Source organism: Streptomyces sp. NBC_00876, from assembly GCF_045207435.1.
Taxonomy (GTDB): Bacteria; Actinomycetota; Actinomycetes; order Streptomycetales; family Streptomycetaceae; genus Streptomyces.
In genome coordinates this window covers 1088363-1200937 of the sequence record NZ_CP108800.1, presented here as the reverse complement: position 1 = coordinate 1200937, position 112575 = coordinate 1088363, and the positions used below count along the sequence as shown (strand labels likewise).

Genomic DNA, 112575 nt, shown 5'->3' with positions numbered 1-112575 from the left:
CGGCGGCCCCGCCGCTGACTGACGGCCATGGGAAGCCCCCTCTGATAGCTGACTATGTGTCAGAAATCATGGGGCCTCTTCCTTCATCGCGCAATGGAGGTTAGCCTCGCGCGCCGATCCGTCACCGAGAGGGGCAGCCGTGCCGTCCAGGGAACAGCTAGCCGAGCAGACCGATCCGGCCACCACCGTGCTGCTGACGGTGGAGTGCCAGCAAGGTGTGGTGGGGCCCGACAGTGCGCTGCCCGAACTGGCCAGGGAGGCCAGGTCCTCCGGGGCTCTGCACAACGTCGCGCGACTCGTCTCCGCTGCCCACGAGGCGGGTGTCCAGGTACTGCACGCGGTGGCCGAGCGCCGTCCCGACGGCCGCGGCGCCAACCACAACGCCCGTCTCTTCCGCGCCGCCGGCCGGCTCCCCGTCCAGCAGCATTCCGGCACCACGGCGGTCCGGATCGCCGAGCCCATCGAGGTGGCCGACGAGGACCTGGTGGTCCGCAGGCTGCACGGGCTCTCGCCGATGGCGGGAACGGACGTGGACGCGCTGCTGCGCAACCTCGGCTGCCGCACCCTGATCGTCACGGGGGTATCGGCCAACGTGGCGATCCCCAATGCAGTCTTCGACGCGGTGAACCTCGGCTACACGGCGGTGGTTCCCTCCGACGCCATCGCGGGGGTGCCGGCCGACTACACCCCCGCGATGATCCGCAACACCCTCGCCCTGGTCGCCACCGTGACCACGACCGACGACCTGCTCGGCTGCTGGCTGAGCGGACGGGCCAGGGCGCGCGGGTGAGGCCGGGCGGACGCGCTATGACGCGAGGCTGATCGAGTCGCCCTGGACCGTGATCGCGGTCGCGGGCAGCGGCGTGGTGGCCGGACCCGTTCTCACCTCGCCCGTCGCCACGTCGAACTTGCTGCCGTGACACGGGCAGTTGATGGTGCCGTCCGAGACGCTCGAGACCGCGCACCCCATGTGCGTGCACTTGGACGAGAACGCCTTGAACTCACCGGCCGCCGGCTGCGTCACCACGACCCCCTGCTCCGTGAAGATCTTCCCGCCCCCCTCCGGGATGTCGGCGGTCTTCGCGAGAACGGCGCCCCCGCTCCCGCCCCCCTCCCCGCTGTCATCGGCCTGCTTGACGACACCGGAACCGGCCGGCTCGTTCGAACTGCCGCACGCGGTGAGTACGGCGGCCACGGAGACGGCGCCGGCCGCTGTCACTACGGTCCGGCGTCCGAGACGGACCTCGTGGTCCTGCGATGCGCTCATGCTGGCTTTCCCTTCCGCGATGTTCTTGGTTCCGACGCTTCGCCCAGGGGTACGCACAGCCGGCACCCCGTGTTCAAAGCCCGAGGGACTTCCTCAGGAAATCCCGCTCCAGCAGCAACAGACCGCTGACCGTCCGTTCCTGGCTGACCATGTGGCCGGCCCCGGACAGCGGCAGCACCGTGTGCGGCCGCCCAGCGGCGAGCAGTGCTGAGGAGAGCCGCAGCGTGTGGGCCACGGCCACATTGTCATCGGCAAGTCCGTGCACCAGCATGAGCGGCCGGGTCAGGGCGGCGGCCTCGTCCAGCAGGGAATTGCGGGTGTAGTTCTCCGGCAGCACATCCGGGTGGCCGAGGAACCGTTCCTCCCAATGGGTGTCGTAGAGCCGCCGGTCGGCCGGCGCGGCGCCCGCCACCGCCGCGTGGAAGACCTCCGGGTGCCGCAGCACGGCGGCTGCCGCCAGGTACCCGCTGAACGACCAGCCGCGCATCGCCACCCGGGTCGGGTCCAGCTCCGGGTGGAGCGCGGCAGCTGCGTGCAGGGCGTCTATCTGGTCCTCCAGAACGGCCGTCAGACGGTCGCCGTGCACCGACTTCTCCCAGGCCTCACCGCGCCCCGGAGTGCCCCGCCCGTCGGTGACCAGCACCGCGAATCCCTGCTCCGCGAACCACTGGGCGACCGCGACCCACCAGGTCCGCACCTCCAGGACGACCTGCATGCCGTGGCCCGCGTACGGGCTGAGCAGCACCGGCAGCGGGCCGTCGTCCGGCCGGTGCCACGACGGCAGGTACAGACGGCTGCGCAGTTCCCGCTCGCCCAGGCTCAGGGCCAGCGGCCGCGGGGTGACCAGTGGTTCCTCTGCCAGGACCGCGATGGTGCCCACGCGTGCGCCGGCGCGCAGCACCGTCACCGTGTGGCCGTCCGGGGTCCTGCTCTCGAGCACCACGGCCGGACCGCCGACCGAGGCCGTGTGCACGCCGGGTGCGTCGGTGACGCGTACAAGGCCTTCCCCGGGCGCGTCGACGGCGTACGACCAGACATGGACCTCGGTCGGTTCCTCGCCGGCGGTGAAGTAGACCCGTCCGTCCGCCGCGCCGATCACCTCGCGGACCTCCAGACCTGCCGGCGTCGTGATGTCGCCGATGGCAAGCCCCTGGGTGTCGCCGCCCGGCCGTGCGGGTACGACGAGCGCCCCCGAGGCGAGACGCAGAGGTGTGCCCGGACGCAGGGCGACCCAGGCCGGGTCGTGTGCCCGGTGCGCCGTGCGGGTCGCGCCGGACTCCTCGTCCACCTCCAGGACATGGACCGACCGCTGGTCACGTGTCTGCACCGAGACCAGCAGCCCCCCGCCGTCCCAGCCCGCCGCCACGACGTACTCGAACTTCGGATCCGTCCACGCGGCCGCGGGGTGGTCCTCGCCGGCCGCCGCGGGCAGCCGGACGCCGACGCGTTCCCCGGTTACGCGCACCAGATGCAGGGACACCTCCGCGTTCGCCGTGCCGGCGGCCGGATACGCCACGGCACGGGGCGGCCGCTCGGGGTCCGAGGGGTCACTGATGTAGCGGCGCCCGACCCCGGCCGTGTCCACCCGGGCCACCAGCAGCGCATCGCTCCGCGGCGACCACCAGTAGCCGCGTGAGCGGCCGATGGACTCCTGCGACACGTAGTCGGACAGTCCGTACGTCACCTGCCCGCCGTCCGGTTCGGCGAGCGGCCGGTCGTCCTCGCCGTCGGGCCGTACGGTCCGCAGCGCACCGCCGGACACGTACGCGATCAGGGAACCGTCGGGCGAGGGGCGGGGGTCGACGACCGGTCCGGCCGTCGGTACACGACGCGGCGTGCCGCCGTCCGTGCGGAGCACCCACAGGACGCCCTGGAGTGCGAACGCCACCAGCCGCGCGGACGCGTCGGTGGCGTAGGACACCACGCCCGAGGAGGTCACGCGGGCCCGCTCCCGCCGTGCCTGCTCCTCCGGCGGCACCTCGCCCGGAGCCCCGTCCGCGAAGCCGGGCCCGAGCGGATCGGCGAGCATCCGCTCCGCACCGTTCTCGTACAGCCAGAGCCGGCTGACCGGGTCGGTGCCCGATGTGCCGCGGACGAACAGCACCCGTTCGCCGTCGGGGGAGACGCTGAACTGCCGCGGCACGCCGAGCGAGAAGCGCCGGGTACGGGCGAACTGGAGGGGGAAGCGGTCCACGGCAGTCGCGCGCGCGTCGGAGGACGCGTCGAAGGGGGGAGTCATGGCGACACCATGACAGGTGGAAAACCGCTCGATCCATCCCGGTCCGACCCCATATGATGCAAGGCTCTCTTCGGGGTGCGTGGCAACCGGGTGCGTGGCAGCGGGGTGCGTGGCAGCCGGGTGCGGAGATACGGAGCCTGCCCGCCCCCGCACGCAGAAGCCCCGCATCGGTACGCGGCGAGGCGCGTGCCGATGCGGGGCTCCGGTGACCGTGTGCCGGCGGTCAGTTCGTCGAGGCGGCGGGGGACTTCGCCGCAGCGGCGCTCTCCTCCGCGAGCCGCTCCATGCCGCTCTGCGTCTTGAGCGGCTTCTCCTTGATGAACAGCACCGCGATCAGGGCGAGGAACGCGAAGGGCGCACCGATCAGGAAGACATCCGCGGTCGCGACGCCGTACGCGTGCTCGACCACCTGCCGGGCCGGTTCGGGAAGGGTGCTGAGGTCGGGAACACCGTGCCCGGCACCGCCGTTGTCGGCTGCCCCGCCGAAGCCCTTCTCCATCTCCGAGGCCACCCGGTGACCGAGGACGGCACCCAGCGCGCTCGTACCGATCGCGCCACCGAGGCTGCGGAAGAACGACAGCACCGAGGTCGCCGCGCCGAGCTCCGAGGCGGGTACATCGTTCTGAGCGGCCAGCACCAGGTTCTGCATCAGCATGCCGACGCCGACACCGAGCACGACCATGTAGAGGCTGAGCAGGCCGAACGAGGAGTCCGCGCCGATCGTGGACAGCAGGCCCATGCCCGCGGTCATGATGACGCCGCCCGCGATCAGGAAGCCCTTCCACTTGCCCCGGGCGGAGATGATCTGCCCGGCGACGGTCGTGGAGACCATCAGACCGAGGATCATCGGCAGGCTCATCAGGCCCGCGGCGGTCGGCGTCTTGCCGAGGGAGATCTGGAAGTACTGCGAGAGGAACACCGTGCCGCCGAACATGGCCACGCCGACCAGCATGCTCGCGACCGTCGTCAGGGCCACCGTGCGATTACGGAAGATGTCCAGCGGGATGATGGGTTCCTGGACCTTGGACTCGACCAGGACCGCGGTGGCCAGCAGGACGACGCCTGCGGTGACAAGTGCGGCGGTCTGCCAGGACGCCCAGTCGAACTGGTTGCCCGCCAGGGTCACCCACAGCAGCAGGGCGCTGACGCCGCTCATGATGAGGACGGCGCCGAGATAGTCGATCTTGACTTCCCGGCGGACCGTCGGCAGCTTCAGGGTCAGCTGGAGCAGCACGATGGCGAGCAGCGCGAACGGCACACCGATGAAGAAGCACCAGCGCCAGCCGAGCCAGGAGGTGTCCACGAGCACGCCGCCGATGAGCGGTCCCGCGACGGTGCCGACGGCGAAGACGGCACCGAAGATGCCGGAGTAGCGGCCGAGTTCACGCGGCGGGATGATCGCCGCCATCACGACCTGGGCGAGTGCGGTGAGCCCGCCCGCGCCGATGCCCTGCACGACACGGCTGACGATGAGCAGCCCGACGCTGTGCGAGAAGCCGGCGACGAGTGAGCCGACGACGAACATCGACAGTGAGAGCTGGATGAGCAGCTTCTTGTCGTACAGGTCGGACAGCTTGCCCCAGATCGGGACGGTCGCGGTCATGGCGAGGAGCTCGGCCGTGACGACCCAGGTGTACGAGGACTGGCTGCCGTTCAGATCGGCGATGATCCTGGGCAGGGCGTTGGAGACGACGGTGGAGGCCAGGATGGCCACGAACATGCCGGCCATCAGGCCCGACATGGCCTGGAGTATCTGGCGGCGCGTCATGCCGGACGCGGGCCCCTCGGTCGCACCGGCGGTGCCGGTTTCGGGTGTGACGGCAGCGGTCATCGGCTGACGTTCCTCATTCTCTGGTGACTGGTTCTGCGGTGACTGGTTCTGCGGTGCGTGGTTCTGTGTGTCTGGTTCTGCGTGTCCGAATGACTGGTGACTCGGTGAGAGACACCGGTGCGGGTCTTGTGGGTGCTGCGGGCCGTCCGGTCCTCAGGCCTTCAGTCCGGTGGCCAGTGAGGCGAACGCCTCGCGGTGGAGGCTCTGGAACGTGCGGGTGCGGCCGGAGGCGACCCAGACCTCGACCGCGGCGCGCAGGGCGGCGATCGCCACGTGCGCGAGGAGCCGGGGCTGGAGATCGGTCTCGGGGTCCTGGCCCAGCCGCTCGGCCACGACCGCGATCAGCGCGCGCTCGTCGGCGCCCTGGGCGGCGAGGAAGCCGGGGAGCAGGGAGGGGCTCGTCCGGAGCACCGTCATCTGGAGTGCCCAGCGTTCGTGGTCCTCCTCGATGTGGGCGAGTTCCCGGGCGAGCGCCTCGCTGAGGGCGTCGAGCGCCGTGAGGTGCGCCGGGGCGTTGAGTACCGCCTGACGGGTCCGCTCGGCGTGTTCCTTGCCGGGGCGGGTGATCGCGTCCTCCAGGCACGGGAAGTAGTTGAAGAACGTGCGGACGGAGACGCCGACCGCATCGGTGACCGCTTCCACGGTCACGTTCTCGATCCCGCGGTCCGCGGCCATGCGCAGCGCCATGTCCGCAAGGGCGTCACGCGTCGCGCGCTTCTTGCGTTCGCGCAGCCCGAGGGGCGGTTCGTCGGCACTCATGAAGGTGCATGCTATGCAATTTTGCATCACAGGCAAAATTCCTCCCGGGGTGCCGTGTGGGGCGTCCGTGCCCGGCCGGGCGAAATCAGGCCGTGCGCATGTCTTCACTGGGCTCGGGGGGCGCTGTTACATTCCGGAAAACAAGAATTCATTTCAGTCTGTGACTGGAGGCTCCCATGACGGCTGTCCAAGAAGCTCCCCACGCGCAGGTCCCGGGTCGTCGCGAGCTGCCACCGTCGATGGTCGAGCGGGTGACGCTGATCATGGACGTCTTCGAGGGCCGGGCGGCCCGGCTGTCCCTGGAGGAAGTGGCCCGGTCCACCCACCTGCCGAGGTCGACGGCGCACCGGATACTCGATCAACTGGTGCGGCTGCGCTGGCTCGAACACACCGGACTCGGCTACGGACTCGGGCGCCGCGCCCTCGGTCTCGGCGGCGGGGACGGCGCCCACGGCAGGATCCGCGAGGCCGCCGCCGCCCGGCTGCACCAGTTGCAGATCAGGACCGGCCTGGTCGTCCATCTGGCCGTCCTGGACGGGGCGGAGGTGCACTACCTCGACAAGGTCGGCGGCCGATTCGCCGCGACCGTCCCCTCCCGCGTCGGCGGCCGGGCCCCCGCCCATTCGACCGCACTCGGCAAGGCCATGCTGGCCTGGCTCGAACCGGAGGACGTCGAGGCCAGGGCGGCCGAGTCCATCGGCCGTCTGACGCAGCGCACCATCGCCGACCTCGGCACCCTGCACCAGGAACTCAACCGCATCCGCCGCCGGCACGGCCTCGCCTTCGAGCGCGGCGAGTGCTTCCCGGACATCTCCTGCGTCGCCGCCGCGATCCGCGGTCCCGAGGGGCCCGTCGCCGCGATCTCCCTGGTGGGGGACGCCTGGTCCCCGCTGGAGAAGGTGGCGCCGCTGGTCGTGGACGCGGCCCGGCAGGTGTCGCGCGAGCTGTTCCCCGAGCGGGAGACGCCGGTCAGGGGTGCGCGCCGGGAGGCGGCCGTGCCGGAGGAGACGTGGTCCCCGCAGGCCATGGACCGGCTGCTCGCCACGGGCCAGTACGGCGACTGGCAGTAGGCGGGGCGGTACGGCGACCGGCAGCGGACCGCGGGCGGGGACGCACGCGCCTCGGTGCCATGGTCGGGGCGCGCGTACGTACGCATGGGGAACGGTCCACGGCCGGGAGCGCGCATGTACAGAACGGGCCACGGCCGGGAGCGCGCATGTACAGAACGGGCCACGGCCGGGAGCGTGCATGTACAGAACGGGCCACGGCCGGGAGCGCGCATGTACAGAACGGGCCACGGCCGGGCGCGTGCATGTACAGAACGCGCCACGCCTGGGCGCGCGCGTGTACGGACCAGGCCACGGCCGGGGCGCGCGCGTATACGAAACGGGCCCGGGCCCGGGGCGGTTGACCGTCGTCGTCCCCCGCCCCGTCACCCCCAGTGGTCGCCCCAGCTCCACGGGTCGGGGAGCGCCGCCGGGCTCCCGACGCCGAACCCGCCGCGGAAGAAGAGCATCGGCTGCCCGTCGCTCACGGTCTCCAGGGCGAGGACCCGGCCGATCACCACATCGTGGTCGCCCGCACTGTGCACGTCGTACACATCGGCGTGCACCCGGGTCAGGACGCCGGGCAGCGACGGCGTTCCCCAGCGGGAGACCTCCCAGTCGAGTCCCTCGTACTTGAGGCCCTTGCCCGACCCGAACCGGCCGCAGAGATCCGCCTGTTCCTCGGCCAGGATGTTCACGGCGAACCGCCCCGACTCCCTGATCCTCGGCCATGCGCGCCCCCGGTGGTCGGCGCAGAACAGGACCAGGGCCGGTTCCAGGGAGACGGACGCGAAGGACTGGCAGGCGAAGCCGGCCGGCACACCGTCCCGGCCGATCCCCGTCACCACCGTGACTCCGGAGGCGAAGCTCCCCATCGTGCGCCGCATCCGCAGGGGTGTCGGCTCGGTCTCCTCGCATGCCTCGGGCGCGGAAAGGGACTCTGCGGTCATGGGGTTCACCTCGAGGGGGACGGTGCGGTGGTGTGCCCGGGACCGGGCAGGTGGCCGAAGGTAGGACACCGGTCAGACCCGCCGGGAGCCCGTTCCCGATCAGTGGAACGCCCCCGGAAGCGGGCCGCCGGAGGCCGTCCCGGCCCCCGTGACGCCAGGCATCCCGCTGACCGGGACGGCCGCCGCGGGGCCCCGCGGGCCGTGGCTACCGTCCAGGAACCGTTCACACGGCACCCATGGGCCACCCAGGGACGGCGACCGCCCGGACCCATCGGGTCATCAGGGCCACCGAACACCGAGGTCAACCGAGGCAGGGATGATGACGGAGCTGAGTCACGACTCCACACTGCGCGAACTCGCTACCGATCAGGGCGTGTTGCGCTACCACGAGGCCGGTGACGGCCCGCCCCTGCTCCTGCTGCACGGATCCGGCCCCGGGGTCACGGGCTGGCGCAACTACCGGCACAACCTGGGTGCGTTCGCCGAGCACTTCCGCTGTCTCGTCCTGGAGTTCCCAGGATTCGGGGTCAGCGACCCGGCCGACGGCCACCCCATGGCGACGGCCGCCTCCTCCGTGACCCGGTTCCTGGACGGGCTCGGACTGGACCGGGTCGACATCATCGGCAACTCCATGGGCGGCATCGTCGGCACCCGGTTCGCGCTCGCCCACCCCGACCGGGTACGCCGCCTCGTGACGATCGGCGGCATCGGCCGGAACCTGTTCGGCCCGGGGCCCGGCGAAGGCATCAAGCTGCTCACCGAGTTCACCGACGCACCGTCCCGCGAGGGCCTGGTGCGCTGGCTGAACTCCATGGTGTACGACCGGTCCCTGGTGACCGAGGAGCTCATCGAGGAGCGGTGGGCGCAGGCCACCGACCCCGAGACGCTCGCCGGCGCCCGCCGGATGTACGGCAGCGAGGCGTTCACCGCAGGTGCCGCGGCCGCCGCCGCGTCCGACGAAGCGCCGTACTGGGCCATGCTGCACCGGCTCCGGGCGAAGACCCTGCTCACCTGGGGCCGCGACGACCGGGTCAGCCCGGTCGACATGGCGATCCTGCCGATGCGCGCCATCCCCGACGCCGAGCTGCACATCTTTCCCGACTGCGGGCACTGGGTGATGATCGAACAGAAGGCAGCCTGGGAGAGCGCGGTTCTCGCCTTCCTCACCCTCAAGGACGCGGCATGAGCGCCGCGGCCCGGGGAGCCTGGGACGAGGAGTTCGACTTCGTCGTGGTCGGCAGCGGCGGCGGCGGCATGACCGCCGCACTGACCGCGGCCGACAGCGGCCTGAGCACCGTCGTGGTCGAGAAGGGCCACAAGTACGGCGGCACGACCGGGATCTCCGGCGGTGGCATCTGGATCCCCAACAACCCCACCCTGCGGGCCCGGGGCCACGACGACAGCGACGAGTCCGTACGCCGCTACCTCGACCGGCTCACCGGGAACCGGGTACCGGCCGCCCGTCTCGACGCGTACGTGGGCCAGGGACCTGCCGCGATGGCGCTGCTCGGGAAGAGCCGCTGGATGAGGTTTTTCTGGGTCAAGGGCTACGCCGACTACCACCCCGAGTACGAGGGCGGACGACCGCTCGGCCGGTCCGTCGAGGCGCTGCCCTTCGACACCCGCAAGCTCGGCGAGGACGAGGAGCACCAGCGGCCCAACAGCCTCAAGGGCCCGCTCGGACTGTGGATCACCGCGAAGGACTACCGGGACCTCGCCATGGTCAAGCGGACCTGGCGCGGCCGCTGGGCCTCGGTGATCGCCGCCTGGCGGGTCTCGTCCAACATGTTCCGCCGCCGCCACATGGCGACCGGCGGGCGGGCCCTGGTCGCGCGCATGCGCATGGCGCTCAAGGACGCGGGCATTCCCGTATGGCTGCGCAGCCCGATGACCGGACTCGTCACCGACGCGAGCGGCAGGGTCACCGGCGTCGTCGTCGAACGCGACGGCCGGGCGGTACGGGTCGGGGCCCGGCACGGGGTGCTCCTGGCCACCGGCGGGTTCGACCACAACCAGGAGATGCGCGAGAAGTACCTGCCCGAGGGCGGCCGGGACAACCACAGCGCGGGAGCCGTCGAGAACGTCGGTGACGGCATCGTCGCAGGACAGGCACTCGGGGCCGCCCTCGACTTCATGGACGACGCCTGGTGGATGCCGTCCGTCCACCATCCCGCCGGAGCGACGATCCCGCTGGTCTCCGAGCGGTGCATCCCCCCGTCGGTGATCGTCTCCGGCAACGGCCGGCGCTTCACCAACGAGTCCTCGCCCTACGTGAACTTCGTCCACGACCAGCTCGAGGGCGGGCACACACCCGCGTGGTTCGTGATGGACGCCAAGGCCCGCGCCCGCTACCCGTTCGCCCAGATCCTGCCCGGCATGCCGTTCCCCCGGGCGTTCTACGAGAACGGCACCGTGCACCGGGCCGGCAGCCTCGCGGAACTCGCACGCAAGGCCGGCATCCCCGAGGACGCGCTCACCGCCACCGTCGAACGGTTCAACGGCTTCGCCAGGGCCGGCAAGGACACCGACTTCGGGCGCGGCGACAGCGCCTACGACCGCTACTACGGCGACCCGACGCTGAAGAACCCCAACCTGGACGAGCTCGACAGGGCCCCCTACTACGCGATCCGGATCGAGGTCGGCGACCTGGGCACCAAGGGCGGCCTCGTCTGCGACGAGCACAGCCAGGTGCTGCGCGAGGACGGCTCCGCCATCGCCGGGCTGTACGCCACCGGCAACACCTCCGCGTCCGTGATGGGCAACGAGTACGCGGGACCCGGCGCCACCATCGGTCCGTCGATCGTCTTCGGCTACCTCGCGGCCCGGCACGCCGCCGCCCGCGCGGCCTCGTCCCGGGAAGCCCGCACCGCCGGAGGCGCGTCGTGAGACCAGTTCCGCTGACCGTGCGCGTCGTCGAGGTCATCCGGGAGACGGCGGACGCGCACTCCCTGGTCCTGGAGCCCTCCGACGAGCACCGGGACAAGTTCGCCTACGAACCCGGCCAGTTCCTCACCGTGAAGGTGCCGTCCGACCGCCCCGGCGGAGCCGCCCGCTGCTACTCGCTGTGCAGCTCCCCGGTGCGTGACCGGCAGCTGAAGGTCACCGTCAAACGCACCGCGGGAGGGTACGCCTCCCACTGGATCTGCGACCACGTCACCGAGGGCGACACCCTGGAGGTGCTGCGGCCCGCCGGCACCTTCACCCCCGGCTCGCTCGACGGCGACTTCCTGCTGCTCGCCGGGGGCAGCGGCATCACCCCGGTGATGTCGATCCTCATCTCCGCCCTGCACGCCGGGACCGGGAACGTCACCCTCGTCTACGCCAACCGGGACGAGCAGTCCGTGATCTTCCGCGACGGACTGGCCGCCCTGGCACGGGAGTACGGCGACCGCCTCACGGTCCTGCACTGGCTGGAGTCCGTCCAGGGCCGGCCCACCGCGTCCGGCCTGCGGGCCCTCGCCGGCCCGTACGCCGGACGCCCCGCCTTCGTCTGCGGGCCCGGTCCCTTCATGGACCTGGCCACCGGCGCGCTCACCGGACTGGGTGTGCCACCGCGCCTGATCACGGTGGAGCGGTTCACGTCACTGTCCGGCGATCCGTTCGCGGAGCGCGAGCCCGGGGCCGGCCAGGACGCCTCCGGGCCGGTCAGCACGGCCGAGGTTGAGCTGGACGGGGCCCGCCGCACCGTCGCATGGCCGCGGGAATCGCCCCTGCTGGACGCGCTGCTCGCCGCCGGGCTGGACGCTCCGTACTCCTGCCGGGAGGGCAGTTGCAGCGCCTGCGCCTGCGTCCTCGTCAAGGGCGAGGTGGTCATGGAACACAACGAGGTCCTCGACGCGCAGGACCTCGCCGACGGGCTGATCCTCGCCTGTCAGGCGCGCCCGGTCAGCGACCGGCTGCACGTCTCCTACGACGGCTGACCTCCCCAACTCCCGTATCCGCTCTCCGTATTACTCGACCCGGATGAGGTTCGAACAGTGACCAAGGCGACCGCCGCGATCGTCGGATCCGGCAACATCGGCACCGACCTGATGTACAAACTCCTGCGCTCGCAGCTGATCGAGCCGCGCTGGATGATCGGCATCGACGAGCAGAGCCCCGGCCTCAAGCGCGCGGCGGACCACGGCCTGCACGCGAGTGCCGACGGCGTCGACGCCCTGCTGGCCGGCGACGAGCGGCCGGATCTCGTCTTCGAGGCCACCTCCGCGTACGTCCACCGGGTCAACGCGCCCAAGTACGCCGCACTGGGGATCCAGGCCATCGACCTGACCCCCGCCGCGATCGGCCCGGCCGTGGTGCCCGCGGTCAATCTCGGCGACCACCTAGACGCGCCGAACGTCTCCCTCATCACCTGCGGGGGACAGGCCACCATCCCGATCGTGCACGCCGTCTCCCGGGTCACCGAGGTCGCCTACGCGGAGATCGTCGCGAGCGTCGCCTCGCCGTCGGCCGGACCCGGCACCCGCGCCAACATCGACGAGTTCACGCTCACCACGAGCCGGGGCATCGAGACGATCGGCGGCGCCGCCAAGGGCAAGGCCATCATCATCCTCAACCCGGCCGAGCCGCCGATGCTGATGCAGGACACCGTCTTCTGCGCCATCCCCGCCGGTGTCGACCGGGCCGCCGTCACCGCGTCGATCCGCGAGACCGTCGCCCGGGTCGCCGCGTACGTGCCCGGCTACCGGCTGCGCACCGAGCCGCAGTTCGACGGACCGACCGCGGTCAGCGGCGGGCTCGCCCGCGTCGCGGTCTTCATCGAGGTGGAGGGCGCGGGCGACTTCCTGCCGCCGTACTCCGGAAACCTCGACATCATGACCGCCGCCGCCACCAGGGTCGGCGAGGGCTTCGCCCAGCGGATCACCGCCCGCCGCGCCGGCGCCTGACCCCGCTCACCGAGGAGTACACGAGTCATGCCCTACAGCACCGACCTGGACATCCGCGTCACCGACTCGTCCCTCAGGGACGGCTCGCACGCCAAGCAGCACCAGTTCACCGTCGACCACGTCACCTCCATCGTCGCCGCCCTCGACGACGCGGGCGTGCCCGTCATCGAGGTCACGCACGGCGACGGTCTCGGCGGGTCCTCCTTCAACTACGGCTTCAGCCACACCCCGGAACAGGAGCTCATCAAGGCAGCGGTGAAGACCGCCCGCCGGGCGAAGATCGCCTTCCTGATGCTGCCCGGCCTCGGCCTCCAGGACGACATCCGGGAGGCCGCGGACAACGGCGCCGCGATCTGCCGGATCGCCACGCACTGCACCGAGGCGGACATCTCCGTGCAGCACTTCGGACTCGCCCGCGAACTCGGGCTGGAGACAGTCGGGTTCCTCATGATGTCGCACAGCCGGCCGCCCGAGGTGCTGGCCCGGCAGGCCCGCATCATGGCCGACGCCGGCTGCCAGTGCGTGTACGTCGTCGACTCCGCCGGCGCCCTCATCATGGAGCAGACCAGTGACCGGATCGCCGCCCTGGTCAGCGAGCTCGGCGACGATGCCCAGGTCGGCTTCCACGGCCACGAGAACCTGGGCCTCGGCGTCGCCAACTCGGTACTCGCCGTACGCGCGGGGGCCACGCAGATCGACGGATCGACCCGCCGGTTCGGGGCGGGCGCGGGCAACACACCCGTCGAGGGATTCGCCGCCGTCGCCGAGAAGCTCGGCATCCGCACCGGCATCGACGTACTGAAGATCATCGACGCGGCCGAGGACGTGGTGCGGCCCGTCATGGACGGCGAATGCCTGCTCGACCGGCTGTCCCTGACGATGGGATACGCCGGTGTCTACTCCAGCTTCCTGAAACACGCCGCCCGCCAGGCCGCCACGTACCAGGTGTCCGGCGCCGAGATCCTCATGGAGGCCGGCCGCCGCAAGCTCGTCGGCGGCCAGGAGGACCAGCTCATCGAGATCGCGGTCGCCCTCGCGGCGAAGAACCGGGCCGCGGCCGCCCAGAACTCCCCGGGGAAGTGAGAACAGCCATGTCCAATCCGGTACTCGAGGCAGTCGAGGCACGGGCCGACGAGATCCGCGCACTCGGTCCCGCCAACGAAGCGCTCGGCAGGCTCGACGACCAGGCGGCCAGGATCCTGCGGGACGTCGGGGCGATCCGCATGCTCCAGCCCAAGGCCCACGGCGGCCTCGAACTGCACCCGCGCGAGTTCGCCGAGACCGTGATGAGGATCGCCTCCTGCGACGGGGCCACCGGCTGGGTCGCCGGCGTGGTCGGTGTCCACCCGTGGGAGATGGCGATGGCCGACCCCCGGGTCCAGGAGGAGGTCTGGGGCGAGGACCCCGACACCTGGATCGCCTCCCCGTACGCACCGATGGGCCTGCTCAGGCCCGTCGACGGCGGCTATGTCTTCAACGGCCGCTGGCAGTTCTCCTCCGGGACCGACCACTGCCGCTGGATCTTCCTCGGCGGATTCCTCGCGGACGCCGACGGCAACCGGCTCAACCCCCCGCAGTCCGTGCACGTGATCCTGCCCCGCGCCGACTACGAGATCGTCGAGGACTCCTGGGACGTGGTCGGGCTGCGCGGCACCGGCAGCAAGGACGTCGTCGTCAGGGACGCCTTCGTGCCCGCGCACCGCGTCATCGAGTACGCCAAGGTCGTGGACGGCTCCCTGGCCGCGGAGTCCGGGCTGACCAACCCCGCCTACCGGCTGCCCTTCTCGGCCGCGTTCCCGCTCGGCATCACCGCCGCCGTGATCGGCATCTGCGAGGGCGCCCTCGCCCACCACCTCGACTACCAGCGCGACCGGGTGCAGATCACCGGCCAGGCGGTGCGGGACGACCCGTACGTCCTCTACGCCGTCAGTGACGCGGCGGCCGAGATCGCGGCCTCCCGCTCGGCGCTGCTGGACAACATCTGCCGGATGTACGACGCGGTCGAGGCCGGCCGGGAGATCAGCTTCGAGCGGCGGGCCGTCGGCCGGCGCACCCAGGCGGCCGCCGCCTGGCGGGCGGTCCGCGCGGTCGACGAGATCGTCGCCCGTTCGGGCGGCAACGCGATGCGGCTCGACAACCCGATCCAGCGCTTCTGGCGCGATGCGCACACGGGTCTCGCGCACGCCATCCATGTACCGGGCTCGGTCTTCCACGCCTCGGCGCTGACCGAGATCGGGATCGAGCCGCCGCACGGCCCGATGCGCTCGATGATCTGACGCCTTCGTCCGGCGCATGTCCGTTCAGAGAGGAACACCTATGACGCAGATCCGCGGGCTCGGATATCTCCGGGTCCAGACCCGTGACATCGGCCGCTGGCGTGAACTCGCCGTGGACGCCCTGGGCTTCGCCGAAGGCTCGGGGCCGGACCCCGACGGCCTGTACCTGCGCATGGACGAACGCCGCTCCCGGCTCGTCCTCCTGCCCGGCGACAGCGACCGGGTGCTGTCGGTCGGCTGGGAGGTACGGGACCAGTTCGCACTCGCCGCCGTCGGCCGCGCCGTCGAGGCATCCGGTACGGCGGTGAAGCCGCTCAGCCAGGAGGAGGCCGACGACCGGGGCGTGGAGCAGGGGATCACCTTCGAGGACCCGGCCGGAGTACCGGTCGAGGTGTTCTTCGCCCCGGTCCTCGACCACAGCCCCGTGCTGACCGGGCTCGGTCAGCGGTTCGTCACCGGCGGTCAGGGGATGGGGCACGTGGTACTCCCCACCACCTGCGCGGACGAGACGGTCGCCTTCTACACCGAGGTGCTCGGGTTCCTGCCGCGCGGCGGAATCCGGCTCGGCGGCGGGGCGTCCGGCGCTCCCGCCCGCCGGGTGCGGTTCATGGGCGTCAACGAACGCCACCACAGCCTCGCCGTCTGCCCCGCCCCGCACGGCGAGGAGCCGGGCCTCGTCCATCTGATGGTCGAGGTGGACGAGCTGGACGCGGTGGGCCGCGCCCTGGACAACGTGGCCAAGCAGGGCTTCTCGCTCTCCTCCACCCTGGGCCGGCACACCAACGACAAGATGGTGTCGTTCTACGTGCGAGCACCGGGCGGCTGGGACATCGAGTACGGCTGCGACGGGATGCGCGTCGACGAGAGGCACTACACGGCCGAGGAGATCACCGCCGACAGCTACTGGGGCCACGACTGGTCCGGGTCCGAGCCGCTGGCCGCCTTCACCCCGCCCGGCACCGCGGAGTGAGCCTGCCCCGTCCCGGCCGGTGACACCGGCCGGGACGGGAGCGCCGGCCGCGGCGGGCGGTGACCGATCCGGGCGGAGAGGCCGGGTACGCACACGGTGAGTGCGTACCCGGCCTCTTCATCGCGTCCACGGGGGGAACGGGATTGCGCCCGCGGGGTCAGGCGCCGGGTGCCGGGCCGTCCCCGCCGCCGTCCACGAGCGCGATCGTGCCCCGCAGCGCGGCCTCACGGATCGTGTCACGCAGCGAGCCGCAGCCCTGGAAGGCGGCGTCGGACCCGCCACGCTCCGCGCAGAGGGCCACCGCCCGGCCGTTCCACTGCACGCTCGTCTGCTGCCGGCTGCTCTTGCGCACCAGCACCTGCGCGGCGCACCGCTCGCACGCCAGCGGCCGCATCGGCGCAGCATCGGTGAGCCGGTTGTCGAGGGGCATCAGGCCGGCCGGCCCTCGTCGGCGGCGGTCTTGCGGGCGAGGTTCGCCTCGACCTCATGCCGCCAGGCCTCGACGGGCCGGGTGGTGTCCAGCTCGTACTCGAAGCGGTCGGTCATCTCCTGCTTCACCTCGGCCGCGTCCACGTAGAACTGCTCGTACCAGCGCCTCAGTTGGTAGACGGGGCCGTCCTCCTCGCAGAGCAGGGGATTGTCGATCCGGGTCTTGTTCTGCCAGATCTGGATGTCCTGCGCGAAGCCGAGCTTGATGAACTGAGCCATGCCTGCCGCGAGGTCGTCGGCCGCGTCGCCGGCCGTCGACGGCGAGCGCTTCACGATGATGCCGTACTGGAGGACGAACCGGTCGGCGTCGACGGGATAGTGACAGTTGATCAGGACCGACTGCGTGTCACCGCTCTCGTAGTGGTAGGTCAGGTCGTCGATCATGAAGGACGGACCGTGGTACGAGGCGACCGAGTTGCTGCCGGTCGTCTTCGGCTTGTCGTCCTGCTCCTGGGGGCGGGCATCGGGGCGGCCGGTCGCGCGCATGTACTGGGTGGCGGTGTGGCCCTCGAAGACGTTCTTGAAATATGTCGGAAAGGAGTAGTGGACGTAGAAGAAGTGGGCCATGTCCACCACGTTGTCCACGACCTCGCGGCAGTTGGCGTCGATGACGGTCTCGTACCAGAGCCAGTCGGTCCACTCGTCGCTCGTCGCGCCCTCGATCCGGGGGATGGTCACGCCGGCGGGCGGGGGATTGCCCTCCGGGTCGTTCCACACGAAGAGCATGCCGTCCTGGTCCAGCGTCGGCCACGACGTCGTGCGGGCCCTGAGCGGCGCCCTCCTGGAGTACGGGATCTGCTTGCAGCGTCCGTCGCCGCCCCAGCGCCAGTCGTGGAACGGGCAGGCGACCTGGTCACCCTTGACCGTGCCCTGCGAGAGGTCGCCGCCCATGTGGCGGCAGTAGGCGTCCAGGACGCTGAGCGTGCCGTCGCCGGCCTGGAACACCACGAGTTTCTGGCCGAACGCCCGGACCGAGTGCGCCTTTCCGTCCTTGTACTTCTCCGCGAGGCCCAGGCAGTGCCAGCCGCGCGCGAATCGCGTGGGTGCCGCTGCGGCTTCGATGGCCCTGACGTCATCGGGTGCTGACTCGACTGCGCTCACGGTGCTCTCATCCCCTTCAGGACGCATGGTTTCCGGGTTCCGGACCGTAGGCCGCCGTGCCGGTGCCCGGCCGGGGGAGTCCCACTGACCGGAACAGGTGCCGCCCGGGCCGCCGGGAGCCGGTCCCGGTCGGTGGGACGTGGGTTTCGGGACGCCGTCGGCGGGAGGTACCGTCCGCCGCCTCATCTGCCGGGTTGTACAGCGAAGGGGCCTGTGATGGACCGGTTCGACGGAGTGAAGGTCCTGCTCACCGGTGCGGGGTCGGGGATCGGGCGGGCCACCGCCCTGCGGCTGGTGGCCGAGGGAGCCGCCGTGTACGGCGTCGACCTCTCGGGCGAGGGCCTGGAACGGACCGCCGCGGCGGCGGCCGGACCCGGGCGGATCGTGACAGGGGTCGCCGATGTCTCGGACGAGGCCGAGGTGATGGAGAGCGTACGGGCCGCCGCCGGCGCGCTCGGCGGCATCGACGTCCTGGTCAACGCGGCGGGGATCCACCGGTCGACGCCGGTGGACCGGCTGGCCGTGGCCGACATGGAGCGGCTCTTCGCGGTCAACGTGGTGGGCACGGCCGTGTTCTGCCGGGAGGCGCTGCCGCACCTGCCGGACGGCTCCGGTGTGATCGTGAACGTGGCCTCGTCGGCGGCCTCGCACGGGAACCCGTACATGAGCGCGTACGCCGCCTCGAAGGGAGCGGTTCTCGGCTTCTCGCTGTCCCTGGCCGCGGAGGTGGCGCACCGGGGCATCCGGGTCGTGCCCGTGTCGCCCGGCTCCGTCGCCACCCCGCTCGCCGGGCCGCACGTGCTGCCGCCGGATCTCGACACCGCGTACTACGCAAGGATCCGCGCGCTGTTCGGCACCGCGCAGCCGGAGCAGATCGCCGGGGTGATCGCGTTCGCGGCGTCGCGGGACGCGGCGTATCTCACCGGGGCGGAGATCCGGGCCGACGGCGGATCCCACATCTGACGGCCCGCGTTCGCACAGGCACGGGCGCGCCGGGCCACTGAGCCGGTGCGGCCGGCCACTGACGGGCCCGCCGGGCCGAGCGCGGCCGCGCCGGCCCGCTGTGGGGCCCGCCGGGCGGGTGACGGGCCCGTCGGCCCACCGGCGAGTCCGCCAAGCCACTGAGCGGGACTGGCTCTTGCTTGTTTCGAGAACGAATTCTAGTTTTTATCCCACGTGCCCAGGCCCCCACGGGCCCCTCACACCCTACGGAGAGCCATGACCGAGGCCGTCATCGTCGAAGCCGCGCGGACACCGGTCGGACGGCGCCGCGGTGTCCTGTCCGGGCTCCACCCGGCGGAGCTCCTCGGCCTCGCCCAGAAGGGGCTCCTGGAGCGTGCCGGCATCGCCCCCGAGACCGTGGAACAGGTCATCGGGGGCTGCGTCACCCAGGCCGGTGAGCAGTCCAACAACGTGACCCGCAGCGCCTGGCTGCACACCGGACTCCCGCACACCACCGCCTGTACCACCGTCGACTGCGCCTGCGGATCGTCCCAGCAGGCCGTCCACCTCGTCGCGGGCCTGATCGCGTCCGGTGCCATCGAGACCGGCATCGGCTGCGGCGTCGAGTCGATGAGCCGGGTGTTCCTCGGAGCCGCCCTCACCCCCGGCAACGGCTCCCCGGTGCCGGAGAGCTGGTCCCTGGACATGCCCGACCAGTTCACGGCCGCCGAACGCATCGCCCGCCACCGGGGCATCACCCGGGCCGACGCGGACGCCCTCGGTCTCGCCTCCCAGCAGAAGGCGGCCCGCGCCTGGGCCGAAGGGCGCTTCGACGGGCAGATCATCGAGATCCAGGCTCCCGTCACCGGCCCCGAAGGACCCACCGGTGAGATCGCCGCCGTCACCCGCGACCAGGGGCTGCGAGACACCACCGCCGAAGCGCTGGCCGCCCTCGCCCCGGTCCTTCCGGACGGCATCCACACCGCCGGGAACTCCTCCCAGATCAGCGACGGCGCCGCCGCGGTCCTGCTCATGAGCCGGGAGCGCGCCGCCCGCGAGAGGCTGCGCCCACGGGCCCGGATCGTGGCATCCGCCATGGTCGGCTCCGACCCGTACTACCACCTCGACGGACCCGTCATGGCGACGGAACGGGTGCTGCGCGCCGCCGGGATGACGCTCGCCGACATCGACCTCGTCGAGATCAACGAGGCCTTCGCCTCCGTGGTCCTGTCCTGGGCCCAGGTCCACAGGGCCGACCTGGACAAGGTCAACGTCAACGGCGGCGCCATCGCGCTCGGTCACGCCGTCGGCTCCACCGGTGCCCGGCTCATCACCCAGGCCCTGCACGAACTGGAGCGCACCGGGAAGTCCACCGCGCTCATCACCATGTGCGCCGGCGGAGCGCACGCGACCGCCACCATCATCGAACGCATCTGAGGGGCGCGTCATGACCATCGGACTCACCCAGGAGCACCTCGACCTGCGCGACGCCGTGCGGGCCTTCGTGAACCGGCACATCACCGAGGACACCCTCCGGTCGGCTGCCGACGCAGGCAAGGAGACCCTCCCCGCCCACTGGAGCGGACTCGCCGGACAGGGACTGCTCGGCCTGCACCTGCCGGAGGAGGACGGCGGCGCCGGGTACGGACTCGTCGAACTCGCCGTCGTCACCGAGGAACTGGGCCGCGCGACGGCCCCCGGCCCCTTCCTGCCGACGACACTCGCCTCCGCCGTCCTGCACGCCGCGGGACACCGGACGCACCTCGCCCCGCTCGCCGCCGGCACCACCCTGGGCGCCGTGGGACTCGCGCCCGGCACTCTTGCCCTGACCCGCGCCGCCGACGGCACGGTCACCGTGACCGGAACGTCCGAACTCGTCGTCGGCGGACATCTCGCCGATGTGTTCGTACTGCCCGCGTCCGACGGCGGCCGGACCACCTGGCTGGTGCTGCCGCGCGCCGCTGTGGACACCGCCGACCTCCGCAGCCACGACCTCACCCGGCGCTCGTCACGGGTGACCGCGCGCGCGGTGCCGGTACCGGCCGCAGACCTGCTGGACCTCGATCCGCAGACCCCGCGCGACCTCGCCGCGACGCTCTTCGCCGCCGAGGCCTCCGGTCTGGCCGACCGGTGCGTGACCACGGCCGCGCAGTACGCCCGGGTACGGGAGCAGTTCGGCCGCCGCATCGGACAGTTCCAGGGCGTCAAGCACCGTTGCGCCCGGATGCTCGCGCAGGCCGAACAGGCCCGCGCCTGCGCCTGGGACGCCGCCCGCGCGGCCGGCCCCGGCGGTGCGGACGACGCAGGGGAGGCCTCGCTGGCGGCCGCCGTCGCCGCGGCCGTCGGCGTCGACGCCGCGTTCTCCGCAGCGAAGGACTGCATCCAGGTCCTCGGTGGCATCGGCTTCACCTGGGAGCACGACGCGCATCTCGCGCTGCGCCGTGCGCAGACCCTCCGGATAGCCCTCGGCCCGTCCGCCGTCTGGCGCCGCCGGGTCGCCCGCCTCACGCTGGACGGCGTCCGGCGCGACCTGGGCGTGGAACTGCCGCCGGAGGCCGAGGCGGAACGCGAGGGCATCCGCGCCGAACTGCGGGCGGCCGCCGCCCTGGACGGCGAGGCGCGCCGCACCCACCTTGCCGACCACGGCTACACCGCCCCCCATCTGCCGGCCCCCTGGGGCAAGGGCGCGGGTCCGGTCACCCAGCTCGTCATCGCCGAGGAGCTGCGGGCCGCGGACCTCACCCCCGTCGACATGATCATCGGCGGCTGGGTGGTGCCCACGCTCATCGCCCACGGCGACCCGGACCAGCGGGAGCGGTTCCTCGCCCCGAGCCTGCGCGGCGACATCGTCTGGTGCCAGCTGTTCAGCGAGCCGGGTGCGGGCTCCGACCTCGCCGGGCTCACCACCCGGGCCGAGAAGGCGGACGGCGGCTGGCGCGTCACCGGGCAGAAGGTCTGGACGTCCATGGCCCGCGACGCCCACTGGGGCGTCCTGCTCGCCCGTACGGATACCGAGGTGCCCAAGCACAAGGGCATCTCCTACTTCCTCCTCGACATGACGAGCCCCGGACTCGACATCCGGCCGCTGCGGCAGATCACCGGAGACGCCGAGTTCAACGAGGTCTTCCTCGACGAGGTGTTCATCCCCGACCACCTGCTCGTCGCCTCCCCGGGCGACGGCTGGAAACTCGCCCGGACCACCCTCGCCAACGAACGCGTCGCCCTCTCCCACGACTCGGTCGGCTCCGGCGCCGAGGCGCTGCTGGAGATCGCCGCAGCCTCGGGCCGCCTCGACGACGAACAGCTCACCACCCTCGGCAGCCACCTCTGCGACGCCCAGACCGGCGCCGTCCTCGCCCTGCGCACCACCCTGCGCACCGTGGCGGGTCAGCAGCCCGGCGCCGAGGCGTCCGTCGCCAAACTGCTCGGCGTCGAACACCAGCAACGCGTCTGGGAGACCTGCGTGGACTGGCAGGGCACCGCCGCCCTGACCGGCGAGGGCGAACGCCTCGACGCCACCTGGCAGTTCCTCAACTCCCGCTGCCTGTCCATCGCGGGCGGCACCACGGAGGTCCAGCTGAACATCATCGGCGAGCGCATGCTCGGCCTGCCCCGCGACCCCGAGCCCACCCGGAAAGGCTGACATGCCCATCGACCGCGACAAGGCGCTGACCGCGGACCCGTCCGTCCGCGAGATCCACTGGACCACCCGTGATGTGCTTCTGTACCACCTGAGCCTGGGCGCCGGCGCCGGTGCGGCCACCGACCCCGAGCTGCACCTCACCTTCGAGGACGGCCTGACCGTCCTGCCGGCCTTCGCCCTGGTGGCCGGATCCGGGATCTCCTCCGGCGAGGGCGCCGCACCGGGCCTCCATCTGCCCGGCATCGACATCGACCTGCGGGCCCTGCTCCACGCCGGCCAGGGGCTCCGGGTCCACCGGCCCCTCCCCGCCTCGGGCACCGCCACGCTCCGTACCCGTGTCGCCGAGGTCTGGGACAAGGGCGGGGCCGCACTCGTCGTCCTGGAATCCTCGGCCACGGACCCCGGCGGCGAACCGCTGTGGACCACCACCACCCGCATCTGGGCACGCGGCGAGGGCGGCTTCAGCCAGGACCCCGGCCCGCAGGAGCGGTGGACGGCACCGGACCGTCCCGCCGACACCGTCCTCACCTCCGTCACCACACCCCAGCAGGCCCTGTGGTACCGGCTCAACGGAGACCTCAACCCGCTGCACGCCGACCCCGCCGCCGCCCGCGCCGCCGGGTTCGACCGGCCGATCCTGCACGGCCTCGCCTCCTACGGGCTGGTCTGCAAGGCGCTCGTCGACGGGATCCTCGGCGGTGACGTCACCCGGCTCACCGGCCTCACGGTGCGCTTCGCCGGCCCCCTCGTCCCCGGGGAGTCCCTCGTGACCTCCGTATGGCGGGACGAACCGGCGGACGACGGCACCGGGCGGCTCGTGCTCCAGTCGGCCTGCCCGCAGCGCGACGGCGCGCCCGTGCTCACCCACGCGACGGCGACGGTGATCTCATGAGCGCCCCCTCGCGCGAGACCACCGCACCGCCCACGGCCCCCCGGCTGGTCGCCGAACCGCACAAGGACGGCGTCGACGCAGCCGTCGCGGCGGCCCGCCGGGTGATCGCCGCCCTGCTGCGCGCGGGCGACGGAACCGGCGCGGACATGAACGCGATCGCCGCCCGGCTCGACGCCGTCGCCGCAGGGCTCACCGAGAAGGCACCCGCCGTGGAGGAACGCCTCGCCGAGATGTGGCGCGGCGAGGGCGTCACCCGGCACGACCCCGTCACCGGCCCGGAGAACGCTCTCGCACCGCCGCTGCACCTGCGCGGCAAGGAGGACGGCTCCGTCGAGGGCGTCGTCACCCTCGATCTGCCCTACCAGGGACCGCCCGGCCATGTGCACGGCGGCATCTCGGCGCTGCTCCTGGACCACACGCTGGGGGTGGCCAACCACTGGGGCGGCCCCTCGGGGATGACCGCGGAGCTGACCCTGCGCTATCTGCGGCCCACGCCGCTGTTCGAGCCCCTGACGGTCACCGGGCGCCAGATCTCGGTGGAAGGTTCACGCATCCGTACGGCCGGCGAGATCTCCGCCGGTGGCCGCACCTGCGTCACGGTGGAGGGGCTCTTCATCAACAAGCACCTTCCCAGGCCGAGTTGAGGGAGAGAACCGATGGGAAACCTTGACGGCAGGATCGCGGTCATCAGCGGAGCGGGCCAGGGCGTCGGCCAGGGCATCGCCCTGGCCCTCGCCTCCGACGGAGCATCCGTCGCCGTGCTGGGGCGGACCGCGGCGAAGCTGGAAGCGACGTGCGAGCTGCTGCGCGAACGGGGCGCGAAGGCCGAACCGTTCGTCCTCGACGTGCTCGACACGGAACGGATCCCCGCCGTGGTGGAGGAGGTCGCCGAGCGCTTCGGCGGGATCGACATCCTGGTGAACAACGCCTACACCGGCTGCTACGGACCGCTCCTGTCACTGAGCGACAGACAGTTCCAGAAGGGTTTCGACAGCGGCCCGTTCGCGGCGTTCGCCTTCATGAAGGCCGCGCATCCGCACCTGAAGCGCAACGGCGGGGGCGTGATCATCAACCTGGTCACCTCCGCGATGGTCCGCTGGGACCTGAGCACCTACGGCGCGTACGCGGCCGCCAAGTCCGCGCTGCGCTCCCTGACCCGGGCCGCCGCCAACGAATGGGGCCGGGACGGAATCCGGGTCAACGCCATCGCCCCGCACGCGACATCGCCCGCCTACGCCGGATGGCAGGACGCCCACCCGGAGGAGGCCGCCGAATTCTGCGCGTCCATTCCCCTGGGGTACATCGGCGACTGCGAGCAGGACATCGGGCGGGCGGTCGCGATGCTGTGCGGCCCGGACGCCCGCTATCTGACGGGCGCCACGGTGCCGCTCGACGGCGGCCAGGCCAACTTCGGCTGAGGTCGGCCAGGCCGGCTTCGCCGATGGCGGGCGGCGGCCGGCGTCCCGCCGACCGCACTCTCCCGGTCAGCGGGACCGCACCGGCCCGTCCGCCCCGCCCGCGGTTAGCGTCGCCACCGGCGCGGCGCGGACCCGGGGCGGACCGCCGGCCGGGAGCGGCCCGAGCCGCCGCCGGAGCCCCCCCCGCCCCTGCGGGCCGCACGACCACCACGGGACGCCCCGCGCACCCCGCGCGACCCGGCCCCGTACCGACACCGGCAGACCCGGCCACCGGGTGAGAGGGACCGACGTTGCCACACGAGACGATTGCCGACCTGCTGCTCGCCCGGTCCGGGGACGACCACCCGGGCCTGCTGACCCGTGAACGCTCCTGGACCTGGGACGAGGTGGTCGACGAGAGCGCGGCCCGCGCCGCCTGGGCCCAGGAGCTGCGCACCGACGGGCCGTTCCACATCGGCGTACTCCTGGACAACGTGCCCGAGTACATCTTCTGGCTGGGCGCCGCCGCACTCGCCGGTGCGGCCGTCGTCGGCATCAACCCCACCCGCCGCGGCGCCGAACTCGAACGGGAGGTCCGGCACACCGACTGCCAGGTGATCGTCACCGACCGGGCGGGCGCCGCCCTGCTGGACGGTCTGGACGTCGGCGTGGACCGCGACCGCTTCCTGGTCGTCGACGCACCGCCGTACGCGTCCGGCCTCGCCGCCCGCGCCCGCCACCACCCCGCAAGCGCCCCCGACGTCACCGCCGCCACCCGGATGCTGCTGCTCCTGACCTCGGGCACCACCGGCACCTCGAAGGCGGCGATCTGCTCCCAGGGCCGGCTCGCCGCGCTCGGTGCCTCCAACAGCGCCAAGTACGACATCACGCGCAAGGACACCTGTTACTGCCCGATGCCGCTGTTCCACGGCAACGCGCTGATGGCGCTGTGGGCACCCGCACTCACCGCGGGCGCCACCATCGCCCTCACCCCCTCGTTCTCCGCCTCCGGATTCCTCCCGGACGTCCGCCACTTCGGCGCCACCTACTTCACCTACGTCGGCAAGGCGATCGGCTACATCCTGGCCCGCCCCGAGACCGGCCAGGACGCCGACAACCGGCTCACCCACGCCTTCGGCACCGAGGCGTCCCCCGAGGACGCCGGCCTCTTCCTGGAGCGCTTCGGCTGCCGCCTCGTCGAGGGGTACGGCTCCAGCGAGGGCAGCGGCCTGCTCAAGCGGGTCGCCGAGGCGCCCCCGGGCGCGCTCGGCATGCCCGCCCGGGACGCCGTCCGGATCGTCCACCCCACGACCCGGCAGACCTGCTCGCCCGCCGAACTCGACCCCTACGGCCGGGTCCGCAACCCGGAGGAGGCCATCGGCGAGATCGTCGACACCGAGGGTGCGGCCCGCTTCGAGGGCTACTACAACAACGACGCGGCGAACGCCGAACGCGTCCGGCACGGCTGGTACTGGACCGGCGACCTCGGATACGTCGACAGAGCCGGCTACTTCTACTTCGCCGGCCGCTCCGGCGACTGGATACGGGTCGATGGCGAGAACATCTCCGCCCTGCTCACCGAACGCATCCTGCGCCGGCACCCGGGTGTCGTCGCCGCCGGAGTCTTCGGCGTGCCCGACCCGCGCTCCGGCGACCAGGTCATGGCAGCCGTCGAGATCGCCGACGCAACCGACTTCGACACCCTGGACCTGCCCGGCTTCCTGGACCGCCAGGACGACCTGGGCAGCAAGGGCGCGCCCCGCTTCGTCCGCGTCTCGCACGCGCTTCCCACCACCGGCTCCAACAAGCTCCGCAAGAAGGAGATGCAGCTGGACGGCTGGCGCACCGACGACCCGGTGTACCGCTGGGCGGGCCGGGGCCGGCCCGTGTACACGCTGATGACTGACGACGACAAGGCCGCGCTGCGCGGCGAGTTCCTGGCCAACGGGCGCGCACGCTTCCTGCCCTGACCGGCCCCTCCACTTCCGCCCGGCGGCGACACCCGAGGAGAACCACACATGCAACTGCGCGAGAGCGCCGCGCACCAGGAGCTGCGGCGGGAACTGCGGGCGTACTTCGCGGGCCTGATGCCCGAGGACGAACGCCGCCGCGTCGGCGAGGAGGGCGTGGGCGGCGACCGCTTCCGCGAGGTCGTCAAGCGGCTCGGCTCCGACGGCTGGCTGGGAATCGGCTGGCCCACCGAGTACGGCGGCCAGGGCCGGCCGGCCGAGGACCAGTACGTCTTCTTCGACGAGGTCCAACGAGCAGGCCTGCCCTTCCCGTTCGTCACGGTCAACACCGTCGGCCCTACCCTCATGGCCCATGGGTCCGAGGAACACCGCAAGCGGTTCCTGCCCGGCATCCTCTCCGGCGACATCGTGTTCGCGATCGGCTACACCGAGCCCGGGGCCGGCACCGACCTCGCCTCGCTGACCACGCGTGCGGTGCGGGACGGCGACGCGTACGTCGTCGACGGCAGCAAGATCTTCACCAGCGGTGCCAACACCGCCGACTACATATGGCTCGCCGCCCGCACCGACCCGGACGCCCCCAAGCACCGGGGCATCTCCATCCTGATCGTGCCGACCCGGGACGACGGCTTCTCCTGGAGCCCCATCCGTACCGTCGGCGGACTGGCCGTGACCGCGACGTACTACAGCGGGGTACGCGTTCCGGCCGGTGACGTGGTCGGAGAGGTGGACGGCGGCTGGCGCCTGATCACCGCCCAGCTGAACCATGAACGCATCGGCCTCGCCGCCCTCGGCGGCCGCATGATCCAGCTCTGGGAGAGGGTGCTGGAGTGGGCCCGGGACAACGGCACGGCCGACATCCCGTGGGTGCGGGCCGAGTTCGCCCGCACCCACGCCCGGCTGGAGGCGATGCGGCTGATGAACTGGAAGATGACCGCCGCCGTCGCCGGCAACACGCTGACCGGCGCCGACGCGGGCGCCGCCAAGGTGTATGGCACCGAGACCCATATCGACGTCCAGCGCGGGCTGACCCAGATCCTCGGCGCGGCCGGGCGCATCCGGCCCGAATCGCCGGGCGCGGTCCTGGCCGGGCAGGTCGAACAGCTCTCCCGGCAGGGCATCGTGAACACCTTCGGCGGCGGCGTCAACGAGATCCTGCGCGACATGGTCGCCACCCAGGGTCTCGGACTGCCGCGCAAGGGGCGTGGCGCATGACCGGGACCGTCGGGCAGCAGCCGGGGTACGAGGAACGGCTCCAGGCCTTCACGGGGCGCGAACTGCGCGCCCTCGCACCGGCCCAGGACCCGGTCAACCAGCCGATGATCCGGCACTGGGCCGAGGCGATGGGCGACACCAACCCGGTGTACACCGACGCCCGAGCCGCCCGCGCGACCGGCCGCGACGGGGTCGTGGCACCCGCGTCGATGGTCCAGGCGTGGACGATGCGCGGATACGCGGCCACCGTCGCCCCGCGGCCCGGTGAGCCGGGCGGCTTCGGTGAACTCGTCGCCCTCCTCGACCAGGGCGGCTACACCTCCGTGGTGGCCACCGACTCCGAGTTCACCTTCCTGCGGGAGCTGGTCCCCGGGGACCACGTCGCCGTCCGCGAGAGCGTCGAGTCGGTCTCCTCCGAGAAGCGGACCGGCCTGGGCACGGGACGTTTCGTCACCACCCTCAAGACGTACACCGACCAGGACGGCGAGACGGTGGCCGTCCAGCGGTGGCGGACACTGAGGTTCCGCCCCGCATCCGAAGAAGCACCGGCACCGGCTGCGCGGGAAGAAGCACCGGCGCCGGCTTCCACCCCGCCGGAAGAGCCACCGGCACCGGCTGCGCTTGAAGAGGCGCCGGCTCCCGCCCCGCGCCCCCGTCCAGCGGTCAACCGTGACAACGCCTTCTTCTTCGACGGCGCGAAACAGCACCGGCTGCTCATCCAGCGCTGCACCGGCTGCTCCGCTCTGCGCCACCCACCGGGCCCCTGCTGCCCCGAGTGCCGGTCACTGGAGTGGGACACCGTCGAGGCCTCCGGCCGCGGCCGGGTGTACAGCTTCGTCGTGAACCACCACCCACGGCACCCCGCCTTCGACTCGCCGTATCTCGTCGCCGTCGTCGAACTCGCCGAAGGCACCCGGCTCATCACCAACCTGACCGGTGTGGCGCCCGGGGACGTCACCATCGGCATGCCCGTGGCCCTCGACTGGCTCGACGCCGACCCCGACCTGACCCTGCCGGTGTTCCGGCCCGCCCCGACGGAGGCGCCCTGATGGATTTCTCCCTGGGAGAAGAGCTCGAAGCGGTGCGTGACCTGGCCCGGGAGATCCTCACCGACCGGGCCACGCCCGAGCGGCTGCGCGAGGTGGAGAGCTCACCGGCCCGCGTCGACGAAACGCTGTGGGCGGACCTGGCATCGGCCGGGCTGATCGCGGCCGTGCTGCCCGAGCAGTACGGCGGCGCCGGTCTCGGCACGGCCGGACTCTGCGTCCTGCTCGAGGAGCAGGGCCGGCACGTGGCCCCGGTCCCGCTGTGGCCCGCGCTGACCGGCGCGCTCACCGTTGCCGCGTACGGCACCGGCGAGCAGCGGTCGGCCCTGCTGCCGGGACTCGCGGACGGCACCGGCCGGCTCACCGTCGCCCTGGAGGAGTTCGGCCCCGCCGAACCGCTCGCGCCCCGCACCACGGCCGTCGAGGACGGAGCGGGCTGGCGGATCGACGGGGTCAAGGCCGTGGTGCCCGCGCCCGCCGGTGCTCGGCACGTGCTGGTGACCGCCGCCACGGACGACGGGCCCGGCCTGTTCCTGGCCGGCACGGAAGCCCCCGGCGTCAGCTGGGAGAAAGCCGAGACCACCACCCACGACATGAGCGCCCATCTCGCCCTCGACGGCGCTCCCGCCGAGGCCGTCGGCGTACCGGGCGGCGGGGCCGTGCCGCACCTCGTCCGCGAGGCATACCTCGCCCTGGCCGCCGTCCAGGTGGGGGTGGCCGAAGGGGCGCTGGGCCACGCGGCCCGCCATCTGCGCGAGCGGGAGCAGTTCGGCCGCCCCCTCGCCACCTTCCAGGCCGTGCAGCACCAGCTCGCCGACTGCTACATCGACATCGAGGCGATGCGGGTCACGCTGTGGCACGCGGTGGACGCACTGGCGCAGCCGTTCGACGCCCCGGCCGCCGACCGGGCCGCGCTGGTCGCCAAGTGGTGGGCCACCGAAGGCGGTCTGAACACCGTGCACCGGGTGCAGCACGTGCACGGCGGCATCGGCGTCGACACCGACTACCCGGTGCACCGCCACTTCCTGTGGGGCAAGCAGATCTCCACCACGCTGGGCGGTACGGGCGCGGACCTCGAGCGCCTCGGCGCCCTGGTGGCCGGCGGGGCGGTGACCGCGTGACCCCGCTGCCGGGCACCCGCCCCTACGAGGACGTGGCCGTGGGAGACGTACTCCCCGAACTGCCCATCCCGGTCACCCGCACCCTGATCGTCGCCACCGCGCTCGCGAGCCGCGACTTCCAGGACGTGCACCACGACCCGGCCCTCGCCCGGGAACGCGGCTCCAAGGACATCTTCATGAACATCCTGACCAGCAACGGCCTGGTCGACCGGTACGTCACCGGCTGGGCCGGCCCCGGCTGCGTCGTCAAGGCGATCCGGATCCGGCTCGGCGCCCCCAACCACCCCGGCGACACGATGGTGCTCACCGGCACGGTCACGGGGAAGTCCGACGAGGACCGCCTCGTCCAGATCGCCGTCCGTGGGGCCAACAGCCTGGGCGCCCACGTCACCGGAACCGTTTCGGTACAGCTGCCGGGAGAGGCCCGATGAGCATCGCGACGACGCGCAGAGGGACGCTCTCGGGGGCCGCGGCCGTCGCCGGCATCGGCGCCACCGAGTTCTCCAAGAACTCCGGCCGCAGCGAACTCGGGCTCGCCTGCGAGGCCGTGCTCGCCGCACTCGCCGACGCGGGCCTGAATCCCGCGGACGTCGACGGGCTGGTCACCTTCACCGCGGACACCAACTCCGAGAACCACGTGGCCCGCAACACCGGGATGGGAGACCTGACGTTCTTCTCCCGCATCGGCTACGGCGGCGGGGCGGGCTGCGCCACCGTGCAGCAGGCGGCCATGGCCGTCGCCACCGGGGTCGCCGAAGTGGTCGTGTGCTACCGGGCGTTCAACGAACGCTCCGGCGAGCGTTACGGGCTCGGCCAGGCGGCCCGCCCCATGGACACCACGGCGGACCGGGCCGCCTACGCCTGGATGACCCCGTTCGGGCTGAGCACCCCCGCCCAGTGGGTGGCCATGTTCGCCCGCCGCTATCTGCACGAGTACGGCGCCACCACCGACGACTTCGGCAGGGTCGCCGTGGTGGACCGCAAGCATGCCGCGAACAACCCGGCCGCCTGGTTCCACGGACGCCCCATCACGCTCCAGGACCACCGCGACTCCCGCTGGATCGCCGAACCCCTGCGGCTGCTGGACTGCTGCCAGGAGACCGACGGCGGCCAGGCCCTCGTGATCGTCTCCGCCGAACGCGCCCGGGACCTGCCCCGCCCGCCCGCCGTGATCCGCTCGGCCGCCCAGGGACTCGGCGCCGACCAGCACATGATGACCAGCTACTACCGGCCCACCATCACCGGGATCCCCGAAATGGGCCTGGTGGGGCGGCAGTTGTACGGGCAGAGCGGTCTCGGTCCCGACGACATCGACGCGGCCGTCCTCTACGACCACTTCACCCCGCTCGTCCTGCCCCAGCTGGAGGAACTGGGGTTCTGCAAGCCCGGCGAGGCGAAGGACTTCATCGCCGACGGCCATCTCGAACTCGGCGGCAGACTGCCCTTCAACACCCACGGCGGACAGCTCGGCGAGGCGTATCTGCACGGAATGAACGGCATCGCGGAGGGCGTCCGGCTGATCCGCGGCACCTCGGTGAACCAGCCGGACAAGGCCGACCACGTCATGGTCACCGCCGGTACCGGCGTACCCACCAGCGGCCTGATCCTGGGAGCGGACCGATGACCGAATCCCCCTGGCAGGGCCGCGAACTCGGCACCCGTACCGTCTCCTGGACCGAGCGGGACGCGATCCTGTACGCACTCGCGGTCGGCGTACCCGCCGGCCGGCTCGACCTCGTGTACGAGGAGCGCCTGCGGGTGCTGCCCACCTTCGCGCTGACCCTCGCACAGTGGGCGCCCGACGCGCTCGGCGCGCTCGGCGCCTTCGACACCACCACCGCCGTGCACGGCAGCCAGCACCTCGTGGTGCACCGGCCGCTGGAACCCTCCGGCGAGCTGAACGCGGCGGCGCGGGTCTCGCGCGTCCTGGACAAGGGCTCGGCCGCCGTCTTCGACGTCGAGGTGTCCTGCGCACAGTTCACGGCGACCTGGGCGGTCTTCGCGCCCGGCGCCGGCGGATTCGGCGGCGAACGCGGCCCGTCTGCCCCGCGCAGCCCGGACCGGCCGGCCGAGCACAACGCGACCGTGGCCACGCACTCCCGGCAGGCGGCGCTCTACCGTCTGCTCGGCGACCGGCACGCCATGCACATCGACCCCGCCGCGGCGAAGGCCGCCGGGATGGACAGGCCCTTCCTGCACGGACTGTGCACCCTGGCCGCGAGCCTGCTGCCGCTGGCCGACGCCCTCGGTGCCCACCCCGCCGATCTGGTGGAGCTCGACGCCCGCTTCGCGGCCCCCGTCTTCCCCGGCGACCGGCTCGACGTGCTCGGCTGGAACGACGCCCCGACCGACGGCGCCACCGGTGGTGATGCCGTGCTCTTCGAGGCGTCGGCAGGCGACCGCACGGTGCTCTCCGGCGGCACCGCCCGATTCGCCCCCGCCCCGCCCCCGCCCGAGGAGACCCCCGATGCTTGACCGCGCACAGCGTGAAGAGGCCGCCGGAGTGCTGTGGTCCGCACAGCGTGACCGGAGCCCGGTCGACCCGCTGACCGTCACCCACCCGGCCATCGACGCGACCGACGCCTACGAGATCCAGCTGATCAACATCCGCCGGCAGCTGGCCGGGGGCCGAACCGTCAGCGGGCACAAGGTCGGACTGTCCTCGAAGGTCATGCAGCAGATGATGGGCGTGGACGAACCCGACTACGGCCATCTGCTCTCCGACATGGTGCTCCTGGAGCAGACCCCCGTGGAGAGCGACCGCTACTGCTTCCCGCGGATCGAGGTCGAGATCGGCTACGTACTCGGCCGGAGCCTGCCCGGGGAGGGCTGCACCACCGCGGATGTGCTCGCGGCCACCGAGTACATCGTCCCCGCCATCGAGCTCATCGACAGCCGGATCAAGGACTGGCGGATCGGACTCGCCGACACCATCGCCGACAACGCGTCCTCCGCCGGTGTGATCCTCGGCTCCGCCCGCGTCCGCCCGGACGATCTGAACCCGGCCGACATCGCCGCGGTGCTGTACCGGGGCGGCGAGGAGATCGCCCGGGGCAACACGAGTGCGGTGCTCGGTGACCCGACGGAGGCCGTCGCCTGGCTGGCCCGCAAGGTCGCGTCGTACGGGGTGACGCTGGATGCCGGGCACGTGATCCTGCCGGGGTCGTGCACCAGGGCGGTGGACGTGCGGCCGGGGGAGAGGTTCCGCGCCGAGTTCGAGGGGCTCGGTTCCGTGTCCGTCTCCTTCGCCCACTCAACGGGACAGCACCAGGCCACGAACTGAAATCAATACTAGTTTCGGCTGCCCGGGCGCACCCCGGCACCATCGCCGGGGTGCGCCCGCCGATCCAGCGGCTCGACGGAACACGGAAAGAGGCAGCATGAGCGCGACACACACCCTGGAGGGTCGTACCGCCGTCGTCACCGGCGCCGGAGCGGGGCTCGGCCGCGCCGAGGCACTGGCACTCGCGGGGCTCGGCGCCAACGTGGTGGTGAACGACATCGGCCCGTCGGCCGAGGAGGTGGCCGCCGAGATCAAGGCCCTGGGCACGGGCGCGGTCGCGGTGACCGGTGACGTCGGGGACTGGTCCATGGGCGAGCGCCTGGTGGAGGCCGCCGTGGAGAGCTTCGGCAGTCTGGACATCGTCGTCAACAACGCGGGCGTGCTCCGCGACAAGATGCTGTTCAACCTCACCGAGTCCGACTGGGACGACGTCATCCGGATCCACCTCAAGGGGCACGCCGCAGTCTCCCGCGCCGCGGCCGTGCACTGGCGCGCGGCGAGCAAGGCGTCCGGCGCCCCGGTCTACGGCCGGGTGGTCAACACCTCGTCCGAGGCCTTCCTCTTCGGCGCCCCCGGCCAGCCGAACTACTCCGCCGCCAAGGCCGGCATCACCGCGCTGACCCTCGCCACCGCACAGGGCCTGGCCCGCTACGGGGTGCGCGCCAACGCGATCTGCCCGCGGGCCCGCACCGCCATGACCGCCGACGCGTTCGGCGAGGGAGCCCTCACACCGGGCGGCCTCGACATCATGGCGCCCGAACGCGTCGCCACCCTCGTCACGCACCTGGCCTCCCCGGCCGGCGACACCATCAGCGGGCAGGTCTTCGTCGTCTACGGCGACATGGTCGCCCTGCTCGCCCCGCCCACCGTGGAACAGAAGTTCACCGCCGCCGACGGCACCTTCACCCCGCAGGAGCTCGACGCGCAGCTGACGCCGTACTTCGAAGGACGCGACCCGCACCGGACGTACGCCGCCTACAGCGTCGCCGCACTCGACACGACGGGTACCCAGCCGACCCCGTGAACCGCCGTCCGCACCCGGCCGGAACACCAGGGGCCGGCCGGGTCAGCCGGTGTCAGGATCCGGAGCGAGCAGCAGGTGGCACGCCATCCGCAGATCGGCGTCGGCCTCCTGCGGGGTGAGCCGCTCGTTGAGCCGGGACTGCAGCACCCCGTACCAGAGCAGGATCAGCAGCCGCAGACGCGTGATGTGGTGTTCCGTCGGCTCGGCCACGCCCCAGGCATGCAGCAGCAGGTCGAGGAAGCCCGAGTCGATCCGCCCCAGGTCGGGGACGGTCGAGGCGCGGGCGGCGTTCGCCGACTGGATCATCGCCGTGGCGAGCGCCGGCCTGCGCAGCAGATTGCGGGTCGCGCTGCCCAGCGTCTCGAAGACGGCGTCCTCGGGCGAGGTGCCCGCGGGGCGCTCGGGCACCCGGGCCGCGAACCCCTCGATCTGGTCCGCCATCAACGCGGTGAACAGATGGGTCTTCGACGGGAAGTACCGGTACAGGGTGGCGATCGCCACCCCCGCGGACTTGGCCACCTCGTGCATCTGGACCCGCTCCAGCCCCGTCGTGGCGGCGATCTCCGCCGCCACCTTCAGGATGGCCTGACGGCGTGCGCGCTGCCGGGGCGAAGTGGGCTCGGCCCCCGCCCTGGCCTCGGCGATTCTGGGCACGCTCTCCCCTCCGGAAATCCGTGGTGTCGACAACTGCTCAGACAATACGCCGGGCCCCGCAGCGCGTCAGGCGGCGTCCGTACCGCCGTACCGGTCAGCGGGACCGGCCCCGCCCGCGCGGCCCCGCAACAGGTCTGCTGAGGCCGCACACCACCGAGCGGCAGAAGGAGCACCCCATGCGGGACGGCCGGCAGGACCGGGACGCCACCCACGACGTGATCGTCGTCGGGTCCGGCGCGGGAGCGATGACCGGGGCCCTGGCAGCCGCCGGGGACGGCCTGGACACCGTCGTACTGGAGCGGACGGCACTGCTCGGCGGCACCTCCGCCTACTCCGGGGCGGCCTGCTGGCTGCCCGGCACCCAGGTACAGGAGCGGGCCGGCCTCGACGACTCCACCGAAGCGGCCCGGGACTATCTCCGGGCCCTGGCCGGGGACGCCGAGGCGGAGCGCCGGGACGCCTTCCTGCGGCACGCCCCGGAACTCGTCGCCCGGCTCGAGGACGACCCGGCCATGGCGTTCGAGTGGCGTGCCTTCCCCGACTACGTGGCCGCCCCCGGGCGGATGGACGCCGGCCGCTCCTTCGTCCCGCTCGACCTGGCACCGGAGCTGCTCGGCGACCTGCTGCCCCTGGTACGCCCGGCGGTCGACCGGGACCGGGCGGGCCAGGGACACCCCGCCACCCCGCTGACCGCCGGCCGCGCCCTGATCGGCCGCCTCCTGCTGGCCGCCACCCGGACCGGGAACGCGCAGGTGCGCACCGGGCACCACGTCACCGGGCTGGTCACCGAGGACGGCCGCGTCGCCGGCGTCGAGGCCCGCACCCCGCACGGCACCGTCCGGCTGCGGGCCCGGCACGGCGTACTGCTCGCCGCGGGCGGATTCGAGGGCGACGACACCCTGCGCACCGAGCACCGGGTACCGGGCCGGGCCGCATGGAGCATGGCGCCCCGGGGGACCAACACCGGCGAGGTGCTGCGCGCGGCCGTCGCGGCAGGCGCCGCCACCGGCCTCATGGACGAGGCCTGGTGGTGCCCGGGGACCGAACTCCCCGACGGGTCGGCCGCCTTCACCCTCGGGCTGCGCGGCGGCCTGGTCGTGGACGGCGCGGGGCGGCGCTTCGCCAATGAGTCCCTGCCGTACGACCGGATGGGCCGCGCCATCGCCGCGGCCGGGGGAGCGGACGCGCCCGTCCACCTGGTCTTCGACTCCCGCGAGGGCGGCGCCCTGCCCGCCATCACGGTGCCGCCCGCCGACCCCGCGGGCCACCTGGCGGCCGGCACCTGGGTGCGGGCGGACTCCCTGCCGGAGCTCGCCCGGCTGATCGGCGTACCGGCCGGCGCCCTGACGGACACCGTCACCCGCTTCAACGGCTTCGCGGCCGGCGGCACGGACGAGGACCATCACCGCGGCGAGGACCCCTACGACCTGTTCTTCGCCGACACCGCGAACGCCCCCGGGCCCAACCCGTGCCTGGTCCCGCTGGAGCGGCCGCCGTACTACGCGGCCCGGCTGGTCCTCGCCGACCTCGGCACCAAGGGAGGACTCCGCACGGACGCCCACGCCCGCGTCCTTTCCACCTCGGGCCGCCCGCTCCCCGGCCTGTACGCGGCCGGCAACACCAGCGCGTCCTTCACCGGCCGGGTCTATCCGGGCCCCGGTGTTCCCCTCGGCACCGCCATGGTCTTCGCCTCGCTGGCCGTGCGGCACATGAAGAAGCGGGCCGGCGACGCCGGCTGACCCGCCCGCTGCGGACATCCCGGCCAGTGGGATCCCCCGGGGCGCGGCCACCGGCGAGCGCTCTACGGTCACGGCACCGCCGGGCCGGGACAAGGACGAGAGAAGGACATGATGGTCGAGAAGAGCGTGTACGGACCGTGGGCCGTCGTCGCAGGAGGGTCCGAGGGAGTCGGCGCCTCGTTCGCCCACCGGCTCGCGGACGCCGGGATCAACCTGGTCCTGATCGCCCGCAAGCCCGGCCCGCTGAAGGAGACCGCCGACCTGGTGCGCGCCAAGGGCGTCGAGGTCCGCACCGTCGAACTCGACCTGCTGGACCCCGAGGCCCTGGACACGGTCCGGGCGGTCACCGACGCTCTGGAGGTCGGACTGCTGATCTTCAACGCGGGAGCCAACAGCTACGGCCACGAGTTCGTGACCGGCGACCCGGCCCGGATCCGGGGTGTCCTGGACCTCAACATCACCGCGCAACTGGCCCTCACCCACCACTTCGGGGCCCTGATGAAGGAACGCGGCCGGGGCGGCATCATGCTCGTCGGCTCGCTCTCCGGGTACCTGGGCCAGGCGCAGATCAGCGTCTACTCGGCGGCCAAGGCCTTCAGCCGGGTCTTCGCCGAGGGCCTGTGGCTGGAACTCCGGCCGTACGGCGTGCACGTCCTGGAGCTCGTCCTCGGCGTGACCCGCACACCCGCCATGGAGCGCGCCGGACTGCGCATGGACCTGCCGGGCCTGCGCGTCGCCGAGCCGGACGACGTCGCCCGGGAAGGGCTGGAACACCTCGCCGACGGCCCCGTGCTGGTCGCCGGGGGCAATGCCGCAGCGGCCGAGAAGCGCAGCGGGTTCCCCCGCGCCGAACTGGCCCTCGCGGCCCACGAGGCGTCCCGGCGGCTCCTTCCGCCGACCTCCTGACGCCGACTCCCCAGCCCTGTCGCCGTACCCGTCCCGCACGGCGCGGACCGTCCCTCCCGGAGAGCAGATGAGCGAGACCGAGCACCCCCTCACGATTCCAGGCGCCCTCGACCTCGCCGCGCGCCGGTACCCCGGCCGGGAGGCGGTCGTGGACGGTGACGTACGGCTGACCTGGGCACAGCTGCGTGACCGGGTACGGGAGGCGGCGAAGTCACTGATCGCCCTCGGCACCCGCCCCGGAGACCGGATCGCCGTCTGGGCGCCCAACAGCCACCGCTGGGTGGTCGCCGCGCTCGCCGCCACATCGGCGGGGGCGGTCCTGATCCCCGTCAACACCCGCTACAAGGGTGCCGAGGCCCGCTGGCTCCTGGAACGCGGCCGGGCGCGGCTGCTGTTCGTCGAGAACGGCTTCCTGGGCAAGGACTACCTCGCCATGCTGGGTACGGGACAGGGGCCAGGCGGCGACGGGCGGCCGGTGCCGCAACTGCCCGGCCTGGAAACGGTGGTGACGCTCGACGGCGCCGAACGCCCCGGCATCGTGCCGTGGGACGACTTCGTCCGCCGCGGCGCGCACCTGGAGGACGCCGAGGCCACCGCCCGCGGTGCGGCCGTGCACCCCGACGACCCGTCCGACCTGCTCTTCACGTCGGGCACCACCGGCCGCCCCAAGGGCGCCCTGACCACGCACCGGCAGAACCTCACCACGTACCGGGCCTGGAGCGGGCGGACCGGTGTCACCGGCGACGACCGCTATCTCGTCATCAACCCGCTGTTCCACTGCTTCGGGTACAAAGCCGGCGTACTCGCCTGCCTGCTGCGCGGCGCCACGATGGTGCTCCAGCCGGTGTTCGACGTGGACCGCGCCCTGCGCGCCGTCGAGACCGAGCGGATCACCGTACTGCCCGGCCCGCCCACCATCTACAGCGAACTGCTGGACGCGCCCGGCCGGGACCGGTTCGACCTGTCGTCGCTCAGACTCGCGGTGACCGGGGCCGCCGTCGTGCCCGTCGCCCTGGTGCGGCGGCTGCGGGCCGAGCTCTTCCCCGAGGTGCTCACCGCCTACGGACTGACCGAGACCTGCGGCACGGTCACCGTCTGCTCGGCGGACGACGACGCCGAGACCGTCGCCCTGACCGCGGGCCGCCCCATCGACGGCACCGAGGTGCGCGTGGCCGACGCCGGCGGGCGTCCGCTGCCGGCCGGACAGGACGGCCGGATCCTGGTGCGCGGCTACCACGTGATGCTCGGCTACCTGGACGATCCGGCGGCGAGCGCGGCGGCCGTCGACGCCGAGGGCTGGCTGGACACCGGGGACGTCGGCCACCTCGACGCACGCGGCAATCTGGTGATCACCGGACGGTCCAAGGACATGTTCGTGGTCGGCGGGTTCAACGTCTATCCGGCCGAGATCGAGCAGGTGCTCACCGGGCACGCCCGCGTCGCCGAGGCGGCCGTGGTCGGAGTCCCGGACGCACGCCTCGGAGAGGTCGGCCGCGCGTACGTGACCGTCCGGCCGGGCGCCGGGACGGACCCGGACGACCTCCTGGGCCACTGCCGGGACCGGCTCGCCAACTTCAAGGTCCCGCGCGAGGTCGTGGTCCTGGCGGCCCTGCCGCGCAACGCCACCGGCAAGGTGGACAAGACCGCCCTGCGGACGATCTGACCGACACGCTTCACCGTGCACAAGGGGATGGGAGACAGGCCATGGGCAACGAGGTTCTGGAGTCGGTGCGCGCCCTGCTGCCGGCCATCGGGAAACGGGCCGTCACCACGGACGAGGCGCGGCGCATACCGGATGCCACGGTCCGCGAGCTGACCGCGGCCGGTGTGTTCCGGATGCTTCAGCCGGTCCGCTACGGCGGACTGGAGGCCGACCCGGTCGACTTCTACCGGGTGGTGCGGGAGATCTCCGCGGTCTGCTGCTCCACCGGCTGGGTGGCGTCGGTCCTGGGCGTACACCCCTGGCAGCTGGGACTCTTCCCCCAGCAGGCACAGGAGGACGTGTGGGGCGAGGACCGGGACACCCGTATCTCCTCCGCGTACGCCCCGGTGGGCCGGCTGACCCCGGTCGACGGCGGCTACCGGCTCACCGGCCGGTGGAGCTTCTCCTCGGGCTGCGAACACGCCTCGTGGGCGCTTCTGGGAGCGCTCGTCGTGGGGGCCCGGGGCCGGCCGGTGGACTTCCTCACCGTCCTGGTGCCCCGCCGCGACTACGCGATCGAGGACATGTGGGACGTGGTCGGACTCCGCGGCACCGCCAGCAACGACATCCTCGTCGAATCGGCGTTCGTGCCCGCCCACCGGGTGCTCCGCAACTACGAGCAGGCACAGCTGAAGGGACCGGGACAGCAGATCAACCCGGGGCCGCTGTACCGGCTGCCGTTCGGTGCGATCTTCACCAGCGCCGTCACCGCGCCGGTGATCGGTGCGGTGTCGGGCGGCTACGCGTCGTACGTGTCGCGGATGAAGGAACGGGTACGGCTCAGCCTGGGCGGCGGCCGGTTCACCGAGGACCCCTTCGCCCAGGTCGCCATCGCACGTGCCGCATCCGACATCGACGCGACCGTCCTGCAGATGGACCGGAACCTGCGCGAACTGTCCGAACTCGCCGCGGCGGAGCAGGAGATCCCCATGGAGCTGCGGCTGCGCACCCGCCGTGACCAGGTCCGGGGCACCGAACGCGCCGTCGCCGCGATCGATCTGCTCTTCAAGACCGCCGGCGGCAACGCGCTGCGGCGCGGCAACCCCGTCGAGCGCGCCTGGCGCGACGCCCACGCGGGCAGCGTCCACGTCGCCAACGACGTGGAGCGCGCCCTCGCCATGTACGGCCGCGGCGCCTTCGGCCTGACGGTCGAGGACAACCTGGTCTGATCACGCGGTACGCGCAACGGTCCCGGAACCCCGCGAGAGGTCCGGGACCGTTCCGCGTGCTCAGACCTGCCCGCCACCGCCGGCCGACCGCACGGCGAGGTAGCGGGCGGGGAACTCGCCGCCGCCGTGCACCGCGAGATCCGCCCCGTTGACGTATCCGGACAGGCCGCCCGCAAGGAACAGGCAGGCGCGGGCGACGTCGTCGGGCACCGCCATCCGCGCCATCGGGATGACACCGGCCACCGACGCCCCGCCGTCCGCGCCGTAGACCGACGCCGCGCTCTCGGTGCGGATCAGCCCGGTGGTGATGTGGTTGACCCGGACGGCGGGTGCCCACTCCAGGGCCAGCGCCTTGGTGAGGGCCAGCAGCCCGGCCTTGGCGGCCGTGTAGGCCGCGGTGCCCGGCTGTGGATCATGGGCGGAGACACTGCCGATGTTGATGACCGATCCGCCGTCGTCCTGGGCCCGCATCACGCGGTGGGCCGCCTGCGCCACATAGAACGGCGCGAGCAGGTTGAGCGCGACGATCTTCTCCACGAAGCGCGGCGATACGGTGGCCGCGTCGGCGTCGGGGGAACCGCCCGCGTTGTTGACGAGCACGTCGAGCCGGCCGAAGCGTTCGACCGCCGCGTCCACCAGGCAGGACGCCGCCGCCGGATCGCGTACATCGGCCGGGACGAAGACCGCCTGCCGGCCGCCGGCCGCCGGCAGGGTCTGCGGGGTGTTGCGGCCGCAGACGACCACGTCCGCCCCGGCGCCGAGGAACGCCCCTGCGACGGCGGCGCCGATTCCCTTGGTGCCGCCGGTGACCAGCACCACGCGCCCCGTGAAGTCCAGCGGGTTGCCGATATCCATGTGCTGCATGCCCTTCTCCGTCTGCCGGAACCCGCTCATCGGGCGGCCAGCCCCAGGCCGGCGGCGAGCCGTGCCCGGTGGTGCGCGGGCGGGCCGAACAGTTCGCCCGCCCCGTGCGCCCGCTTGAAGTAGCGGTGCGCGTCGTGCTCCCAGGTGATGCCGATCCCGCCGTGCAACTGGATCATCTCGCCCGCCACCGCCGAGAACGCCTCGGAGCAGACGGATTTCGCGACGGCGGCGGCCCGCGGCAGCGCGCCCGGGTCCTCGTCGGCGGCGAACGCGGCACCGAGCGCCACCGAACGCGCGGACTCCACCAGGACATAGGCGTCGGCCAGCCGGTGCTTGACCGCCTGGAACGAACCGATGGGCCGGCCGAACTGCACCCGGTCGCGGGCGTATTCGACGGTGAGTTCCAGACAGCGTCCGGCCGCGCCCACCTGCTCGGCGGCGAGTGCCGCGCACGCCAGATCCCGCACATGCTCCAGGACCCGCCCGCCGTCTCCGTCCTCACCGACCAGACGCCCCTCGGCGCCGTCCAGCACCCAACGGGCCTGGCTCCGGGTGCCGTCCATGGTCACGACGGGCTCCCGGCGCACCCCGGCCCCTTCGGGCGCCACCTCGAAGAGCGACACCCCGCCTGCCGTACGGGCGGCGACGAGCAGGATGCCGATGCCCGGCCAGTCCAGTACATGCTCCTTGGTCCCGGAGACCCGCCAGCCGCCGCCCGGCCGCCCCACCGCCTCGGCGCGTATCGCGGCCCCGTCCCAGGAACCCTGCTCCGCCCAGGCCAGTGCGCCCACCGAGGTCCCCTCGGCGAGCCCCGGCAGCAGCCGCCCGCAGGCCTCCTTGTCACCCGAGGCGAGCAACGCACCCGCCGTGAGCACCGCCGAGCCCAGACAGGGCAGCGGGCTCAGGCTCCGGCCCAGCTCCTCCATCAGCACATGGACGTCCCGGGCGCCGCCGCCCGCCCCGCCGTACCCCTCGGGCACGGCGAGACCGGCGCCGCCGATCTGCTCGGTCAACGGACCCCAGGCATCTTTGGGTTGATGCCGGAGCAGCAGCGACCTGACGGCCGACCGCAGCTCTTCCTGCTCCTCAGTCAGCCTCATCGGGCTGCTCCCCTCGGGTAGGCGGTCAGGCGGTCAGTACCCGGGCCCGGCACGCGGCCGGGGTACCCCACGCGTCGCGCAGCGGCCGGGCCTTGCGGATCCACAGCGACAGGTCGAGTTCGTCGGTGTAGCCCACGGCGCCGTGAAGCTGGAGGGCCGTGCGCGCCGCCCCGTACGCGGCCTCGCCCGCCGTGACCTTGGCCGCGGCGACCCCGCGCCCCGCGTCGTCGTCGCCGGCGGCCAGGGCGAGCGCGGCTCCGTGCACCAGCGGCTCGGCGAACTCCAGGGCCAGCAGGGTGTCCGCCAGCCGGTGCTTGACCGCCTGGAAGGAGCCGATCGCCACCCCGAACTGGGTGCGCTGTGTGACGTATTCGACGGTACGGGCCAGCAGGGTCCGCCCGACCCCGAGTGACTGGGCCGCCGTGGCGAGCGCGGCCACATCGGCCGCGTACCGCGCGGCGGCGACGACCGCGGGGCCCTGGGCCAGGACCGTTCCGTCCGACGGCTGCGAGAGCCGCCGCGCCGGATCGGCCGAGGGCTGCACGGTACCCGCGGCGGCGGCGACGCGCAGGGTGTCGCCGTCCACCACGAACACCGCGTCGGCCACGTCGGCGTCCAGGGCGTACGGGCCGAGCGCGGTCAGACAGAGGGAGGCCACGGACTTGCCCGAGGCGATGGCGGGCAGCCGGGCGGCGGCCGCGTGGCCGTCGCCGAGCCGGTCCAGCAGGGCGGCCGCGGCGACCGTCTCGACCAGGGGGCCGGGAACGGCGTGCCGCCCCAGTACCTCGAAGGCGAGGGCCAGTTCGACGGGCAGCGGGCCGAACCCCTCGTGCTGCTCCGGCACCGCGAGTGCGAACACCCCGGCCTCGGCCAGCCGGGCCCAGACGGCCCGCCCCGGGCCGTGGTCGCCGGCGGCCCAGGACCGTATCGCGGCCGGGGTGTCGCAGGAGGTGAGCAGGGCGTCGAGGGAGCGGGCGAAGTCCCGCTGCTCGGCGTCGGGGAAGAAGCGCATCACCGGCGTCCCTTCGGCAGGCCGAGCAGCCGCTCGGCGATGATGTCGCGCTGGATCTCGTTGGTGCCCGCGTAGACGGGACCGGCCAGCGAGAAGGTGTAGCCCTCCGCCCAGCCGCCGCCGGCGGGCGATTCGCCCGCGTGATCGGCGAGTTCGCCGTACGGGCCGAGCAGGTCGAGCGCCGTCTCGTGCAGGGCGATGTCGAGCTCGGACCAGTAGATCTTGTTGAGGCTGGAGGCGGCTCCGGCGGGTCCGCCCTCGTCGTGCAGGACACGCGAGGCGCCCGCGTAGGAGAACAGCCGGTAGGCGCGGGCCCCGATCACCGCGTCGGCGACCCGGTCGCGCAGCGCGGTGTCCGCCGGGTCGCCGTGTTCGCGCCACAGGGCGGTCAGCCGGTCGGCTGCGGAGGTGAACCGCCCCGGGCTGCGCAGGGTGAGGCCGCGCTCGTTGCCGGTGGTGCTCATCGCGACCCGCCACCCCTGGCCGGGCTCGCCGATGACGTCCTCGTCCGGGACGAACACCTCGTCCAGGAAGAGTTCGGCGAAGGCCGGCTTCCCGTCGAGCCGCCCGATCGGGCGGACCGTGACCCCCTCGGCGTCCAGCGGGAACATCAGATACGTCAGCCCCCGGTGCGGCCGGTCCGCGCCGGGGTCGCTGCGGAACAGTCCGAAGGCCCGGTCGGCGAAGGCGGCCCGGGAGGACCAGGTCTTCTGGCCGCTGAGCAGCCAGCCGCCCTCGGTCCGTACGGCCGTCGACTTCAGCGAGGCCAGGTCGGAGCCGGACTCCGGCTCCGACCAGGCCTGGGCCCAGATGACCTCACCGCTCGCCATCGCGGGCAGGATCCGGGCCCGCTGTTCGGCGGTGCCGTGCTCGAAGAGGGTGGGGGCCAGCAGGTTGATGCCGTTCTGGCTGACCCGGCCGGGCGCCCCGGCGGCGTAGTACTCCTCCTCGAAGACCATCCAGCGCAGCAGGGAGCCCCCGCGCCCGCCGAACTCCTCGGGCCAGGAGACGACCGACCAGCGGTCGGCGGCCAGCGTCGCCTCCCACTCCCGGTGGGCGGCGAATCCCTCGCGGGTCTCCAGGGACGGCAGGGCAGCGGCCGGGACATGGGCGGCCAGCCAGTCGCGTACCTCGGTACGGAACGCCTCGTCGGCCGCGTCGAAATCGAGGTCCATCAGGCGCCCGCCTTCTTCATCGCCCGGATGTCCATGCCGCCGAGCGCGTCCGGTGCGGTCTCGGCGTTGTGCGCGTGTGCCAGATGGTGCAGGCCGAACACCGAGTCCATTCCGGTGTGCATGCCCTGGAGGTCCTCGGCCTGGTTGACGGCCCGCTTGGTCAGGGCAAGGCCCAGACGCGGCATCTCGGAGATCCGCAGTGCCAGCTCCCGGGTGCGCTCGGCCAGTTCCTCCCTGGGCACGACCCGGTTGACCATGCCGACCTCGTACGCGCGCCGCGCGCTCATCCGGTCCCCGGTGTAGAGGAACTCCTTGGCGATCCGCGGCGGCATCACCCACGGGTGGGCGAAGTACTCGACACCTGGGATGCCCATGCGGACCACCGGATCGGCGAAGAACGCGTCTTCCGAGGCCACGATCAGGTCGCACACCCAGGCCAGCATCAGGCCGCCCGCCACGCACGCGCCCTGAACGGACGCGATGACCGGCTTGGGCAGCTCACGCCACCGGCGGCACATCCCCAGGTACACCTCGGACTCGCGGGCGAAGCGGCTCTCCGCACCGGCCTTGTCCGAGTGGTCCCACCAGAGCCCCGCCCGGCGTTCGAACGGCAGATGGGCATCGCGTTCCGGGGTGCCGATGTCATGACCGGCGGAGAAGTGCTCGCCCGCGCCGGCCAGCACGACGGTCTTCACCTCGCTGTCGTCGGCCGCGCGGTAGAACGCCCGGTCCAGGGCGTAGGTCATCGCGGAATTCTGCGCGTTGCGGTAGTCGGGCCGGTTCATGGTCACCGTCGCTACCGGGCCCTGCTTCTCGTAGTGCACCGGTTCGTCGTGGGCAGCGGACATCGGCCCCTCCTTCCCTAACAAGTGTTTGGTAGATTAACGTACCCCCATGAGCAGCGTCGAGGAGTTCCGCACCGAGATCCGCGGCTGGCTGGCCGCCAACCTCACCGGTTCCTTCGCGGGCCTGCGGGGCCGCGGCGGACCCGGACGAGAACACGAGGCCTTCGCCGAACGGCTCGGCTGGGAACGCCACATGGCCGCCGAGGGCTGGACCTGCGTGGGCTGGCCCGAGGAGTACGGGGGCCGGGGCGCGACCATCGAGCAGCAGGTCGCCTTCCACGAGGAGTACGCCTTGGCCGACGCCCCCGCGCGGGTCAACCACATCGGGGAGCAACTGCTCGGGCCGACCCTGGTGGCGTTCGGCACACCCGCGCAGCGGGCCCGGTTCCTGCCGCCGGTCGTCGCCGTCGAGGAGCTGTGGTGCCAGGGCTACAGCGAGCCCGACGCGGGGTCCGACCTGGCGAACGTACGGACCAGGGCCGAGCGCGACGGCGAGGACTGGGTCGTCACCGGGCAGAAGACCTGGACCTCACTCGCCCACGAGGCGCAGTGGTGCTTCGTGGTCGCCCGCACCGAACCCGGCTCGTCCCGCCATGCCGGTCTGTCCTATCTGCTCGTCCCGCTCGACCAGGCGGGCGTCGAGGTCCGGCCGATCGAGCAGCTGACCGGAACCTCCGAATTCAACGAGGTCTTCTTCGACGGGGCCCGTACCCGCGCCGAGGACATCGTCGGTGCCCCGGGCGACGGCTGGCGCGTGGCGATGGCCACGCTCGGCTTCGAACGCGGAGTCTCCACCCTCGGCCAGCAGGTCGGCTTCCGGCGCGAACTGGAGACACTCATCGACCTGGCCCGGCGCAACGGCGCCGCCGGCGACCCGCTGATCCGTGACCGGCTCGCCCGCGCCTGGACGGGTCTTGAGACCATCCGCTGCAACGCCCTGCGCATGCTCGACGGGGTGGCGGCCGGCGCACCCGGCCCCGAGGCGTCCATCGGGAAGATCTTCTGGGCCACCTGGCACCGGGAACTCGGTGAGCTGGCCATGAGCGTCCTGGGCGCCGGCGGTATGGCAGCCGCCGGGGAGCCCTATGAACTGGACGACTGGCAGCGGCTGTTCCTCTTCTCCCGCTCCGACACCATCTACGCCGGATCCAACGAGATCCAGCGCAACATCATCGCCGAGCGCGTCCTCGGCCTGCCCAAGGAGATCCGCCCGTGACGACCAATCCGCCCTATGTAGCAGGGCACTCCCTCCTGGCGGGCCGCACCGCGGTGATCACCGCCGCCGCGGGCGCCGGCATCGGCGGAGCGACGGCCCGCAGGTTCCTGGAGGAGGGCGCCCGCATCGTCATCGGCGACGCCCACGAACGCCGCCTGGGGGAGAGCGCCGCCGCACTCGCCGAGGAGTTCGGCGCGGACAGCGTCGCCGCGCTGCCCTGCGACGTCACCGACCAGGAGCAGGTCGACGCCCTGTTCGCGTTCACCGCCGAGCGCCACGGCGGCCTCGACATCGTCGTCAACAACGCGGGCCTCGGCGGCACCGCCGACCTCGTCGACATGACCGACGACCAGTGGGCCAAGGTCCTCGACGTCACCCTCAACGGCACCTTCCGCTGCACCCGCACCGCCCTGCGCCACTTCAAGGACCGGGGCGCCGGCGGCATCGTCGTCAACAACGCCTCCGTCATCGGCTGGCGCGCCCAGCGCGGCCAGGCCCACTACGCCGCCGCGAAGGCCGGCGTCATGGCCCTGACCCGGTGCGCCGCCCTGGAGGCCGCCGACTTCGGCGTACGCGTCAACGCCGTCGCCCCGAGCCTGGCCATGCACCCGCACCTGGTGAAGGTCACCACCCCGGAGCTGCTGGCCCGGCTCACCGAGAGCGAGGCCTTCGGCCGGTACGCCGAACCCTGGGAGATCGCCAACGTCATCGTCTTCCTGGCCAGCGGCTACTCCTCGTACATGACCGGGGAGACCGTCTCCGTCAGCAGCCAGAGGGCGTGAACGCGATCACCCCGACCCCCAACGCCGAGCGACGCGCCCAACTCCTGGCGACCGCAGCCGGGGTGTTCGCCGACCAGGGCTACAACGCCACCACCGTCCGCCGCATCGCGGACGCGTCCGGGATGCTCGCGGGCAGCCTGTACTACCACTTCGACTCGAAGGAGTCGATGCTGGACGAGATCCTCTCGGCCTTCCTGGACGAGCTGTGGACGAGCTACGACACCGTCCTCGCCGCCGGCCTGGGGCCCCGGGAGACCATCGGGGCCCTCGTCACCCAGTCCTTCCGGCAGATCGACCGCCACGGACCCGCGGTCGCCATCTACCAGAGGGAGTCCAGACACCTCTCCGCCCAGCCGCGCTTCGCCTATCTCGCCGACTCCCAGCTCAAGTTCGAGAACGCCTGGCTGCGCACGCTGGAACGCGGCGTGGCCGAGCACGCCTTCCGCGGCGACCTGGACGTCCGGCTCGTCTACCGGTTCGTCCGCGACACCGTCTGGGTGGCCGCCTCCTGGTACCGCCCGGGCGGCGCCCACAGCCCGGAGGAGATCGCCCGCCAGTACCTGTCCATGGTCCTCGCGGGCATCACCACCCGCACCTGAGACCCGATCACCCCTTCACCAAGGAGCAGTCATGGCCGAGGCCTACATCGTCGAAGCGGTCCGCACCCCGGTCGGCCGGCGCAAGGGCGGGCTGTCCGCCGTCCACCCCGCCGACCTCGGGGCGCATGTCATCAAGGCGCTGGTCGAGCGCAGCGGGGTCGACCCGGCCGCCGTGGAGGACGTCGTGTTCGGCTGCCTGGACACCGTCGGCCCGCAGGCCGGGGACATCGCCCGCACCGCGTGGCTCGCCGCGGGCCTTCCCGAGGAAGTGCCCGGCACCACTGTCGACCGGCAGTGCGGCTCCTCCCAGCAGGCCGTCCACTTCGCCGCCCAGGGCGTCCTGTCCGGCACCCAGGACCTGGTCGTCGCGGGCGGCACCCAGAACATGTCGATGATCCCGATAGCCTTCGCCAGCCGCCAGGCCGCCGAACCCCTCGGGCTGACCGACGGCCCCTACGCGGGCTCCGTGGGCTGGCGCGCCCGTTACGGGGAGGCGCCCGTCAACCAGTTCCACGGCGCCGAACTCATCGCGGAGAAGTGGGGCATCTCCCGTGAGGACATGGAGCACTTCGCGCTCCGCTCGCACCAGCGGGCCCTGCGCGCGATCGACGAGGGCCGCTTCGCCCGGGAGACCGTCGCGTACGGCGAAGTGACGGTGGACGAGGGGCCGCGCCGCGACACCTCGCTGGAGAAGATGGCGGGCCTCAAGCCGGTCGTCGAGGGCGGCCGGCTGACCGCCGGGGTCTCCTCGCAGGTCTCCGACGGCGCCTCGGCGCTGCTCATCGCCTCCGAGCGGGCCGTCGCCGAGCACGGCCTGACGCCCCGGGCCCGCATCCACCACCTCTCCGTGCGCGGCGAGGACCCGATCCGGATGCTGTCCGCGCCCATCCCGGCGACGGCGTACGCCCTGAAGAAGGCCGGGATGTCGATCGACGAGATCGATCTGGTCGAGATCAACGAGGCGTTCGCACCGGTCGTCCTGGCCTGGCTGAAGGAGACCGGTGCCGATCCGGACAAGGTCAATGTCAACGGCGGCGCCATCGCGCTCGGCCACCCGCTGGGCGCCACCGGAACCAAGCTGATGACGACCCTGCTGCACGAACTGGAGCGCACCGGCGGCCGCTACGGCCTGCAGACCATGTGCGAGGGCGGCGGCCAGGCCAACGTCACCATCATCGAGCGCCTCTGAACGCCGGGCCCGGGTACCGCTGCCCGGCGGCCAGCCCGTGACGGGGCGGGCCACGGGGCAGCTGTCCGGGCGGGGCGAGGTTCGGCGGGGGCGAGGTTCGGCCCGCGGCCGGACGGGATGGAGTGCCGTGACAGGACATCTGACGTCCTATCTTCGGTAGGGTCACTCCGGACCGTGAACCGAAGGGGTACCGACACCATGAACACAGAACTGCCTGCCTCGCTGGTGGGGGCGTATACGGCGCTGCCCTCCCTGCGCGCCGACCGGGAACACTTCTATGACGGCCTCGCCGGCCGGGGGATCGCCGACGGGCTGGAGATCCCCTTCCGTGACGGCCTCGGTGAGGACATCGGCTGGCTGGCCGCACAGATGCGCGGCCGCTTCACCCGTTCGGTGATCACTCTGATTCCCGGCACGATGGCGCGCGTAGGAGCCTCGGGCGTTTTCGGTCTCGCCTCCGGGGACCCCGACGGCCGACAGGCCGCGCTCGCCTTCCTCCGCCAGGCCCGCACGGCCGCCGAAGAGGTCAACCAGCTCACCGGCGAGCAGTCGGTCTCCGTCATCCACATCCACACCGCGCCCTCGGTGACCGCCGCGGGGGAGATGTTCGCCCGTTCCCTCGACGAGATCGCGGCGGGCGAACCCGCCGCGGGTGGCTGGTCCACCCGGCTCGTCCTGGAGCACTGCGACGCGTACGCGCCGACCGTCCCGGGCGAGAAGCGGTTCCTGCCGCTGGAGGACGAGATCGCCCTCGCCCGCGCAGGGGGGATCGGCATCGCGATCAACTGGGGCCGTTCGGCGATCGAGGCGCAGGATGCGGGCCGCCCGCTCGCCCAGATAGAGCGGCTCGCCGCCGAGGGCCTGCTGGAGGGCGTCATGTTCTCCGGCGCGGGCCCGGCCGCGAACCGCTTCGGGGGACCGTGGGCGGACGCGCACCTGCCCCTCACCGAGGACGAGCCCACCTCCCTCATGGACGCCGACGAGGTACGCCGTTGCCTCCGCGCGGCCGAGGGCGCGTTCTCCTACGCGGGGGCGAAGATCCAGGTTCCCGGCGATGCCACGGTCGACGAGAGGCTCGCGGCGGTGGGCCGCGTCATGCGGCTGCTGTCCGAGCACGGGGCCGCCCCGGCTATGAGCTGAGCGTCAATGGGGAGCACTCCGCCGGGCCGGGACCATGTGTCCCGCCCCGGCGGAGTGATCGGTGCCGTGCGCCGTGTGCAGACGTGTGGCCGTCCGTCAGTGGTGCTTGTGGGCCTTGCGCCCGGACGCCTTCACGGTCCAGGTCAGCCTCTCGGTGGCCTCGGCGCGGACCCGGGGATCGCGGATCGCCTCGGTCCGGTCGGCCGACTCGACCGTGACGGTGTGCGTCCTGCCGTCCGCGGCAACGCCCAGAGCGGCGGGGACGACGCTGGTGAGACCCTGCACCCGCTTCACCCGGACGCCGTCGACGTACCAGCGCAGCTCCGGCGCGGCCAGTCCGGTGAGCTCGGCCCGGGTGACCTCGATGCGGCTGGTCCTGAGGATCGCGCTGCCCGTACCGACCCCGCTGCTCAGGGCGTTGGCCTCGCGGTAGAAGCCGGCGATCATGGCCTCGCGTCCGGGGAGGTTGAAGTCGCTGATGTTCAGGGCCCGCATGAGGGAGTTGGCGGTCGGGCGGTAGATCCCGAACGGGTAGTAGCTGCTGCCCTCGTACGTGCCGACGGTGCTGCCCGTGGGGTCGCTCTCGCCGAGCCAGCGGTACCACTTGGTCCGGTTCGCGGCCATCTGCTCCGCGGTGAAGGTGCTGGAGTTGAGGTCGGCGGGCTCGCTGCCCGGCCAGGTGCCGTAGCCGTCGTACGCGTACTCGTCCGCCAGCAGGCCCACCGAGTGAGCGATCTCGTGGGCGGCTATCAGGCTCGACTGCGCGTTGTCGGAGGAGAGGGTCGAGACACCGTCGAACGGGTAGCCCTCCGCCTCCAGGCCCGAGTAGCCGGCGCCGCCGTACTTGGTGGAGTTGGAGATGACGATGACCAGGTCGGCGTCCGGGGCCTTGGCGGCGTAGGAGGCGACCTTGTCGATGTCGGCACAGATCAGGCGCTCGGTGTCCGAGCACCAGAAGTAGCTGCCGAGCGCGGTGTCCTTGGTGGTGCCGGCGGTCGGATCGCCGGTGATGCCGGATTCGGCGGACACCGCGTCGACGGTCCATACGTTCATCAGGCCCTGATAACTCGAGTAGGGCTCGATGCCGGTGATGTCCCCCCACTTCGTGGCGGCCGCGGCGTGGAAGGCGTCCTGCTGGCCGGCGGTGTAGCCGTCGCCGACGATCACCACGTCGAGCCGGTCGTCCGAAGCGCCGGTCACGGAGAGCTTCCCGACCTCGCCGTCCGTCGTCTCCGCCGTGGGCGTCACGCTCCGGGCGGCGGAACGGCCGGTCACCGTACCCGTGTTGAGCGGGACCTCGGTCCGCCGGCCCTCGCCGCCGGGCTGGGGGAAGTACTCGACGGAGACACGCGGTTCCCGGGCGGGCTCGGGGTCCACGGCGAACGCGGGAGCGGCGAGGGCCGCCCCCACGATCGCTGTGAGCGCGACGCCCACGGATATTGCGGCGACTCTGGGGGTGCGCATGCTGATCCTCACTCTGTCGTCCGGCTCGGAGATGAAGTAAAACGATTACGTAAATATGCTTAACGTGTCGCATAACCTAGGCTGGGCGGCGAGCTGTTGGCAACAGTCCGCAGGCCCGGCGGTGATGGGGGAGCGTGGCCGGGCGGTAGTACGGGAGGCCGGCGGTCTCCCGGTTCGTGGCCGGGGCCGCAGAGGTACGAAGCAGCCGGTGACACCGGCGGACGCAGGGCGAGGGGCAGTCATGGCGGGAAGCGGCACGGTGACCGGCGAACCGGAGCCTACGACCGGGGGCGAGGCTGCCGTCCGGCCGCACCGGGAACAGGCGGAGGCGCAGGACGCCCCGGCCGCGATCGGCCGCCGGGTGAAGCGGCTCCGCAGGGAACGCGAACTGACGCAGCGACAGCTCGCCGAACCCGCGTACACCGCCGCCTATGTCTCGACCCTGGAAGCCGGCAGGGTGCGGCCCTCCGAAGCCGCCCTCCGGCACATCGCCGACCGGCTGGGCGTCGCTCACGAGGAACTCGCCACGGGCAGGCCCACCCACATCGCCACGGCCCTCCTGATGGAACTGGCCGACGCCCAACGGCTGCTGGCCGTCGAGGACGCCGCCGATGCGCGGGCCGCGTATGAGCAGATCCTCGGCAGGGCCGAGCGGTACGGACTCACGCAGGAACGGGCGGCCGCCCTCGTCGGGCTCGGCGAATGCGCGCTGGAGGCCGGGGAACTGGCCGAGGCCCTGATCCGGTTCCGAGCGGCGGAACAGGCGCTGGCCGAAGAGCCGCTCCCCGCCCGCGCGCGGGCGGTCCGGGGCCGGTCGGTCGCCCACTACCTGGCCGGCGAACTGCGCTACTCCTGCTACCTGCTGGAAAGCGCGATCGATGAACTGAACACGTCCGGGCTGCACGACCCGGGCGCCTTGCTCCAGCTCTACACGGCCTCGATCGCCCCGTACATGGACATGGGCGCCCACGCCCGCGCCGCGCAGGCCGCCGAACTCGCACTCGCCCTGGTGCCCCAGGTGTCGGACCCCGCACTGGTCGCCACCATGCACCGCACGGTGGCCCGCACCCTGATCGCCGAAGGCAGGGCCGACGCCGCCCAGGCCTCGCTGGCGCGGGCCACCGAGCTCTACCAGCAGCTGCAGATCCGTACCGAGCTCGCTCACTGCCACTGGATGCGGGGCTATGTCTGTGCCCAGCACGACGACCTCGTGCAGGCGGAGACGGAACTGCGCACCGCGCACTCGATGCTGGTGTCCAAACGGGCAGCCCTGTACGTCTCACAGGTGGAGGTCGAGCTCGCCGACGTCCTGCGCAGAAGGGGGAAGTCGACGGAGGCCGCGGAGCTGCTGGAAAGCCTGCTGGCCGGCCTCAAGTCCGGGCGCGGCGCGGTGCACGCCGGCGGTGCGCACCGGCTGCTCGGGCTGATCGCCGAAGAGGCCGGGGACGCCGAGGCGGCCGAACTGCACTACGCCACCGCGCTCTCCCTGCTCGAACAGACGGGAGCCGCCGGAGACCTCGCCGACATCTGCCGGCTGCTCGGAGACCTGCTGCGCAGCGAGGGCCGGACGGAAGCGGCACTGAACGCCTACCGGACCGGTCTCGGCCACCGCGCCGAGCCGGGTACGACCACACTCGGTCCCGCCCCCGCCCGCCCGCCGTTCGCCCCCTGGGCCTGATGCCGGGGCGGTGCGGGGCGGTGCCTGCAGGCCGGCATTCAAGACCAACGGCGGAAGCATTGAGTCCGCCCGCACCGGTCGATTGAATGAGCCGCATGACTCAGGACAGGATCTCCCGCCCCAGCCGCCGCTCCCTGCTCGCGTGGAGCGGCGCCGGCGCGCTGACCGCTGCGACCGTATCCCTCGGCACCGGGACGGCATCGGCCGCCACCTATCCCTCGCCGGGCTCCGCCCTGCTGGTGCCTTCCGCCCGGCTCGACCTGAACAGTGCGTCGGAGAACTGGATACGCGAGAAGGCGACCCGTGATGTCACCATCATCCAGTCGTTCGGCTACGACAACGCCAACGGCCATATCTATCTGGCGCAGGTGACGCAGGGAGGTCTGCAACTCGCAGGTGAGTCCGCCCCGGTCAGCAGTGTCGATCGCAACAGGAGGGGCGACCTGACCATTACCAAGTGGGACATGTCCGGCAACACCCTCGGCTATATGTATCTGCGCGGCTTCGGGCACGGTATGAGCATCGGCGTCGAACCGGTCGGCAGCAAGGCCTATCTGTGGACGGAAGCCGACGGCAAAGAGGTACCGGACCCGGTGCACCCGGATGACCCGGACAAGAGGACCAGCCGCGGCACTTGCCTGGCCCGGTTCCCCTTCACCAACGGCCAGGTGCTCGACACCACCTCATCCACGCTCGCCAAGTACAAGCCGGTCCCCGGCTCCGACACCTACACCGCCAGCATCGACCCGGTCTACGGCCGCCTCGCCATCCGTTACCACGACACGGACGGCGTGATGAAGTTCCAGGTTCACGATCTTGATCTGGCACGCCTCAACGTCTGGAGCGAGCCGCTCGCGACCGTCAGCGAGCCGAGACTTACCGCGATCCCCGGATGGCCCCTCACCACGTACGGCGACCCGTTCCTCCAGGGTTACGCCGTCGTCGGTCAGTACCTCTACATGCTGCACGGCAACAGCTACGGTTCCACCCAGAAGATCAATGGCCAGGAAACGGTGATCTCGGCGCCCGGAGTCGGCAATACGTTCATCAGCTGCGTGAACCTCATCACGGGCGCCTTCGCCCCCGCCCCGCCCACCCCCTTCAACCAGAACGTCAATCCCGCCTTCACCGCGGCCGCGTACTCGCTGGAGTACCGCGAACCCGAAGGGCTCGGCGTCCTTGTTCCGAACCCCGCCCAGCCCGGTGTATTCAGCATCGGCATGGGCTTCGCCTCGGGACCCGGCCCACGCCTGGCGAGCATCTACGGCAAGGCCGGTCTCATCCAGCCCTCCTGATACGCGTCGGAGGGGACCGACGGCGGTGAGGGGGCCACCCGTGGATCCCGGTGGCCCCCTCACCGCCGCGTACGCCACAGGCTTCAGCCCGCCCCCGGCAGGGACTTCAGGGCCGTCGACGCCTCGTTCATGATCCGCTCCACCAGCTCGGCGCAGGACGGCAGATCCTCGATCAGCCCCGCCACCTGCCCCGAGGCCATCACCCCGATGTCCGTGCGGCCCTCGACCATCGAGGCCTTGAGCAGCATCGGGGTGTTGGCGGCCAGCAGCACCTGGCTCCAGTTCAGTTCCTTGCCGTGCTTCATCGCCAGCCCGTCGCGGACCAGCTGGGGCCAGCTCGCACGCGTCTCCTTGCGGAAGGCCGAGGCATGCCGCACCGCCCTCAGCAGCGAACTGACCCGGCCGGAACGCTCCAGCGAGCCGACCATCTCCGTACGCAGCATGCGGTGCGGCAGGCCGTCCACCCGGTCGGTGACCGTGACGTCCTTGACGGTGGCCGCCAGGTACTTCGCCTTCACCGCGTCGGGCACGGTGCTGTCGGAGGTGAGCAGGAAGCGGGTGCCCATGCCGATCCCGGCCGCCCCGTACGCCAGCGCCGCGACCAGGCCGCGGCCGTCGTGGAATCCGCCCGCCGCGATCACCGGGATGTCGACGGCGTCCACCACCTGGGGGAGCAGCACCGTGGTGGCCACGTCGCCGGTGTGGCCGCCACCCTCGCCGCCCTGCACCATCACCGCGTCGGCGCCCCATGCGGCGACCTTCTCGGCGTGGCGGCGGGCGCCGATGGAGGGGATGACGACGACGCCGGCGTCCTTGAGCCGGGCGATCAGGTCCTTGGAGGGGGCGAGCGCGAAGGACGCCACCCGCACCCCCTCGTCGATGATGATCCGCACCCGGTCGCCCGCATCGCCGGCGTCCGCACGCAGGTTGACGCCGAACGGCGCGTCCGTACGGGACTTGACCTCGCGGACCGCCGCACGCAACTGCTCGACGGTCATCGTCGCCGAGGCCAGGATCCCGAGCGCCCCCGCGTTCGCGGATGCGGACACCAGCCGGGGGCCGGCCACCCACCCCATCCCGGTCTGCACGATCGGGTACCGCACCCCGGTCAGCTCGGTGAGCGCGGTCGGCAACGGCACGGACCCGGCCGGGCCGGTCATGCCGGGACCTCGCGCTCGCGCAGCCCCTTGGGGTCGATGACCTCGCGGATCAGCCGCAGTTCCGTCTCCGTCGGCTCGCGCGTGAACGGCACGTCGTCGGGGATCGTGAGGGCGAACCCGGTTGCCTCGGCGACCTGTCCGACGCTCACCCCGGGGTGCAGGGAGCGCAGCCGCATCGTGCGGTCGGGCGTCTCGAAGTCGAAGACGCCCAGATTGCTGACGACTTCGGGGATGCGGTGGTAGCGGGTCGCGGACGGACCGGCCGCCGCCGCCCGCTCGTACCCGACTCCGCTGACCATGTCGACGTGCTCCACGAACACCCGGGACGAGTGCTTGGGCACCCAGTAACTCGTCGGGTTGTTCAGGGTGTTGACCGGTGCGCCGCGTACCCCGAGCAGCTGTCGCGCGGGCCTGGCCCAGTCGCCGATGCAGGAGATGTTCTGGTTGCCGTGCCGGTCGATCTGGCTGGCGCCCATCATCACGTGCCGGCGGCCGGTGGCGGTCAGCGTCAGATGCTGACGGAACGGGAGCCAGCCCTCGATGCTTCCCGGCCCCACTCCCACCGCGGGGGTGTCGGCCATCAGCAGCGCCTCCCCGTCGGTCAGCAGCAGATCGGGGGAGAAGGTGAGCCGCGCCAGGCGTGCCCCGATCGCCGGGACGGTGCCCATCGGGCTGGCGAGGATCTCACCCGCGTCCCGCCACGCCTCGGCGCACGCCACCACGCAGTACTCGGCGCGGCTCGCCGTCCGGATGCCGGTGGTCTCGGTGCTCATGCCTGCTCCTCCTGGTGGAACGCGGTGACGGCGGCCTGATAGGCGGCTTCGTCGCCGGACAGGAACCGTTCGACGAACGCGGGCCATGCCTCGGGGTCGCGGGCGGCCCGTACGTAGGCGCGCTGGAAGGACTCGTCCCGGTCGTGGTCGGGGACGCACGAGGTGAAGTGCGCGCCGTTGGGTGTCTCGACGACTCCGTCCACGAACGGCCGCTTGATGAGCAGCGTCTGCGGCCCGTGCTCCTTCAGCAGGTCCGCCGTCTCCACGATCCGCTCGCAGGAGATGTACGCATGGTCCGCGGCCTCGCAGAACAGGTCGTCGAAGTACGGGTCGGGGCCCAGGTACTGGCCGTTGCCGTGCACATCCGCGCGGTTGAGGTGGACCAGGGCCGCGTCCAGGCGAAGGGCCGGCGCCGCCACCAGCGTCTCGCCGTCTTCGTAGGGCGAAGTGACCGTACGCAGCGCCGGGTTGACCGTCATCAGGTCAGAGCCGAGACCGGCCCGCACCGGCATGAACGGCAGCCGCTGCGCACCCGCCGTCAGGCCCCACATCAGCATCGCCTCGTCGAGCTCGGCCATCTCGAACGCGCCGCGCTGCCGGGCGGCGGTGAAGTGCGGCTCCAGCGGTATCGAGTCGAGCGTGCCGAACGCCGCGACCAGCTTGCGGATCTTCCCCGCGGCCGCGAGCAGGCCGACGTCCGGCCCGCCGTACGACACCACGGTCAGATCGGTGACGTCCGAGCGCAGCAGTGCCCGGACCAGGGCCATCGGCTTGCGGCGCGAACCCCAGCCGCCGATGCCGACCGTCATACCGCTCTCCAGCCGGCCGACGACATCGTCGGCCGTCATCGTCTTGTCGTGTGTCACGTCTGCTGCTCCTTGTCCGTGCCGAAGGTGTCGCGCACGCGGTCGGCGACGCCACTGAGGTTGGCCTCGAAGGTGAAGCCCTGCTCGAAGCGGTAGCTGCGGCGTACGTCGACGGGGTCGATACCGTTGATGGCCGCCTTGGCCAGCCGGATCAGGTATCCGTCCTTGGCGGCGATCTCGCGGGCCAGACCGAGGGCGGCGCCGGCCAGCCGGTCACGCGGGACCACGTCCCACACCGAGCCGTGCCGGTGCAGTTCCTGGGCCGTCACGGTGCGCGAGGTGTAGTACAGCGTCCGCATCAGATGCTGCGGGACCAGCCGGGCCAGGTGCGTGGCCGCGCCGAGCGCGCCCCGGTCCAGTTCCGGCAGACCGAAGGTCGCGTCGTCACTGGCCACGATCGCGTCCGCGTTGCCCACCAGGCCGATGCCGCCGCCCAGGCAGAAGCCCTGAACGGCCGCGACCACCGGGACCTCGCACTCGTAGACGGCGGCGAACGCCTCGAAGCAGCCGCGGTTGGCGCCGATCAGCGCCTCGGGCCCTTCGGCGCGCTGCATCTCCTTGATGTCCACGCCCGCGTTGAATCCTCGGCCTTCGGCGGCGAGCACCACGCACCGCACGGCCGGGTCGGCCCCGGCGGCGCGCACCGCGGCGGCGAGGTCGTACCAGCCCTGTACGGGAAGGGCGTTGACCGGAGGGAAGTCCACGGTGACGACGGCGATGCCCTCGTCCGGGACGGAGGTGGAGACACCCATGAGCAGATCAGCTACCTTTCCACCTAACGTTTGTTTGGTTCAACGTAGCAGTGATACGGACGCCGCGGGAGAGCGTCATGCCACTCAGTGGTGTGGCGCCCCCGCTCCTTGCTCATGCAATGGAAAGGACACCCGTCATGACCTCAACGACCGCTCTGTGCGCCGGACGCGTCGCCGTCGTCACCGGCGCGGGCCGCGGACTCGGCCGCGCCCACGCCCTGGCCTTCGCCGCCGAGGGCGCGAAGGTCGTCGTCAACGACCTCGGTGTGGGCCTCGACGGCTCCGGCACGGCCACCGGCCCCGCCCAGCAGGTCGTGGAGGAGATCCGCGCGGCCGGGGGTGAGGCGGTCGCCCACAACGGTGACATCGCCACCTCCGAGGGCGCGGCCTCGCTCGTCGCGGCCGCGCTCGACTCCTTCGGCCGGCTCGACACCCTCGTCAACAACGCCGGATTCCTCCGCGACCGGATGCTGGTCAACCTGGACGAGGACGACTGGGACGCCGTGATGCGCGTCCATCTCAAGGGCCACTTCCTGCCGCTCAAGCACGCGGCGGCGCACTGGCGCGCCGAGGCGAAGGCCGGCCGGACGCCCGTGGCCCGAGTCGTCAACACCAGTTCCGGGGCCGGGCTGCTGGGCAGCGTCGGCCAGGGCAACTACGCCGCCGCCAAGGCGGGCATCGTCGGCATGACCCTGGTGGCCGCCGCCGAGATGGGCCGTTACGGGATCCAGGTCAACGCGATCGCCCCGGCCGCCCGGACGCGGATGACCGAGGCGACCTTCGCCGAGACGATGGCGGCCCCGGCACAGGGCGCCTTCGACGCGATGGCCCCGGAGAACGTCTCGCCGCTCGTCGTCTGGCTGGGCTCCGCCGCGTCCGCCGGGGTGAGCGGCCGGGTCTTCGAGACCGAGGCCGGACGGATCACCGTGATGGAGGGCTGGCGCCCGGGCCCCACCGTCGACAAGGGCGCCCGCTGGACCCCGGCCGGGGCGGGGGAGGCGGTGACCGGTCTGCTGGCCGCGGCCGAGACCCCGCAGCCCGTGTACGGCGCCTCCTGACGCACCGCGGCACGGGGTGGTGACCAAGCCTCACCACCCCGTGCGGGAGAGGCTGTTCAGGTTCCCGCCGGTACGCCCCGCACCCCGGCGGCCAGCAGCTCCGGGGACTCCGGGCGGCCGTCCAGGATCCGGTTGGTCCGCGTGACCACCTGCCAGCCGGCCCCGGACCGCGCGCGGCGCAGCCGCCAGTGGTTGGCGGTGGCCCGTCGCACGACGTACCGGCCCGCCTCGTGCACCACCATCAGTGAGTGGCACACCGCCACGGCCTCGTCCCCCTCCACCGTGATGTGCGGCGGACCCACGACATGGGCACAGCCCTGCTGTATCCAGCCCTGGTGCGCGGGGGACCGCACCATCTCACGGATCCGCTCCCGGCCCGCCAGGAAGATCTCGTCGATGTCGTACACACCGTCGGGTGCCCAGAGCGCCGCCACACCGTCCGCGTCGCCGCTGTCCACCAGCGGACCGTACGAGGCCATCGTGCGCGCGATGTCGCGTTCGTCCTCCAGCAGCCTGAGCCGCGCCTCGACCGCGGCGAGCCGGTCCTCGCTCATGCGTGTGCCTCCGCGGCCGCCGTGATGCCCGCGAGGGCGGCGAGTGCCTCCAGCTGTTCCGTGTAGTGGCCGGCCGACTCGGCGCGCAGCGACACGCTGACCAGCGTGGCACCGGCCTCGGACACCTTCCGCAAGGCCTCGGACGTGCCGTCCGCGTCGCCGGACGGGTCGAGCGGGCGGCCCGCGCTCAGCACCACCTCGAAGCCCTCCGGCAGTGAGGCGGCGCCGGCCATCTCGCGCAGCCGGTCCAGCGGCAGCCCGAAGGGCACCCAGCCGTCGCCGTACGCGAGCGCCCGGCGCAGCGAACGCGGGGTGCGGCCGCCGATCCACAGCGGCACCCGGTCCTGGACCGCGTGCGGTTCGACCACGAGGCCCTCGTAGTCGAAGTGCTCACCGTGGTAGGCGGGTTCACGCCGGGAGAGCGAGGTCCGCAGCGCCGCGAGCGCGTCGTCCGCGATCGCGCCCCGGCCCTCGAAGGCGGCGCCCAGCAGCCGGAACTCCTCCTCCAGACTGCCCACGCCGAGCCCCAGCACCAGCCGCCCGCCCGAGATCCGGTCGAGGGTGCCGTAGCGCTTCGCGAGGGCCAGCGGATGGTGGTAGCCGAGCACCAGGACCTGCGTGGCGAACCGGATCCGGCGGGTCCGGGCGGCCAGGTACCCGAACGTGGCGAGCGGATCCCAGTAGGTGCCACCGCGCTGCTGCGCGATGTCCACGGGCACCGCGACATGTTCCGAGCAGGTCAGATGGTCGAAGCCGAGCCGGTCCGCGGCTTCGGCGACCGCCCCCAGCTCCTCGATGCCGGCGGTGCGCTCCCAGGGGGAGTGGACGCCGGGGACGGCCGTGACGACGGGACTGTTGATGCCGAGCCGCATGGGGAACCTCTCTCGGGCAGGACGGTACGTGGAGCGAACGGCCATCCAAGTCGGCCCGCCCGCACCCGCGCAGGCTCCGTCCCGGTGGGCGGGAGGCCGCGGTCCGCTCCGGCGCACGGCGCCCGGTCCCACTGAACGGAACAGGGACCGCCGCGCCCGGACCGCACAGGAGACCATCGGCGGCCGGCGGAAGGACGACAGCACCGTGCCCCGAACGAACGGCGAGAGAACGCCCGCGCATCCCACCTCGGCCCGACAGCACCAGCGCCACGCCCGGATCCTGCGGGTCGCGGCGCACCTGGGCGCCGAGCACGGCCTCGAGCGGATGCAGATGCACGACGTGGCCCGGGAGTCCGGCGTCGCGATCGCCACCCTGTACCGCTACTTCCCCTCCAAGGCCCACCTGTTCGCCGGCGTCATGCACGACCAGGTGCTCCGCCTCGAGGCCGACACCCCGGCGCCGCAGCCGGGCACGGGAGCGGTCGAGGCGGTGACCGATCTGCTCACCGGGGCGAGCCGGCGGCTCTTCGAACAGCCGCTGCTGGCCCTGGCGATGATGCAGTCCGGCAACGTCTCGCACACCGGTACCGGCATCGGGGCCCGGACCACGGACGACATCCTGGTGGACCTGGTGCTGCGCACGGCCGGGGTGAGTCACGCCTCGGACCGGGACCGCAGGATCGTCCGCATCCTGGAGCAGGCCTGGTACGGCCTGCTGACCACCGTCCTGTACGAACGCTCCTCGGTCCAGGCGGCGCAGGACGGTATCCGACTGGCCTGCCGCCTCCTGATCGGCCCGGTCCTGGCCGGACACCGCGCCTGAGGCGGCCCCGCGCAGCCGGACCGCGGCCCGTGGACCGAGTCCGGTCAGCGGGACGGCGCACGCCCGTCGGGGCCCGGTCCCCTTACGGTGCGAACGGGGCCGGCTCCCCGCCCGGGCGGCGCTCCGGCGTGCGGGGCCACCCCGACGGGCCGGGACATCCCGCGCCGGCGCATCCAGCGATCTGAGGAGTACCCATGCCGCGCAACGTCGTCGTCACCGGATCCGGTTCCGGGATCGGTGCCGCACTCACCGCACTGCTCCGCGCCCGGGGCGACCACGTCATCGGGGTCGACCTGCGGGGCGGTGAGGTCGACGCCGACCTGTCCACCCCCGAAGGCCGTGCCACGGCCGCCTCGACGGCCGCCGAGGCGGCCGATGGTGTGGTGGACGCCGTCGTCACCTGCGCCGGCACCTCCGTACCGGGGCCCGCGATGGTGACCGTCAACTACTTCGGCACCACCGAGTTCCTGACGGCGCTGCGGCCGGCGCTGGCTGCGGCGCGGCGCCCCCGGGCCGTGGCCATCGGCTCCATCTCCGCCACCCAGCCCACCGACCCCGGCGTCGTCGCCGCCTGCCTGGCCGGCGACGAGGCCACGGCACTGGAGCACGCCGGCCGGGCGGTGGCCGACGGGCGCGCACGACAGCTGTACCCCTCCTCCAAGGCGGCGCTCGCCCAGTGGGCGCGGCGCACCGCGGTCGCCGAGGGCTGGGCCGGCGCCGGAATCCCCGTGAACGTGGTCGCGCCCGGCATCGTCCTCACCCCGATGAGCGCGGGGCTGTTCGACGACCCGGACATGAAGAAGGTCATGGACGCGGCGGTCCCGATGCCGCTCAACGGCTATCTGGAGCCCGAGGACGTCGCACGGGCCGTGCTGTTCCTGGCCTCCGAGGCGAACAGTCACATCACCGGGCAGGTGGTGTACGTCGACGGAGGCGCCGAGGCGACCCTGCGCGGCCCCGCGGACTTCTGAGGAAGCGCGACTTCCGAGAAGGCGCGACTTCCGGGGAAGCGCCGGGCCAGGCCGCGTTTCATGCGGCAGGGGCCCGGCGCTTTCGTGCCGCCGGCGCGTCAGACCCGCACCTGGCGCCGGATCACCTTGCCGGTCGCGTTGCGCGGCAGTTCGTCGGTCGTCAGCCGCCAGTGCTTGGGCACCTTGAAGTAGGACAGTTCGCCCGCCGCGTACTCCCGCAGCATCTCCTCGGTGGCCGTCGAGCCCGCGTTCAGGACCACGACCGCCGCGACCTCCTGGCCGAGGTCGGGATGCGGTACCCCGAGCACCAGGCACTCGCGGACGTCCGGGTGCTCGACGAGGACCGTCTCGATCTCGGCGGGGTAGACGTTCTCACCGCCGCGGATGATCAGGTCCGAGCGGCGGCTGCTGAGATGGAGCCGGCCCTCGCGCAACTGCCCCAGGTCCCCGGTGCGCAGCCAGCGGTCCGGGCCGATGGCCGCGGTGGTGGCCTGCGGATCGCGCCAGTAGCCCAGCATGTTGTACTGGCTGCGGACCCAGATGTCGCCCTCCTCGCCCTCCCCGAGAACCCGGCCGGCGGGGTCGCGTATCTCCAGCCGCACGCCGGTGACGGGCCGGCCGAGGGTACCGGGGGCGGCCGCCAGCTCCTGGGGGTTCGCCGCGGCCACACCGGTACAGGTCTCGGTCAGCCCGTAGCTGTCCACCAGCGAGTTCCTCGCGAACGGCAGACCCCGGCGCAGCCGCTCCTTGAACGCGGTCGACGACGGGGCGGAGGCCAGTGAGAACGCCGTCAGCGAGGACGTGTCGTACCGGCCGGCCCCGCCGTGCTCGAGCATCCGGTTGGCCATGGTGGGCACCGCGCCCCAGTTGGTGACGCGCTCCCGCTCGACCATGCCCAGTACGGCGTCCACGTCGAACGCGCCCTGGTGCATCGCGATCCGGCTGCCGGTGGCGAGCCGGGGGACGGCCAGGTTGTGCAGGCTCGCGATGTGGAACAGCGGCAGCGTCAGCAGATAGACGCGGTCCTGCGGGGGCAGCGGGTCGCCGAACTCCTGGAGCAGGGCGTCGTTCAGGCGGTGGTACTCGACGACGGCCAGCAGATTGCGATGGGTGTGCACGGCGCCCTTGGGGCGGCCGGAGGTGCCCGAGGTGTAGAGGATGACGGCCGGGTCGTCCTCGGCGACATCGGCGGACGGCAGCGGCGCCTCGGGGCGGGCCCCGGCGAACCGGGTGATGTCGTCCTCCATGGACAGCACCGCGACCGCGCAGCCGGCCAGCTTCGCCGACTGCCGGGCATCGGCCACCACGAGCACGGGGTCCGCGTTGGCGATGCCCTGGGCCATCTCGCGCGCCGACCACCAGGCGTTGAACCCGACGGCCACCGCGCCGATCGACACGGTGGCCCAGAACGTCGTGATCCACTCGGGGGAGTTGGCGGCGGCGATGGCCACCCGGTCGCCCTTGGCCACGCCGTACTCCTCACGCAGCACCTCGGCCAGTGAGGAGACCTGCGCCGCGTGCCGGGCGAAGCTGATCCGGCGGTCCGACGTGACGATGAAATCGCGCTCGGCGTAGGCGACGGACGCGTGCAGCACCTCGTGCAGGGCCCGCTGCCGGTGGGTGAACACCGGCAGCCGGGCGCCCAGCACGTCGTCGTCGGCGAGCTCGAACCGGCCGCCAGGTCCGGTGAGCGCGGCCGCCGGGGCGAGGGCGGCGGCGCGGTGATCCGTTTCGCTGGGCATCGGGAACTCCTGGGCGTCGTGAACTCCACATCGCGGTCGAGGCCAGTGTCGGCAGTCGGGGTCCCTCACTCCCCGGCTGATTCCGGTCACTGGGACACCGTGCCACGGGCGGCCCGCGGAGAGAACACGGCTGCACCACCTGCCCGGTCGGGCCCCGGCCGGGCTCCCGCTGAGTGGGATGCGTCACGTCGGCCGGATTTCGACGGCCGTAGCGTCCCCCCACCTGATCCGCCCCCGGGCACCGGCCCTCCGGCGTCCCCCCGCACCTGTCTTCCCGCTTACGGGCACCGGCTCGTCCCGACTTCGGGCTCCGGACAACTGGAGGAAGAAATGAAGCGAGCACCACGGGCAAGAGCACGCCTGGCCGCCGTCCTGGCCGCCGCGGCGATGCTCACCTCCGCATGCGCCTCACCCGACGACGGGAACAGCGGCACACAGCCCAAGGCCGAACGCGGCCGCTACACCTTCGGCAGCATCGGCAAGCAGCCCGAGGGCGGCAAGCCGGTCCGGGGCGGCACCCTGCGCTTCTCGGACTACGCCGAGGCCCGCAGCCTCAGCCCCGCCGCCACCTACGCCACGGGCGCGTCCGGCGGATCCGCCCTCGCCGCCGTCTACGACGTACTGATGCGCTACGACACCGCGGCGAAGAAGTACGAACCGTGGCTGGCCAAGTCGCTGGACAGCAGCGACGACCTCAAGACCTGGACGCTGAGGCTCCGCGACGGCGTCACGTTCTCCGACGGCACACCGCTGGACGCCGAAGCCGTGGTCGCCAGCATCGCCTGGTACCAGAAGAACAAGGGCGCCGATACGGCACTGCTCGCCCCGAACCTCGCGAAGACACGGGCCACCGACGACTCCACCGTCGTCTTCACCCTGCGCAGCCCCTGGGCCACCTTCCCCGCGATGCTCGCCCAGGCCCCCGGCATGATCGTGGCCCCCGCCGCGTACGCCACGAAGACCTTCCGGCCGATCGGCGCCGGACCCTTCACCCTGGGCTCGTACGCCCCGCAGGAGGAGATGGTCCTCAAGGCGAACAAGAAGTACTGGAAGGGCGCGCCCTACCTCGACGCGCTGCGCTTCACCTGGCCGCAGTCGGACCGCTCCAAACTCGACGCGCTGAACGACGGCACCGCCGACGTGACCTACATGCGCAGCCCCGACGTCGTCGACGAGGCGGTGCACGAGGGCCACCCCGGGGAACTGACCCTCACCGGCCTCGGCAACATGATCACCATCAACACCCGCACCGGCCGGCCCGGCGCCGACCTGCGCGTGCGCAAGGCGATCGCGCTGGCCATGGACCCCAAGCTCGACACGGCACGCGCCTATGACGGCAAGGGCCTGCCGGGCCAGGAGATCTTCCCGCCCGAATCGCGCCTGCACTCCGCGGTCAAGCCGCTCGGCATCGACCTCGACAAGGCCAGGAAGCTCCTCGCCGAGGCCAGGAAAGACGGCTACGACGGCGCCCTCACCTACATGGACGGCACCGACCCCGTCTCCCGTGCCAAGGCGGTCGTCACCAAGGCGATGCTGGAGCGGGTCGGCTTCAAGGTGAAGCTCGACCTGGTCTCCTCGATCGCCGACCGGGTGGCGAAGACCTATGTGGAGCACGACTTCGACATCAGCCGCGGCGCTGCGAGCGTCTCCGAGAGCGACCCGTACCACCGGCTCCAGAGCGTCCTGAACTCCACGAGCTACGGCAACCCCGGTGCCTACGCCAACCCGAAGATGGACGCGCTCCTGGTCCAGCTGCAGGCGGCCGGCACGGACGCGGAGACCCAGCGGATCCTCGACGGCGTCCAGACGCTCTTCAACGAGGACGTCCCCGTCGTGAACCTCGGGGCCAGCGCCGGCTTCACCGCCTGGGGCAAGAACATCCACGGCATCGTGCCGACCGACGAGTACATGGCCCTCTTCGGTGAGGCATGGATCAGCAAGTGAAGTACCGGGGCCCGGCCGTACCGTGCCGGGCCCGCCGGGCTCCCGCTCAGCGGGACACCGCCCTGGGCGGCCCGGCCCGCCCGCGCGTAGCTTCACCGCACCGCGGTGCACATCCCGTCGACCGGCCTGCCACCGCCGGGCAGATCTGGAGGAACCATGAGTCCCGCTGCGCTGCGCCGTCTGGCCCTACGGGCCGTGGAACTGGTGGGCGTGCTCCTCATCGCGAGCATCGGGGTGTTCTCCCTGGTGGTCCTGCTGCCCTCGGACCCCGCCGTCGACATCCTCGGGGCCGGCCGGGCGCCCGCCGAGTACGCCGAGGTCCGTCATGACCTCGGCCTCGACCGGCCGCTGGTCACCCGCTACTTCGACTGGCTGGGCAACGCCCTCACCGGCGACCTCGGCCACTCCGTCGTACCGCCGCAGAGCGACGTCACCGACCGGGTGCTGTCCGCGCTGCCCGTCAGCTTCGAGATCGCGGCACTCGGACTGCTGATCGCCCTGCTGATCGCGGTACCGCTGGCCATGTGGTCGGCGTACCGGGAAGGCTCGGCGGCCGACCGGATCATCGGCGCCGCCACCTTCGGCGTGCTGTCCGTGCCCGGATTCCTGGCCGGTCTGCTGCTGGTTCTCGTACTGGTCAACTCGGCAGGCTGGTTCCCGCGTTCCGAATGGGTACGGCTCGGCGACGGCGACCTCGCGGGCAATCTGCACCACGCCTTCCTGCCGGCACTCACCGTCGGCCTGGCCGAACTCGCCATGTTCACCCGGGTCCTGCGCGGCGACCTCATCGTGACGCTGCGGGAGGACTTCATCCTCGCCGCCCGCGCCAAGGGCATGAACCCGCTGCGCATCCTGTTCTCCGACGCCCTGCGCCCCTCCTCGTTCTCCCTGGTCACCCTGCTCGGCCTCAGCCTGGGCCGGCTCATCGGGAGCACCGTCGTCGTGGAGTACCTCTTCGCGCTGCCCGGCATGGGGACGCTCATCGTCAACGCGGCGGGCCAGGGCGACTACCCGATGGTCCAGGGCGCCGTGCTCACCATCGCCGTGATCTACGTGGTGATCAACGCCGGCATCGACTTCTCCTACGGCCATCTAGACCCGAGGACGCGACGTGTCCATGTCTGACATCGTTCCGCGCACGCGGACCGCCTTTCCGCTGCCCCTGCTCACTGCCGTGGCCCTCACCGCCGTCGGCCTCGCCCTGCTGGTGTTCGGCGCGACCACGGCCCAGCTCGTCCCGCTCGCCAGGGCCGCCGTCGCGCTGACCGGCCTCGGCCTGACGTTCGCCGGTGCCTCCCGGCTCGGCAAGCGGTGGGCGGGCCCCGGCTTCGACGTGGTGTTCTGGTTCGGCGCCGGCTGGCTGCTGCTGCTCGGCCTCGCGATCCTGTTCGCCCCGTGGCTGCCTCTCGCCGAGGACCGGGACGTCGCGAGCACCGTCGCCGAACCCGTCTTCAGCTCCCCGGTGTTCACCGGCGCCCACCCGCTCGGCACCAACGCCTTCGGCCTCGACCTGCTGGCCAGATCCCTGTACGGGGCCCGGTCCTCGCTGCTCATCTCCCTGTCCGCGGTCACGATCGGCACCGTCCTCGGCGGCGCCGTCGGAATGATCGCCGGATACTTCGGGAAGGCCGCCGACCGGGCGGTGGGCATCGCCACCAACTCGCTGCTCGCCGTGCCCCCGCTGATCCTGCTCATCGCCCTCGCGACCGTGCTCCAGCCCCATCTGCGCAATGTCGCGTTCTCCCTGGCGCTGCTCACCGTCCCCGGCATGGTGCGGCTCGCCCGCGCCACGACGATGGCGTACGCCAACCGGGAGTTCGTCGTCGCGGCCCGGGCCATGGGCGCGACCCGCTCCCGCATCCTCCTGCGCGAACTGCTGCCCAACGTCCTGTTGCCCCTGCTGTCCCTGGCCGTCGTGATGATCTCGGTCCTGATCGTGGCCGAGGCCTCCCTCAGCTTCCTCGGACTCGGTATCCAGCCGCCCGAACCCACCTGGGGAAACATGATCGCCGAGGGGGAGGGCCGGGTCTTCGAGGAGCACTCGCACATCGTGCTGGTGCCCGGCGCGTTCCTCTTCCTCACCGTCTTCGCCTTCAACATCGTCGGCGAGAAGGCTCGCGGGCGATGGGACTCCCGGAGCGTGAAACTGTGACCACCACACCGCTGTCCGACGGCCCCGCGGCCGCACTGGGCGCCGATGCGCCCCGGCTGCTGACCGCCACCGACGTACGCACCGTCTTCCACACCCCCCGCGGCCCGGTGCAGGCCGTCGACGGCGTCAGCCTGTCGCTGTCCGAGGGCGAGACCCTCGGCATCGTCGGCGAGTCCGGATCGGGCAAGTCCGTGCTCGGCCGCACACTCATGGGCCTGATCACCGACGGCCCCGGCACCACCGTCTCGGGAACCGTCGTGCTCGGCGGCCGGGACGTCCACGCCCTGAGCCCGGCGCGGCGCCGCGCCCTGTGGGGCACCGAGGTCGCCATGGTCTTCCAGGACCCGATGACCTCCCTGAACCCGGTCAAGAAGGTCGGCACGCACCTGTCCGAGAGCGTCCGGCTGCACCAGGGCCTGAGCCGCGCCGGCGCCCGCGACCGGGCCGTCGACCTCCTGCGCCAGGTCGGCATCCCCGAACCGGCCCGGCGCGCCCGCCAGTACCCGCACGAACTCTCCGGCGGAATGCGCCAGCGCGTCGTCATCGCCATGGCCCTGGCCTGCGGGCCCCGGCTGCTCATCGCCGACGAACCGACCACCGCGCTCGACGTCACCGTGCAGAAGCAGATCCTGGACCTCCTCCAGACGCTGGCCCAGGACTTGAGGATGGCGACGGTCCTGATCAGCCACGACCTCGCCACCGTCGCCGGCCGCACGGACCAGGTCGCGGTGATGTACGCGGGCCGCCTCGTCGAGTACGCGCCCACCGAGGCCGTGTTCGACCGCCCCCGGCACCCGTACAGCAGCGCCCTGATCCATTCCATCCCGCGCCTTGACCTGCCCCCGCACACCCTGCTCCCCACGATCGAGGGCCGCCCGCCCAACCTGCTGCACCCGCCCCCCGGCTGCCGGTTCGCCCCCCGCTGTACAGCCGCCACCGACCGCTGCACCACCGAGTCCCCCCGGCTCGCCGGACACGGCGGCGACCGCGACGCCCGAGGCGTCGTCGCCTGCCATCACCCCCTGGGCGCAGCCGAGGAGGCCGCCGTATGACGACCACCGACACCAACCCCGCCGGCAGGGATACGCGTCCGCCGGCGCTGAGTGCGGAGAACCTCGTCGTGGAGTTCCCGGCCGGCCGCGGCCGCAAGGTGCACGCCGTCTCCGGTGTCGGCCTGGAGGTCGCGGCGGGCGAAACCCTGGGCATTCTCGGCGAGTCGGGCTGCGGGAAGTCCACCGTCGGCCGCTCACTGATCCAGCTGCCGCCCCCGGACTCGGGCACCGTACGCCTCGGCGAACTGACCCTCACCGGGCTCGCCCCCGGGGAACTGCGCCGGGCCCGCGCCCGGATGCAGATCATCATGCAGGACCCGGTCTCCGCGCTGAACCCGCGCCGCAAGGTCAAGGACCTGGTGTGGGAGGGCCTGTCGATCTGGGGGAGCGGGGAGGACCCCCGCGACAAGGACGACCGCATCGACACGGCGCTGCGCGATGTCGGCCTCGACCCCGCGACCGTACGGGAGCGACGCCCCCACGAACTCTCCGGCGGCCAGTGCCAACGGGTCTGCATCGCCCGCGCCCTGCTCCTGGACCCCGAGGTGCTGGTCTGCGACGAACCCGTCTCCAGCCTCGACGTCTCCGTACAGGCGCAGATCCTCAACCTGCTGGAGACGACGACGCGGCGGCGCGGGCTGAGCATGGTCTTCATCGCCCACGACGTCTCCGTGGTGAAGAACATCAGCGACCGCGTCATGGTGATGTACCTCGGCAAGGTCTGCGAGGTGCTGCCCTCCGACGGAATGCAGCACGAGGCCGTCCATCCCTACACCCGCCTGCTGCTGGCCTCGCTGCCCGAGGCGCAGCGCGGCCCCGGCCCCGGCTCCGCCGGCGCACCGGCCGCACCTTCCGGGCCCGCCGCCGAACTCCCCTCACCGCTGGACCCGCCGTCGGGCTGCCGCTTCCGGACCCGCTGCCCCCTGGCCACCGACCGGTGCGCGGACGAGGATCCGTCACTCAGGGACATGCGGCCCGGACACCGGGTCGCCTGCCACCACGTCGAACCGAAGAGGAACCACGCGTGACCACCACCGAGACACCCGAAGTCCTGGCCCCCGCCCAGCTGGGCCCGGTCAAACTCCGCAACCGCGTCATCAAGGCCGCGACCTACGAGGGGCTCAGCCACAAGTCCCTGGTCACCCAGGACCTCGTCGACTTCCATGTCGCCTACGCCCGCGGCGGCGTCGGCATGACGACCGTCGCCTACTGCGCCGTCGCCAGGGAGGGCCGGACCGACCGGCACCAGATCTACTGGACCGACGAGGCGATGCCGGGGCTGCGCGTACTCACCGAGGCCGTGCACGCCGAGGGCGCCGCGGTGTCCGCGCAGATCGGGCACGGCGGACCCGTCGCCAGCCCCAAGGGCAACGGCGTCCCCGCCCTCTCCCCGTCCAGGCACTTCCACGCCACCACCATCAGCTGGGCCCAGAAGGCGTCCATCGACGACATCCGGCGGGTCACCGAGGCCCACGCCGAGGCCGCCCGCCGGGCCGTCACCTCGGGCTTCGACGCCGTCGAGGTCCACCTGGGCCACAACTACCTGGCCAGTTCCTTCCTCAGCCCCCGGATCAACCACCGCACCGACGCCTACGGCGGCAGCCTGGAGAACCGGGCCAGGTTCGCCCGCGAGATCATGCGGGCCGTCCACGGCGCGGTCGGCGGCCGGATCGCCGTCATCGCCAAGATGAATATGGACGACGGGGTGCCCGGCGGCTTCTGGCTCGACGAGGCCATTCCGGTGGCGCAGTGGCTCGAACAGGACGGCACCGTCGACGCCCTGGAGATGACCGCGGGCAGTTCCCTGCTCAACCCGATGTACCTCTTCAAGGGAGACGCACCGCTCAAGGAGTTCTCCGCGATCATGCCGCAGCCGATCAAGCTCGGCGTGAAGGCGGTCGGCAAGCACTTCCTGCGCAGCTACCCCTACCGGGACGCCTACCTCCTGGAGGACGCCCGGCAGATCCGCGCCGCCGTGAAGCTCCCGATGATTCTGCTCGGCGGCATCACCGGCAAGCCCGTGATGGACCTGGCGATGCGTGAGGGCTTCGAGTTCGTGGCCATGGCCCGGTCCCTGCTGCGCGAGCCCGACCTCATCAACCGGCTGCGGGACGACGCCACCACCCCGTCCCTGTGCATCCACTGCAACAAGTGCATGCCGACCAACTTCACCGGCACTCGCTGCGTGCTCGTGGACCGCGGCACCACCCGGCGCGAGACCTGGGGCACGCCCGCCGGGTACGTGTCGTGAGGGGCCCCGACGCCGTCGCCACGGCCGCCGCGGTCAGGGACGGCGAGACCGATGCCCATGCCGTCACCGAGCAGGCGATCGCCCGGATCGAGAAGGACAACCCACGCCTCAACGCGGTGGTCCACACCCGGTTCGAGGCCGCGCTCGCCGAGGTGGCGGCCGGCCTGCCCGACGGCCCGCTGCGCGGTGTGCCGCTGCTGGTCAAGGATCTGGGCACCGATGTCGCGGGCCTTCCCGCGACCGGCGGCAGCCGCCTCTTCGCCGGCGCGACCGCCCGGCACGACAGCGAACTCGTCGCCCGCTGCCGCCGCGCCGGAGCCGTCGTACTCGGCACCACCAACACCCCCGAACTGGGCCTCAACGCCTCTACCGAACCGGCGCTCTTCGGCCCCACCCGCAACCCGTGGGACACCGACCGCTCACCGGGCGGCTCCAGCGGAGGATCGGCGGCCGCGGTGGCGGCCGGCATGGTCCCGGTCGCGCACGCCAGCGACGGCGGCGGCTCCATCCGTATCCCGGCGGCCGCCTGCGGACTGTTCGGCCTCAAGCCCAGCCGCGGGCGCGTCTCGCCCGCGCCCCGCCCCACCACCCTGTCGGGCCTCGTCTCCGGACACCACGTCCTCACCACGACCGTGCGGGACAGCGCCCTGCTCCTCGACGTCCTCGCCGGCCCGCTGCCCGGCGACGCGTACGCCGCACCGGCCCCGGCCGCGCCCTTCGCCGAGCTGGCCCGCCGCACGCCCGGACGGCTGCGGATCGGCCTGCTCACCGCGCTGCCGGCCGGACCCGACGTCCACCCGGACTGCGAGCGCGCGACACGCGCCGCCGCCCTCCTGTGCGAACGCCTCGGCCACGACGTCACCGAGACGAGCGCCCGGTACCGGCCCGACGACGTCGGCCGCACCTCGGGCGTCCTGATGGGCGCCGACCTCGTCGCCCAGATCGATGCCGGGCTCGACCGCCTCGGCAGACCCCTGGCCGACGACGACATCGAACCCTTCACCCGGGTCCTGTACGAGGCCTACCGCGCCCTCCCGGCAGCCGATGTCAGCCGCGCGCTGCGCCGCGCGCAGGAGATCGGCTGGGAGACCGGCGCCGCGTTCGACCGGTTCGACGTCCTGCTCAGCCCGACCCTCGCGCAGCCCACCCCGCTGCTCGGCACCCTCGACACCGCGGACCCGGAGTCGATCTACCGCCACGCGTCCGTCTGCTCCGCCTTCACCAGCGTGTACAACGTGACCGGGATGCCGGCCATGTCCGTCCCCTTCGGCCACGACAGCCGGGGCCTGCCGCTCGGCGTGCAGTTCGCCGCGCCCCTCGGCGGCGAGGGAGTGCTGCTCGCCCTGGCGGCCCAGCTGGAGGGGGAGGCCCCGTGGGGTACGCCGCCCGCGCCGTGACGCGAGTTGGCCCGTGACGGCCGGGTCCGTACGACCGGCGGCGAACGGACCCGGATCACCCGCACCACCGCGGGGGCGGGCGCGACCCGCGGCGGGCCCCCGCGGATCTGTGGTGATCAGGCGTAGAAGCGGTACAGCGCCTGGGCGACGCACGCCGGCTTGTCCTGGCCGTCGATCTCCACGGTCAGGTCGACGGCCACCTCGACACCGCCCCTGACGTCCGCGACCGAGGCGATGCGGCCGTGCGTGCGGATCTTCGAGCCGACGCGTACGGGGGAGGGGAAACGGACCTTGTTCAAGCCGTAGTTGACGGCCATCGACACGCCCTCCACGTGGAGCAGCTCGCTCCACATCGGGATGAGGAGCGCGAGGGTCAGGTAGCCGTGGGCGATGGTGCCGCCGAACGGGCCCTCCTTGGCGCGTTCCACGTCCACGTGGATCCACTGGTGGTCGTCGGTCGCGTCGGCGAAGGTGGCGACCCGGTCCTGGGCGATCTCCAGCCAGGAACTGTGGCCGAGGTCGGCGCCGTCCAGGGCCTTGATCTCATCGATGCCGTGCACGGTGAGGGACATGGGAACTCCTTGGTGTGAGAGGGGGATGACGGGGAGGGTCAGCCGGAGCCGTAGCGCGCCCGGATCGGCGCCTTGAGGAGCTTTCCGGTGGCGTTGCGGGGCAGTTCGGCGGCCAGGACCACTGACCGCGGGACCTTGTAGCGGGCGAGCCGGTCCCGCATATGGGCGATGAGCTCGTCCGCCGTGACGCTCGCGTCGCCGCGGATCACGACGACGGCGCGCCCCACCTCGCCCCACTTGGGGTCGGGCACGCCGATGACGGCCGCCTCGGCCACCGCCGGGTGGCTGAGCAGAACGTCCTCGACCTCGGCCGGGTAGATGTTCTCGCCGCCCGAGATGATCATGTCCTTGAGCCGGTCGACGAGGGTGACGTAGCCGTCCGCGTCGACGGTCGCCACATCGCCCGAGCGGAACCGGCCCCCGTCGAGGAAGGCCGCTGCGGTCGCCTCCGGCAGATTCCAGTAGCCGGGCGTCACGTTGGGGCCGGCGACGACGACCTCACCCTTCTCGCCGGGCGGCGCACTCCCGCCCGAGGGCAGGAGGATCTCGACGTCCGTGAAGAAGTGCGGCACTCCCGCCGAACCGGCATGCTCGAGCGAGTCCGCCCGCCCGAGCACGAGGGCGCCCGGGGAGGTCTCCGTCATGCCGTAGCCCTGGACGAAGGCGAGCCCCCGGTCCAGACAGGCGCGGGCCGTGCGCGAGGGGACCGGGGCTCCTCCGCACAGCAGGTTCCGCAGACTGGACAGGTCCGCCGTCGCCCAGCCGGGCGCCGACACCATCGAGTCGTACATCGTCGGGACACCGAACATGCAGGTGACGCCGTGCTGTTCGATCAGTTCCAGGCTGCGGGCCGCGTCGAAGGAGGACTCCAGAACCACCGTGCCGCCCTTGAGGAGCGTCGGCAGACAGCTCATGTTGAGGGCCGCGGTATGGAACAGCGGCGCCCCGACGAGGGCCACTTCATCGCCGGCGAGATCGGTGTCGACCAGGACGTTGAGGCTGTTCCAGACGATGTTCCCGTGCGTGAGGACCGCACCCTTGGAACGCCCGGTGGTTCCCGAGGTGTACATGATGAGACAGACGTCCTCATGACCCACCTCCTCGTCCAGCGGCTCGGTGCCGGCCCCGGCGAGCAGTTCCTCGTACGACTGCCCCGGGCCCTCCTCGACAGCGATCACGGTGCCGATCCCGGATCCTTCGGCCAGCGCCCGGACCCGGTCCCCGGACTGCCGGGCGTGCACCAGGACCCGGCACCCCGAGTCCTGCGTCTGGTGCAGCAACTCCGGTAGGGCGAGACGGGTGTTGAGCGGCACGAACGCCGCCCCGAGCAGGCCCGAGGCGAAGAGAGTCTCCAGATAGGCCGGATGGTTCGGTCCGAGGAAGGCCACCCGGTCCCCGCGGCGCACGCCCGCCGTCCGCAGGGCGTGCGCGAGCCGCGTGGAGCGCTCATGGAGTTCGGCATAGGTGACGGCGCGGCCCTCGTGAAGGAGAGCGGTGCGCCGCGGAGTTCTGCGGTTGCGTCGCACGACCCAGGAGCCGATGCCCTGATTACGCATGGAAACCATCCCTCAGCGGTCGGTCAGGCCGAGCAGTGCGGCCGCGTTCTCCTTGAGGATCTTCGGGCGCACCGAGTCCTTGACCGGCAGTCCTGCGAAGTCGGCCAGCCAGCGGTCCGGCGAGAGCATCGGATAGTCGGAGCCGAACAGGACCTTGTCCTGAAGCAGGCTGTTGGCGTACTTGACCAGCTGCGGCGGGAAGTACTTCGGCGACCAGCCGGACAGGTCGATGTAGACCTGCGGCTTGTGGGTGGCCACCGCCAGCGCCTCGTCCTGCCAGGGGAAGGACGGATGGGCGAGGACGATGCGCATGCCGGGGAAGTCGGCGGCCACGTCGTCCACGTCCATCGGGTTGGAGTACTTCAGCCGGATGCCGCCACCGCCGGGAGCGCCCGCGCCGATGCCGGTCTGGCCGGTGTGGAAGAGCGCGATGGCGCCGGCGTCCTCGATGGCCTCGTACAACGGGTAGGCCATCCGGTCGTTGGGGTGGAACGCCTGGATGCTCGGGTGGAACTTGAACCCCTTGACGCCGAACTCCGACACCAGACGGTGGATCTGACGGACCGCCGCCTTGCCCTTGTACGGGTCGACCCCGGCGAACGGGATGATGACGTCCGGGTTCTCCAGAGCCGCCTCGGCGATCTCCTCGTTCGGTACCGGCGGGGTGCCGGTCGCCGACTCCGCGTCCACGGTGAAGACGACGCAGGCCATCTTCCGTTCCCGGTAGTGCGCGGCGATCTCGGGCAGGGTGGGATGGCGGTGCTCCGCCTTGAAGTAGGCGCCGGCGGCACTGTCCAGCTCGGCCGAGAGCGAGGAGCCGCCCTTGGCGGAGACCTCGGCGTGCGTGTGGAAGTCGATCGCGACGAGTTCGTCGAGGTTCAGCACGGTCGTGCTCCTCACAGCCGGGGGGCGGGGATGCCGAAGGTCTCCGGGACACGTCCGACCGAGACCGGCCAGGCGTCGGCGATCGCGTCGGCGCTCCAGCCTCCCTCGGCGAACGCCACCGAGATCTCCCGGGGGTGCGACCAGAGGGCGAGCCTGTCCCCGCCGATGCCGATGCACTGCCCGGTGACCTCGGCCGAGGCATCCGAGGCGAGGAAGGTGACCAGGCCCGCGACATCGTCGGCGGTGCCGAATCCCTCGCCCTTGCGCAGGGCGTCCGGGAACGGTGTGCCGTGCTGCTCCAGCGCCTCGATGTGCGGGGCGAAGGCGGGAATGGTCTTCGTCATGGCGGTCGCGGCGACCGGGATCACGGCGTTCGCGGTGATCCCGGCGCGGGCCAGCTCCATCGCCCAGGTGCGGACCATCGCGGCGATGCCGGCCTTGGCGGCGGCGTAGTTGGTCTGGCCGAAGTTGCCGCGCTGGCCGGCGGGGGAGCCGGCGACGATGATGCGGCCGCCCTCGCCCTGCTCGCGCATCCGCGCGGCGGCGGCGCGCCCGCAGGTGAACGTCCCGCGCAGGTGCACCTGGACGACGGTGTCGAAGTCCTCGTCGGTCATCTTCCACAGGACCTTGTCCCGCAGGACGCCGGCGTTGGTGACCATGACGTCGAGGCGGCCGAAGGCGTCGACGGCGCGGGCGACCAGGGCCTCGGCGGCCTCGGTGGTGCCGACCGGCACGACTTCGGCGACTGCCCGGCCGCCGGCCTCGGTGATCAGCTCCACCGCGGTTCCCGCCGCCGCGGGGTCCACGTCGTTGATGACGACGGCGGCGCCGGCGGCGGCGAGGGACTGCGCGTAGGCGAGGCCGAGACCACGGCCGCTGCCCGTGACGACGGCGACCTTGTCGGTGAGGTCCATGAGCGGGTTCCTTTCCCTGAGGGACGGGCGTTGGCGCAAAGCTAGGCATTTTTCTGTCGACGGTCAAGAAGTAGCCGAATGTTGCCTACCGGCGGGCACTTCCACCCCTACGCTGTCCTGGTGACCCGTCCCGACCCCGCCCACGCGCCGAAGCCCGCGACCGACCGCGGCGCCCCGCCCAGGCCCCAGTCCCTGATGCTGAGCTTCTTCGGCATCCACGTCCTCGGCACGAACGCCGCGCTCTCCTCGGCGAGCGTCATCGACGCCTTCGCCCGCGTCGGGGTGGGGGAGGACGCGGTCCGCTCCACCCTCACGCGCATGGTGGGCCGCGGTCTGCTCGCGCGGCACCGGCGCGGGCGCAGGATGTACTTCTCGCTCACCGAACGCGCCGCGGTCGTCCTCGCCGACGGGCAGGAGCGCATCTGGCGCACCGGCGCGGTCAACCGCGACTGGGACGGCACCTGGACCCTGGTCGGATTCTCGCTGCCCGAGTCGTGGCGCCGGGAGCGCCACGATCTGCGTTCCCGGCTCGTCTGGGCCGGGTTCGGCCCGCTCCAGAGCGGTCTGTGGGTCGCTCCGGGCCGCGTCGACATCGCCCCCATCGCCGCGGAGCTGGGGCTGGGGGACCGTATCAGGGGCTTCCACGGCGAGGCCGCCGCGCCCACCGGGGCCGGCGACCTGCTCCGGACCGCCTTCGATGTCGACGCCATCGCCGAGGGGTACCGCGACTTCCTGGACAGCTGGGGCGGCGGCGCCGGGGCGGCCGCGGCCCAGGACGACCTCGGCCGCCAGCTCCTGCTGCACACGGACTGGCTCGACGTCGTGCGCGGCGACCCCCACCTGCCGGCCGAGCACCTCCCCCCGCAGTGGCCGGCGGGCGGCGCCGAAGCGCTCTTCCGTGAACTCGCGGCCCGCTTCGAGCCGGAGGCCGGGCGGATCGCCGCGGACATCCTGGACCGCTGGGAGGACGCGCCTCCCGCCTGACGGGGGCCTGCCGCGGGTCCGCGCGGCAGGGCCACGCGCGTTATGTCAACACCGTTGACCTTACGGGTTCCCGGTATGTCTCATGACGGATACGGAGGCCACATCTCCGCGATTCCAAGGAGCACGCCGTCATGGACCCACTCGCCTCTCTCCGGGACGCCGAACCGGTACCGTTCTGGCTCGACGATCCCGCGAAGCCGCAAGCCGCCCCCGCGCCGACCGGCGACCTCACCTGCGACCTCCTCGTCGTCGGCGGCGGATACACCGGCCTCTGGACCGCCCTCATCGCCAAGGAACGCGACCCCTCGCTCGACGTGGTCCTCATCGAGGCCGACGAGGCCGGCGGCGCCGCCTCCGGACGCAACGGCGGATTCTGCGAGTCGAGCCTCACCCACGGCCTGGCCAACGGCCTCTCCCGGTGGCCGGGTGAGATCGGGCTGCTCGAACGGCTCGGCCGCGAGAATCTCCAGGCCATGGAGGACACCCTCCTGCGCCACGGTGTCGACTGCGACTGGGAGCGCACCGGCTCTCTCGTCGTCGCCACCCAGCCCCATCAGGTCGCCGAACTCCAGGAGGAGGCCGAGGCCGTCGCCCGCTACGGGGGCACGTCCGTCCTCCTCGACGCCGACGCCGTACGTGCCGAGATCGACTCCCCGACCTTCCTCGGCGGACTGTGGCACAAGGACGACGTGGCCATGGTCAACCCGGCCCGTCTCGCCTGGGGCCTCAAGAAGGTCTGCACCGATCTCGGGGTCCGCTTCCACGAGCACACCCCCGCGCTGTCGCTCGACGAGCAGGGCCCGGCGATCGCCGTCCGCACCCCCTACGGCCGGATCACCGCCCGCAAGGTCGCCCTCGCCACCAACGCGTACCCCTCACTGCTGCGCCGCCACCGCCCGTACACCATTCCCGTCTACGACTACGCGCTCATGACGGAGCCGCTCGGCGAGGAACAGCTCGCCTCCGTCGGGTGGCGCAACCGCCAGGGCTTCGCGGACATGAACAACCAGTTCCACTACGTACGGCTCTCCGCCGACAACCGGATCCTGTGGGGCGGCTACGACGCGGTCTACCACTACAACGGGAAGGTACGTCCCGAGCACGACCAGCGGCGCGAGACCTTCGAGACCCTCGCGCGCCACTTCTTCACGACGTTCCCCCAGCTGGACGGGGTGCGCTTCAGCCACACCTGGGGCGGAGCCATCGACATGAGCACCCGCTTCTGCGTCTTCTTCGACACCAGCCATCATGGCAAGGTCGCCTATGCCGCCGGCTTCACCGGACTCGGAGTCGGCGCGACCCGCTTCGGCGCGGAGGTCATGCTCGACCTCCTCGACGGCGCACGCACCGAGCGCACCTCGCTGGAACTCGTCCGCCGCAAGCCGCTCCCGTTCCCGCCCGAGCCGATCCGCTCGGTGGGCGTCGGCGTCACCAAGTGGGCGATGGCCCGCGCCGACCTCGACGGCGGCCGCCGCAACCTGTGGCTCCGGACGCTGGACCGCCTCGGCCTCGGCTTCGACAGCTGATTCCCGCGCTCCGGCATCGCACGACGCCGGAGCGCATCAGGCCCCGCCGAGGCAGGTAGGCGAGCGGCCGCCGAGACCCTCACGGACCCCGGCGTCCTGTAGCGAAGGCCCAGGGGGCCGACGGGCCCTGCCGGAGTCCTTCCGGCAGGGCCCGTGTCAGGCATCGGTGCGGCCGGGCCGGCCGCACCTGAGGATGCGGATCTCGGGGATCGCGAGCCGGCTCACCCGACGATGGCTACCGGGGCGTCCCAGGCGTCACGGTCGACGGTGATCGTGTAGCCGCCGCGGGACTCCTTGCTGTTGACCATGTACTGGTGGCCGCGGCTGTGGCCGGTGAACTGCTTCGCGCCCCATGGCCAGTCCGTTGTGGTCGTGTTCTTCTTGTCCCACATCGCGTACCAGAGGTTTCCCGGCAGGTCGGTCCTGTCCGTGGCCGTGGCGATGGCCTTCGCGCTGGAGCTGCTGAAGCCGTAGAAGCCGCCGCGGTAGGTCTTCGCCCGCAGCGTCTTGGTGAAGGAGCGGACGTAGGCCAGCACGGCGTCGTTGCACGCCTTGTCGGTGATGTCGTACGGCTCCATGTCGAGGTAGACCGGGCTGCCGGCCTTCATGCCGAGCGCCGATGCCTTGGCGACCGCGTCCTTGGCATTGGCGGCGCCGAGGGATACGGCTGTCGAGGCGGTGAACTTCTCCGGGCTCGCGCTCTTCTGGCAGGGCGGCTGGGCACCTACGTAGATCGGGATCAGCTTCCAGCCACTGGAGTTGACCGACTTCACCCAGGACGCGGTCAGGTTCGGCTGGGCGCAACCGCGGTTCCTGCCACCGATGTAGACCGCGGCCGCACCGTAGAACCCCGTGCGCCAAGCCTTCATCGCCGCGAGCGAAGGCGCCGTGCAGGCGTCGAATGCCCGTCCGGTGTAGGTCTTCTGCGCAGGCCACGCCGTCGCCGCCATCGACGTCTGAGCCGCGACCCCGGCACCCGCTGCGACGACGGCACCCGCCGTTGCCCAGGCGATGTATCGGCCCTTCTTGGACAGCCGGTGTCTGGACATCCCCACCCCGTTCTCGATTGCCGCCCACCGCGACAGCCGCCGTGACTGCAACACGGCGCACCACGTACGGATGCGGCCGGTGGCACAGGCAGTACTCCCGCTCCGTGAACCCGGAGCGGATCGCAGACTAGCCGACCCCGGCGAGACCGAACCGGCCGGTGGGCATGTTCCTCGGCCGTGAGGCACCCGTGCTTCGTGCCCTGTTCCGAGCCCTTCGCCGTGCCGGCAGGCCACGATTCAGACCGCCATGAGGCGGCCCAGCTCGCGTGACTTCCGCCGGAGGCCGGCTGCCCGAGCCGTTTCGCACGAATCCGGGGCCGTCGGGACCTGAACATCGCTGAGGCCGCCGGCCTCGGTGAAGCCTGTCGGCTGCCACGTCACGTCGAGGACTGCCCTCTCCGCCAGGACCAGCACCGTGGCAACGAACCCCTCGGACAGGGCAGCCATGACAGCGTGGCCTGTTCTCCGGTGCCACGCGAGCAGGGCGTCGACGAACGCTTTGAACACGAGGGCGTCGATCTGGCACTCGTCAGCCCGCATGGGTCCGATGCCGGACGGCAGACCCAGTTCCGCCTGGTAGACGCTCACCTGGCTCATGAACAGCCGGGAGACCCCGTTGGACGGGTTCCACAGGGTCTGGTCACCCATGTCGTAGTACTGACTCAAAACGGCCTCCGGTACCGGCTTGGCTTTCTCGAGGTTCCCGGGAGGAATCGGCTGACCCCGGGTGCTCGCCGGAGGCCGGCCGATGCCGGGGCGGCGAAAAGGTTGGTATGCGGGGCCGACGGAACCGGGTAACGTCTTTGTCATGTTCTTCCAGACGCCGATTTACGAGTGAGAGCGTGATGGGCCGCTGCTGACGTCCTTCCAACGTCGCCGCCCGTCCCTCACCGATGAATCCCTAGATCACTTCACATCATTACCGGGAGAACCCGTGACCGTGAGCAAGAACATCAACAACCCCGTGGGCATGGGCGGCGGCCAGCGCAAGCGGCTGTCCCGCGCCGAGCGGCAGAACAACGGTCCGCACCGCAACCTCGACCGTCAGGGTGCAGCCGACCAGAAGGCGGAGCTGGTGCGCAAGATGCGCGAGAAGGCACAGGCGGCCGAGGGCGCCGGGCAGACGGACGACGACACCGCACAGAGCTGACGCACGGCCGCCGCAGGGCGGCACCGCACGGGGCAGGGCCCGGACCGCGACGCGCGGTCCGGGCCCTGCCGCCGTACCGGGGCCCTGCCGCCGTACCGGGGCCCTGCCGCCGTACCGGGCGCAGCCCCGCCCGCTCGGCTCGGGCACTCCTCGCTCGCGATCACCCTCGGTTACTATGCTCACTTCATGCCGGAGGCCGGGAGCCGGGGGCGTACTGCCGCCGACGGGCTCATCGGGAAGCAGGGGAGCTGCGTGCCGTGCGGAACTCCCCGGATTCTCCCCAGGGCCGTCGGCGGGCGGATTCCGCTACTGCTCCCCTCTGGCATCGATCGTGGATTGCAAGGCTGAAGAGATGGGTGGCCTGGGAAAAGTGCTTACAGAGGTGGCGGCGACCCGCTATGTAACTCCCCTGCGTGAGGGCGGCTCGCTGCCGGGGATCGTCGAGGCCGACGACCTCGGCACGTACGTCATGAAGTTCACCGGGGCCGGACAGGGCCGCAAGACGCTGGTCGCGGAGGTGATCTGCGGACAGCTCGGGCGGCGGCTGGGGCTGCGTGTCCCCGATCTCGTACAGATCCAGCTGGACCCGGTCATCGGCCTCGCCGAGCCCGACCAGGAGGTGCAGGAGCTGCTCAAGGCCAGCGGTGGCCTCAACCTCGGGATGGACTTCCTGCCCGGTTCCCTCGGATTCGACTCGCTCGCCTACCGGGTCGACCCGGCCGAGGCCGGCCGCGTCGTCTGGTTCGATGCGCTGATCAACAACGTCGACCGCTCCTGGCGCAACCCGAACATGCTGATCTGGCACGGCGACCTGTGGCTCATCGACCACGGCGCCACCATGATCTGGCACCACAACTGGCCGGGCGTCCAGGCGTCCGCCGCCAAGCCGTACAACGCCTCCGACCACGCGCTGGCGCCCTTCGGGCCCGACATCGCGGCGGCCGCCGCCGAGCTCGCCCCGCTGGTCACCGAGGAACTGCTCACTCAGGTCGCGGCCGACGTCCCCGACGAGTGGCTGGTGGACGAGCCCGGCTTCGGCTCGACGGACCAGCTGCGCCGTGCGTACGTGGACGCGCTGCTGCCGCGCGCCGCCACCATTCACGAACGGATCGTCCTGGACGCACCGACGGCGTCCAAGCCCTCCCAGGCCCCGGGCTGGCTCATCGAACGCCTGGCCCCGCGGCACGACAACGAGAACAGTGACAAGGGCGGCCGGCTGTGAGCAAGCGCGATGTCTTCGAGTACGCCCTGCTGCGCGTGGTGCCACGGGTGCAGCGCGGCGAGTTCTTCAACGCCGGCGTGGTGGTCTACTGCCGAGCCAAGGGTTTCGTCGCCGCCCGAACCGAGCTCGACGAGGGCAAACTCAGGGCCTTGGACCCGGCCGCCGACGTGACGGGGGTGCGGGCCGCGCTCTACGCCGTGGAGGGCATCTGCCGGGGCGGTACGGACGCGGGCCAGGCGGCCGGTGACGACGCCGGACGGCGCTTCCGCTGGCTGATCGCGCCGCGCTCGACCGTCATCCAGCCGAGCCCCGTGCACAGCGGCCTCACCACCGATCCGGCCGCCGAGGTCGAACGGCTGCTCGACCTGCTGGTGCGCTGATCGGGACCCCGCGCCGCCGCCCGCGCACCGCGCGGCGGCGGCGCCGTCCGGTGTGACATGCGCCGCTGGGCCCGTGGGCCGTTGACACCGGGTGCCAGGGCTTCTAGCGTCTCGTCTGCTGAAGGTACTAAGCGGTTGCTCAGTTATCGGGTCGTTCTCGCAGGGAACGTCCTGACGTCCGCTGAGCCGCGATCCAAGGGCGAGGAGAACCAAGCATGTCCACCACCGAGCAGCGCGTAGCCATCGTGACGGGAGCGGCACGGGGCATCGGTGCCGCCACCGCGGTACGCCTGGCGGCCGAGGGCCGCGCCGTCGCCGTACTCGACCTCGACGAGGCGGCCTGCAAGGACACGGTCGAGAAGATCACCGCTGCCGGGGGACGGGCCCTCGCCGTCGGCTGTGACGTGTCGGACAGCGCTCAGGTGGAAGCCGCCGTCGCGCGGGTCGCCGCCGAGCTCGGCGCCCCGACGATCCTCGTGAACAACGCGGGTGTGCTCCGCGACAACCTGCTCTTCAAGATGAGCGAGTCCGACTGGGACATCGTGATGAACGTGCACCTCAAGGGCGCGTTCCTGATGGCCAAGGCCGTCCAGAAGCACATGGTGGACGCGAAGTTCGGCCGGATCGTCTCGCTGTCCTCCTCCTCGGCCCTCGGCAACCGCGGCCAGGCCAACTACGCCGCGGTCAAGGCGGGCCTCCAGGGCTTCACCAAGACCCTCGCCAAGGAGCTCGGCAAGTTCGGCATCACCGCCAACGCCGTCGCGCCCGGCTTCATCGTCACCGAGATGACCGCGCAGACCGCGGCCCGTGTCGGCATGGGCTTCGAGGAGTTCCAGGCCGCCGCCGCCACCCAGATCCCGGTGCAGCGCGTCGGCTTCCCCGAGGACATCGCCAACGCCATCGCCTTCTTCTCGGGCGACGACGCGGGCTTCGTCTCCGGCCAGGTCATGTACGTCGCCGGCGGACCGCTCAACTGACCCGAAGGGCTGCGGACATCATGACTGTTCAGGACAGTGGCAAGGTCGCGCTGATCACCGGCGCCAGCCGGGGCATCGGCTACGGCATCGCGGAGGCTCTCGTCGCCCGCGGCGACCGGGTGTGCATCACCGGACGCGGCGAGGACGCACTGAAGGAGGCAGTCGAGGCGCTCGGTTCCGACCGCGTCATCCACGTCGCCGGCAAGGCGCACGACGAGGCGCACCAGGCGGCGGCCGTCGAGCGCACCATGGAGGCGTTCGGGCGGGTCGACTTCCTGGTCAACAACGCGGGTACGAACCCGGTCTTCGGGCCGATCGCCGAGCTCGACCTCAATGTCGCCCGCAAGGTCTTCGAGACGAACGTGATCTCGGCGCTCGGCTTCGCCCAGCAGACCTGGAAGGCCTGGCAGAAGGAGAACGGCGGGGCGATCGTCAACATCGCCTCCGTCGCCGGTGTCTCCGCCTCGCCCTTCATCGGTGCGTACGGCATGAGCAAGGCGGCCATGGTCAACCTGACCCTTCAGCTGGCGCACGAGTTCGCGCCGGTGGTCCGGGTCAATTCGATCGCTCCCGCGGTCGTGAAGACCAAGTTCGCCCAGGCGCTGTACGAGGGCCGCGAGGCCGAGGCGGCCGCTGCCTACCCGCTGGGCCGTCTCGGCGTGCCGGAGGACATCGGCGGCGCCGCGGCCTTCCTCACGTCCAGCCAGTCCGACTGGATCACCGGGCAGACGCTGGTGGTCGACGGCGGGATTTTCCTGAATGCCGGCGTGAGCTGAGAACAGCCTGGGCCGATTTGGCCATGATTGACTCAAGTGCCCCGCCGGGCCTGCGGATTGACCCGGTGGGGCGCTGCGGTATGGTCTGCCGACCCATGGCTGATCGAGGAGCGTGCACGTGTTCTACCGGGCCAGTCTGCAGGCTGCTGCAGCCCTTGCTTCCCTGTCTTTGCTGGCCGGCTGCGGTCTCCTGCCCGGCGGCGATTCGGACGTGGACCAGAAGCTCGCCGTCGGGACGACCAGTGAGCCCTCGACCCTCGACCCGGCGGCGGCGTGGGACAACTCCTGGGAGCTGATGCGCAATGTGTTCCAGACCCTGGTCAGTTTCCCCACCGGCAGTACGGCTCCCGAGCCCGACGCCGCGGACAACTGCCGGTTCACCGACATGACCAGCACCGCCTACCGCTGCGAGCTCCGCGAGGGCCTGAAGTTCTCCAACGGGGACAAGCTCGACGCCGAAGCCGTGAAGTACTCCATCGACCGGATCAGGTCGATCGCGGTCAAGGGCGGCCCCATCGGGATGCTCGGCTCGCTCGACCGGGTGGAGACCAAGGGCGACGACATCGTCATCTTCCACCTGACGAAGCCGGACGCGACCTTCCCGTTCGTGCTGGCCACACCGGCCATGTCGCTGGTGGCGCCGAGCGCCTACTCCAAGGACAAGATCCGCACCGACGGCAAGGTCACCGGATCCGGTCCCTACCTGCTGGACGCGTACAAGCAGGGGGACCGGTCCGAGCTGGTGAAGAACCCCGACTACAAGGGTTTCGCCAAGCGCAAGAACGACGCCGTGACCATCCGGTACTTCAAGAACTCCTCGTCCCTGGTCCCCGCCCTCAAGAAGGGCGACATCGACGCCACCTACCGCGGACTGTCCGCCGAGGAGGTCGTCGCCCTGGAGGACAACAACGACAAGGAAAGCGATCTCCAGATCGTCGAGTCGGTCGGCGCCGACATCCGCTTCCTGGTCTTCAACCCGGACGACCCGGCGGCCGGGAATCCTGCCGTCCGGCGGGCGATAGCCCAGCTCGTGGACCGCGACGCGCTGGTGGCCAAGGTCTACCAGGGCACGGCCGAGCCGCTCTACTCCATGGTGCCCAAGGGCATCGCCGCGCACACGACCAGCTTCTTCGACACGTTCGGCAACCCGAGCGTGCCCAAGGCGAAGAAGATCCTCACCGACGCGGGCATCACCAAGCCGGTCCCGATGACGTTCTGGTTCACGACCGACCGGTACGGGTCCTCGACGGCGCCCGAGTTCGCTGAGCTCAAGCGCCAGCTGGAGGCTTCCGGGCTGTTCAGGATCACCCTGAAGAGCAGGCCGTGGAAGACGTTCCAGGAGGGATTCAACAAGGGGGAGTACCCCGTCTTCGGGCGCGGGTGGTTCCCGGACTTCCCGGACCCCGACAACTTCATCGCCCCGTTCGTGGGCAAGGAGAGCGTCACGGGCAGGCCGTACATCAAGGACGAGATCACGAAGCAGCTGCTTCCCCAGTCCCGCAAGGAGAGCAACCGGGGTGCGGTGAGCCAGGAGTTCGAACGGGCCCAGGAGATCCTGGTCGATGACGTACGGATGCTGCCGCTGTGGCAGGGCAAGCTGTATGTCGCGGCGGGCGAGGACATCGGCGGCGGCGAGCGGGCACTGGACCCGCAGACCGTCATGCAGATGTGGGAGCTGTACCGCAAGGCCAGCTGGTAGCGGCCGACGTCCTGCCACCGGGCTCCCGGGGCCTTGTCACCGGGCTCCCGGAGCCCGTTGTCAGTGGTCACCGGTAGGTTCTGAGTCAAGAACTGATTGCATACCGGAGGTTGTTGACGTGACCGACACCTACCCGCTGCCCGAGTCCTGGCGCGGCGTCCTCGGCGAAGAGCTGGAGAAGCCCTACTTCGGGGAGCTCACCGAATTCGTGGAGAAGGAGCGGGCCGACGGGCCGGTCTATCCGCCCCGGGAGCAGGTGTTCGCGGCTCTGGAGGCGACTCCGTACGACAAGGTGAAGGTCCTGATCCTCGGCCAGGACCCGTATCACGGCGAGGGCCAGGGGCACGGCCTGTGCTTCTCCGTGCGGCCCGGCGTGAAGACGCCGCCCTCCCTGCGCAACATCTACAAGGAGATGAACCAGGAGCTCGGCCTGCCCATCCCTGACAACGGTTACCTGATGCCGTGGGCCGAGCAGGGGGTGCTCCTCCTCAACGCGGTGCTGACGGTGCGCGCGGGCGAGGCCAACTCGCACAAGGGCAAGGGCTGGGAGAAGGTCACGGACGCCGTGATCCGCGCGGTCGCCTCGCGCCCCGACCCGGCGGTCTTCGTGCTCTGGGGCAACTACGCTCAGAAGAAGCTCCCGCTGATCGACGAGGAGCGCCATGTGGTGGTGAAGGGGGCGCATCCCTCGCCGCTCTCGGCGAAGAAGTTCTTCGGTTCGCACCCGTTCACCCAGATCAATGAGGCCGTCGTCGCACAGGGACACCAGCCCATCGACTGGCGCATCCCCGACCTGGGCTGATGCCGCGCCCGAGCCTGAGTGCGATCAGCCGCCGCGGCGGCTAGCGTCGAACCGGCCGCAACCGGACGGAACGGGACAGATCTAGGCAGGGAATGCCGGGATCCGTCCGGGACCGGCCGGAGTGAGCCGAATTCGGCCGGGCGAGGGTGGACAGGTGCGAGGGAGACCGCAGTGACGGAGCAGCAGGAGGCGTCGCCGGACGTCGTCATGACCAGAATCGGCCAGGCGATCATGCTGCTCCACGGCGGTGACCGGGAGGAGGCCCGCAACCGCTTCGGCGTGCTCTGGGCGGAGATCGGCGAGGACGGTGACGCGCTGCACCGTTGCACCCTCGCGCACTACATGGCCGACACCCAGGACGACCCTGGGGACGAACTGGCCTGGGATCTGAGGGCGCTCACCGCCGCTCAGGCACTGACCGGTGAGCGCCTGGCGGAACACCGGGATGCGCTCGCGGTACGTGCCTTCTATCCCTCACTGCACCTCAACCTCGCGGCCGACTACATCAAGCTCCAACGTCCCGCCGCCGCCCGGATCCATCTGGACCGGGCGCGGGAGGCCTCGGGTGTCCTCGCGGACGACGGGGCGGACGACGGGTACGGAGGAGGCGTCCGGGCCGCCATCGGGCGTCTGGAACTTCGGCTGAGGGAGCTCTGACCGCAGGCCGGCTGCGCGTCGTGAGCCGCGCCGCCGGCCGGCTGCGCGTCGTGAGCCGCGCCGCCGGCCGGCTGCGCGTCGTGAGCCGCACGGCGGTACGGGAGTGTGCGAAGCGGCCCGCCGGCCGTCCTCGCGGCGGGCCGCCGCGTCAGCGGCCGTAGGCGTCGTCGCAGATCCGCGACTGCGGGCTGCCCGCCGGCCAGTGCCCGTATCCCCGCCCGAGCGCGCACACGTCCGCCCCGGTGACGGGTTTCGGCAGAACCGGAACGGGGGCGGGAGGCGCCGCCCGGCGTGGCTGTGGGTGCGCCGGGCCGGGGCGGTGCTGCTGCGGGGCCTGCGGTGCGGCACGCCCCGCCGCCGGTGGCGCCGCAGCGGCCCGGCGGGCGGCCGAGGGCGACGGCTTCGGGTCCGGCAGCGCCTCCAGGGTGTCGCGTACCGGGGGCCGGCCGATCTGCGGGGCCAGGTCCTGCGCCGGCCGGCTGCTCCCCGGATGCGCGGGCGCACTCGGCTGCGGCTGTACGGACACACACCCGGACAGGGCCGTCACGGCCACGCCGGCCAGGAGTCTCACGATGGTTCTGGTTCGATGCACCTGATCAACTCTGGGGTGCGGAGAGCTCATTGAGTGAGCAGGGGAGCACGGATTGGCCCGCACGAGTGACCCCGGTCAGCTCAGCGCCGTGCGTGTCGCCGATCCGTGGCGGCCGCGCCCGTCACCACGTGGCACCGGGCGGGGGCCCGGGCGCGGGGCGGGCAGCGCCACCGCCGACCGGCTGCCGAGGACCACCGCCGTCGTCCGCAAGGCCGCTCAGGCCGGCCGGCTGATGCGGCCGGCCTCCGCCCCGGCCGGTCGCCGTACGCGACTTCGCGAAGTCCGCCGCCTCCCGGCCCGGACCGGACCGGGACTCGTCCTGCGCACGGTCGACGGCATCGCCGACCGGCGGCCGCCGCACCACACGTATGCTGCCCGGACGAAAGACGCGCCGGCGAACCAGCGGTGGACCCCGACCGGGGAGGACCGCGACGTCCGGCGATGAACAGCGAGAAGGAGACCCTGTGAAGGTCGGCTGCATCGGGCTCGGCGACATCGCGCAGAAGGCGTATCTGCCGGTACTCACCACCCTGCCGGGGGTCGAACTGCATCTGCAGACCCGCACCCCCGCCACCCTGGCCTCCGTCGCCGCAGCCCATCGCATTCCGGCCGCGCAGTGCCACACCGACCTGGACTCGCTGCTCGCCCAGGGACTGGACGCCGCGTTCGTGCACGCCCCGACCGCTGTGCACCCGGAGATCACCGGCCGGCTGCTCGAAGCCGGCGTCCCCACCTACGTCGACAAGCCGCTCGCCTACGAGCTCGCCGAGTCCGAGCGCCTGGTGGAGCTCGCCGAGGCACGCGGTGTCACTCTCGCCGTCGGCTTCAACCGCCGGGTGGCACCCGGCTACGCGCAGTGCGCCGAGCACCCGCGCGACCTGATCCTCATGCAGAAGAACCGGGTCGGGCTCCCCGAGGAGCCCCGGGCCATGGTCCTCGACGACTTCATCCACGTGGTCGACACGCTGCGCTTCCTGGTGCCCGGACCCGTGGAGAGCACCGTGGTGCGCGGCAGCGTCCGCGACGGTCTGATGCACCATGTCGTGCTTCAGCTGTCCGGCGACGGCTTCACCGCCATCGGCGCCATGAACCGGCTCAGCGGTTCGACCGAGGAACGGCTCGAGGTGTCGGGCCAGGACTCCAAGCGCGAGGTCGTCAACCTGGCCGAGGTCATCGACCACAAGGGCCGGCCGAGCCTGCGGCGGCGCGGTGACTGGGTGCCGGTGGCCCGCCAGCGCGGCATCGAGCAGAGCGTGGTGTCCTTCCTGGACGCCGTAGGGGCCGGAAAGCTGCTGAGCGCGCGCGACGCCCTTCAGACGCACGAGCTGTGCGAGCGCATCCTGCGGGACCTCGACTGCGCGTAGCACCTCCCGCCCGTCCCGGCCCCTGACCGGTGCCGGGCACGGCTCCGGATGCGTGCGGACGGGGCCCGATGCAGGCTGGGTGGATGGACCGCCGGCCCGTGGAGGTGACCTCGTGAAGCCCCACCGTGAGCCACAGGGCTGGGGTGCGCTCCAGCCGCCGCCGGGGTACTACTCGGCGGACGGGCGGCCCCCCGACGCCCTGCAGCGTGCCCTGATCCTCGACTGGGCGGTCAACCAGCGCATCGCGAGCGGCTGGCGGGTGGAGTCCCGCTCCGAGACCCAGGCCGTCATGGTCCGCGGCCGGCCGCTGAACCATGTGCTGCACGCCGTCCTGACGGTGTTCACCTGCTTCCTGTGGGGCGCGATGTGGCTGGTTCTCGGCGTGACCAACAAGGTCGAACGCCTCGCGCTCACCGTCGACGCCATGGGCGACATCGTCACGGTCAACGGACCGGGCCGGGCCGCCTGACGGACGGACTCACGGCGCCGAGTCGGCCGGGGCCTTCGCGGCCGTACGGTCCGGGAGCACCGCTTTTGGACCGCCGGCCGGGACCACGGCGGCGCCCTCACCCACGGGCTCCGGGCCACCCCTGCGTACGGACCGCACACCCTCGACGGCACAGAAGGCCGCCAGCACCCCCAGTGCGCCGTACAAGGGCCAGTCGCCCAGCCGCACATACAGCGTGCTGCCGCGGGCCAGCGGTACGCCGTACACCGCCGCTCCGCTCGTGCCCGTACCGAGGGGAGCGCCGATGCGCTGCCCCTGCGGGCCGTACACCGCACTGATGCCGGTCAGTGTGGCGTGCACCATCGGGCGGCCGTTCTCGGCGGCCCGCAGCGCGCCCAACGAGGCGTGCTGGCCGGGCGCCCACCCGTGCTGGAACGAGGACGTCGACGACTGGGCGATCAGGAGCTGCGCACCGTCCCGGGTCAGCCGCCGGCTCATGTCGGGGAACGCGGACTCGAAGCAGACCAGCGGGCCGATGTGCAGGCCGTTCGCACCCGGCAGCGTCATCGTCACCGGACGCGTGCCGCGCAGCCGGTCCTCGCCCGCAGCCTTGCCCATCGAGGTGGCCCACCCGAGTGCCGAACGGGCCGGGATGTACTCGCCGAAGGGAACCAGCCGCATCTTGTCGTAGCGGTCCCCGGTCAGTCCCCGAGGGCCCACCAGTACGGCGCTCTTGAAGATGCCGGTCCGGCCCGACGCGTCGGTCTGTCTGGCGTCCACGTTGACCAGCACGTCGGCGCCCACCAGGCGCGACAGTGCGGCGATCCGGGCGGTGACCTCGGGCCGCCGGGCCGGATCGACCCCGACGCTGCTCTCGCCCCACACCACCAGGTCGAGATCCCGGCCGGCCAGCGAGCGCGTCAGCTCCTCGCTGCGGGCGAAGCGGCGCTGCACGCTGCCCGGACCCTCGATGACACCTGGCTGCACGACGGCGATCCGCGCGGTGCCCGACCTCTCCGGCTGCGGTGCCCACACCCACACCGAACCCACCGCCAGAGCGCCCGCCACGAGCGAGACGGCGCCGGCCGTGCGGGCGGCCGGCGACACGAGCAGCAGGGTCAGCGCGGTGTTCACGGCCACGATCAGCAGGCTCACCAGCCACACCCCGCCGACGGACGCCAGCCGGAGCGCCGGTGTCACCTGCCACTGGCTTGCGCCGAGAAGCCCCCAGGGGCCGCCGAGCCCCTCCCAGGAACGGGCCATCTCGATCATCAGCCAGCCGCACGGGATCACGATCACGGCCGCCGCGACCCCGGCGCCGGACGACGGCCCGCCCAGCAGCCGGGAGACCAGCAGCCCCCACGGGGCCCACAGCAGACCGAGCAGGGCCGCCAGGACGACGATGAACACATGCAGGCTCGGCATCAGCCAGTGGTGCACCGCCAGCATGTAGCCCGTCCCGCCGAGCCAGCCGTCGAGCGCCGCCCTGCGCGCCGTGCCCGCGGACCGGATCAGGAGCAGCAGCGGGATCAGCGCGACGTAGGCGAACCACCACAGTCCCGGCGCGGGGAACGCGAGCGCGGGCAGCGCACCGGACAGGAGCGCGGCGCACCCGCGCCACAGCGCTGAACCGAGTATCCGTCCGCCCCGCTCGTGCCGCCCGGCCCAGCTCGGCATGGCGCACCTCCTCGTCCTGCCCGGTGGCAGGGATCATCCGGAACCCGTTCCCGCTGTTCTTCCCCCAGTGTGGGGCAGCGGAAGCAGGCCGGGGCGGATCAAACGCCGGAGAAGGAGCCCGACAGCGTCCGCCACTTCTCGTGGACCGTCACGCGGTGGATCCGCCAGCCGCCGTCGGTACGGAGCAGTTCGAAGGCGTACCGCCCGCCCGAGACGAAGTTCGGAGCGGTCGGACCGTCCCCGGCGCCGGCCTCCTCGGCGCCGCCGGCGTCCGGTCCGCCCACGAGCCGCATCGGGTTCATGTAGTCGGCCTGCACCCGGGCCCGGTCGCCCGGGTAGCCGCCGAGGTCCTGGAGGTCCAGGCGGCGGTTGACGATCAGATGCTGCCGTACGGGGAAGAGCAGCATGGTCTGCGAGAGCCACTGCGCTACCTCGGCCGAGGGGCCCTCGACACCGCCCGCGGTGCGGTAGTCGGCGCGGCCGTCCGCGGTGAACAGGGCCCGGTAGTCCGTCCAGGCGCCGTCGTCCACCGCCACCGCGTAGCCGGTGATCACTGCATCGATGGAGAGCCGGTCCATCACGGTCGAGAGATCCACGCGCTGCGTCATCGGGTCAGTGTGGGCCCACGGGCGTCAGGGGCCAAGGGCCGTGCACCCGCGGCGGGCCGCGAGCCACAGGAACAGGCCGGGCGCCACCGTCGCCGCGGGGGCGGTGGCGGACGGCGGAACCACGGTGTCAGCAGGGAACCACGGCCACCGGGCCCAGCGCGTGCGTGAGCGTCGTCTGCGCCACGGGTGAGAGGCCGAGCCCGAGGGACTCACCGCCCTTGCGCCGTCCGATCACGGTCAGGGCCGCGGTCGCCGACGCCGTGACCAGGGTGCGCGACGCGGAGCCGTTCACCGGTTCCTTCACGACCTCGACCTGCGGATACTTCTCGCGCCAGCCGGCCGTCAGCTCGGCCAGGGACCGTTCGGCCGCGTCGGCCGCCGCGTCCCGGTCGAAGACGGGTCCGCCGGACAGCATCGACGAGAACATGGTCCATCCGTGCACGATCCGCAGCCGCGCACCGGGGCGGACCGCCGCCGTCTCGAAGGCGAACTCCAGCACCGCCTCACTGCTCTCGTCGGCGGCCACTCCGGCGACGACGTCCGGGAAGACCTCCGCAGCGGTCTCATCCGGTTCCTCGTCCCGCCGGCCGCCGTGGATGACGACCACAGGACACTTGGCCATCGAGGCGGTCGCCAGGCTGTTGGAGCCCAGCATCAGGGAACGGAATCCGCCCAGCCCGCGCGAGCCGACCACCACCAGCGAGGCGTCACGGCTCAGCGCGACCAGCGCGGCCGAAGGGAAGTCGAGGGGTGCGAGCGTCGTGGGACGCAGCCCGGGAGCGATCCCGTTCACACGGCGCACGGCCTGCGCGAGGAGTTCCGCCGCCTCGCGCTCCTGCGCCTCCGGGTCCGCACGCCGGGTCAGGAGACGGACGTGCACGATCAGCAGGGGAAGCCCCCGGCCGGCCGCCTCCCGGGCCGCCCAGTCCAGCGCGTCACCGCTGTGCGTGGACCCGTCGACCGCGGCGACGACGGGAAGCTCGGTACTGGTCATGGACGCCTCCTGAATCCGGTGGTACGAGTCCCGGGCCGGCACGCCCGCACGGCGCCCGGACCGCCCGCCGGGCCGGCAGGCCTGCCGGGGACCTGCCTCGTACGCTACGGCCGGACGGCGCCCCGTGCAGGGGCGCGCGCGGTGGGACCGGTCGTCCGCCCGGTGCTGGGGCATGCGCGATGGGACTCGCCGTCCGCCCCGTGCGGGGGCACGCGCGTGGGACTCGTCGTCCGCCGGCCCGGCACGGCGGACCGCGGGCGGCCGTTGTCCTCGTCGGCCGGTGCGCCTGCACCTATGCTCGCGGGATGGAGCAGAGCGAAGTCGTGAAGCGTGTGATCGGCATCCTCACCGAAGCGGGCGAGATGCGCCGGCTCTTGGAGGAGAACCCGGACCGCGACGACCCCAGCGCCGATTCGACCGTGGTGACCGCCCTCCTCAACGAGACGATGCCGCGGATCGCGATCCCCGAGGACGCCACGATCGAGGACGTGGTCGCCCTGGTCGGCCGGGAGGTCGGGGGCGCGGTGGAGCAACTGGTCGGCGCGTTCACCCTGGCGTTCGCGATGCTGGCCCAGGTGCACGATTCGGGGCAGACGGACGTGACGTCCGCGGATGTGCTCCAGGACCTCGCCCTGCGGGCCGAGCAGTTCGGCTCCGAGGGGCCGGGCGGCCCGGAGGACACCGAGGCGTAGGAGGGCCTGCCGGAGGGAGCGCGCTGTCTCCGGGTGCCTGGGTGCCTGGGTGCCTGGGTGCCTGGGTGCCTGGGTGTCCGGCGGCCGGAACAGGCCCCGGGCCGTGCTCGCCGATGCCGACGTCAGGAGCTGTCTCGAGCGATTCCCGGTTCCCTCGGGTGACAGTCGTCGTTGTGTGCACGGGCCGCCGCGACAGGTTGTCCGGTCCAGCGCTGGACGGCACGGCGCACCCCGCCGGTGTCGGCGTAGCCGACTCGTTCGGCGATGGAGCTGAGGGACAGGTCGGTCGAAGAGAGCAGACGGAGAGTCTGTTCGCGGCGTAGTGCCTGGAGTTCTTGCGACCAGGTGGTCTGATGCTCCTCAAGTCGGCGCTGGAGGGTGCGGGTGCTGAGAGACATCTGCCGGGCTGCGGACTGAAGGGTGGGGATCTCCTCGTTCCGGGCCGCCCGGAGGTCGGCGCGGAATATGTCGAGCCAGTCGCGCAGGGGAATGGCTTCGGCGAGCAGCTGTTCCGCGTGTCTTCGGAGAAGGCCGGACAGGCCGGGAGCGTGCGGTTGCGGCGCGGTGAGGTCGGCGGTCTTGAAGGTGATGGAGTTGACCGGGCCGGCGAAGTCGATGGCGCGAGTGCCGTACAGCTGTATGAGGCTGTCGTGGGTCCGGGGGGCGCGGGCCGCGAGGGCGACCTTGGTGGGCGTGATTGCGCGGCGAGTGCTCTCGCTGATCCGCGGCCGGAACAGGCTCAGGGAGTAGGCCCGTATGGCGGATGCGACCTCGTCGGTGAGGTCGGCCGCGTTGATGTGGCTGAGAGTGATGTGCTGCTCGTTCTCCTCGATACGGAGGGCCTCGGTGCCGGCGTCAGCCACCGTGGCAACGAAGCGGGCGGCGTCGCGAAGTCCTTCGAGCGGCGTCGCCGCCTGGGTGAGGAGGTAGTCCCAGAGCCCCAGGGTTCCCAGGGTGCTCTGGTGCGCCATGTGCAGTGAGACCTCATGCCATGGGGCCCGCAGGGTCATGAGTTCCCAGATGCGGACATTGGTGGACGACGGAGTGCGGTAGCGGTCGCCCGCCAGATGCTGGGGGGCCATGCCGACCAGGTGGGCGTACTTGTCCGGGCTGACTCCCAGCCGTGTGGCGGCTGATGCGTTCAGCCGCGTGAAGGCTGTTGCGGTCGTGCCGGGGAGCTGCGGGATGTCCGTGGTGTCCGGGCGTCCCGGCTCACGATGGTGTCGCAGACCTGTTTGGCGCGTGAGGCCCTGTTGGTGGCGCGCCCGGACCTTTGCGGGTTGAGGAATTCGATCTAGCGTCATGTCTTGTCCTTAGGAGGAGGGCTGCGGGACGCACGTACCGCACTCTCCTCGTGAGGTGCTGTCGCGCTGGGGACGGGCTTGGGGGTGTCCCGTCGTCAGCGTGTCGGCGTCATCCTTCAGCGCGTTGCCGTCGCCCGTGTCCGGGCGACGACGACACGGTGGTGGGCATGCCCACCGGCCGCCCGTCAGGCCGATTCATGGCCGGGGGAAATGTTAACCGAGTTCACGATCTTGGCGGCGGCGCTTCACTCAGCAAGTGGACGCACCAGAAGCACGGAAAGGGCCCGACTCGCGCCATAGGGGAAGAATCGCCCCGTTGAGCGGAGTCACGGACATTGCGGCGGCAACCACCGTGCCCACCCTGGCCGAACCCGGCCACAGGAATGCCCCGTGCGAACACGTCGTCCCAGCGGCGAAATCCACCGCAGGGAAGGTCAGCATGGACACTGCTTCGCACCGCGGAGGGGGCGGTGCGAAGCAGTGCCCATGTAGGTACAGGACGCACCACGATCCAGGGTGCATAACCTATGCGGAAAGCGCATGGAAAGGTCGTCGTGCAGGTTCAGGGCAGCCGGGGATCCCTGGCTGGAATACCACGGCCACACTGGGATACTGCTGTTCATGCGCGTCGACTTCGATCCTCGGACCACGCAGTCCTCGGCCTTCTACCGGTTGCTGACCGCGCTGGTCGTGCCCCGGCCCATCGCGTGGATCTCCACCGTCACCCCGGACGGCCGGACGGCCAATCTGGCGCCCCACTCCTTCTTCACGATCGCCTGCGTCAGCCCGCCCGTCGTCCAGTTCACCTCGGTCGGGCGCAAGGACACGCTGCGCAACATCGAGGCGACCGGCTCCTTCGTCGTCAACTTCGCCCCGGAACACCTCTTCGAGCAGATCAACGCCACGGCCACCGACTTCCCGCGCGGCATCAGCGAGTTCGAGGCTGTGGGCGTCGAGCAGGAACCCAGCCTGCGGGTGAAGCCGCCGCGCGTGGCGGGGGCGCCGGCCGCGCTCGAGTGCGAGCTCCACAGCACCGTTCTGCTCGGCGACTCCACTGTCGTGTTCGGCCGCGTGGTCCATGCCGCGGTCGACGAGGGCGTCATGGCGGACGGGCATCCGGAAGTGACCGCGCTGCGCCCGCTGACCCGGCTCGGCAAGGACGAGTGGGGCACCTTCGGAGGCGTACGGGAGATCTCCCGCGTCCCGTATGCCCGGTGGCAGGAGGACCGCGAAGCCCGCTGAGGGCGTACGCGGCCCGCAGGGGCGGCGGTTCACCCGGCGGGGCGCCGATGACATCGGTCTTCCTGCCGCGGGCCGACGGGCGGCGCCGTACTCCCCGGGGGGTACGGCAGCAGCCTTCCGGCGGACGACGACGGCCGGGCGGGCGCCGGGGGAGGCTCCGCACCATGGAAAACCGCATCCCAGCAGCTTCCCCGGTAACCGTGCCGGACGACCGCGTCCCCCGTCCGGCCGCGCTCGTCCGTTGGTGGCGGGGTGTGCGCCCGGTCGAGCGGCTCTGTTACGCGACAGCCGTCGTACTCTTCGGTTCGGGGCTGGTGCATGCCGGGGTCCTCACCGCCGACGGCGGCTCCTGGGAAGGCCCGGTGTCCTGGCGCAAAGCCGTGACCTTCGGGCTCTCCTTCGGCCTGACGCTGCTCGCGGTCACCTGGATCTCCTCGTACCTGCGGATCGGTGTCCGGACCCGGGCCGTGCTGCTGGGCCTGTTCGCGGCCGACTGCGTGCTGGAGGTCGCCGGCATCACCTTGCAGGCATGGCGACGGGTGCCGTCCCACTTCAACATGGAAACTTCCTTCGACACGGCGGTCTCCATGGCGCTGGCGGTCGGCGGGGGAGCACTGGTCGGCATTCTCGCCACGTTGTCCGTTGCCGCGTTCACCCGGCGGCCCGGGGGGCCGCCCGGCATGGCCCCGGCGCTGCGGGCGGGCTTCGGCATTCTCCTCATCGGGCTGCTCTCCGGCGCCGCCATGATCGCGCGGGGGGTCTATCTCACCCGCACCGGGCACCAGTTGGCGGCGTACTCCTCCACCGCGCCGCTCAAGCCTCTGCACGGTGTGAGCCTCCACGCCGTGCTCGTACTCCCGGTGCTGGCCCGCCTCCTCGCCCTCACTTCATGGAGTGCCCGGGCCCGGGTGGCCGCGGTCAGGGCTGCCGCTGGCTGCTACGCGGCAGCCGTCGCGGCGGCTCTCGTATGGGCTGTAGTCACCCGTTGATGCGGCCGGGAAGGCGAATGACGGGCAGACCCGGCGACGGCGCCTACGGCCGGACCTGCGGCAACGGATAGTCTCAGCAGGCCTCGTCGGATACCGGTGCCCTGGTGGGTGTGGGACCGGGACGGTGGCACACCCCTGAAGCAGCCGCGGTCCGAGGGACCGGACGGCGCCCCGGGGGCCCTCACAAGCAACTGCGATGTAAACAGGAGACCCGATGGCTGATACCCCGCCCCGCCAGGTCCAGCGGCGCTCGGACGAGAGCGGGGCGGGCTCGGCGTCCGAGGCCCCGGGCCGTGTCGAGGCCGTACCGACACCGCGCTACCAGGGGCTGTTCGTCGAACCCGATCTTCCGCCGTTCGTCGAGACCGAGTGACACCACTTGCTCAGCGGTCCGCACTGCCCCCGTACCCGCTCCGGCGGGGCGGGGGCAGTGCGGCGTCAGGCGCGATAGCCCCGGCGGCGCGCGGCCTCAGGCCTAAGGTCTGCCGTCTGCCGTCTGCCGTCTGCCGTCTGCCGTCTGCCGTCTGCCGTCTGCCGTCTGCCGTCTGCCGACCGCCGGAGTGGGCCGCGGCGGTGTCCGGGCGGTGCATCGGGGAAGCTGTGGCCATGAACATCTCTGCCGACGAGAACGCACCGGAGCGGGCCGGATACCGGCGATCGGCCGGGTCGCCGCGCGGTGAGGCCCGGCGGCGGGAACTGCTGGAGCGGGTCACCGAGGACCTGGCGGCCAACGGGCTCGTGGACTTCTCGCTGCGCCGTGCCGCGAAGGCCGCCGGTGCCACGCACAAGGTGCTGCTCTATCACTTCGACGGGGCCGACGACCTCCTCGTGCAGGCCGTGGTCCAACTGCGGGAGCGGCGCATCCGCAAGGCCCTGGCGGCCGCCACCGATGGATCGGTCCGCCGCTCGCTGGGGGAATGGGTACGCGCGATCTGGCCCATCCTGGTCGGCGAGGAGGCGCGGGTGCTGGACCAGGCCATCGGCCTCGCCATGTACGACTCCGAGCGCTACACCGCCCTCGGCCGTGAGGCGTCCCAGCAGTACCTGCCCACTCTTCTGTCCGTCTGCCCGGACCGCTGGACCGACCGCCGCAAGCTGGAGGTCGCCGAGATGGTGCTGGCGACCCTGCGCGGATTCCTGGTCGACGCCCGGACGAGCGGCGACACGGAGGGGGTCGCCGCCGGGTTCGACGCCCTGGTCCGTGCGTTGGAACGGGAGGAGGCCGCCGACGCGTAGGGATTCCCTCGCGTCGGGGTGTCGGACGAGGAGCTCCGGACGGACGCGTCGGGGCGGCGGGCGAAGGGCCATGGACAGGATGTGAACCACGTGGTTCACTTTTTGGGAGGGATGAATCCGCCCACCCGGAGGTCGGCATGGACACGTCCGTAATACGCGAGAAGGTCCGCTTCGCCGTCGGCGGTACGTACTGCGCCGCCTGGCACTACCCAGGGACGAACGGCGGCTGCGTGATCATGGCCGGCGGCGGTGGCGTGACCAAGGAGCCGGGCACTGACCCGTTTGCCGCCCGGTTCAGCGCCGCCGGCTTCACGGTTCTCGCCTTCGACTACCGGTGCCTCGGCGAGAGTGGCGGCGGCCCTCGCCAGACCGTACGGATCAAGGATCAGCTCGACGACTGGCAGGCGGCGATCGCGTTCGCCGCATCGCTGCCGGAGGCAGACCCGGCGCGGATCGCCATCTGGGGTTTCTCCCTGTCCGGCGGCCACGTCCTGCGCGTCGCGGCGCGCAATCCGGGTCTGGCTGCGGCAGTCGCCCAGACGCCGAACGCAGACGGGCCGGCCGCCTCGCGCAACGCGAGCCGTCACCAGAAGCCACTCGCGATGCTCCGGCTCACCGCCAGGGTCCTGCTGGACGCGGCCGGTGGTCTGCTCGGCCGGCGCCCCCTGCTGGTGCCGCTCGCGGGCGAGCCGGGCACCGTCGCGATGCTCTCCACGCCGGACGCCGTCGAGGGCGACAGGGCCCTCAACCCCGGTAACCGGTACCCGCAGTGGCAGCAGGAGATCGCCGCCCGCTCGGTCCCGGGCGTCGCCCTGTACCGGCCCGGCCGCGACACACCGCAGGTGCGCTCCCCGCTGCTGGTGCTCGTGTGCGACCAGGACCGTACGGCGCTCAGCGCCCCGGCCGTCCGTGCTGCCGGGCGGGCACCCCGGGCCGAAGTGGTCCACCTGCCCGGCGGCCACTACGCCCCGTTCATGGAACAGCACGAGCCGGCCGTCCAGGCCGAGCTGTCGTTCCTGCGCCGCCACCTGCTCGCCGCACCGGCGGCCGGCCGCACCGAGGCGCCCCGGGCAGGACGGCCATGAAGGAGATCGGGCCGTCCGCCGGGACGATCGAGTACGAGGACACCGGCGGCGACGGCCCCGTGGTGGTCCTGCTGCACGGGCTGATGATGGACGCGTCCTGGCCGCCGGCGAACGGGTCATGCCGCCCGGGGCGCGGACAGCGCCTCGCCGCTCTCCGCGCGCAGGAGAGCCGGTCGAGCTCTCCGGCAGCCGTACGCCGATCCCACTGGACCGCCCCGAGGAACTGACACGCGCAGTCCGGGAGTTCGTTCCCGCGATCCGCTGAGGTGGCGGCTGGGCCGCGTTCGATACCGCGTACCGTTGCCGTTGCCGTTGCCGTTGCCGTTGCCGTTGCCGTTGCCGTTGCCGCTGCCGCTGCCGCTGCCGCTGCCGCTGCCGCTGCCGAGTCCGCGTCCCGCACGAGGCGAAGGTCCGCCCATCCGCGATCGGGGAAGGCCCGCAGCGCACTGGTCAGGCCGCCGCGAACTCGTGGGCGGCGGCGCCCTGCCACTCGACGAGCGAGGGAGTGTCGAGGGCCCGCGCAGGGTCCGCCATGCCGGCATCGGCCAGGAACACGATGACATCGTGATCGCTGTGGGCGAGCCCGAGCTTTTCCTGCCGGCCCGCGATGTGGACGGTGACGAGACGCGCGCCGGACGGTGTCGGTCGGTGGATCACGATCGGGGGAGTAGCCATACCTCCAGCGTGGCCCCAGGCGCGCGGGTCCGCATCCGGTCGTCCGGACCCCTGGACAGGTGGATCGGCGCGATCGCCGAGTCCCTGAAGCGCCGCACCGCTGGATGGTCCGGTCGCGCGATGGCCGGCACACGTCGTATGTGCCGTACGCGTCGGCCCCTGGCCAAGCTCCACCGGACTGCGGGGGAAGAAAGGATCTCTATGCCAGTGTGGAGGCTACGGATCACGACTTCGCGCCGACGCCCGGCAGGCAGTCGCCGACATGACCGGCGCCGTGCGCCAGGCCGCGACCGTGGTCGGCCGCATGACCTCCGGCATCACCTCCGTCCTGGAGGCCGGGAGCGGCAGCGTCTTCGTGAAAGGCGTCCCGGCCGACCACCTCCAGCCGCCGCGCAGCGCCGCGACCCGCACACGGACCGTGCCGTGATGCGCTGCTACCGAACGCCCCGCGGGCGGCCAACGGGCCATCGGGAGAAGGGGCGCACGGGCGGCGCATCTCGAGGTGACTCAATGTCCCGGGTGGACGGTGACGTGGCTTCGCCCCTTCTCGCAGTCCGTCGAACTGGAGTCACCGTGTTCACCTTTGAGGGCAGGATTGGCGACATGGACAGCGAAATGATGGTCGCCGTGGTGGGCGGTGGCGGAGCCCTTCTGGGTGCGGTGATCGGAGGCGCAGCCGCAGTTGTGTCTGCGAGCATCCAGGGGAAGCGGACCGCGGAGGCGGCCCGCAGCGCCTACCAGGGGTCCCTCAACGCGACGCGGAGGACAGCACAACAGCAGGCGTACACGAACCTGCTGAGCGTCTTGAACGAGTACGAGGCGGCGACAGGCGGGATCCTCGCGATGGCGTGTGAACTGATCGAGGAGCTGACCGGCAGCCTCTCGGGTGACCCGCAGGTCCTGGACAACGAAACGAAGGAGCGGTACCGCGGCCAGATCCGCGAAGCGCGCGATCCGGTCAAGGCAATTGCCGCAGTGCGGTACGTGGGCCTCGAAGGTCCGGCGGGCGTCCACCGTGCAGCAAAAGAGGTGCAGGCCGCAGTGATCGCCCTTGCGAGGGTTCTTGGCGGGCTGGAAGAGACCATCGATCACGGGGAAGGGCACTGGACCGCAGCGATGCACGGCTACGAGCCGGTCCTGACCCACGCCAGACTTCGTTCAGCGATCGATACGTACGCCGACACTGCGAGCACTCATCTCAACGGCAGCAGTGAAGTCAGCGCTTGATGCGGCTACGCATGGCGAGGACGGCCAGGGCGAGCAGTACGGGTTCGGTGAAGCGGCTGACCATCTCTGTGTACGTGCCCCAGGTGGTGAGGTCCTGGCCGCTGGCACGGAACACTACGGAGTTCAGAACCACCTGCACGGCCTTGTCGGCTCGTTCCCCGGTGAACCGGTCACCGACAGGCAACGTCAGCCGAGGGTCCTCCTTGTCGACGGTCAGGGTCACCTGCCCGCCACCGACGGGCACCGTGCCCGTGGCTACCTCGTGGGGTGAGGAGTCGGGAAGGCCGAGCCCCATCATGAGGACGATCGTGGCGACCACTGCGGAGATCAGCCAGCCAAGGGCTCGAGAGGCGCGCAGGCCGTAGCCGGAGAGCAGCCAGTACCCCCACAGCAGGAACCGTTCGCCGGCCGGGGTGTCGGTTCGGTCGTGGCGGCGCATCTCCATCTCGCCGTAGTAGAAGTCGGCCGCCCCAGGCTCGTTCTTGCCGTCCTCGAATGCCTTGCGCAACTGCCGGTAGAGCGTGGCCACGTCCTCCGGGTCGGGGGTGAGGTCCAGGTTGGAGTGGTGTGGGCCGGTGCGCCAGGCGCGCGGAGAGGGCTGCCGGCCCGCTGGTGGGGCGGTTTGGCCGGCGGCCTGCGCCCTCCAGTGGTGCTCTTCGGCCAGAGTGCGTCGCCGGCTCCACCGGTACGGCCATATGAGGTAGCGGCGGTGGAGGCCGATGGGGGCGGCGGCGAAAGCGCAGCGTCCTTCCAGGCGGAGCTGGTCCAGATGGAACGCCCCGGCGAACAGGCAGTCGACGAGGAGGACGTCCGTGAGTACCAGATGCGCAGCATCCACCCCTCGCACGGAGGCCACCCGTATCGCACTCCGGGGGCCTTGCAGCAGGTCTTCCGATACCACGGTGCTGGTGCCGACCATGAAGGGTGTCGGATGGGCTGTGATCGCCACCGGATTGGTCAGCACGGCATGACTCAGGTCCACAGTCGCGTGGCGGAGGCGAAGGGTTGCCGTAGATTCCCAACGGGTCCTCTCGAAACGTACTGCACGGGCCGCGAGCTCCACTGTTACCGGCATCTCGAACACCGCACCGGACAGATCGATCTCCCACGCGCACACCACCGGTCCGAACCGGGTTGTCAGCGCAAAGTGTGCGGCTTCGAATGAGACGTTGCGAGAAAATTGTGTCTCGCCGAACCCGGCTTCGCCGGAGAATCTCGCCCCACTGAAGCCGGCCTCGCTGGAGAACTCCGACGCGCCGAAGTTCGATGGGCCGGAGAAGTGTGCGTTGGTAAAAATGGCGTCGCCGGAGAACCGTGTCATAGCGAACGCGGAGCCTGCGGTGAATTGGGCCCCGCGGAACCCGGCATGCGCATGGAAGTTCGCTGCGGTGAACGTGGCATCGTCTGAGAACTCTGCCCAGCCGAAGTCGGCGAAACCGGAGAACTGTGCCGCATAGTACGATGCGCCGTCGGAGAATTGCGCCTTCAGGAAGGTTGCTTGACCATCGAACTTGCTTCCGTTGAATCTGGCCGCACCGGAGAACCGTGTCCTGTTGAATGTGGCTAATCCGGAGAACTGTGTGGCGTCGAATGTTACGTAGTCATCGAACTCTGCTTCGTCGAATCGGGCTTGCCCGGAGAAGTGAGCCTGGGTGAACGCGGCCATTTCGTGAAAATTGGCCCCGTCGAACGAGGCGCCACCAAGGAATCGTGAGTGGGCAAATGATACGGCTTCGCGGAATTTCGTTCCGTCGAACTTGGCGGGTCCGGAGAACTCTGCATTGTCGAATAGGGCCTCCTCGAGCTCTGCGTCCCTGAAATCGGCTTTGCCGATTCTGATGCAATCGGTGGCGGGGTCGTGGAGGGCCTGGAGGAGCGGCTCGAGTACGAAGCCGGGGAGCGGGGTGCCCCGGTGGTCGATGTCGGAGCCGGGGGTGAGTCCCGCGAGATAGGCCCTGCGCCCCGGAGAGGTGGCGTGCGTAAGGCACGAGGTGTTCCCCGGAATGACAACGCCTGAGCAACTGGAGTTGGAGCACGTGCTCACTGGTGCAGGACTCATGACGGCGACTCCGGAGGTTTGACGGCGTGTAGCGGTAGCGGGCTTCCTGGCTGCCAAGCATCCGAGCGGCACTGCCTGGCGAAGGGGCTGCGGTTCCTCTGAGCGCCTGGCGTGGGCCTGCACACTGTGTCGCCCCCGCGGCACGTTGAGACCGCCTACGGTCCGGCGACGCGGCCGGGCGCCATGTCTCGCGCGTCTACGGCGTTCAGTTCGGGCATGTGGCCAGAGTAGAGATCACCGACGCGATGGCCGGAGGATTCGGCCAGGCCGGGCCGGCACTGAAGCAGCCTCGCGCGAAATGTCCGAAGTGCCGTCGGCCCACGGCGGTTGCGCTGACGACTGGATCGCTGAGGAAGGCCATCTGCGGCGCCATGGCAACGCTGACGCCCGCCACGCTTCTGACGGTTCACGAACCAGTCGGGTATCCGCTCGAAAGAGCCGTGCCACGTACGTGTCTCGGCTGGCCGCCTCAGCGGCTCCATCACTTCGTCCTCGTAGCCTGCAAGGACCAAGACCGGCGCCACTCTGCTGATGTGGGCATGGCATCCCGCAGGCGGTCGAGCGGCAAGTGCGTTTCGGCCCACGGAGAAGGGCCCTGTGCGGGCCCTTCTCCGTTTCCGCGACTTTGCGTTCGCATCCCGTTCGGGGTTGCACGCCTCCCGGTCTCCGTAGCGGGAGACGGGTGGGAGGAGAGTGGGAGATGTTCATGACGCGCAGATGTGCGGTGGTGTCCGAAAGTGCCAGATGGTGCTAAGACCTGTCCCGTAAATGATCTCTGACTGGTGTGAACGTGGTCGGTGATCGATCCGACCGCTCGTCTATCCGGCGAGGTTGAGGTTGTGCATCCGGGCGATTCCGAGCATGGCGTAGTGGACGCCGTCGCCTTTGAGGCGGCAGTCGCGGAGGATCTTCCAGGTTTTCATGCGGGCGAAGACGTGCTCGACGGGCGCGGACTCGTTTGTGGGACTTGTTGTGAACCTGTTTCCAGTCGGGCAGCTCTTCGCCTTTGTGTCGTCGGTGGGGCATCACGAGCCCGGTGCCCGGATAGCCGCCGTCGGCGATCGTCATGGTCTTGCCGACGGCGGCCTTCGCGCCGGACTCCTCCCACACCTTGCAGTCGTTGCGGTTTCCGGGCAACGATCGGTCGACCGCGACGACGAGTCGGGTGTCGGCATCGATGACGACCTGGTGGTTCGGGGAGTACCTGTAGTTCTTGGACTGCTCGGCGATGGTGTGATCGCGGGTGGGCACCAGGGTGCCGTCCACGATCAGCACCGCGTCCTTGGCGAACCGCTGGCGGGGCTGGAGGGCGAGCATCGGCCCGAGGTGGTCGATGATCCGGTCCGCGGCCGACTTGGACACCCCGAACAGCGGAGCGAGCTGCCGCAAGGTCAGGTTCGTGCGCCAGTAGGCCGCGACCAGCAGGGCCCGGTCCTCCAGCGGCAGGCTCCACGGCCGACCCCTGCGGACCGCGTCCGCACCCTTACGCCGCAGAAGTGTCACCAACTTCCCGAATGAACGAGGGCTCAGCCCGGTGAACGGGGCTATCCAGACACCTCACGGCGCTGAGCCGTCAAGTCGGGACACCGGGTACGAGCTCACTGTTCGATTTGGAGGGCCCTGCCGGTGGTCATCAGAGAGCGTCCTTGATGTGGCCTCGGGCGAAGTCCCATGGAGCGGGTGCGTGGGTGGCCGCGTATTCGTCTGCGATGCCGAAGACGCTTCCGCATCCTGGGCATTCCGCCTGGCCGAACAGGTGCGGTAGCCCCCAGGCGAGCCGTTGCTGGCCATCCCGTACGGCCGTCTCGTGCAACATCCTCCCGGTGCCGGTCAGCTCGTCCGGGGTGGCCGGCCGGAGCGGGACCTGGTGGACATCCCCCAGATTCCAGTCGCGGATCGAGGAGTAGCAGCCGTAGTCGCCGATTGCGATCGTCACCGGTGCGTCGCAGTGCGGACATGCGACAGTGACGAAGGAATCGGTGAAGTCGTCCAGGGCCTCGAACCACAAGGGCTGGCCGTCGAACGCGAGCATGGTCCGCAACCGGCTCAGGTAGATCTTCCCGGTCAGGCCAGGCCGCAGCCGGGCCGCGGCCAGGGCGCGAAGCTCGGCCAAGGTCGCCGCACGGCGGGCGACTTCTTCGTCGGCGCCGTGTGGTTGAAGGAGGCCACCTGCTATGGCTCCGGCCAGATCGAGCGCCCAGTGCCCGGCGCCCTCGGTTTTCGCGATGTCCGCCAGCTGAGGCAGTGCGGCGATGCTCGCCGGGGTGATCGTCCCCTGGTGGCACAAGCGCCCCCAAAGCCCGTCGATGGCCTCCTGGTCACGACCGACAGCTCGGTCCAGCAACACGGGTATCGCGTGGGCCGGGCCGTAGGCGTCGTGGAGTGTGGACCAGTCGATCATCCGGTGATTCAAGCATGCTGCGGAGCGACCTCCGGGAGGCGGTGAGTCGGCGGGATCACCTACGCCACCGCCAGTGCTGGGGCCTGCGGCGTCGGGAACGCGGTGCGTTCATCGAACAGATGACCGTTCTTGAGGCAGTGGTGGAGCTGGCCCAGCATCCGGTTGAACAGATTGCGCTGGCCAGCGGCGTGCCAGTCTCCGTGGTCGTCACGTCGCCGCCGGTAGTGGGCTTTGGCACCTGGCGAGGCAGTGATCGCTGAGAACGCCCAGAGGTAGCCGGCGTGGTTGAGCCGGTCGTTCTTCACCCATCGTCTGGTGATGCTGGACTTCTTGCCAGAGGCCCGGGTGACGGGTGAGGCGCCGGCGTAAGCCTTCAGGCCGCGGGCGTCCGCGAAGCGGGTGCGATCGTCTCCGATTTCGGCCAGCATCCGGGCAGCAAGCTGGATACCGAGGCCGGGGAAGCTGAGGATAATTTCGGAGTCCGGGTGCTGCGGGAACGCCTCCTCGACGGCCTGGGCGAGGTCGTCGGCAGCGATGCAGGCGGCCGTGAGCTGTCCGAGGAGGGCGAGCGTCTGCTTGCCGAGCGCGTCCTCGACAAGCTCGGGCTGACGGGCCCAGTCGGTGCGGAACGCCTCGCGCAGCCGCTCGACGTCCGACTCGATGCCGCGCTTGCGGCCCGCACGCTTGAGAGCCGCCGTAATCTGGGTGCGAGTCAGGCTCGCGGCCTTGGCCGGTGTCGGCGCGAGCTTCATCAGCTCTCGGGCCTCCGGCCGGCACAAGCCGTTGTCCCACTTGGCGAAGGCATCCAGAGCAGCGGGGTAGTACTCGCGCAGCAGCGAGCGGAGCTGGTTGGCGACCTGCTGCCGGTTCCAGACCGCGTCCTGCTGAGCGCGGGCCAGTACGGCGATGGCACGGGCCAGGTCGCTGTCGTTCGGCAGCGGCCGGTGGGCATGCATATCCGTGCGCAGGATGTTCGCCAGGACCAGGGCGTCGCCAGGGTCGGACTTCTTGCGGGACACCGCGTGCCGGTCGCGGTAGCGGGCGGCAGCCATCGGGTTGATCGCGAACACCTTCCGCTTGCCTGCCCGACAGCACCGCGACCAGCAGACCGCGGGAGGTCTCTATCGCGACCGGAATCGGGGTCTCCTCCGTGTCGCCGTACTCGGCCAGCAGGTCCATCAGGCTGCTGTAGCCGGCCGCGTCGTCGGTGATGTGTCGCTTTGCAAGTAGCTGACCGGTGTCGTCGACCAAGGCAACGTCGTGTGTCCTCTCCGCCCAGTCGATGCCGCAGTAGATCAACCTTTCCTCCCCAGGGATGCAATGTTTGCGCTGGTTGCGAGCGCATGCGGGCCACGCAGCGACCTAATTCCAGGACTCGACCATCCGGTCGGTCCGCCACCTCACTAGCCGTTCGTGGCACCAGCGCACCCCACGGGCCTCGGTCTTCTCGGGAGCTCTGACGGCTCTGGACTATCAGGAGGTCGCCGTGCGGCGGGCTCACGCCACCAACACCAACGAGTGATCAAGCGGACAGTGTTGACGGTGATGGCGACCTCGAAGACACCGAACGCCGCCGCTCTGGATAAAGGGATCGAGTGCCCAGACGGCTCCAGGCGTACGGTCGGTGCCCGCGAGGCTGCCACCACCTGCACTGTGGAAGACCGGGACGACAGAAGAGCATCGGTCCCCGGCGCTCGAACGGGCAGTGGCAACCCCCGGCTCCCACTGACCATTACCAAGGAATTAGGACGGCTCCGACGCCGTGATCACACCAGCCACTACGTGATCGTTTCATTCGATGAGAAGTAGCCACCGTCCCGTACCCTCTTGGCCTGAGTCGGTCCAGAATGTCGCCGTGGCAGACCAAGAGCACAACGAGGCATCGGTACGCACATTCCTATCGTGCGCCACCGAGGTGGCGCGACTGATGGATCTCGGGGATGCGGCCGACGTGCCGGAACCACTCCGCGCACGGCGCCTGGCCCACGCGTTGCGCAAGCCACTGCTCGAACGTGCCCACCTGCCCGAAGAGATCTTCGTCCCGTTGACGGCCGCAGCCGTCTACGATCCGGACCCCAGCTTCTGCCGCTGGTTCGTCGAACCAGCGGTCTACGTCTTCGGCCGCCGGCGGGTCATGACCGCACTGCTCGACTACCTTCGGACCGGTACGGCCGCTGAGCAGGCAGGCGCCGAGCGGGCCTGGTACTGCGCCCATGTGCCGCTCCGCGCTGACCGTTCCCCGGCCTATGCACCAGGTGGAAGCCGGGATCCTGCCCTGGATGAGTCCCGCGATGTGATGGACGAGTGGCGGGAAACCCTGCGGCGATCGGCAAGGTGACCGGGCCACCTCGAAGCCTGAGCCAGCCCGATTGCCGTGGGGCAACTACTCTCCCTGACCAATTACGGGACAGGTCTCAGCCACCGACTAGCTTGTGCAGAGCCTGGGCGCTGATGCCGAAGCCCGACAGGCCGGCAAGCAGGGAACCGGCGGTGTCTCCCGTGCTGTGCGCCGCTAGCACGCCGATGACTGCACCCACGCATGCGGCTGTGAGTAGAACGAGTGCGGCATGCACGCTCAGCAGGGGGCCGGAGTTCTCCGGGTTCGGGTGGGGGTTGCTACTTTCCATCGTGCTGCCTCTCTCGTCGGCGTGAGCTCTGAGTGACTAGGCTCTGAGAGGCATCTGATGCTGCGGTAGGTGCAGCACTGTTGCCAGACTGCTGGCAACACCAAGGGGGCGTTATGGGTGAATTACAGCCACTCAGCGGAGAAGTCACACCTGAAGCTTTGGCCTTGGCTAAGGCGCTCAGGGAACTACTATCTGCCCTTGACGTTTCTTCCCGTCGCTATTCCGTACGCCGACACTACAACCCGGGAACGGTTTCCCGTTACCTAAGCGGTCGCAGGCTACCCTCGTGGGATTTTGTCTTCAACTTGCTGCAGGATGCTGCAGAGAAGCGCGGCGGAATTGCTACTGCCGAGGCTGTTGCACTCCTACGCAAGTTGCATAATGACGCGTTCAAAGCCAGCGGAACTTCCATGCATAAAGTTCAACTGCTGGAGCATCAACTGGAAGAAGCGGACCGGGAAGCGCGGCAATCCGCCGCGCGGGAGCGATGGCTAGAGGAAACACTCCAGGATCGCGAACGGCAACTTCGGGACCTTCAGGTACAGGCGCGTGAAATCCAAATGGGAGACTTCACGTCATTTAGCCAAACCGCAGCAACGCCGAGTTCTGCTGCGGATCCCGTTGAACTACAGGAGGAACGCGACCGACTCGAGGAGGAGGTCCGGCAACTGAAGGGAGCGTTGCGAGAAGCCTGCAGTATGCACGAGCAGGCTGAAGCGCGATGTGAGTACTTGGAACGCCAGCTCGCCAAAGTCGAACAGAGCGGCCTGGGTACCCAATTTAGTTACGTGCCAGATACTCCAGAGCATTTCAGTAAGAGTCGCCGAACGTTGCAGTCACCTGTTTGGCGGGATCAGCAGGCTCTACTGTCAGAAGCAACAGTCAGGATTTACAGAGGCGGAACATTTACTGGCGCTGGGATCCCGTTTGACGCATTTCATGTGATCACCACAGCAAACATTGCCTACCAAGGCGCGGACGGTTGGCAAGTTTATCAAGGTGAAAAGCAGGCGGGAGGGGTGGTTATTGAGACTGTTCCAGCAAGGCCCGACAATCTTGATGAGCAGCCAAGACCCACCCCTTTCCCGAACTTGGCTGTACTTCGCCTAAGCCCATCGAGTGAGCTTAGTGCACCACATCACGGAATCGTCCTAGACGGTTTTGAGCCACTCCCTGGTGACGAGCTAGCTGTCCAAGGATGGGAATTCAACAAGGCGGCGAACCGAGTCGAAATTTACTCATGCGTCGTTCGCGTTCAAGGGAAGAGCGGCTCATGGATCCGAGTCGATGGGGATTGGCTTGTCCCCGGACTGTCTGGATCTCCCGCACTCCATAAGCAGACAGGGCGTCTCGCAGCAATCGTCGCAAGCAGGATAGACGGTCAAAAGGGTGGACGCTTTATCCCGGTTGCCGCCATTAATAACCTTAAGTCCCTCACGAATTAGGGTGCTCTCATTTCAGGGTGCACCCGGACAACTTCGGACCTTGGGCCTACCGTTGCCCGATTTTCAGAGAACCTGGGTGAAGTAATTGGCTGCTACTGAAGCCGACGAGCGGCAACCTGGGCGTGCCAGCGCAGCCGGGTCGAGCGTTCTCCGTCGAGCCAGCGTGCCAGTGACGGATGTTCGAGCGAAAGTCCGCCCATGAAGTGGGCGATGTCGACGAAGTAGGCATAGTCGCCTTCTTGGGTAGCCGTGCGCAGCAGGATGGATGCCCTCCCGGCAGGCCGAGCAGGGCCAGGTCCAGCTTCCCCCGCGGTGCGAGGGGCTGCGCATCTCCCGGCGCGCCGTAGAGCGGTACGTGAAGGACCAGATCACCCGCGTCGAAGGAACCCAGACGTGACCACTGCCAGGAGGCGGGAGTCGTGGGCCGGGTAAGAGCAGGACGGCCGCCCGTCACCCTCGTTGGGCGTTGGCGTTGTGCCGGGCATGGACTGGACGCAGCTGCTCAAGGAACTTGCCGTCGCGGTGGAGGTGCGCAACCACAGGGTGGCGAGCCTGCGTACCGCCGGTTCCACCGTGCCCGAGCTCGCGGCGCAGGCGCTTGCGGCCGGCGCCCCGGGTCCGCCCCTGCGCCGGATCCTGGCCGGGATGGAACCGCTGCTCGAACAGGAACGGCCGCATGTGTGCGGGCACAGTCCCGTCGTTCCGCCCGGCCGCCCTGCCCTGCCGCAGCAGGCCGCGGACGCGGCGCCCGTGATCCGTCAGCCCGTGTCGGCGAACGATGCCTCAGGCCGCCCCGTGCCGGTCCGGTACTCGCTGGAGGAGGCGTGGAAGAAGGGGATCCTGCCGTGGAAGACGTCGACGATGCGCAGTTACCTGAAACGCTCTCGAGAGCGCGGCATCCCGGTGCCCGAGGGCGAGCTGGACGGGCAGACTGTTCGATACACCGAGGACGAACTGACGATCTGGCGCGCGGCCTGGGAGAAGCAGGCCAGCCCCACCACCGGCCGACTGCCTGAGGGCCCGGACCCGGACCCGGTGTGACACTGACGGACAGTCACTGTCACACTCCTTCACAATGTGTAATCTTCAGACTGGGCGTCTGACTGAGCTGGCTGCTGGTTAGGCTCCCGGGCATGACTGAATACGTTCAGGTATCCACGGCCACCGAGACGCGGCAGCAGGCAATCGACCTCGCCGGCCCGGCAGTTCAAAAGCGACTCGCGGCAGGTGCCCAGATCGTCGGGCCAGTCACCAGCGTGTTCTGGCACCTGGGCGAGTACGGCACCGGCGAGGAGTGGCAGATCCTCCTCAAGACGACGTCGGACCAGTATCCCGAGCTGGAGGAGTACCTCCTGGAGCATCACCCGTGGGACAACCCGGAGGTCTGCGCCGTACCGATCACGATGGGCGCTGAGCGATGCCAGCAGTGGATTGCCGACACTGTGTCGTCCTAAGGGCTGTCCCGTAATCCCTGGCGGATCAGCGCGCGGCGTCAGATGCGGTGCATCGCAAGGCGGA

Annotated in this window: 107 protein-coding genes and 3 pseudogenes (1 of these 110 running past the window's edge); 72 read left to right on the top strand and 38 right to left on the bottom strand. The window is 71.3% G+C overall.

Translation table 11 applies throughout. The features are described 5' to 3' along the window. On the bottom strand, positions 1 to 29 hold the start of the coding sequence (locus tag OG782_RS05220; protein WP_406448215.1) for a pyridoxamine 5'-phosphate oxidase family protein. The gene continues 502 nt to the left of window position 1, outside the view; only the first 29 of its 531 coding nucleotides appear in the window; the start codon lies at positions 27 to 29; the stop codon falls past the left edge of the window. Positions 30 to 139: 110 nt separating this feature from the next. On the opposite strand from OG782_RS05220, the gene OG782_RS05215 reads away from it, so the two are divergent. Continuing rightward, positions 140 to 790: a cysteine hydrolase gene (locus OG782_RS05215; protein WP_406448214.1), complete on the top strand. Its 651-nt coding sequence runs from the start codon at positions 140 to 142 to the stop codon at positions 788 to 790. Between the two features lie 15 nt (positions 791 to 805). Here the strand turns inward: OG782_RS05215 and OG782_RS05210 are convergent, their stop codons facing one another. From OG782_RS05210 to OG782_RS05195, 4 genes are all read right to left on the bottom strand, one after another. After that, positions 806 to 1267, bottom strand: a complete 462-nt coding sequence (locus OG782_RS05210) for a Rieske (2Fe-2S) protein (protein WP_406448213.1) — start codon at positions 1265 to 1267, stop codon at positions 806 to 808. 73 nt (positions 1268 to 1340) lie between these two features. Further along, positions 1341 to 3506, bottom strand: a complete 2166-nt coding sequence (locus OG782_RS05205) for a prolyl oligopeptidase family serine peptidase (protein ID WP_406448212.1) — start codon at positions 3504 to 3506, stop codon at positions 1341 to 1343. A gap of 223 nt (positions 3507 to 3729) precedes the next feature. Then, complete coding sequence (locus tag OG782_RS05200; RefSeq protein ID WP_406448211.1) at positions 3730 to 5337, bottom strand: MDR family MFS transporter; 1608 nt, start codon at positions 5335 to 5337, stop codon at positions 3730 to 3732. A 153-nt stretch (positions 5338 to 5490) separates the two neighbouring features. Continuing rightward, positions 5491 to 6096 (bottom strand): TetR family transcriptional regulator, encoded by a 606-nt coding sequence (locus tag OG782_RS05195; protein ID WP_406448210.1) that lies wholly within the window; start codon positions 6094 to 6096, stop codon positions 5491 to 5493. Positions 6097 to 6335: 239 nt separating this feature from the next. Here OG782_RS05195 and OG782_RS05190 point away from each other — a divergent pair, with 239 nt between their 5' ends. Continuing rightward, entirely contained in the window at positions 6336 to 7166 is an 831-nt protein-coding gene (locus OG782_RS05190; protein ID WP_406458864.1) for an IclR family transcriptional regulator, read from the top strand. A 362-nt stretch (positions 7167 to 7528) separates the two neighbouring features. On the opposite strand, the gene OG782_RS05185 is transcribed toward OG782_RS05190, so the two are convergent. Beyond that, a complete protein-coding gene (locus OG782_RS05185; protein WP_406448209.1) occupies positions 7529 to 8092 on the bottom strand; it encodes a flavin reductase family protein in 564 nt (187 codons plus the stop codon). Positions 8093 to 8411: 319 nt separating this feature from the next. Here OG782_RS05185 and OG782_RS05180 point away from each other — a divergent pair, with 319 nt between their 5' ends. From OG782_RS05180 to OG782_RS05150, 7 genes are read left to right on the top strand one after another with little or no spacing between them, the layout of a single operon-like run. Beyond that, positions 8412 to 9278, top strand: coding sequence for an alpha/beta fold hydrolase (locus OG782_RS05180; RefSeq protein WP_406448208.1), 867 nt, complete (start codon positions 8412 to 8414; stop codon positions 9276 to 9278). Beyond that, positions 9275 to 10978, top strand: coding sequence for an FAD-binding protein (locus OG782_RS05175; protein ID WP_406448207.1), 1704 nt, complete (start codon positions 9275 to 9277; stop codon positions 10976 to 10978). Before OG782_RS05180 ends, OG782_RS05175 begins: the two co-directional genes overlap by 4 nt. After that, positions 10975 to 12012, top strand: coding sequence for a 2Fe-2S iron-sulfur cluster-binding protein (locus OG782_RS05170; protein ID WP_406448206.1), 1038 nt, complete (start codon positions 10975 to 10977; stop codon positions 12010 to 12012). Before OG782_RS05175 ends, OG782_RS05170 begins: the two co-directional genes overlap by 4 nt. Before the next feature lie 57 nt (positions 12013 to 12069). Beyond that, positions 12070 to 12978: an acetaldehyde dehydrogenase (acetylating) gene (locus OG782_RS05165; RefSeq protein ID WP_406448205.1), complete on the top strand. Its 909-nt coding sequence runs from the start codon at positions 12070 to 12072 to the stop codon at positions 12976 to 12978. A gap of 27 nt (positions 12979 to 13005) precedes the next feature. Then, on the top strand, positions 13006 to 14061 hold the full coding sequence (dmpG, locus tag OG782_RS05160) for a 4-hydroxy-2-oxovalerate aldolase (protein WP_406448204.1): 1056 nt from the start codon (positions 13006 to 13008) through the stop codon (positions 14059 to 14061). A gap of 8 nt (positions 14062 to 14069) precedes the next feature. After that, positions 14070 to 15254: an acyl-CoA dehydrogenase family protein gene (locus OG782_RS05155; protein ID WP_406448203.1), complete on the top strand. Its 1185-nt coding sequence runs from the start codon at positions 14070 to 14072 to the stop codon at positions 15252 to 15254. Positions 15255 to 15294: 40 nt separating this feature from the next. After that, positions 15295 to 16224, top strand: a complete 930-nt coding sequence (locus OG782_RS05150) for a VOC family protein (protein ID WP_406448202.1) — start codon at positions 15295 to 15297, stop codon at positions 16222 to 16224. Between the two features lie 157 nt (positions 16225 to 16381). Here OG782_RS05150 and OG782_RS05145 read toward each other — a convergent pair whose 3' ends face one another. Next, positions 16382 to 16654 (bottom strand): ferredoxin, encoded by a 273-nt coding sequence (locus OG782_RS05145; RefSeq protein WP_406448201.1) that lies wholly within the window; start codon positions 16652 to 16654, stop codon positions 16382 to 16384. After that, the gene (locus OG782_RS05140; protein WP_406448200.1) at positions 16654 to 17841 is read right to left on the bottom strand and encodes a Rieske 2Fe-2S domain-containing protein; all 1188 of its coding nucleotides are present in this window, start codon (positions 17839 to 17841) and stop codon (positions 16654 to 16656) included. The genes OG782_RS05145 and OG782_RS05140 overlap by 1 nt, the downstream gene beginning before the upstream one ends. A 189-nt stretch (positions 17842 to 18030) precedes the next feature. Here OG782_RS05140 and OG782_RS05135 point away from each other — a divergent pair, with 189 nt between their 5' ends. The 15 genes from OG782_RS05135 (at position 18031) to OG782_RS05065 (ending at position 34347) form a co-directional block, all read left to right on the top strand. After that, the gene (locus OG782_RS05135; RefSeq protein WP_406448199.1) at positions 18031 to 18777 is read left to right on the top strand and encodes an SDR family NAD(P)-dependent oxidoreductase; all 747 of its coding nucleotides are present in this window, start codon (positions 18031 to 18033) and stop codon (positions 18775 to 18777) included. A 255-nt stretch (positions 18778 to 19032) separates the two neighbouring features. After that, on the top strand, positions 19033 to 20193 hold the full coding sequence (locus tag OG782_RS05130; RefSeq protein WP_406448198.1) for a steroid 3-ketoacyl-CoA thiolase: 1161 nt from the start codon (positions 19033 to 19035) through the stop codon (positions 20191 to 20193). A gap of 10 nt (positions 20194 to 20203) precedes the next feature. Then, positions 20204 to 22399 (top strand): acyl-CoA dehydrogenase, encoded by a 2196-nt coding sequence (locus tag OG782_RS05125; protein WP_406448197.1) that lies wholly within the window; start codon positions 20204 to 20206, stop codon positions 22397 to 22399. A 1-nt stretch (position 22400) separates the two neighbouring features. Next, positions 22401 to 23291 carry a MaoC/PaaZ C-terminal domain-containing protein gene (locus tag OG782_RS05120; protein ID WP_406448196.1) on the top strand — a complete coding sequence of 297 codons (891 nt, stop codon included), beginning with the start codon at positions 22401 to 22403 and terminating at the stop codon, positions 23289 to 23291. After that, positions 23288 to 23935: a PaaI family thioesterase gene (locus tag OG782_RS05115; RefSeq protein ID WP_406448195.1), complete on the top strand. Its 648-nt coding sequence runs from the start codon at positions 23288 to 23290 to the stop codon at positions 23933 to 23935. The genes OG782_RS05120 and OG782_RS05115 overlap by 4 nt, the downstream gene beginning before the upstream one ends. 12 nt (positions 23936 to 23947) lie before the next feature. After that, positions 23948 to 24709: an SDR family NAD(P)-dependent oxidoreductase gene (locus OG782_RS05110; RefSeq protein ID WP_406448194.1), complete on the top strand. Its 762-nt coding sequence runs from the start codon at positions 23948 to 23950 to the stop codon at positions 24707 to 24709. 290 nt (positions 24710 to 24999) lie between these two features. Next, positions 25000 to 26658: an AMP-binding protein gene (locus OG782_RS05105; RefSeq protein WP_406448193.1), complete on the top strand. Its 1659-nt coding sequence runs from the start codon at positions 25000 to 25002 to the stop codon at positions 26656 to 26658. A 48-nt stretch (positions 26659 to 26706) separates the two neighbouring features. Beyond that, a complete protein-coding gene (locus OG782_RS05100) occupies positions 26707 to 27873 on the top strand; it encodes an acyl-CoA dehydrogenase family protein (protein WP_406448192.1) in 1167 nt (388 codons plus the stop codon). Continuing rightward, entirely contained in the window at positions 27870 to 28922 is a 1053-nt protein-coding gene (locus OG782_RS05095; RefSeq protein WP_406448191.1) for a bifunctional MaoC family dehydratase N-terminal/OB-fold nucleic acid binding domain-containing protein, read from the top strand. The genes OG782_RS05100 and OG782_RS05095 overlap by 4 nt, the downstream gene beginning before the upstream one ends. Continuing rightward, a complete protein-coding gene (locus OG782_RS05090; RefSeq protein ID WP_406448190.1) occupies positions 28922 to 30040 on the top strand; it encodes an acyl-CoA dehydrogenase family protein in 1119 nt (372 codons plus the stop codon). Before OG782_RS05095 ends, OG782_RS05090 begins: the two co-directional genes overlap by 1 nt. Continuing rightward, positions 30037 to 30471: a MaoC family dehydratase gene (locus OG782_RS05085; protein ID WP_406448189.1), complete on the top strand. Its 435-nt coding sequence runs from the start codon at positions 30037 to 30039 to the stop codon at positions 30469 to 30471. The genes OG782_RS05090 and OG782_RS05085 overlap by 4 nt, the downstream gene beginning before the upstream one ends. Continuing rightward, complete coding sequence (locus OG782_RS05080) at positions 30468 to 31664, top strand: lipid-transfer protein (RefSeq protein WP_406448188.1); 1197 nt, start codon at positions 30468 to 30470, stop codon at positions 31662 to 31664. The genes OG782_RS05085 and OG782_RS05080 overlap by 4 nt, the downstream gene beginning before the upstream one ends. Beyond that, a complete protein-coding gene (locus tag OG782_RS05075) occupies positions 31661 to 32515 on the top strand; it encodes a MaoC/PaaZ C-terminal domain-containing protein (protein ID WP_406448187.1) in 855 nt (284 codons plus the stop codon). Before OG782_RS05080 ends, OG782_RS05075 begins: the two co-directional genes overlap by 4 nt. Further along, entirely contained in the window at positions 32508 to 33323 is an 816-nt protein-coding gene (locus tag OG782_RS05070) for a 2-keto-4-pentenoate hydratase (RefSeq protein ID WP_406448186.1), read from the top strand. Before OG782_RS05075 ends, OG782_RS05070 begins: the two co-directional genes overlap by 8 nt. Positions 33324 to 33420: 97 nt before the next feature. Continuing rightward, positions 33421 to 34347 (top strand): 3-oxoacyl-ACP reductase, encoded by a 927-nt coding sequence (locus OG782_RS05065; protein WP_406448185.1) that lies wholly within the window; start codon positions 33421 to 33423, stop codon positions 34345 to 34347. A gap of 42 nt (positions 34348 to 34389) precedes the next feature. Here OG782_RS05065 and OG782_RS05060 read toward each other — a convergent pair whose 3' ends face one another. Continuing rightward, positions 34390 to 35001 (bottom strand): TetR family transcriptional regulator, encoded by a 612-nt coding sequence (locus OG782_RS05060; protein WP_406448184.1) that lies wholly within the window; start codon positions 34999 to 35001, stop codon positions 34390 to 34392. Positions 35002 to 35177: 176 nt separating this feature from the next. Between OG782_RS05060 and OG782_RS05055 the strand changes: the two genes are divergently transcribed. The 4 genes from OG782_RS05055 to hsaA all read left to right on the top strand — a co-directional run bounded on the left by OG782_RS05055 (position 35178) and on the right by hsaA (position 40517). Next, entirely contained in the window at positions 35178 to 36740 is a 1563-nt protein-coding gene (locus OG782_RS05055) for an FAD-dependent oxidoreductase (protein ID WP_406448183.1), read from the top strand. Between the two features lie 108 nt (positions 36741 to 36848). Then, positions 36849 to 37646, top strand: a complete 798-nt coding sequence (locus tag OG782_RS05050; protein WP_406448182.1) for an SDR family NAD(P)-dependent oxidoreductase — start codon at positions 36849 to 36851, stop codon at positions 37644 to 37646. Positions 37647 to 37713: 67 nt separating this feature from the next. Then, positions 37714 to 39309 carry a FadD3 family acyl-CoA ligase gene (locus tag OG782_RS05045; RefSeq protein WP_406448181.1) on the top strand — a complete coding sequence of 532 codons (1596 nt, stop codon included), beginning with the start codon at positions 37714 to 37716 and terminating at the stop codon, positions 39307 to 39309. Positions 39310 to 39350: 41 nt separating this feature from the next. Then, a complete protein-coding gene (gene hsaA, locus OG782_RS05040) occupies positions 39351 to 40517 on the top strand; it encodes a 3-hydroxy-9,10-secoandrosta-1,3,5(10)-triene-9,17-dione monooxygenase oxygenase subunit (protein WP_406448180.1) in 1167 nt (388 codons plus the stop codon). Positions 40518 to 40577: 60 nt separating this feature from the next. Here hsaA and OG782_RS05035 read toward each other — a convergent pair whose 3' ends face one another. The 5 genes from OG782_RS05035 to OG782_RS05015 are packed head-to-tail and all read right to left on the bottom strand — an operon-like array spanning position 40578 to position 45516. Further along, positions 40578 to 41372: an SDR family oxidoreductase gene (locus OG782_RS05035; RefSeq protein ID WP_406458862.1), complete on the bottom strand. Its 795-nt coding sequence runs from the start codon at positions 41370 to 41372 to the stop codon at positions 40578 to 40580. 35 nt (positions 41373 to 41407) lie between these two features. Continuing rightward, complete coding sequence (locus OG782_RS05030; RefSeq protein WP_406448179.1) at positions 41408 to 42481, bottom strand: acyl-CoA dehydrogenase family protein; 1074 nt, start codon at positions 42479 to 42481, stop codon at positions 41408 to 41410. A 25-nt stretch (positions 42482 to 42506) separates the two neighbouring features. Beyond that, positions 42507 to 43493, bottom strand: a complete 987-nt coding sequence (locus OG782_RS05025; protein WP_406448178.1) for an acyl-CoA dehydrogenase family protein — start codon at positions 43491 to 43493, stop codon at positions 42507 to 42509. Then, complete coding sequence (locus OG782_RS05020; protein WP_406448177.1) at positions 43493 to 44668, bottom strand: acyl-CoA dehydrogenase family protein; 1176 nt, start codon at positions 44666 to 44668, stop codon at positions 43493 to 43495. The genes OG782_RS05025 and OG782_RS05020 overlap by 1 nt, the downstream gene beginning before the upstream one ends. Then, complete coding sequence (locus OG782_RS05015) at positions 44668 to 45516, bottom strand: enoyl-CoA hydratase (RefSeq protein WP_406448176.1); 849 nt, start codon at positions 45514 to 45516, stop codon at positions 44668 to 44670. Before OG782_RS05015 ends, OG782_RS05020 begins: the two co-directional genes overlap by 1 nt. 46 nt (positions 45517 to 45562) lie before the next feature. Here OG782_RS05015 and OG782_RS05010 point away from each other — a divergent pair, with 46 nt between their 5' ends. The 5 genes from OG782_RS05010 (at position 45563) to OG782_RS04990 (ending at position 50439) form a co-directional block, all read left to right on the top strand. Then, the gene (locus OG782_RS05010; RefSeq protein ID WP_406448175.1) at positions 45563 to 46729 is read left to right on the top strand and encodes an acyl-CoA dehydrogenase family protein; all 1167 of its coding nucleotides are present in this window, start codon (positions 45563 to 45565) and stop codon (positions 46727 to 46729) included. Then, positions 46726 to 47511 carry an SDR family oxidoreductase gene (locus tag OG782_RS05005; RefSeq protein WP_406448174.1) on the top strand — a complete coding sequence of 262 codons (786 nt, stop codon included), beginning with the start codon at positions 46726 to 46728 and terminating at the stop codon, positions 47509 to 47511. The genes OG782_RS05010 and OG782_RS05005 overlap by 4 nt, the downstream gene beginning before the upstream one ends. Positions 47512 to 47516: 5 nt before the next feature. Next, the gene (locus OG782_RS05000) at positions 47517 to 48110 is read left to right on the top strand and encodes a TetR/AcrR family transcriptional regulator (RefSeq protein WP_406458860.1); all 594 of its coding nucleotides are present in this window, start codon (positions 47517 to 47519) and stop codon (positions 48108 to 48110) included. A 31-nt stretch (positions 48111 to 48141) separates the two neighbouring features. Then, positions 48142 to 49299: an acetyl-CoA C-acetyltransferase gene (locus OG782_RS04995; RefSeq protein WP_406448173.1), complete on the top strand. Its 1158-nt coding sequence runs from the start codon at positions 48142 to 48144 to the stop codon at positions 49297 to 49299. Between the two features lie 198 nt (positions 49300 to 49497). After that, on the top strand, positions 49498 to 50439 hold the full coding sequence (locus OG782_RS04990) for a DUF4862 family protein (protein WP_406448172.1): 942 nt from the start codon (positions 49498 to 49500) through the stop codon (positions 50437 to 50439). A 96-nt stretch (positions 50440 to 50535) separates the two neighbouring features. Here OG782_RS04990 and OG782_RS04985 read toward each other — a convergent pair whose 3' ends face one another. After that, complete coding sequence (locus tag OG782_RS04985; RefSeq protein WP_406448171.1) at positions 50536 to 51903, bottom strand: M64 family metallopeptidase; 1368 nt, start codon at positions 51901 to 51903, stop codon at positions 50536 to 50538. A gap of 241 nt (positions 51904 to 52144) precedes the next feature. On the opposite strand from OG782_RS04985, the gene OG782_RS04980 reads away from it, so the two are divergent. Beyond that, entirely contained in the window at positions 52145 to 53581 is a 1437-nt protein-coding gene (locus OG782_RS04980; protein ID WP_406448170.1) for a helix-turn-helix domain-containing protein, read from the top strand. Between the two features lie 95 nt (positions 53582 to 53676). Continuing rightward, on the top strand, positions 53677 to 54876 hold the full coding sequence (locus tag OG782_RS04975) for a teichoic acid biosynthesis protein C (protein WP_406448169.1): 1200 nt from the start codon (positions 53677 to 53679) through the stop codon (positions 54874 to 54876). 83 nt (positions 54877 to 54959) lie between these two features. Here the strand turns inward: OG782_RS04975 and OG782_RS04970 are convergent, their stop codons facing one another. The 4 genes from OG782_RS04970 to OG782_RS04955 are packed head-to-tail and all read right to left on the bottom strand — an operon-like array spanning position 54960 to position 58427. After that, complete coding sequence (locus tag OG782_RS04970) at positions 54960 to 56009, bottom strand: NAD(P)H-dependent flavin oxidoreductase (RefSeq protein WP_406458858.1); 1050 nt, start codon at positions 56007 to 56009, stop codon at positions 54960 to 54962. Positions 56010 to 56032: 23 nt separating this feature from the next. Continuing rightward, positions 56033 to 56809, bottom strand: coding sequence for a CoA-transferase subunit beta (locus OG782_RS04965; protein WP_406448168.1), 777 nt, complete (start codon positions 56807 to 56809; stop codon positions 56033 to 56035). Continuing rightward, complete coding sequence (locus OG782_RS04960) at positions 56806 to 57657, bottom strand: CoA transferase subunit A (RefSeq protein ID WP_406458856.1); 852 nt, start codon at positions 57655 to 57657, stop codon at positions 56806 to 56808. The genes OG782_RS04965 and OG782_RS04960 overlap by 4 nt, the downstream gene beginning before the upstream one ends. A 14-nt stretch (positions 57658 to 57671) precedes the next feature. After that, entirely contained in the window at positions 57672 to 58427 is a 756-nt protein-coding gene (locus tag OG782_RS04955; protein ID WP_406448167.1) for an enoyl-CoA hydratase family protein, read from the bottom strand. A gap of 137 nt (positions 58428 to 58564) precedes the next feature. Here OG782_RS04955 and OG782_RS04950 point away from each other — a divergent pair, with 137 nt between their 5' ends. After that, positions 58565 to 59485, top strand: a complete 921-nt coding sequence (locus OG782_RS04950; protein ID WP_406448166.1) for an SDR family oxidoreductase — start codon at positions 58565 to 58567, stop codon at positions 59483 to 59485. Between the two features lie 56 nt (positions 59486 to 59541). Here OG782_RS04950 and OG782_RS04945 read toward each other — a convergent pair whose 3' ends face one another. Both OG782_RS04945 and OG782_RS04940 read right to left on the bottom strand, forming a co-directional pair. Beyond that, positions 59542 to 60039, bottom strand: a complete 498-nt coding sequence (locus OG782_RS04945) for a nuclear transport factor 2 family protein (protein WP_406448165.1) — start codon at positions 60037 to 60039, stop codon at positions 59542 to 59544. After that, a complete protein-coding gene (locus OG782_RS04940; RefSeq protein WP_406448164.1) occupies positions 60036 to 60911 on the bottom strand; it encodes an LLM class F420-dependent oxidoreductase in 876 nt (291 codons plus the stop codon). The genes OG782_RS04945 and OG782_RS04940 overlap by 4 nt, the downstream gene beginning before the upstream one ends. 205 nt (positions 60912 to 61116) lie before the next feature. Here OG782_RS04940 and OG782_RS04935 point away from each other — a divergent pair, with 205 nt between their 5' ends. Next, positions 61117 to 61734 carry a TetR family transcriptional regulator gene (locus OG782_RS04935; RefSeq protein WP_406448163.1) on the top strand — a complete coding sequence of 206 codons (618 nt, stop codon included), beginning with the start codon at positions 61117 to 61119 and terminating at the stop codon, positions 61732 to 61734. Between the two features lie 194 nt (positions 61735 to 61928). Then, complete coding sequence (locus tag OG782_RS04930) at positions 61929 to 62705, top strand: SDR family oxidoreductase (RefSeq protein WP_406448162.1); 777 nt, start codon at positions 61929 to 61931, stop codon at positions 62703 to 62705. Positions 62706 to 62803: 98 nt separating this feature from the next. Here the strand turns inward: OG782_RS04930 and OG782_RS04925 are convergent, their stop codons facing one another. Next, complete coding sequence (locus OG782_RS04925) at positions 62804 to 64447, bottom strand: class I adenylate-forming enzyme family protein (protein WP_406448161.1); 1644 nt, start codon at positions 64445 to 64447, stop codon at positions 62804 to 62806. Between the two features lie 330 nt (positions 64448 to 64777). Here OG782_RS04925 and OG782_RS04920 point away from each other — a divergent pair, with 330 nt between their 5' ends. The 7 genes from OG782_RS04920 (at position 64778) to OG782_RS04890 (ending at position 73243) form a co-directional block, all read left to right on the top strand. Then, the gene (locus OG782_RS04920) at positions 64778 to 66391 is read left to right on the top strand and encodes an ABC transporter substrate-binding protein (protein ID WP_406448160.1); all 1614 of its coding nucleotides are present in this window, start codon (positions 64778 to 64780) and stop codon (positions 66389 to 66391) included. Between the two features lie 156 nt (positions 66392 to 66547). Then, positions 66548 to 67516 (top strand): ABC transporter permease, encoded by a 969-nt coding sequence (locus OG782_RS04915; protein WP_406448159.1) that lies wholly within the window; start codon positions 66548 to 66550, stop codon positions 67514 to 67516. Beyond that, complete coding sequence (locus OG782_RS04910; protein WP_406448158.1) at positions 67509 to 68543, top strand: ABC transporter permease; 1035 nt, start codon at positions 67509 to 67511, stop codon at positions 68541 to 68543. Before OG782_RS04915 ends, OG782_RS04910 begins: the two co-directional genes overlap by 8 nt. Then, complete coding sequence (locus tag OG782_RS04905) at positions 68540 to 69595, top strand: ABC transporter ATP-binding protein (protein ID WP_406448157.1); 1056 nt, start codon at positions 68540 to 68542, stop codon at positions 69593 to 69595. Before OG782_RS04910 ends, OG782_RS04905 begins: the two co-directional genes overlap by 4 nt. Then, a complete protein-coding gene (locus OG782_RS04900) occupies positions 69592 to 70623 on the top strand; it encodes an oligopeptide/dipeptide ABC transporter ATP-binding protein (RefSeq protein WP_406448156.1) in 1032 nt (343 codons plus the stop codon). Before OG782_RS04905 ends, OG782_RS04900 begins: the two co-directional genes overlap by 4 nt. Then, a complete protein-coding gene (locus OG782_RS04895; RefSeq protein WP_406448155.1) occupies positions 70620 to 71846 on the top strand; it encodes an NADH:flavin oxidoreductase in 1227 nt (408 codons plus the stop codon). The genes OG782_RS04900 and OG782_RS04895 overlap by 4 nt, the downstream gene beginning before the upstream one ends. Beyond that, positions 71843 to 73243, top strand: a complete 1401-nt coding sequence (locus OG782_RS04890; protein ID WP_406448154.1) for an amidase — start codon at positions 71843 to 71845, stop codon at positions 73241 to 73243. Before OG782_RS04895 ends, OG782_RS04890 begins: the two co-directional genes overlap by 4 nt. A gap of 116 nt (positions 73244 to 73359) precedes the next feature. Here OG782_RS04890 and OG782_RS04885 read toward each other — a convergent pair whose 3' ends face one another. From OG782_RS04885 to OG782_RS04870, 4 genes are read right to left on the bottom strand one after another with little or no spacing between them, the layout of a single operon-like run. Next, entirely contained in the window at positions 73360 to 73815 is a 456-nt protein-coding gene (locus OG782_RS04885; RefSeq protein WP_406448153.1) for a MaoC family dehydratase, read from the bottom strand. Positions 73816 to 73853: 38 nt separating this feature from the next. Continuing rightward, on the bottom strand, positions 73854 to 75371 hold the full coding sequence (locus tag OG782_RS04880) for an acyl-CoA synthetase (protein ID WP_406448152.1): 1518 nt from the start codon (positions 75369 to 75371) through the stop codon (positions 73854 to 73856). 12 nt (positions 75372 to 75383) lie between these two features. Next, entirely contained in the window at positions 75384 to 76253 is an 870-nt protein-coding gene (locus tag OG782_RS04875) for an amidohydrolase family protein (protein WP_406458854.1), read from the bottom strand. 14 nt (positions 76254 to 76267) lie between these two features. Beyond that, positions 76268 to 77170, bottom strand: coding sequence for an SDR family NAD(P)-dependent oxidoreductase (locus tag OG782_RS04870; RefSeq protein WP_406448151.1), 903 nt, complete (start codon positions 77168 to 77170; stop codon positions 76268 to 76270). A 120-nt stretch (positions 77171 to 77290) separates the two neighbouring features. On the opposite strand from OG782_RS04870, the gene OG782_RS04865 reads away from it, so the two are divergent. Then, entirely contained in the window at positions 77291 to 78154 is an 864-nt protein-coding gene (locus tag OG782_RS04865; protein ID WP_406448150.1) for a PaaX family transcriptional regulator C-terminal domain-containing protein, read from the top strand. Positions 78155 to 78285: 131 nt separating this feature from the next. Then, on the top strand, positions 78286 to 79680 hold the full coding sequence (locus OG782_RS04860) for an NAD(P)/FAD-dependent oxidoreductase (protein WP_406448149.1): 1395 nt from the start codon (positions 78286 to 78288) through the stop codon (positions 79678 to 79680). Between the two features lie 221 nt (positions 79681 to 79901). On the opposite strand, the gene OG782_RS04855 is transcribed toward OG782_RS04860, so the two are convergent. After that, positions 79902 to 80729 carry a glycoside hydrolase domain-containing protein gene (locus OG782_RS04855; RefSeq protein WP_406448148.1) on the bottom strand — a complete coding sequence of 276 codons (828 nt, stop codon included), beginning with the start codon at positions 80727 to 80729 and terminating at the stop codon, positions 79902 to 79904. Between the two features lie 237 nt (positions 80730 to 80966). Beyond that, a complete protein-coding gene (locus OG782_RS04850) occupies positions 80967 to 81539 on the bottom strand; it encodes a DUF6086 family protein (RefSeq protein WP_406448147.1) in 573 nt (190 codons plus the stop codon). Between the two features lie 124 nt (positions 81540 to 81663). On the opposite strand from OG782_RS04850, the gene OG782_RS04845 reads away from it, so the two are divergent. The 8 genes from OG782_RS04845 (at position 81664) to OG782_RS04810 (ending at position 88392) form a co-directional block, all read left to right on the top strand. Next, positions 81664 to 81879: a DUF6243 family protein gene (locus tag OG782_RS04845; RefSeq protein WP_406448146.1), complete on the top strand. Its 216-nt coding sequence runs from the start codon at positions 81664 to 81666 to the stop codon at positions 81877 to 81879. A gap of 370 nt (positions 81880 to 82249) precedes the next feature. Then, entirely contained in the window at positions 82250 to 83101 is an 852-nt protein-coding gene (locus tag OG782_RS04840) for a HipA family kinase (RefSeq protein WP_406448145.1), read from the top strand. Then, positions 83098 to 83481 carry a DUF3037 domain-containing protein gene (locus tag OG782_RS04835; protein ID WP_406448144.1) on the top strand — a complete coding sequence of 128 codons (384 nt, stop codon included), beginning with the start codon at positions 83098 to 83100 and terminating at the stop codon, positions 83479 to 83481. Before OG782_RS04840 ends, OG782_RS04835 begins: the two co-directional genes overlap by 4 nt. Before the next feature lie 215 nt (positions 83482 to 83696). Next, positions 83697 to 84458, top strand: a complete 762-nt coding sequence (gene fabG / locus OG782_RS04830; RefSeq protein WP_136326319.1) for a 3-oxoacyl-ACP reductase FabG — start codon at positions 83697 to 83699, stop codon at positions 84456 to 84458. Between the two features lie 20 nt (positions 84459 to 84478). Then, positions 84479 to 85234 carry an SDR family oxidoreductase gene (locus OG782_RS04825; protein ID WP_406448143.1) on the top strand — a complete coding sequence of 252 codons (756 nt, stop codon included), beginning with the start codon at positions 84479 to 84481 and terminating at the stop codon, positions 85232 to 85234. A 118-nt stretch (positions 85235 to 85352) separates the two neighbouring features. Next, positions 85353 to 86933, top strand: a complete 1581-nt coding sequence (locus OG782_RS04820; protein ID WP_406448142.1) for an ABC transporter substrate-binding protein — start codon at positions 85353 to 85355, stop codon at positions 86931 to 86933. Between the two features lie 118 nt (positions 86934 to 87051). Then, positions 87052 to 87735 carry a uracil-DNA glycosylase gene (locus tag OG782_RS04815; protein WP_406448141.1) on the top strand — a complete coding sequence of 228 codons (684 nt, stop codon included), beginning with the start codon at positions 87052 to 87054 and terminating at the stop codon, positions 87733 to 87735. A 171-nt stretch (positions 87736 to 87906) separates the two neighbouring features. Continuing rightward, positions 87907 to 88392 carry a hypothetical protein gene (locus OG782_RS04810; RefSeq protein ID WP_406448140.1) on the top strand — a complete coding sequence of 162 codons (486 nt, stop codon included), beginning with the start codon at positions 87907 to 87909 and terminating at the stop codon, positions 88390 to 88392. Positions 88393 to 88540: 148 nt separating this feature from the next. On the opposite strand, the gene OG782_RS04805 is transcribed toward OG782_RS04810, so the two are convergent. Next, the gene (locus tag OG782_RS04805; protein WP_406458852.1) at positions 88541 to 88963 is read right to left on the bottom strand and encodes a hypothetical protein; all 423 of its coding nucleotides are present in this window, start codon (positions 88961 to 88963) and stop codon (positions 88541 to 88543) included. A 73-nt stretch (positions 88964 to 89036) separates the two neighbouring features. Here OG782_RS04805 and OG782_RS04800 point away from each other — a divergent pair, with 73 nt between their 5' ends. From OG782_RS04800 to OG782_RS04790, 3 genes are all read left to right on the top strand, one after another. Continuing rightward, positions 89037 to 89429, top strand: coding sequence for a hypothetical protein (locus OG782_RS04800; RefSeq protein ID WP_406448139.1), 393 nt, complete (start codon positions 89037 to 89039; stop codon positions 89427 to 89429). A 19-nt stretch (positions 89430 to 89448) separates the two neighbouring features. Next, on the top strand, positions 89449 to 90348 hold the full coding sequence (locus OG782_RS04795; RefSeq protein ID WP_406448138.1) for a Gfo/Idh/MocA family protein: 900 nt from the start codon (positions 89449 to 89451) through the stop codon (positions 90346 to 90348). 112 nt (positions 90349 to 90460) lie between these two features. Further along, on the top strand, positions 90461 to 90817 hold the full coding sequence (locus tag OG782_RS04790) for a hypothetical protein (protein WP_406448137.1): 357 nt from the start codon (positions 90461 to 90463) through the stop codon (positions 90815 to 90817). Between the two features lie 9 nt (positions 90818 to 90826). Here OG782_RS04790 and lnt read toward each other — a convergent pair whose 3' ends face one another. From lnt to OG782_RS04775, 3 genes are all read right to left on the bottom strand, one after another. Further along, positions 90827 to 92473, bottom strand: coding sequence for an apolipoprotein N-acyltransferase (lnt, locus tag OG782_RS04785; RefSeq protein WP_406448136.1), 1647 nt, complete (start codon positions 92471 to 92473; stop codon positions 90827 to 90829). Between the two features lie 98 nt (positions 92474 to 92571). Further along, positions 92572 to 93081: a nuclear transport factor 2 family protein gene (locus OG782_RS04780; RefSeq protein WP_406448135.1), complete on the bottom strand. Its 510-nt coding sequence runs from the start codon at positions 93079 to 93081 to the stop codon at positions 92572 to 92574. A 127-nt stretch (positions 93082 to 93208) separates the two neighbouring features. Then, positions 93209 to 94075 carry a universal stress protein gene (locus OG782_RS04775; protein WP_406448134.1) on the bottom strand — a complete coding sequence of 289 codons (867 nt, stop codon included), beginning with the start codon at positions 94073 to 94075 and terminating at the stop codon, positions 93209 to 93211. Positions 94076 to 94380: 305 nt separating this feature from the next. Here OG782_RS04775 and OG782_RS04770 point away from each other — a divergent pair, with 305 nt between their 5' ends. Then, positions 94381 to 94767, top strand: a complete 387-nt coding sequence (locus OG782_RS04770) for a hypothetical protein (RefSeq protein WP_406448133.1) — start codon at positions 94381 to 94383, stop codon at positions 94765 to 94767. Positions 94768 to 94889: 122 nt separating this feature from the next. Here OG782_RS04770 and OG782_RS04765 read toward each other — a convergent pair whose 3' ends face one another. Then, a complete protein-coding gene (locus OG782_RS04765) occupies positions 94890 to 96071 on the bottom strand; it encodes a helix-turn-helix domain-containing protein (RefSeq protein ID WP_406448132.1) in 1182 nt (393 codons plus the stop codon). 621 nt (positions 96072 to 96692) lie between these two features. Between OG782_RS04765 and OG782_RS04760 the strand changes: the two genes are divergently transcribed. The 6 genes and pseudogenes from OG782_RS04760 to OG782_RS04735 all read left to right on the top strand — a co-directional run. Beyond that, a complete protein-coding gene (locus OG782_RS04760) occupies positions 96693 to 97313 on the top strand; it encodes a flavin reductase family protein (RefSeq protein WP_406448131.1) in 621 nt (206 codons plus the stop codon). A gap of 164 nt (positions 97314 to 97477) precedes the next feature. After that, positions 97478 to 98302, top strand: coding sequence for a hypothetical protein (locus tag OG782_RS04755; protein WP_406448130.1), 825 nt, complete (start codon positions 97478 to 97480; stop codon positions 98300 to 98302). A 214-nt stretch (positions 98303 to 98516) separates the two neighbouring features. Next, complete coding sequence (locus OG782_RS04750) at positions 98517 to 98675, top strand: hypothetical protein (protein ID WP_406448129.1); 159 nt, start codon at positions 98517 to 98519, stop codon at positions 98673 to 98675. Between the two features lie 233 nt (positions 98676 to 98908). Beyond that, the gene (locus tag OG782_RS04745; protein WP_406448128.1) at positions 98909 to 99538 is read left to right on the top strand and encodes a TetR/AcrR family transcriptional regulator; all 630 of its coding nucleotides are present in this window, start codon (positions 98909 to 98911) and stop codon (positions 99536 to 99538) included. Between the two features lie 137 nt (positions 99539 to 99675). Continuing rightward, positions 99676 to 100623, top strand: a complete 948-nt coding sequence (locus OG782_RS04740; protein WP_406448127.1) for an alpha/beta hydrolase — start codon at positions 99676 to 99678, stop codon at positions 100621 to 100623. Next, positions 100620 to 100721: pseudogene (locus OG782_RS04735) on the top strand (alpha/beta fold hydrolase); the annotation flags it as partial. The gene OG782_RS04740 and the pseudogene OG782_RS04735, both read left to right, overlap by 4 nt. A 352-nt stretch (positions 100722 to 101073) precedes the next feature. Here the strand turns inward: OG782_RS04735 and OG782_RS04730 are convergent. Then, positions 101074 to 101298 carry a hypothetical protein gene (locus OG782_RS04730; RefSeq protein ID WP_406448126.1) on the bottom strand — a complete coding sequence of 75 codons (225 nt, stop codon included), beginning with the start codon at positions 101296 to 101298 and terminating at the stop codon, positions 101074 to 101076. 262 nt (positions 101299 to 101560) lie between these two features. Between OG782_RS04730 and OG782_RS04725 the strand changes: the two genes are divergently transcribed. Together OG782_RS04725 and OG782_RS04720 are read left to right on the top strand one after the other, a co-directional pair. Beyond that, positions 101561 to 101725, top strand: a complete 165-nt coding sequence (locus OG782_RS04725) for a hypothetical protein (protein WP_406448125.1) — start codon at positions 101561 to 101563, stop codon at positions 101723 to 101725. Between the two features lie 146 nt (positions 101726 to 101871). Next, positions 101872 to 102525 (top strand): hypothetical protein, encoded by a 654-nt coding sequence (locus OG782_RS04720; protein ID WP_406448124.1) that lies wholly within the window; start codon positions 101872 to 101874, stop codon positions 102523 to 102525. Here the strand turns inward: OG782_RS04720 and OG782_RS04715 are convergent. The 4 genes and pseudogenes from OG782_RS04715 to OG782_RS04700 form a co-directional block, all read right to left on the bottom strand. Further along, entirely contained in the window at positions 102515 to 104584 is a 2070-nt protein-coding gene (locus OG782_RS04715; RefSeq protein ID WP_406448123.1) for a pentapeptide repeat-containing protein, read from the bottom strand. The two genes, OG782_RS04720 and OG782_RS04715, sit on opposite strands and share 11 nt — an antisense overlap. 818 nt (positions 104585 to 105402) lie before the next feature. Next, positions 105403 to 106132, bottom strand: a pseudogene (locus OG782_RS04710) (transposase). An 85-nt stretch (positions 106133 to 106217) separates the two neighbouring features. Continuing rightward, positions 106218 to 106985: a hypothetical protein gene (locus tag OG782_RS04705; protein ID WP_406448122.1), complete on the bottom strand. Its 768-nt coding sequence runs from the start codon at positions 106983 to 106985 to the stop codon at positions 106218 to 106220. Between the two features lie 59 nt (positions 106986 to 107044). Continuing rightward, positions 107045 to 108284, bottom strand: a pseudogene (locus OG782_RS04700) (IS110 family transposase). Between the two features lie 556 nt (positions 108285 to 108840). On the opposite strand from OG782_RS04700, the gene OG782_RS04695 reads away from it, so the two are divergent. From OG782_RS04695 to cutA, 5 genes are all read left to right on the top strand, one after another. Continuing rightward, the gene (locus OG782_RS04695) at positions 108841 to 109323 is read left to right on the top strand and encodes a hypothetical protein (protein ID WP_351398936.1); all 483 of its coding nucleotides are present in this window, start codon (positions 108841 to 108843) and stop codon (positions 109321 to 109323) included. Between the two features lie 402 nt (positions 109324 to 109725). Further along, entirely contained in the window at positions 109726 to 111057 is a 1332-nt protein-coding gene (locus OG782_RS04690; protein WP_406448121.1) for a hypothetical protein, read from the top strand. 265 nt (positions 111058 to 111322) lie between these two features. Further along, positions 111323 to 111454, top strand: coding sequence for a hypothetical protein (locus OG782_RS04685; RefSeq protein ID WP_406448120.1), 132 nt, complete (start codon positions 111323 to 111325; stop codon positions 111452 to 111454). Between the two features lie 86 nt (positions 111455 to 111540). Then, positions 111541 to 112098 carry a hypothetical protein gene (locus tag OG782_RS04680; protein WP_406448119.1) on the top strand — a complete coding sequence of 186 codons (558 nt, stop codon included), beginning with the start codon at positions 111541 to 111543 and terminating at the stop codon, positions 112096 to 112098. Between the two features lie 92 nt (positions 112099 to 112190). Then, positions 112191 to 112511, top strand: a complete 321-nt coding sequence (cutA, locus tag OG782_RS04675; RefSeq protein WP_406448118.1) for a divalent-cation tolerance protein CutA — start codon at positions 112191 to 112193, stop codon at positions 112509 to 112511. Positions 112512 to 112575: the final 64 nt, after the last annotated feature.

What these genes read in the sequence shown, in the direction of transcription:
- OG782_RS05210 (WP_406448213.1), bottom strand. Translation starts at nt 1,267, where the DNA reads ATGAGCGCATCGCAGGACCACGAGGTCCGTCTCGGACGCCGGACCGTA.
- OG782_RS05205 (WP_406448212.1), bottom strand. Translation starts at nt 3,506, where the DNA reads ATGACTCCCCCCTTCGACGCGTCCTCCGACGCGCGCGCGACTGCCGTG.
- OG782_RS05200 (WP_406448211.1), bottom strand. Translation starts at nt 5,337, where the DNA reads ATGACCGCTGCCGTCACACCCGAAACCGGCACCGCCGGTGCGACCGAG.
- OG782_RS05195 (WP_406448210.1), bottom strand. Translation starts at nt 6,096, where the DNA reads ATGAGTGCCGACGAACCGCCCCTCGGGCTGCGCGAACGCAAGAAGCGC.
- OG782_RS05190 (WP_406458864.1), top strand. Translation starts at nt 6,336, where the DNA reads ATGGTCGAGCGGGTGACGCTGATCATGGACGTCTTCGAGGGCCGGGCG.
- OG782_RS05185 (WP_406448209.1), bottom strand. Translation starts at nt 8,092, where the DNA reads ATGACCGCAGAGTCCCTTTCCGCGCCCGAGGCATGCGAGGAGACCGAG.
- OG782_RS05180 (WP_406448208.1), top strand. Translation starts at nt 8,412, where the DNA reads ATGACGGAGCTGAGTCACGACTCCACACTGCGCGAACTCGCTACCGAT.
- OG782_RS05175 (WP_406448207.1), top strand. Translation starts at nt 9,275, where the DNA reads ATGAGCGCCGCGGCCCGGGGAGCCTGGGACGAGGAGTTCGACTTCGTC.
- dmpG (WP_406448204.1), top strand. Translation starts at nt 13,006, where the DNA reads ATGCCCTACAGCACCGACCTGGACATCCGCGTCACCGACTCGTCCCTC.
- OG782_RS05155 (WP_406448203.1), top strand. Translation starts at nt 14,070, where the DNA reads ATGTCCAATCCGGTACTCGAGGCAGTCGAGGCACGGGCCGACGAGATC.
- OG782_RS05150 (WP_406448202.1), top strand. Translation starts at nt 15,295, where the DNA reads ATGACGCAGATCCGCGGGCTCGGATATCTCCGGGTCCAGACCCGTGAC.
- OG782_RS05145 (WP_406448201.1), bottom strand. Translation starts at nt 16,654, where the DNA reads ATGCCCCTCGACAACCGGCTCACCGATGCTGCGCCGATGCGGCCGCTG.
- OG782_RS05140 (WP_406448200.1), bottom strand. Translation starts at nt 17,841, where the DNA reads ATGCGTCCTGAAGGGGATGAGAGCACCGTGAGCGCAGTCGAGTCAGCA.
- OG782_RS05135 (WP_406448199.1), top strand. Translation starts at nt 18,031, where the DNA reads ATGGACCGGTTCGACGGAGTGAAGGTCCTGCTCACCGGTGCGGGGTCG.
- OG782_RS05130 (WP_406448198.1), top strand. Translation starts at nt 19,033, where the DNA reads ATGACCGAGGCCGTCATCGTCGAAGCCGCGCGGACACCGGTCGGACGG.
- OG782_RS05125 (WP_406448197.1), top strand. Translation starts at nt 20,204, where the DNA reads ATGACCATCGGACTCACCCAGGAGCACCTCGACCTGCGCGACGCCGTG.
- OG782_RS05120 (WP_406448196.1), top strand. Translation starts at nt 22,401, where the DNA reads ATGCCCATCGACCGCGACAAGGCGCTGACCGCGGACCCGTCCGTCCGC.
- OG782_RS05115 (WP_406448195.1), top strand. Translation starts at nt 23,288, where the DNA reads ATGAGCGCCCCCTCGCGCGAGACCACCGCACCGCCCACGGCCCCCCGG.
- OG782_RS05110 (WP_406448194.1), top strand. Translation starts at nt 23,948, where the DNA reads ATGGGAAACCTTGACGGCAGGATCGCGGTCATCAGCGGAGCGGGCCAG.
- OG782_RS05100 (WP_406448192.1), top strand. Translation starts at nt 26,707, where the DNA reads ATGCAACTGCGCGAGAGCGCCGCGCACCAGGAGCTGCGGCGGGAACTG.
- OG782_RS05095 (WP_406448191.1), top strand. Translation starts at nt 27,870, where the DNA reads ATGACCGGGACCGTCGGGCAGCAGCCGGGGTACGAGGAACGGCTCCAG.
- OG782_RS05090 (WP_406448190.1), top strand. Translation starts at nt 28,922, where the DNA reads ATGGATTTCTCCCTGGGAGAAGAGCTCGAAGCGGTGCGTGACCTGGCC.
- OG782_RS05080 (WP_406448188.1), top strand. Translation starts at nt 30,468, where the DNA reads ATGAGCATCGCGACGACGCGCAGAGGGACGCTCTCGGGGGCCGCGGCC.
- OG782_RS05075 (WP_406448187.1), top strand. Translation starts at nt 31,661, where the DNA reads ATGACCGAATCCCCCTGGCAGGGCCGCGAACTCGGCACCCGTACCGTC.
- OG782_RS05070 (WP_406448186.1), top strand. Translation starts at nt 32,508, where the DNA reads ATGCTTGACCGCGCACAGCGTGAAGAGGCCGCCGGAGTGCTGTGGTCC.
- OG782_RS05065 (WP_406448185.1), top strand. Translation starts at nt 33,421, where the DNA reads ATGAGCGCGACACACACCCTGGAGGGTCGTACCGCCGTCGTCACCGGC.
- OG782_RS05055 (WP_406448183.1), top strand. Translation starts at nt 35,178, where the DNA reads ATGCGGGACGGCCGGCAGGACCGGGACGCCACCCACGACGTGATCGTC.
- OG782_RS05050 (WP_406448182.1), top strand. Translation starts at nt 36,849, where the DNA reads ATGATGGTCGAGAAGAGCGTGTACGGACCGTGGGCCGTCGTCGCAGGA.
- OG782_RS05045 (WP_406448181.1), top strand. Translation starts at nt 37,714, where the DNA reads ATGAGCGAGACCGAGCACCCCCTCACGATTCCAGGCGCCCTCGACCTC.
- hsaA (WP_406448180.1), top strand. Translation starts at nt 39,351, where the DNA reads ATGGGCAACGAGGTTCTGGAGTCGGTGCGCGCCCTGCTGCCGGCCATC.
- OG782_RS05035 (WP_406458862.1), bottom strand. Translation starts at nt 41,372, where the DNA reads ATGGATATCGGCAACCCGCTGGACTTCACGGGGCGCGTGGTGCTGGTC.
- OG782_RS05030 (WP_406448179.1), bottom strand. Translation starts at nt 42,481, where the DNA reads ATGAGGCTGACTGAGGAGCAGGAAGAGCTGCGGTCGGCCGTCAGGTCG.
- OG782_RS05025 (WP_406448178.1), bottom strand. Translation starts at nt 43,493, where the DNA reads ATGCGCTTCTTCCCCGACGCCGAGCAGCGGGACTTCGCCCGCTCCCTC.
- OG782_RS05020 (WP_406448177.1), bottom strand. Translation starts at nt 44,668, where the DNA reads ATGGACCTCGATTTCGACGCGGCCGACGAGGCGTTCCGTACCGAGGTA.
- OG782_RS05015 (WP_406448176.1), bottom strand. Translation starts at nt 45,516, where the DNA reads ATGTCCGCTGCCCACGACGAACCGGTGCACTACGAGAAGCAGGGCCCG.
- OG782_RS05010 (WP_406448175.1), top strand. Translation starts at nt 45,563, where the DNA reads ATGAGCAGCGTCGAGGAGTTCCGCACCGAGATCCGCGGCTGGCTGGCC.
- OG782_RS04995 (WP_406448173.1), top strand. Translation starts at nt 48,142, where the DNA reads ATGGCCGAGGCCTACATCGTCGAAGCGGTCCGCACCCCGGTCGGCCGG.
- OG782_RS04990 (WP_406448172.1), top strand. Translation starts at nt 49,498, where the DNA reads ATGAACACAGAACTGCCTGCCTCGCTGGTGGGGGCGTATACGGCGCTG.
- OG782_RS04985 (WP_406448171.1), bottom strand. Translation starts at nt 51,903, where the DNA reads ATGCGCACCCCCAGAGTCGCCGCAATATCCGTGGGCGTCGCGCTCACA.
- OG782_RS04980 (WP_406448170.1), top strand. Translation starts at nt 52,145, where the DNA reads ATGGCGGGAAGCGGCACGGTGACCGGCGAACCGGAGCCTACGACCGGG.
- OG782_RS04975 (WP_406448169.1), top strand. Translation starts at nt 53,677, where the DNA reads ATGACTCAGGACAGGATCTCCCGCCCCAGCCGCCGCTCCCTGCTCGCG.
- OG782_RS04965 (WP_406448168.1), bottom strand. Translation starts at nt 56,809, where the DNA reads ATGAGCACCGAGACCACCGGCATCCGGACGGCGAGCCGCGCCGAGTAC.
- OG782_RS04960 (WP_406458856.1), bottom strand. Translation starts at nt 57,657, where the DNA reads ATGACGGCCGACGATGTCGTCGGCCGGCTGGAGAGCGGTATGACGGTC.
- OG782_RS04955 (WP_406448167.1), bottom strand. Translation starts at nt 58,427, where the DNA reads ATGGGTGTCTCCACCTCCGTCCCGGACGAGGGCATCGCCGTCGTCACC.
- OG782_RS04950 (WP_406448166.1), top strand. Translation starts at nt 58,565, where the DNA reads ATGACCTCAACGACCGCTCTGTGCGCCGGACGCGTCGCCGTCGTCACC.
- OG782_RS04945 (WP_406448165.1), bottom strand. Translation starts at nt 60,039, where the DNA reads ATGAGCGAGGACCGGCTCGCCGCGGTCGAGGCGCGGCTCAGGCTGCTG.
- OG782_RS04940 (WP_406448164.1), bottom strand. Translation starts at nt 60,911, where the DNA reads ATGCGGCTCGGCATCAACAGTCCCGTCGTCACGGCCGTCCCCGGCGTC.
- OG782_RS04930 (WP_406448162.1), top strand. Translation starts at nt 61,929, where the DNA reads ATGCCGCGCAACGTCGTCGTCACCGGATCCGGTTCCGGGATCGGTGCC.
- OG782_RS04925 (WP_406448161.1), bottom strand. Translation starts at nt 64,447, where the DNA reads ATGCCCAGCGAAACGGATCACCGCGCCGCCGCCCTCGCCCCGGCGGCC.
- OG782_RS04920 (WP_406448160.1), top strand. Translation starts at nt 64,778, where the DNA reads ATGAAGCGAGCACCACGGGCAAGAGCACGCCTGGCCGCCGTCCTGGCC.
- OG782_RS04915 (WP_406448159.1), top strand. Translation starts at nt 66,548, where the DNA reads ATGAGTCCCGCTGCGCTGCGCCGTCTGGCCCTACGGGCCGTGGAACTG.
- OG782_RS04910 (WP_406448158.1), top strand. Translation starts at nt 67,509, where the DNA reads ATGTCTGACATCGTTCCGCGCACGCGGACCGCCTTTCCGCTGCCCCTG.
- OG782_RS04900 (WP_406448156.1), top strand. Translation starts at nt 69,592, where the DNA reads ATGACGACCACCGACACCAACCCCGCCGGCAGGGATACGCGTCCGCCG.
- OG782_RS04885 (WP_406448153.1), bottom strand. Translation starts at nt 73,815, where the DNA reads ATGTCCCTCACCGTGCACGGCATCGATGAGATCAAGGCCCTGGACGGC.
- OG782_RS04880 (WP_406448152.1), bottom strand. Translation starts at nt 75,371, where the DNA reads ATGCGTAATCAGGGCATCGGCTCCTGGGTCGTGCGACGCAACCGCAGA.
- OG782_RS04870 (WP_406448151.1), bottom strand. Translation starts at nt 77,170, where the DNA reads ATGGACCTCACCGACAAGGTCGCCGTCGTCACGGGCAGCGGCCGTGGT.
- OG782_RS04860 (WP_406448149.1), top strand. Translation starts at nt 78,286, where the DNA reads ATGGACCCACTCGCCTCTCTCCGGGACGCCGAACCGGTACCGTTCTGG.
- OG782_RS04855 (WP_406448148.1), bottom strand. Translation starts at nt 80,729, where the DNA reads ATGTCCAGACACCGGCTGTCCAAGAAGGGCCGATACATCGCCTGGGCA.
- OG782_RS04850 (WP_406448147.1), bottom strand. Translation starts at nt 81,539, where the DNA reads ATGACAAAGACGTTACCCGGTTCCGTCGGCCCCGCATACCAACCTTTT.
- fabG (WP_136326319.1), top strand. Translation starts at nt 83,697, where the DNA reads ATGTCCACCACCGAGCAGCGCGTAGCCATCGTGACGGGAGCGGCACGG.
- OG782_RS04825 (WP_406448143.1), top strand. Translation starts at nt 84,479, where the DNA reads ATGACTGTTCAGGACAGTGGCAAGGTCGCGCTGATCACCGGCGCCAGC.
- lnt (WP_406448136.1), bottom strand. Translation starts at nt 92,473, where the DNA reads ATGCCGAGCTGGGCCGGGCGGCACGAGCGGGGCGGACGGATACTCGGT.
- OG782_RS04780 (WP_406448135.1), bottom strand. Translation starts at nt 93,081, where the DNA reads ATGACGCAGCGCGTGGATCTCTCGACCGTGATGGACCGGCTCTCCATC.
- OG782_RS04775 (WP_406448134.1), bottom strand. Translation starts at nt 94,075, where the DNA reads ATGACCAGTACCGAGCTTCCCGTCGTCGCCGCGGTCGACGGGTCCACG.
- OG782_RS04770 (WP_406448133.1), top strand. Translation starts at nt 94,381, where the DNA reads ATGGAGCAGAGCGAAGTCGTGAAGCGTGTGATCGGCATCCTCACCGAA.
- OG782_RS04765 (WP_406448132.1), bottom strand. Translation starts at nt 96,071, where the DNA reads ATGACGCTAGATCGAATTCCTCAACCCGCAAAGGTCCGGGCGCGCCAC.
- OG782_RS04760 (WP_406448131.1), top strand. Translation starts at nt 96,693, where the DNA reads ATGCGCGTCGACTTCGATCCTCGGACCACGCAGTCCTCGGCCTTCTAC.
- OG782_RS04755 (WP_406448130.1), top strand. Translation starts at nt 97,478, where the DNA reads ATGGAAAACCGCATCCCAGCAGCTTCCCCGGTAACCGTGCCGGACGAC.
- OG782_RS04750 (WP_406448129.1), top strand. Translation starts at nt 98,517, where the DNA reads ATGGCTGATACCCCGCCCCGCCAGGTCCAGCGGCGCTCGGACGAGAGC.
- OG782_RS04745 (WP_406448128.1), top strand. Translation starts at nt 98,909, where the DNA reads ATGAACATCTCTGCCGACGAGAACGCACCGGAGCGGGCCGGATACCGG.
- OG782_RS04740 (WP_406448127.1), top strand. Translation starts at nt 99,676, where the DNA reads ATGGACACGTCCGTAATACGCGAGAAGGTCCGCTTCGCCGTCGGCGGT.
- OG782_RS04730 (WP_406448126.1), bottom strand. Translation starts at nt 101,298, where the DNA reads ATGGCTACTCCCCCGATCGTGATCCACCGACCGACACCGTCCGGCGCG.
- OG782_RS04725 (WP_406448125.1), top strand. Translation starts at nt 101,561, where the DNA reads ATGACCGGCGCCGTGCGCCAGGCCGCGACCGTGGTCGGCCGCATGACC.
- OG782_RS04715 (WP_406448123.1), bottom strand. Translation starts at nt 104,584, where the DNA reads ATGAGTCCTGCACCAGTGAGCACGTGCTCCAACTCCAGTTGCTCAGGC.
- OG782_RS04705 (WP_406448122.1), bottom strand. Translation starts at nt 106,985, where the DNA reads ATGATCGACTGGTCCACACTCCACGACGCCTACGGCCCGGCCCACGCG.
- OG782_RS04690 (WP_406448121.1), top strand. Translation starts at nt 109,726, where the DNA reads ATGGGTGAATTACAGCCACTCAGCGGAGAAGTCACACCTGAAGCTTTG.
- OG782_RS04685 (WP_406448120.1), top strand. Translation starts at nt 111,323, where the DNA reads ATGCCCTCCCGGCAGGCCGAGCAGGGCCAGGTCCAGCTTCCCCCGCGG.
- OG782_RS04680 (WP_406448119.1), top strand. Translation starts at nt 111,541, where the DNA reads ATGGACTGGACGCAGCTGCTCAAGGAACTTGCCGTCGCGGTGGAGGTG.
- cutA (WP_406448118.1), top strand. Translation starts at nt 112,191, where the DNA reads ATGACTGAATACGTTCAGGTATCCACGGCCACCGAGACGCGGCAGCAG.